The sequence below is a fragment of the Bacillus cereus group sp. Bc031 genome, from assembly GCF_027716265.1.
In the GTDB taxonomy this organism is placed as follows: Bacteria; Bacillota; Bacilli; order Bacillales; family Bacillaceae_G; genus Bacillus_A; species Bacillus_A paranthracis.
On record NZ_JAQFUL010000007.1, the window covers coordinates 1 to 111,820 of the forward strand.

Sequence of the window (111,820 nt, forward strand, 5' to 3'; positions counted from 1 at the left end):
CATTGAATTCATTGAATCGAATTATGATCTATCACTATTAAAACGATAATTTAGTTTTATAACAAAATAGTTATTTTGCAGAAAAGAGGGATGAAGAATGATCGGTGGATTTAATCCTCTTCATGAATGGTGGAAGATGAAAAGTTATACAAAGTGGTATCACTACTTTTGGGCGATGCCACTTATCGCCATAGGACTTGCAGTAGCATGGGTAGTTTTAACAATATTTGATACGGTGTACGGATTTATAGACTCATTTAAAAAATAGAAAGGAAGAATGAATATGGCATCCGGTTGCATTTTAGGTGAATGTCCGATATGCGAAGAATTAATTTTTGAAGATGAGATTGATTTTGACCAGTACAACAACATGGTTCATAGAAGGTGCCTTAATTTACGAAATAACAATAGCAAGACGATCCATCTCTTACACCAAGAAATACAAAGGCTTGAGAAAAGAATAAAAGAATTGGAAGAGCAAAATAAGAGCGGGCAGATGACGCTATTTTAATAAAATTCTTATTTGAATAGAAAGGAAGATGGGGAGAATGAGATTCGCAGGAATGGTAGCAAATATGTTTAATGAGGAAGATCGCTACTTTAATGTAGTCAATGGTCCATTAATTGTTGGAGAGAAATATGACTTGGGAATATTTTTGAAATACTCTGTGTTCGGAATATTGGATGGGGTATTTGTAACGGAACATGAGTATTGCGGTGAGATTGAAGGACTCCATATTTTTTCTAGGTATTGTGATAAAAAAAGAATGTTTATAGTAAGTGAAATGACTACAGGAGGAATTATCGCTCATTCTCCATTAAGTGCATATGGCGCACTACTTAAAGCGAAATACTTATTGAAGAAGAATAAAGAAAAAGCCTATAAGTTCTTGAAGAAACTTCAAGAACGATGCTATGTGAATATTTTAGTTGAAGACATTCCAGAACATTTAAGGGACAAGGTCATTGAAGTGCAGAGAAATTTAATAGCTAAAAGAAATCCAGTTAAAGGTTTTTTCGAGGATTATGACGGACAAACCATTTTGAGTGATGTTAGAAATTTTAAAAGCAAAAAAGAATTTGTTGAACAGGCTGAAAAGTATCTCTTGGAAAATCAATGGGGCGAAAAAATTGTTGTTAAAGCGCATGTAACAGAAATACTTGTTGGAGAAGAAGAATGGAAACCTGCTGATGATCCTGATTTCGAAGGGGAAGAGATTACAGTATATTGTGCAGAAGTATATTCTGTAAATTAAACAAAATCGTTATTTAAATAAAAGAAACCCCGTTTGTCTGCGGAGTTCCTAAGGGTAATTGTCAAGTAATGACGTACTCGACTAAATAACCATATCATGAATTTTTTGGTAAAGATACTGGTAAATGTGTCCAAATGGATAGGAGTATTATTTTGAACAAAAACGCTATTATATTAGAAAAGGATGAGCGGATTGAAATCTGAAGAAGTTAAACAGCTTATCACTGATTTAGAAAGAAGAGCATCCAATTTAAAACGGGTCCGAAATGGATTTTCAAAAATTCATAGTGAAGAATATCGCGATGGCGTTAATAAACAATTAGGAATTTTGGATCAGGTATTAATGAGATTGAATTGGATCATGAGGGAAGAAAGTAATTAGTATAAAAATTTCATTTTGTAGAGAAATGAGGTGCTAGGATGAAAGGCTCTACAAAGTATCAATTATTAAAAGCTGATTTCGATCATGCTGTAAAGCAGCTTAAACAGAGGAATAAAGAAATTGAGCTTCTTAGAGCAAGTCGTGATTCATCTATACACGAATATCGCCAATTGTTTAACGAACGGATGAAACTTAAAGAGGAAATTGAGTTTTTAAAAGATGATGTTCAAATAAGGGATGAACATATTGAAAGACTCGAGAAGGAATTACAGGAATATAAAAGAGCAGCTAGCAAAAGCTAACTGCTCAGGTAATGGAGAAAGATTACCATGTCATCTATAGTATTGACGGAATATCGAGTTTTATTCAGGGGAGGAAAAGTAAATGAGAGAAATTAAGTTTAGGCTATATCAAAAGAAAGCCAAGAAAATGATGACTTGGGAACAAGCGAAGAGATTATACAAATTAGATGTGTTAGATGATAACAAAGAAGATGCAATTTTTAGTAGCTGGATGCAATACACAGGTTTTAAAGATAAAAACGGTAAAGAAATTTATGAAGGCGATATCGTAGAGTATGACGGTTGGTTCTACATCATTAAATGGGACAAGGAAGAAACGGGATTTTATATGCATGATAAAAACAACCATGAAGATGATCATTTAAGAATGATTGATATAAGTGTTGGTGAAGTAATGGGTAATATCTACGAAAATCAAAACTTAATAAAATAATCCTTTGGCGATGAAATGATAGCTTTTCGCCACAAGTGGAGAAAAAGAAGATTTAGAAATTATTAAATAAAATCCTTTAAAAAGTTAAAAAAATGCAAGAAAATGATATAATAATAGCAATTAAACATTTTGTCCTACTGGAAGAACCAGCGGACACTGAACTACAAAGAGCATAAGCGAGATTGCTCTGTAGTTTGGTGTCCGCTTTTTTATTTTGCTTTGAGGTGATGGGAATGAAAAAGATTCGTAATCAGCAGCAAAAGAAACAGAATAGGCACCAGAAGAAAGAAAAGTTAAGTATTCGAGATATAGAGGAATTAATGGGTGTCCGTAGAACGCGATATGAGCGTGGCCATGGTGGTGCCCTCAGACAAAAATAAAAAACTTGGAGGAATTAATATGAAGAAACAATTATCATTCAAAATGCCAGTTGTAGATGGAAAGAGAACAAAGCAAGCGGTTGAACAAGTATTTGAAGTGTATCGCCAGTATTTAGCAACAATGCCAAGTGATATCTTACCTAAAGTTACACCCGCATATTCTATTATTCCTCCATCATTTACAAATGCATTTCACAGTTCTACGGAAGAGATTGCTATTGAAAGAATAGAATACGAGCAGGAACGAAATGAATTCATGAGTTGGATCTATGACGGTGTCAATCGTCTAAAGGATGATGAACGCCGAATAATATTAGAAAGATTTATGGGGGACTTACCAGGCTATGATCCAGACATTTGGCTAGATTTAGGGGTAGGGAAAACAAAGTATTATAAATTAAAAGGACAAGCTTTATTGCGATTGGCGTTCATTTTAAAAGTAGAGGTGTATAAAAATAATCATAGACAGGCAGAGGTGAAAAGTGTATGAACCTTGTTCAACCAATTCGTGATAAAGAAGCAATACAAGAAATTAAAGAATTCTTCAAGGAACAGAATGAACGTAATTATATTTTGTTCCTTCTTGGTATTAATACAGGTTTACGGATTTCTGATATATTACGGCTTCGAATTCGAGATGTAGAAGGATGGAGTATTTTTATTCGTGAAAAGAAGACAAAGAAAGTTAAAGAGGTGAAAATGCCATCTGAATTAAAGAAGGCAATAAGAGAATATGCAAAGGGGAGGCCAAAGAATGAATTCCTTATTAAGAGTAGAAACGGTAAGAACAAACCACTTACTAGATCAATGGCTTATGTAATATTGAATCAGGCAGCAAGGGAGTTTGGTTTGGAACGAATCGGTACTCACTCACTTAGAAAAACATACGGATATCATCATTATAAGCAATTTAAAGATGTAGTCGTTTTGCAGAGAATGTTAAATCATACGGACCAAAAAGAAACATTGAGATACATTGGAATAGAACAAGATACATTAAATGATTATCAAAAGAAATTCAGAATCTAAGGATTTTATTTTTTTATGCAATTTTTGAATTTGCTACAAAAGAAAAGTGTCGAATTGGTTTTGCTGATGTGCTGAAAAGCTTGATGTTTCTAAGCTGAATTGCGATGGGTTAATTCAACACAATATGACTTGTAGCGAATTCGTTTTTAAAGATAACAGTTAAAATTCAACCAAAAAAATGTATATAAAGCTTGAAAATGTATTCGTTATTAATCTGTTTTATATAGTATTTGAGATTATAAAGCATAGAAGTCCTCGTTTGACATAAAAGTTGTTTATACAGATAATTAAAGAGACTAATATTGGAAGGAGAAATATATATGAAAGAAGTAAAGAAAAATTTTAAGATTATTTTTTATTTTGATAACGAGAATACAAGAAGTTTAGTAGTTGAGGCTGCTAATCGTAATGAAGTAATTCAGGGTATTGAATCTAGTAAATGGTATGGGGATGAAGATGTAAGGGTTAACCTAGTAAATGTGACACACTATAAGGTTAGAGAACTAAGATAAATACTGTTTTAGAAAAGCTACTTGTATTAAAGAGTAGCTTTTTATTTGTAAAATGCGAACGATTCGTGAACGATTTACGAACTTTTCGCGGAGGATTTGCGAACGATTTGCGGACGAAATTAGTTTTTAGACGTGTTATATTTGTATTGTGAGAAATGGCGGAAAACATTTTATCACATTCCTTTATAATTCAAATGGATCGTTAGGACCATGGGTGATGGTTGAGGATTGAATGACACGTTGTTTCTTGAATTCAATTTCAAAATCAGAATCTGTTGTTTATACGAGGAAGGGCTTTTGCTCTTCTTTCAATCGCTGACTACAAGACACATTAGTAACTACGGGAGAGTGACGTACAGTCGGCGATTGAAAGAGGTGTAGAACCTCTTAACCAAATTGAAGTAAATATGTAGTACACAACATGACTTGTCTATTTAGTAAAAGAGCTATCTAATATGGTAGCTCTTTTTGTATTTGTTAGATGTAAAACTTCACGTACCGCATTTTAATTATAAGAAACTTTTTAGTATTGGAGGGTGAGAGATGAAACAAAGAACAATTGTTACATGTGATAAGTGTTCGGGTAGCTTTAGATTCAAACCTTTAAAAAGAAAGTTACCTAACGGGATTGAAATGCATTACATCAAGTGTAGGCATTGTAGTAAAGAAACAGTTTCTTATTACACCGATGAAAAGATTCGCCAGCAAATTCAAGATAATGAAGTGAAGCGTAAAGAATTAAGAGACCAAATGATGATTGCTGAGGATGAAGAAGAAATCAAAGGATATGTTGAACAGATCAATCAGCTTTCCAAAGATGTTGGGAAACAAATGGATATGTTGAAGGAACGCATGGAACATGGCGAGTAGAGCAAAGAAGTCTTGCGCATATCCAATGTGTATTAACTTAACTACAGAACAGTATTGTGAAAAGCATAAGCAAGAAGCAACAAAGTCATATGATAAGTATCAGCGAGATAATCAAACTACAGCGTTCTATAAAAGTGTTGGGTGGAAGATAACGAGAACGAAAGCTTTATCACGTGATTGTTATTTATGTCAACGATGTTTGAAAGATAAGAAGTTAACACCAGCTGATATGGTTCATCACATTGTTGAAGTGAAAGAGGATTGGTCAAAGCGTTTAGATATTAACAACCTTGAAAGCCTATGCAACAGTTGTCATAACAAAGTACATGGAAAGCGAGGATAAAACAAATGAAAGAGAATTATAAATCAGCAACTCATATTGGAGATATGGTAGTCGGTATTCAGATGGGAACGAAAGTGTTTCAAAAGAAGTTACGTGCTATCGGTAATCATGCGCATGAATTGGCTGATGAACTTCAAAGGATAGATAAGGAAGAGGAACGTGCGACACTAGCAAACTACTCAACAGATGAATTGATTGAAGAGATCAAGAGCCGTGCAATTAAAGTATCAGGGTCAAGTGCTAAAGCGGTAGCAATTGATGCATTGAAACTAGCGAATAATCTTGAAGTAACCATTACTAAAAAGATTTAATACAAAAAAATAAATATCCCCCCACCTTTTTATTTCTGAAGAGGTTCTTCTGGGGACCGGTGCCCCGTTTCGTGTTTCGCGCGGAAGGTCTCTTAAAGGGGGGAACCATCTGAAAATCGACCACTTTTTTAAAAAGGTGGTTATTTTTTATCCATAAAATGTAAGTGTGGTGAGAGCATGGATGAAGACTTAAGAATAAAGTACAAGCCACCGACACATCTCAAAAAGATTGGAAAAGATACTTGGTTTCGTATTTGGAGAATTTTAGAAGCTGAAGGTAAGGCTGATATTAACGATCCAATAGCAATAGAGATGATTGCTTATAGTTATCAAATGTATAAGGAGATGGCAGCACAAATAAAAAAAGATGGTCTAACTATGGACTATACTAATAAAGCAGGTGCTACCAATCGAACAAAGCATACCCTTATTCCGGAGCTTCCAAAATATATGCAACAAACACGACAGTATTTAGGTGAGCTTGGGCTAACTGGTGCAAGCCGTAAGAAACTTCAAGAAGAATTAGTTAAAGAAGTGGAAGATGGTTTCGATGACTACTAAACAAGTTGATACGCATGACTATGTAACTGAATATGCGAAAAAAGTTATCAGTGGGAAGATAGTTACTAGTAAAAAAGTACGTAAGGCTTGTCAGAGGCATATTCGAGATTTACAACGCCAAGATGATGAGACATTTCCATATGAGTATAGTGTAAAAGAGGCTAATAGGGCGATTATATTTATTGAGCGTTTTTGTAAACATAGTATCGGTAAGATGGCAGGAAAGCCGCTTTTACTTGAGTTATGGCAGAAGTTTAATGTCGGTAGTCTTTTTGGTTGGGTGGAAAAAGAAACGGGTTATAGACGGTTTTTAGAAGCTCTCATTATGATTGCTCGTAAAAATGGTAAAAGTACTCTAGCATCAGCAATAGCTTTATACTTATTTATGAAAGATAACGAGTATGGAGCACGTGTATATACGCTAGCAAATAAGCGCGATCAAGCTAAATTGGTATTTGAAGAAGCTAAGCGAATGGTTAAGCAATCACCAGCCTTACGGCGAAGGGTACGAATCATACGTGACAAATTGTATTACAATGCAATGAATTCAGAACTAGAGCCACTTGCTAGTGATTCTAAGAAACAAGATGGTTTAAATACACATGGAGCAATCTTTGATGAAATTCATGAGTATAAAGATCGTAAGTTAATAAATGTTATTCAATCATCTTATGATGCCCGTGCACAACCACTTATTTTGCATATTACGACAGCTGGTTTTGTTCTTGATGGTCCCTTGATGAAGTTTTATGAAGTTGCAGATAAAATGTTAAACGAAACGGTCGAACATGATCGTTTTTTTGCTTTTATTGCAGAGATTGACCCAGAAGATGATTGGAAAGATGAGGATTGCTGGGTTAAAGCGAATCCAAACTTAGATGTTACAATCACTCTCGAAAAATTAAGGGAAGCCTATAAAACATATGTTTTAAATAATGAAGTTAATGAGTTCAAGACGAAGCGTCTTAATTTATTTGTAAATGCAGCTGAGAAATGGCTTGAATGGGATGTAATTAAGAAAAATTATGAAAAAGAATATGATCTTGACGTTCTTGAAGGTTGTATGTGTATTGGTGGTGCGGATTTATCTGAAACGACAGATTTAACAAGCTCCTTTTTAGAATTTCCACAAGAGGATGGTTCAGTGAAGTGTATTCATCATAGTTTTATCCCAGAGGCTAAATTGCTAAATAGTGAGGATAGAGCAAATTATGAAATTTGGGTCGAAAAAGGGTATCTAACAGTTATTCCAGGAGAAGTAATTGACTACGATTTCGTTACAAATTGGTTTGTTAGAATGTCTGAAAAGTACCATATTCAAGAAGTTTGCTATGATCCATTTAATGCAGCGCAGTGGTTTACCCAGATGCAAAATTTAGGGTTTGAGATGGTTAAGGTCCAACAAGGGTTTAAGTCAATGAACTTGTCGATGAAGGATTTTGAACGGTTATTATTGCAAGGGAAAGTTAACTTTAACGGTGATTTGATGTTTAGATGGTACATGAGTAACGTTAAAACACAAAAGGATAGTACTGGTAACATAAAGCCTGTAAAAGCAAATAAATATTCAAGGATTGATGGTGTTGCAGCGGCATTAACGGCACATTTTAGAGCCATGATTTATTTACAAAACATGCCTCAAGAATCGAACCTCGAATTATGGACTTTTGATGATTAGAGGAGGTGAGACAATGAATTTTTTGCAAGGATGAGAAGAAGGAAACAGCCGACGGAGGAACGAGCAAAAGAGCAATTTAGTAATTTTGTAAAGTGGTTTGAACCTTTTAATATTTTTCGGAAAAGAACAGATATTACTTTAGCAAATAATGAAACTATCTTTTCAGCTATTACGCGTCTTTCTAATTCTATAGCAAGTATGCCTTTAAAGCTCTATCATAACTATGTTCCTGTTGACAGCGAACTAGGAGACATGATTTCTAATACTCCCAATGGAAATTCTACAAGCTTAGATTTTATAAGAACAATGGAAGTTTTGCGGAACTCAACGGGAAATGCTTATGCATTAAAAAGATATAATTCTTTATACCAAGTAGAAGCTTTAGATATTTTAGATTCATCAAGGGTGGAACCCGTGATTGAGAAAGATACGATGGCTCTATATTATCGTATTGATACGGAGAATGGACAATATTACGTACATAATATGGACATTATTCATGTGAAGCATATTCATGGTTTTGGTTGGAAGGGCATTAGTCCAATTGATGTATTAAGGAATAGTATTGATTACGATGACAAAATAAAAGAATTTAGTTTGGAACAATTGGAGAATGGTGTAAAGGCTAATTTTATTTTAGAGGTTGCATCAATTTTAGATGAAAAGAAAAAAGAAGTTGCATTTAATTTGTTCCGTGATTTTTATAAAAAGAATACTGGTGTTTTAATAGAAGATCAAAGTATGAAGATAAGAGAAGTGAAAAACCGTGATTTTATTGATCCAAAAGTATTTGAAGTAGAAAAAATCACACGTAATCGTATTGCCGCTGTATTTAATATGCCACCACACATGGTTGGAGTATTAGAGAATGTAAATAATTCAAGTTCAGAACAAATGGCCCTAGAATTTATTATGCATACATTACTACCAATTGTAAGAATGTATGAGCAAGAGTTTGATAGGAAGTTATTAACCGCTGAACAACGAAGAAAAGGCTATAGTCATAAATTTAATATGAATGGTATTCTCCGCGCTGATATGAAAACACGCGGAGATTTTTATTTTAAAGGGGTTAGATCTGGTTATATGACTCCAAATGAAGCGAGGATGCACGAGGAAAAGGCACCGATGCCAGGTGGAGATAAATTGTTTGTTAGTCGCGACTTAGTTCCTATTGATAGTCCAGAACTTTTTAAAGGAGGTGAATAAAGAATGAAGGGAAAGAAAAGAAGCCAATCAGTAGAACAAGACATTGTAGCAGATGATTATGAAAAACGGACATTCTCTCTTAAAGTAAAGAACGTACAAATACAGAAACGTGATAATCAAGGTCAGCAATCTGAAGTGTTAACCGGATATGCGGCGGTATTTGACCAATTTACAGAATTGACAGATTGGTGGGGAGATATTTTTTATGAAAAATTGACCAAGGATTCAATGAATAATACTTTGGCTGATGGACATAAGATCTTCGCTTTATTTAATCATACCTGGCGCGATTTATTAGGTTCAACTGGCGATAATTTGACTTTAGAGATTCGAGAGGACGGTTTATATTTTGAACTTGTACCTATGAATTTTGAATTTGATCGTAGAATTGTGGAAATGACAAGAAGCGGAACGATTGGTGGATGTTCAATCGGTTTTAGCATCCTTGATCAAGAATGGGAAGAACGAGACGGAGAATGGTTCCGAATTATTAAAGAGATTGTATTATACGAAATTACATTCACTCCAATTCCAGCTTATCCTCAAACTACAATTCAAGTAGATTTGCGCAAGGTAGAGAGTGGAGAATTTGAGGAACGAAGTGCAGCTAATCAAGTTCCAAAGCCAAAAACACCAACGCAAACTATTTCGGAGGAAGAAAGACAAGTGTTATTAAGCGATGTAAATACAACTTTAAAAGACTTTGAAAAATATAAGAAATAACAGGAGGAATAAGATATGAAAATTAAAAGTAAATTCCCATTCCGAGTTGGGTTACAATTTTTTGCAGCACGATCTAAAACAATGATGGATATGAAACGTGATTTACAGATGTTAGGTGAAGAAGTTGTAAACGCAAGTGAGGCATTAAGATCTAAATTGACTGATGCAACAATTACATCTGAAGAGTTAGCTGATTTAAAGAGAGCGAAGTCATTCGCACAGGAAAGATTTGATGCAGCAGAAGCTGAATATAAAGAAATGGAACAAGAACAGCGTTCTAGACTTCAAAGGCAAGAACCTATTTTAGCAGCTGAGAATAATGAAGAACGTATGATTGCAGCGAAAGCAGAATACTATCGTTCTATTTTAACAGGACAAGCTGTTAGTGAGGAAACAAGAAATCTATTAGGGACAAAGCAAACAACATCAACTGGTGGAGAAAAGTTCTTACCAACAACACTATCTAATCAAATTGTATCTGAACCAAAACAAAAGAATCCGCTTCGTCCGAAAATGACATTAACTAATATTAAGGGGCTAGAGCGTCCGAAAATTAGTTTTGAGCTTGATGATGATGATTTTGTTACTGATGAAGAGACGGCGAAAGAATTGGAAGTCACAGGGGATAAAGTTTCGTTTGGTCGTCATAAAGTGAAAGTTAAAGCGCGTATTTCTGATTCGGTTATTCATGGAAGTGATTTGGATTTGGTTACAGAAGTTGAATCAGCACTTCAAGCAGCACTTGCAGTGAAAGAAAAACGTTTAACATTTGCAGAATCTCCTAAAAAGGGCACTGAGCATATGTCATTATATGAACCAGGTAAAATTAAATCTGTTACTGGTGGAAATATGATTGAAGCAATTATTAATGCTTTAGGTGACCTAGGTGATGATTATCAAGAAAATGTAAGTGTAACAATGCGTCGTCAAGATTATTATGCTTCACTAAAAGAATTGGCAAATGGATCTACTGATTTATATAAATTACAACCAGAAGAAGTAATTGGAGCACCAGTTACATTCTGTGAACTTGCTAAGTCTCCTGTTATCGGTGATTTTACTTTCTTACATGGTAACTATGATGGTGGTGTGATTTATGATGCAGATAAAGATGTAGATAAAGGTGAATACATCTTTGTATTAACAGCTTGGTATGATCAGCATAAAGTCTTAAGTTCGGCATTCCGAATTGCAGAAGTAAAACCTACACCCTAAGGAGCCCCAAGAAATTGGGGAATCTAAAGAAAGTGGTGATGTAGCTAATGCAGAGCCAGCAAAATCAAGAGCTAGAGCAAGTAAAACTGTATCTAAGGATTGATGGAGATGAGGATGACATAAACCTCATCTCTTTTATTAATGCAGCACATCTATATTTGCGGAATGCAGGTGTTTCTTGTAAAAGTAATGATTTGTATGATCTTGCAGTGAAAATTTATGTTTCTTTACAATATGATGAGATGTCAAAGACACAAACTGAAAAGTTAGAAAGGTCATTAGAAAGTATTGTCGTTCAGTTAAAATATGAGGTGGATTTATGAGTGCGTTAAAGAAAAACAAACGTATTATTTTACAGAAAAAATCAACTGATTATGAAACAGACGAAGAAGGAAACCCACTTGAACCATGGCAAGATGTAGTGAAAGTTTGGGCAGCGGTTAATCCCCTAAGAGGACGCGAATTTTGGCAAGCGGCATCAGTTAATGCTGAAAATACCATTAGAGTAGAAATTCGATATCGAAAAGGGATAACGAGTGATATGCGAATTTTGTATGGCGAGCGTATCTTAGAAATTACTAATGTTATAGATGTTGAAGAAAAGCATAAGGAAATGCACTTAATGTGTAAAGAGGTGTTAGGAAATGGCTAACATGGAGTTACAGGGCATGACAGAGTTAATGCTTAAGGTTCAACAAATGGGGCGAAAAGGAGCATCAGCGCAAACTAAAGCTGTAAAAGCGGGTGGTAAAGTTTTTCAGGAAGGCTTCTCACGTGAAGCACCAAGGAGTCGTAGTCCACGTAAAGCAACGGTAAAACAGTCTTGGAGAACTGGTCAACATGGAGCAGATAATGCGAAAATCAGTGCTGTTAAAAGTAAAGAGGGCGTTAAATATGTTAATGTTGGCTGGTTAAAGGGAGATAATTCTCCCTTTTTCTATATGAAATTCCAAAACTGGGGAACTAGTAAAATGCCACATCCCCCGAAAAAGGGATTTGCTGAAAAAGTAGTTATGGCAGGTGAAAGAGATTCCCTACGAGCAATGAGGAATGTATTAAAGCAGGAGTTGATGCTATGAGGGATTTAATGAACGAAATTAAGCAAGGTCTTGAAAATAATAAAGAACTTGTTGATCTATTAGGCGGTAAGAGAATAGGACATCTCATATTTAATGGAGGTAAAAACAATCCTTATATTACATTTTCAGAAGTAAATAACCAAGATGGTGATTTTGCTGATGATAAGGCTTATAACAGTGATTTGTTATACCAAATTGATATTTGGTCAAAGAAGCCAATTACAAATAAATATAAAACAGAAGTCGATAGAGTAATGAAATCTATCGGCTTTTCTCGTTTTTCTACAGCAGATCTGTATGAGGAAGATACTAAAATTTATCACTACGGTATGAGGTACCGTACAAAGGTTAGTTTAATTGAGGAGGAATAATATATGAATGGACTTCCAGTAGGATTTCGTGATTTACATTGGGCAGAATTATTAAAGGATGATGAAACAGGTGTTGAATATGGTGAACCAATTCGTATTGCGGGTGCAATAGAGGGCAAAACCTCACCTAAATCCGAAACTGTTAAATTAGAGGCCGACGATGGTATTTATGCATCTTCTTCTAAATTTGGAGGTGCTGATGTAGAGTTTAACGTTGCCGATTTACCATTCACCGTATATGCAAAGTTATTAGGTAAAAAGGTAGTGAAAGGACAGGTCGTTGACCGAACAACGGATGTTGCGCCTTATGGTGCAATTATGTACCGTATCCCAAAAGATAATGGTAAGTGCCGCTATGGAGTATTATATAAATTGAAATTCGAGCAACCAGATGAGGAAAACAAAACTGGTGGAGAAAAAGTGGAGTATCAAACATCTAAAATTAAAGGCTCAGCCATGGAACGTAAATTTGATAGAGCATGGCGCAATCGTCTTGATGAAGATGAGCCGGGTTTTGATGAAGCAGCGGCTAAAAATTGGTTTAAAGAAGTCCCAGCACCACCTGATGAAACCGTTAAAGCACTTAATGCACTAGCTAAAAAGGACTAATAGATAACTTCTATCAGTCCTTTTTCTTATAAAAATACTAAATAGTGAGGGATTCTTATGGAAGAACCAATTTTAAAGTTAAGACAAGCTGATGGTAATTTAAGATCATTTTATTTACCGGGTTTTATTTCTGGATTAGTAGCAAGAAATGCTTCGGAATTAGCAGATAAATTGAAAGAAGATAATGTACCATTTGAATTGATTGAACAAGGCGCTCAGTTTGTTTCAGATGTTTATGAAAATAAATTTTCAAGTGATGAATTTTTAACAGGAACACACTCACAATACTTGGCAGTGGTTATTTTCGCGGTCTGTCAATCTGTTTTAGGGAAAGTAGCTGAGGCGGCAAAACTACTTGAAAGTGTGTATGCAGTACAAACTAAAAAAAAGAATCATCGCCCAAGAAACAAACGGAAGAACAGGCCACATACTCAGAAGCCATAATGGATTTATACAATATGCTAGAGGAACATCATGGGCTGAAACAAAATGAAATAGATAAAATTGATATTGTTTATTTCATGCGGCGAATGGCTCGAAAAAAACAAAATAATGAACCTAAGCTAGCGACAGCGGAACAAGTACCTTGGTTATAAGGGAGGTGGTAGCTTGTCACAAGATATGGAATTAGGCGTTAAGGTCTCGATGGACTTACGGAACTTTGATTCAGGTGTAGCTGGTATGAATCGGAAATTAAAAATGGTAGATTCAGAATTCAAAGCAGCAAGTGAAGAGGCAAAACGTTATGGTGATTCAGTATCACAATTAAGAACAAAAATGGATTATTTAACACAAAAGCTGGATATCCAGAAGCAAAAAGTATCTCATTTCAGTCAAGAAATTGAGAAGTTGAGAAATAAACAGCAACAATTACGTGCTTCCAGTGAAAGTTTAGCTGGAAAGATGCAACGTTTAGAAAGAGAGTATAAGCAAAGTGCTCAAGCAACTGGTAAAAACTCTGAACAAACAAAACGTTTAAAGCAAGAGTTAGATAGTGTTAAAGCTCAGTACACAGCGAATATTCAAAGTTTAAGTCGAGTAAATGCAGCAATCGAAAAGAATGCTACCAACCTTAATAGGGCGAGGGAAGCTGAAGCGAGACTTAAGAATCAAATTCATCAAACGAATGAAGCATTAGAGAGACAAACTTCTCTTTTTCATAGAGCTGGAGAAAGAATGCGCTCAATCGGGACCCGCATGCAAGATGTCGGGGCAACGATGGGCGCTTCTTTTATGGCCGGGGCTACTACGATGGGATATGCTCTTGGGAAAACCATTACAACGGCAGCTGATTTTGAATCAGCTATGTCACGTGTAGCAGCTTTATCTGGTGCATCAGATGCTGAACTACAAAAATTAACGCAAACAGCTAGGGAGCTTGGGGCTTCAACATCATTTAGTGCGAGTCAAGCAGCAGAGGGAATGCAATATTTAGCGATGGCTGGTTTCAAAACAAATGATGTTATCGCAGCGATGCCGGGCTTATTAGATCTTGCAGCTAGTGGTCAAATGGACCTTGGAGCGGCGGCAGATATTACATCAAATATTATGTCTGGTTTTGGAATTGCAGCACAAGACGCAGGAAGGGTAGCAGATGTATTAGCAAAGGCAAGTACAAATGCAAATACAGATGTTGCTCAACTAGGTGAGGCAATGGTTTATCTTGCACCAGTATCTAAATCATTAGGATGGTCACTTGAAGAAGCAACGGCAGCTGTTATGGCAATGTCTGATGCGGGTATTCAAGGTGCCCAAGCAGGGGCAGCGTTCTCAACTTCTATGGGACGTTTAGCGAAACCAACTGGTGAAATGGAAAAAACAATGAAGAAGCTGAAAATAGAAATATTTGATGCTAATGGAAAAATGAAATCCATGCCAGGTGTGATTAAAGAATTGGAAAAAGCGACACGCGGTATGACAGATCAGCAAAAATCAGCTACATTGACAACCATTTTTGGAGCCGAAGCATACAAGCATTGGGCTGTATTAATTGATAAATCATCAGATGCATTAGCTAGTAATACAGAAATGCTCAAAAAAAGTGCGGGTACAGCAAAAGAAATTGCGGCTAAACAGTTAGATAACTTAAAAGGTAAGTTAGTAATCTTACAATCTTCTATTGAGGGCGCATCTATAACAATTGGTCATGCATTAATACCAGCGATTGATGCAATTGCTTCTGGTGTGCAAAGTGCTGTTGATTGGTTTAATAACCTTGATGAAGGTACTCAGCAAATGATTGCAACGGGAGCGGCATTAACAGTTGGAATAATGGGAATCGTCGGCGTATTAGGACTTATGTCTATGGCTATTGGAGCATTATTAGCTAATCCAGTTGTTATCGCAATTGCAGCAGCGACAGGAGCCGTGGCTGGCCTAAGTTTAGCTGTAATAAAACTTATGGAAGATACAAAGAAAGCTGATAATGATGCGCGTAATTTCGGCGATGGTGTTTCAGAAGGAACAAAAAAAGCAGCATCTGGTTATGTGAAAATGCGTGACCAAGCACTTGTTGCATTAAATGATTTAGCTTTTTCTACAGGAGAAAAGGCTAAAGAAGCTGTACAAAAGGCACACGAAGAGTTTGCTAAGCTAACTGATGAGGCTATGAAGGCTTTAGAGAAAGATAAAGCTAAGTTTAATAACTTTATGGGGAAATTTTTCGGTGATGCGGCTGATGAAGGAACTAAAAAGTTAAGTGAGCGTATTAGAGCTAAAGCGGGTGAATACTACGCTCAGCAAGAAGAAGCGATTCGTAATGCTGATAAAACGATGCATGATCTAATTAATAAATATGGAAATAATTTATTTGATATGTCGGAGAAAGATTTTCAGCGTTATACGGCAGCTTGGCAAGCATTTGATAAGTCAACAGCTACATCTGTTTCTAAATCGATTGGAGAATTAAAAAAAGTAAACGATGCTTTTAATAAAATCGATAAAGGTGTCTCATTAGAAGAAGCACAGAAGCATGTAGTTGAATTAACCAATTCTACTACGAAATCTCTGTCAGAGATTTCAAAAGCTAGAGATAAAGATGTCGACAATGCTAAAAAGTATGCAAAACAAATCGGACTCCAAGGTCAAGAAGAGACCGCGTTTATTGACCAAGTAAAGCGTAAGTACGGCGAACAAGAAGTCGCTGTACGAGAGAATTATTTCACAAAGATGAATAAAATTCGTGATGTACTTGGTGCAAAACAATCTGAACTAGATTTTGAAGGGCAAATGACGAAAGCTGAGAAAGATCGTTTCGATGCATTTCTAGTAGGTACAGGTAGTGCCTCAGCTGGATTTGAAGATTTATATGATAAGAACAATAAATTCTTCGATAAGTTAAAGAATAACTTCGATAAATCTGTAACAGACTGGACGAAATATGAAGAAAGTGTAAAACGTTTTGGAGATGCTTTACCAGAGTCCTTAAATAAGTTTTACGACACCTTAAAGTCTGGTGGAGAAAAGGCGAAAATAGCAACCGAATTAATTGCTATTGAAATGGAGAATGGGGTCAAAGCTGTAGATCTTGGTCCAGCAGGTAAAGTGAAAGTTGACGAGTTTATAGCAGGAGTTCAAAACGGGACTTACAACATTGAGCATGTAGCCATTGCTACAATTAATCAAATGCGAGATACATTTGGTCAGCAAAGTTTGACACAAGAAGGTATCGATACAATGAAGTCTTATGTTGATGGACTTCGTGAAACTGACAACGTAAAAGAAATCGCAAAAAATTTAAAGTTAGATCTTCAAAGTGAAACTAAAATTGACCTTGGACCGTATGGACAACATACAGCTAAAACTTTTGCCGAAGGGCTAAAAGATGGAAGTATGGGTATTGATTCAGTGTATATTTATTTCCAACAGAAATTAAAAGGTGTTACACAAGTTGACTTGAACCAAGAAGGTCGTCAAACGATAGCGACATTAAAAACTGGTCTTCAAAATGGATTTTTAGATATAAATCAAGTTTTGGAGAAATTTAAGTTAGACGTTAAATCGGATGTGAAAGTAGACGTAAAAGGTGAAGGGCAATTCACAGTTCAAACTCTTGCTGAGGGATTATCCAGTGGACAGATTAATGTTGATACCGCGATTCAGGCGATTAAAGGCCTTGTAGAGCAAGGGGCAACTATTGACCTAACTGAAAAAGGAAAGCAAATACCACAAACACAGGCGGATGGTATACAGCAAAACCAACAAGCGCCCTTTGCGGCAGCCGAGCAAACAAAACAAGGTATAGAAAATAGACTTGGATCCACTAGTGATGGAAATGGTGGTCCTAAATCTATGTTAGATATGCAACAGAAAATGTTAGAAAATCAAGGTCCTGTAATCCAACAAGCTGATGCAGTAAAAAATAATGTTCAAAATACACTTAGTGGTACAAGCGACGGGAACGGCGGAGCAAATTCGGTTAATACAATGCATGGCAATATGATTAATAATCAAGGTCTTGTATTTACTCAGGCTGGCTTTATTAATAGTAACATCCAAGGAATATTAGGTAGTACTACTGATGGAAATGGTGGTATTAGGGCACCGGCCACAATGGCTACTAACATTGCCAATACAAAAGGAAGTGTAGATGCTCAAGCCAGTAATGTTAAAAATAGCTCTGAACAAATTCTAGGAAGTGCGACTGATGGAGGTGGCGGTAAGAAACAAGGTAGTGAGCACGCCTCGGGTCTTTCCAGTCAAAAAGGAAGTGTTCAATCAGCAGGGAGAAGTGTTGCTGAATCTGGTAAAGAAGGGTTAGGAAGCGTTAAAACACATTCTATTGGTGAAAGTTTCGCTTCTGGATTTGCAAGTGGTATTAAAAATGGTGACGGTCCAGTAATGAGTGCAGCAAAAGGGCTAGCAAACATAGCGCTTAATGCCATGAGAGGTGAGCTGAAAGTAAACTCACCATCAAAACGGGTACGAGATGAGGCGGGACATCCAGTAGGTGAAGGTTTTGAGGTTGGTATTAATGAAAATATTGGTGCTGTAAAAAATGCCGCGCAAAGAATGGCACAAGCATCAATTCCTAAAGTGAATCCAAGTGATATTTCACGCGCCACAAGTTACCTAAGAAGTTCTACTAGTAATGTAGGGGCTGGGGATAATTATCAATCTAGTAACTCGCCTTCATCAAGAAAAGGAGTTTCATTTGGAAGTATACCAATGCAGCGGAGTACTCCAGTTCAGTTAGTAATAAATGATCAAGTTCTCGGGGAGGCAGTTGTGCCTTGGGTGGATCTTGCTCAAGGACAAAAAATAAATACAACATTATTCTTTTCGGGGGCGAGATGATGCACTTAACAATAATAAGAAAAAATGGGAAACGATATAAGTTGTCTCAAGAAACTGGATATCATGTTTTATATTTTCGTCCGGATTCTATAAAAGTGAATTCTATATCAGATAAAGTAGATGGGAGACCTGGTGCTGTTAGTTCTGGTATAGAAGTTGAAGGTAGGCTGATTCGAACATCAATTGTTTTTGAAGCATATGACTTTCCAGATTATGCATTAAAACGAAATGAATTCTTTCAAATTCTTGATTCGAGAGAAGATTTTTATGTGATATATAGTGAAGAACCGGGAAAGCGTTGGCTAGTAAGAGCTAATCAATTTACTCCTGAACCTTTAACTCGGGTCTGGGGACAATGTGATATCATTCTTGAATCTGATTTTCCATATGCAGAATCCATCGGTACCACGATGGATTCTTTTACTTTTGACTCAAACCTCTGGCAAATAGGCCAAGGTTTAATCGCAGAAGATACAAAATATCATCATAATACTACGTCTTTCCGAATTTATAATGCTGGTGATGTGTTAATAGATCCTAAGTACATACCGTTAAAAATAAAGTATAAAGGTAAGTCTAACAATTTATCTATAAAAAATGTTACTACGGGTGACCTTTGGAGCTATACAGGTAGCACAACAACATTGAACGATGTTATCACTTTAGATGGCGTCAGAGCATATCGAAATGTACTAGGAAGTATTTTTAAAAATACGAATTGGGGATTAATCAGGCTAAAGCCTGGATGGAATGACTTTGTGTTAACCGGTACAACTGGTGCTTTTGAAGTAGAATTTGATTTTAGGTTTTATTACTTGTAGGTGAAGAGAAATGTTAGTAGTGAAAAGTATTAATCAACAAGAAGAAATGCTAACAGATTATAAAGAGGTGAAGAGAAAGAGACGTGTGAATGGTGAACACTCTCTTTCTTTTTATTTATTGAATACTCCTAATGTAAAACATGCTTATCATCTTGTAGATAAGCGAGCGAGTATTCTGGATAAATCTGATGAGTATATCGTATTAGGAATAAATAAACGCGGGCATTACGGGAAGGTTATTACAGCACCGCACATCTTCTTTGATGACATGATGGATTGGCAATACGATTTATATAATGGATACGCCAATTTTAAACAGTGTATGGATTTCATTTTTAATGGGACAGGTTGGAAATATGTTAATCAAGGTGCATTTGCAGCCACTAAATTTGAAAACTTTGGTGATGATACACGCTCAGCTTTGTTGCAAACAGCTTTGAATCGCTATGAAGCTGAGATGGATATTAATTATTCATCTAAAACGGTTATATTTAAAAATCAAATTGGAAAAGAAACTGATGCGCAGTTCCGCTATGGCCATAATTTAAAAACTTTTGAAGAAGATACGGATATGTCTAATTTTGCAACGGTCATCCGTGGGTATGGTAAAGATCATAACGACAAAGAAATTATGGTTGAATATGTATCGCCGATGGCTAAAATTTACGGCCGTATTCATCAGAAACCAATTCGCGATGAGCGATTTAAATCGAAAGAAACACTATTGGAAAAATGTAAAAAGGAAATTAATGACGTACCGGATACAAGGTTTAAGGTAAGCATTATCAGTTTAATAGAAAATGGCTTATCGCCACTTCATAAGTTTGACTTAGGTGACTATGTATACATGCTATATGAAGAAGCCGATGTGAAAGTGAAAATTCGTGTCATCGAAATTGAGGATGACCCAACAGATCCAACTAAGGCACCGATAGTTGAATTATCAACTTTTAAAGAATTAAAGACGGCAAGTTCCATTCAAGCGCAATTTAAACAAACGCAGAAACAAGTGCAGCAATTGTTAGACGATGGTGGTAATTTAAATCTTTATTTAAAACGATTGTACAGAAACTCTAATCATTTTTCTGATAACACAGGAGATTGGTACATTTCTCCTGACGATCCAAACGCATACGTCCATATTGGTGCAGGAGGCCTCGATGTTCATCGTGGTCTTGTTCGCGTTGAGAGGGAAGATGGATATGCAACTATCATAGGTGGTATTCTTCAGCATGGCTTTGATATCAACGGTCACGAACCACCGTTTACCGCAGTGAATATAGAGGGTTGGTGGTGGGTGACAGATAAGTCAGATGAGCATTACGACTGTCAATATTACACGTTTGAACATAAGTCGCGATACTTAAATGTATTAATCGGTCAATTAGCTACTGAGGGTTCGTCTTGTGAAGTTGCTATTATGGCTGGGGATGGGAATACCTTTTTAGCTAAATACGCATCAAATAATACCGATTCAAAGTCTCCAATTGCAACTTATGGAAAACTTTATGAAATAGATCTAGGAGTTCCGACAGGAGAAGAAATGAGTGTATACATTCGTTTGCGTTCCACTGTTGAAGGAAAGAAAGCCTATTGTCGTAAAATCCGCATGTGGCTAGATCGATAGATTGAAAGTATTAAAAAACGAATTTTATATAAATTAGGAGGAGTTATTTATGAAACCAGTTCAAATTTACTTAGGAAAACCTCAAAAAGAAAAACTTGTTGTATGTGATGTACAGCAAGGACAACAAATCACGGTAAAACAATTGATGTTCAATAATTCCTTAGACACTGAACAAAATGTTGTATTAACACTGAACACAATCGATATTATGACTACTAAAGTAAAAAGTGGTGACGACGTGCGTGATACATTTATTGTATTAAACCCAGGCGATAAATTACTCATTCAACAAGAAACAGAAAATGCCGTTAACGTTATGATCAATGGTGTTTCTGAGCAATTAATGTACTAGTAAAACTATGAGAGGGCGTAATAACGCCCTCGCTTTTAGGAGGTTTGTATATCATGACACTAGCATTGAATCGATGGGGAAACACCGCTCAAGATAGAGATTTTAGAAATAGGACAAATGAAAATTGGGAAAAAATCGAAGGGTCATATACTACTATAGAAGAAAACAACAAAGTCTCCATTGAAATGGTAAACAAAGTTAAAAACACAGCCGTTAGAGGGGTTATTGGGAAAAACCTATTCGATAAGTCTACAGTGACACGAGGGAAGTATGTAGTGAATAATACTGGTAATCTTGCAGATTCTCCAAACGGAACGCATAACGCCTCTGATTTTATAGAATTAACACCGAATACACCGTATAGAATTAGCGGTACATCAGAACAAGGTGCATTTTACGACGTTAATAAAAATTACATCATAGGGTTTACGAATGCTTCCAGTGTCACTATGTCACCACCAAACGCTTACTTTATCAGAATTACTGTATTAGAATCTCAATTAAACTCAGTACAAGCAGAGAAAGGCACTAAAGTAACGGAATATGAACCGTTCTCAGTAAATCTAGATGCAAATACTATTAAAACTCCCATTCCAGAGGAAAAGCTTGCATTAAACAAAAATATAGTACGAGGAATACCAAGTAAAAACTTATTTGATAAATCGATTGTAATTAGAGGGAAATATGTAGTGAACAATAACGGTACTCTTGCGGATTCACCGAATGGGACACATAATGCTTCGGACTTTATTCCTATAATTCCTAACACGAATTACAAGATAAGTGGAACTACAGAACAAGGCGCGTTCTATGATTCAAGTAAAAACTTCATTTCGGGATTCACGAATGCATCAAGCGTATTTCTTTCTCCGTCTAATGCGCACTTTATTAGAATGACAGTACTAACCTCTCAGTTAGATTCAGCTCAATTAGAGAAAGGTACACAAGTGACGGAATATGAACCGTTTGGAGCAAAAATACAACTGGAGAACCTCGGGTTTGATGTTGGCATTGTAGAACGTATTGTAAAGACTGTAAAACCTGATGGCACAGGAGATTATTTATCTCCTAAATTAGCAAATGATGCAATTATAGATGCAAGTGCTAAAAAAATATATGATGTTGTCGTTCATCCTGGAACTTATACAGAAGTTGGTTGGACACTAAAATCTTATATTAATTTACGAGGTGTAGATGCGAAAACTTGTTGGTTAAAAGGGGAACTTCCTGATAATGCAACGGATGCTCAAATAGATAATACATCAACCCTTTGGATTGATGAAACAAACGATTTAGAAAACATCACTGTAACGGCTAAAAACATGAGATATGCCGTTCATGATGAAAGTAGTAACGCAAAGAAGAATTGGAATAGAAGTTTGAAGAAAAGCAAGTTCTTGCATTATGGAAACGAAGGAGCAAGAACGTGGAGAACAAACCATCCTGAGAGTGGCATGTTACCAGAGAAAGTATGGGTATCTGAATGTGCTTATGGCATGGGACATAGTTCTGGTTCTACATTAATAGCTGAGGATTGTGAGTTCAGAGGTCCTTTCGCACCTTTCAGTGTCCATAATAATGTTAATTTCGAAAATCCGTGTTTAGTTATTCTGAAAAGATGCGAAATCATAAAAACAGATGGGCAATTCAAGTATGCATTACGTGTACAATCACTAGGAAGTAAAACAAGTGATAAAGTCATTCTAGAAGGTTGTAGAATCAATGGCGAAATTTATCATGACGATAAACCGTGGTTAGGCGATCCGGCAGCGGCAAGTCATAAGAATTTTACGATTGAAGGATTTGCGAATAGTGAAGTTCCATATTCCTCTTCATTTACAACTGAAGAACGTGATAGACCTAACTTTTCAGATGAATATAATTCGTTTAAAGCAAAAACGAGTATTTTAAAAGGGCAAGCCGTTTGTTTTGATGGAGACTTTAAAACGATTAGGCCGATGACCGATGTGGATGACAACTCGTTGTTTGCAGGTATTGCAATAGAAAATATCAATGTTGGTAACTTTGGGAAAGTAAAAGTAAAAGGCTTTGTTTCTAAGCTTGATTTATATAACTTTAGCGGAAATATTACATTTGGAGTGAAATATGGTGCAGGAACAAGCGGTTCCCTTGTTATTAATGAAAAAGCAGTCGCTATAGGTGTAGATCCAGAAAACATAAAAATTATATAATTGTGGACACACGGAATTCACATGAAGGTCGTTAAGAATTTACAAGTTTCATATACTCTATACAAAACGTATCTAAGCGAGGTAGATATTATGAATACAGTTAATGAGAATACATTCGGGAAAGCTTTAGTGTTAGGTGGCATAGCATCAGCAGTTCTTTGGATGATTATAATAGATGCAGTATTTGTAACGATACAATAAATCGAATAAAATAAAAAATTCACGATAATTCCAATGGATTATAATAAAACAAAGGGGGGCGAAGTGTATTGGATATTTTTAAGGTGGAATCAAATAATGTTGCTTTTGATGAAGACATTTCAATGGTAATTATAGCTGAAGCAGAAAAAAGGGCTTTGGAAATCGCAAAAAAAAATTGGATATTCAGAGAATGTCGCTCCCATGATGATTTTAAAGTAACTAAGATTGATTTATCTAAAGAACAAATAGTAGATGTATCACATTTTGGCGAATAGAAAAAAGATAAGAGGACCATGTTTAGTCTTCTTATCTTTTAATTTTTAGAACTGGATTTTCATATATTTAGCATTGGATGGAGCTTTGAGTGAAGCGCCTTCGATTAATTTTCGTGGAAAGGCTGTTCTTGTTGACTCGATTTTCGTTCCTTCTACTACCATACCAGGTTGCTTAATAAATTTTTTGGGAACTCCTCGTAAGTTGAATTCATTTGTTGGACGATAAATTATATTTAACTTGAATTCTTTTATTAAACTTATTAATAGTTCATGTGCTATTTGTCGCACTAAAGCATAGTGCATGTTGACAATAGGAGATTCATTTCCTACTTGATCAACATTATTGAAGTAACTTTTAGCTGCTGTTGATAATTCCAGGTATTCTTTATCTATGTCATGGTGAGAATCTATATGAGCTCCACCATCTTGTTCGGCCATAGTTAGTACTATTCTTTTTCTAGTAAAAAGAATCATAGAACCTTCTCGATTAATAAGGATTATGTGGCTATTCCACCACTGTTCGAAGGTTAACCATTTGACATCAACTTGATCACTGCTATCTAATAATGGCAAATAAATATGATCGTATTGCTTTATTGTAGGAGTTGCACTAGGGACGGTAACCACCCCAACCAGATTTACATTTAATATAGCATTTTTAGACTCAAATCCAGTATTGTAGAACTTCATATCATTTTTTCTGTTCAAATGAGTTAATAAACTTTTTGTTTTATTATTTGGCCTCGGATTATCTGGATCTTTGACTAATGTTCTTATAATAGCAGACATCATTTTTGCATGCGAAAACTTACCCTTATCGTAGTTTTCGCAGGAGTCATTCAGGAAGATTGCTTGTTCTTTTAATTGTTCTAAATAATAATTTTCAATGTCCAATGTTATTTCACCTCTCTTTCTATATTTAAATATAACATTAGATAGAGGTGCATATTAAGTTTTAATAAAATACGGCTTTGAGTAAATTCAATTCATAGATCAAGAGAAGCATATACGTGCTTCTCTTTTTATTTTGAGGAGATGATTAGTGTGAAGAGAATTGTAAATCAAGAGATTTATGAGAAATATGTAAGCCAAGGTAATAAGAACCTTGTGAAAGATTTTCTTATTGAGAAGAAAGCACAGGGAAAGGCAGCGAGTACTTTACAACAATACGGTTGGGATTTACGTATTATTTTATTTCTGATACACGAACACTTCAATAATAAAGAGCTTATTGATTTAACACGAAAAGACATTAGAAATTTATCTATCATTTTTCAAGAGTTAGGAATGTCTAATGCTCGTGTAAATGGATTAATGAGTGCATTAAGATCCGCGCTAGAATTTTGTGCGGATGACGATGACTATGATTATGAGTTTAATGTAGGCTCACGAGTACGTGGTTTACCAAAGAATCCAGTTAGAGAAATAACATTCATTACAGAAGACCAAATAAATTGGTTAATAGATGAATTAATAGAGAATGAAAAATATATGCTAGCAACTTACTTAGCACTTTCTTATTATAGTGCAGCAAGAAAGAATGAAGTTTATCAAGTTCAAAAAACAGGACTAACAGAAAGGTATTATACAAATGTGGTCCGTGGTAAACGTGGTAAGAAATTTAGATTGTATTACAATCCACGAGTACAGAAATGTATTCGTTTATATATAGAACAGCGCGGTAAAGATGCTATACCATATTTGTTCGTACGAGTTTATAAGAATGGTGAGCGAAAACTTTTAAATAAGAGTGTATTTAATTACTGGTGCAAGATATTTGCTAAGATGCTATACGAAAAAGAAGGTAAGGAATATAAAATTAATCCTCACTGTTTCCGTCATAGCAGATTAGATAATTTAAAAGTGCAAGGTGTACCACTAGAAAAATTAAAATCACTTGCAAATCATTCGGATATTTCAACAACACAATCCTATTTAAAAGATAGGAGCGAGGAAGATATTGCAGATATTTTCGGAATGGATCCGAGTTGCTTTGCAGCGTAAAGAAGCATAATTTGGCTTCTTTTTATTTTGAAATGAGGTGATTGAAGTGGATGGACTACAAGAAGTAAGAAGTGATGTTCAAGAAATCAAGCAAGATATCAAGGACATTCGTTTAGAAATTAAAAGCTTAGAAATACGAACAACTGGTAACGAAAAAGACATTATCAATATTAACAAACAGCTAGATAAAATCAGTGCCAATACTACTTGGATCTTACGACTTATTGTAGGGGGAATTATTGGCGGAATTCTCACTTTCTTAATGAAAGGAGGTGGCATGTAATGGTTAGTTTAGCTGTAATGATTGGAATTGTAGTTGGTCTTTCCCAGATTGTAAAAACAATTGGATTACAAACAAAATATATTCCGTTATTAAACTTAACGCTTGGCATTGTGCTAGGCGTTTTATTTTTGGGCGGAGATATCAAAACAAATGTGTTTCAAGGAATCATCATTGGTCTATCAGCAAGTGGATTATTTGACCATACAAAAATTATGAAAAAGGATGCTGATGTGAAATGAAAAAGACATTTAAACATATTTCTTCTGTAATCTTTACTGTTATTTTAGTTTTATCTGTCGCAACAAGTGCTTTTGCTGATAGAACGCTTATTATTCCTGATTTACCTAAACAACCATACCGTAATGGTGTTGGTGTGTATGAAGGCGTTGTGGCGCATAGTACAGCAACTCCAGAAGCGCCAGCTATTAATATTCAAAAATATGAGTCTCGTACATGGCGTTCAGCATTCGTCCATTACGCCGTTGATTGGAATGAAACAATCCAAATTGCTGATACGAAATACATTGCTTATGGAGCTGGACCAGGGGCGAATAAACGATTTGTTCATGTGGAGTTATGTGAAACAAGAGATTATGAAAAATTCAAACGTAGCTATGATAAATACGTGAAATTATTGGCTAAAATCCTTCGTGACCGTGGAATATCAGTAGAAAAAGGATTGTGGACTCACTACGATGTGACGAAATATCTTGGCGGTACAGATCATGAAGACCCACTTGATTACTTAAAGTCTCATGGTGTATCAGAAGCTCAATTCCGCGCTGATGTACAACGAGCATACAATAACTCTAATGTTGAAGTTTCTATTCCTGAGAAGCCATCTAAACCAGCGGAGGTTCCAACGGCTGTAACAGATGGTATTGCTTATATTGAAGGTTATAACGTGAATTTACGTAAAGGACCTGGTACAAGCTATTCAAAGATTCGTCAGTTAAACAAACCAGAAGTTTATGTTGTATGGGCTGAAAAAGATGGCTGGTTAAACCTTGGCGGTGAGCAATGGATTAAAAATGATCCATCTTATGTGAAGTTCAGTAAGAAAAGCACAGTGGATTCTTCTATTGTAGGGAAGCGTGTTGTTTCTAAAGTTAATAACCTACGATTCTATGATGCTCCATCTTGGCAGGAAAAAGATGTTGCTGGTTCTGTAGATGCGGGATTAGGTTTTACAATTGATGCGAAAGTAAGTGTAAACGGCTCTCCGCAATACAAAGTCCACAATAGTAAAGGTAAAAGATATTATGTAACAGCAAATGAAACTTATGTATATGTGAAGTGATTTTTACAAAAGAATAGTTAGATGAGCTCTTATAAATGTAAAATGCCGACTTCTATATGGAGTCGGCATTTTTTGCTTTTTCTAGTAAGTTAATAATTTGATTATATCTTTCCTTCAAATCGTTTAATGAAAAATTAGTTATAGCAGCATTATTTATAAAGAAGTTCCTATGAGAATGCCATTCATATATTAAATGAGATATTTCTCCTCGGTTTGGATGATCTAATAACAAGGAAGCTATTTCTTTTTGTGTTTTAAAAATGCTTCTAATTAATTGGTCTTTTTCATATGCTGTTTGACTAATTATCATAATAGTATCCCTCTTTCTTTTAATAGTTATTTTTCAAAATTTTTATTGCTCTTGGTTTTGATTGGTCTCGCCGTATGAATCCTTTTTCTTCTAACTTTATTAAATGACTATGTATTGTAGAGGGAGAAGAAATTCCAATAGCATCACCAATTTCACGTATAGATGGTGGGTAACCATACTCTTGTATTTGTTTTTGTAAAAAGCTTAAAATTTGAGATTGTCTTGTTGTTAATAGCATGTAATAACGGCCCCTTTTTATATAGGAAATATTTAACTATATAATATCAAAAGTACGCCACTGAATCAAACGTATGTTTGGTTTAGTGGAAATAAAGTTGTATAAGGTAGAGAATTATAACTTTAAATAATATACAGAGAAAGGTATCATTTTTATTATAAGAAATAATGAAACAAAACAGGATAAAGTCTAGTAGGGAATGAAATATCGCTTATTGATATATTAAAATCAGAGTCTGAAGATGTAATTGATATGATCCAGCTTAGTATGGAGTTAGAAAAGATTAAAGAGTATATCGATATTTTAGACGAACGAGAGAAAGAAGTAATCGTGAAGCGTTTTGGACTGGGGCTTGATAAGGAGAAGACGCAACGAGAGATTGCGAAGGCACTTGGTATTTCCAGAAGCTACGTATCAAGAATTGAAAAGCGCGCTTTAATGAAAATGTTCCATGAATTTGTAAGAGCAGCGAAAGAGAAAAAAGCAAAAGAATAATGTACATTACAAGCAGCCGTATTTTAAAATGGGCTGCTTTTCTTTTTGGAAATAAGGAAAGAAAAAGAGTTGTGTTCAGAAGAAATCCATGTTCACTGTTGAAAATGACGGATTCTATCTGTAATATTAGAAGGTGCTAAACAATTTAAGAATGATACCGTACTTAGTTTTCTGCATGTATAATATGGCGGTTCTATATGATATGTGGGAATAAGAACTAATTTTACATATGATATAGAAGGAAAAGAAGGGGAAGCTAAAGTTATAGACTGATTAGGAGGTTCCGCAATTTGCGACGTACATTATATCGACTTATGATCGAACTTACAAATGGTCGTTTTACTTCTTATATATTACGTAAATTTGCACAATCTCGTTTGAGCTCTATCATTATTCCATCGTATGCGAAAGTATTTCAAATTAATCAAGATGAGATGGAAAAGGGTTTGAAGGAATATAGAACATTGCATGAATTATTTACACGTAAGCTAAAAGAAGGAAAGCGTAGTATTGATACAGATGCATCGAGTATCGTTAGTCCTGTTGATGGTGTTTTTGCTGATCACGGTCCTATTGAGGACACAAAAACATTTGATATTAAAGGCAAGCGTTATTCGATTGTGGATATGCTAGGTAATGAAGAACGTGCACAGCGATATGCAGGTGGTACATATATGGTTATTTATTTAAGCCCAAGTCATTATCATCGTATTCATAGTCCGCTTTCTGGTTCTGTGACTGAAAGATTTGTACTCGGTAGAAAATCATATCCGGTAAATGCAGCTGGTATGGAATACGGGAAAGAACCATTGTCAAAAAACTATCGCTCCGTTACAGAAGTGAATAGTGACGGTGAACATATGGCGCTTGTAAAAGTAGGAGCTATGTTTGTAAATAGTATTGAGCTGCTGCATGAAAGAGACACTGTTCAAAAAGGTGAAGAAATGGCATACTTTACATTCGGTTCAACAGTTGTGTTATTGTTTGAAAAAGATATGATAGAAGTAGTGCAAGAATTGAAGAGTGGACAAGAGCTTCGCCTTGGTGAAAAGATTGCTACTCGATTGGCTCATAAGTAAAAAAGATTTTATAACTGTAAGCAAGATTTATGGACAAAGATGCGTAATGATGAAATTCCCTAGATGGGAGTACTTGTTTATTCGAGAGCCATCGCAGGATGGCTCTTTTTACAAGTTAGTTAATTAAAATTCCTCTTTATATGTAATCAAGACGATTTGACAAGCTTGTCCTCTAATGAGCGTCTAATAATTTCTTGTTTTATAAGTAAAATGAAGTCGGGATTTAATTTTAGTTCTTTTGCTTTATAATAAGACTCAGTGAGTAACTCAGTAGATAACTGTTCCATATGTTTTGTTTTCAAGGTGAGTCACCTCCTAATAATATAAGGATTGATTCGTTGTTGCATTTAATGTACCAAAAAAATATGACAGTCACAAACGGGTGGTTATCCACATACCTAGGTGGATAAAATGTGTATAGATTGTTAGTAAATTCCAAATTAACTGAAATATTAATGTGGAAAATGTGTACAATTTTATCCACAGGCCATATATCGAAATATGTTGTCGAAAAATTTTTATGAAAACTCCTCAAAGAGGTGAAAGAAATTGAAACTATTTTTACCAAATGAATATGTGAAAAATGTATATCATGTTCAACCAGAAGATTTGAAGAAACGTGGAATTAAAGGTGTTATTACTGATTTAGATAACACTTTAATTGAATGGGATCGTCCAAATGCAACGCCACAACTTGAAGAATGGTTTTTGAAAATGAAAGAGCAAGGCATTCAAGTAACGGTCGTTTCAAATAATAATGAGCAACGAGTGAAAGATTTTGCTGATCCATTAGGCATTCCATTTATTCATAGTGCGCGTAAGCCATTTGTCCGTGCGTTTAAGCGTGCGATACGAGAGATGCAGTTGCAACCAGATGAAGTTGTAGTAATTGGGGATCAGTTACTGACAGATGTGTTAGGTGGAAACCGAGTTGGACTGCATACAATTTTAGTTGTACCAGTAGCACAAACAGACGGATTAGTAACGCGCTTTAATCGAAAAATTGAACGAAGAATTATGAGAAACATGAAGAAAAAAGGTTTAATTAACTGGGAGGAATAAAGTTTGACTGAAACAATTAAATGTATTGGTTGCGGTGTAGAAATTCAAACAGAAGATAAAAATGAAGTAGGATATGCTCCTGCCTCATCTTTAGAAAAAGAACAAGTAATTTGTCAACGCTGTTTTCGATTGAAACATTATAACGAAATTCAAGATGTCTCATTAACAGATGATGATTTCCTACGTATTCTAAACGGTATTGGAAAATCGGATGCGTTAGTAGTTAAAATTGTAGATATTTTCGATTTTAATGGTAGCTGGTTACCTGGCTTACATCGTTTCGTGGGAAATAATAAAGTATTACTTGTTGGGAATAAAGCGGATTTAATTCCTAAGTCAGTAAAACATGATAAAGTAAAGCATTGGATGCGCTATAGTGCAAAGCAGCTAGGATTAAAGCCAGAAGATGTCTTTTTAATTAGTGCAGCGAAAGGACAAGGGATTGCTGAGCTGGCAGATGCGATTGAGTATTACCGCGGCGGAAAAGATGTTTACGTTGTTGGATGTACAAATGTAGGGAAATCAACATTCATTAATCGTATGATTAAAGAATTTAGTGATGAGACTGAAAATGTAATTACAACATCTCATTTCCCAGGAACAACGCTTGATTTAATTGATATCCCGTTAGACGAAGAATCTTCTTTATATGATACGCCAGGTATTATTAACCACCATCAAATGGCTCATTATGTTGGAAAACAAAGCTTAAAGCTTATTACACCAACAAAAGAAATTAAGCCAATGGTATTCCAATTAAATGAAGAACAAACATTGTTCTTTAGCGGATTGGCACGTTTTGATTACGTAAGTGGCGGTCGTCGCGCATTTACTTGTCACTTCTCAAATCGTTTAACAATCCATCGTACAAAGCTTGAGAAAGCAGATGAATTGTATAAAAATCATGCAGGGGATTTACTAAGCCCGCCAACACCAGAAGAATTAGAAAATATGCCAGAGCTAGTGAAATACGAGTTTAATATTCGTGAACCAAAAACGGATGTTGTATTCTCTGGATTAGGATGGGTTACTGTGAACGAACCGGGAGCAAAAATTGTTGCACACGTACCAAAAGGAGTAAGTGTTTCATTGCGTAAATCTTTAATTTAATATGGAGAGGGATTTATGAAACAATTATATGGTGTAATCGGAAATCCAATTGGACATTCATTATCACCCGTTATGCATAACGATGCATTTGAACACTTGAATATGGATGCCCATTATCATGCCTTTCTTGTTAAAGAGGAAGTGCTAGGGGAAGCAGTAAGAGGTTTAAAAGCGTTAGGTATTTCAGGATTTAATGTAACAACTCCGCACAAAGTTGCGATTATGGATTATTTGGATGAGATTGACCCGCTAGCAAAACAAATTGGTGCAGTAAATACGGTGGTTCATAAGGATGGGAAATTGATTGGCTACAATACAGATGGAATTGGTTTTGTCAAAGCGCTACAGTCAATTAGTAGTGAACCACTTCAAGAGAAACGTATTTTATTGCTTGGCGCAGGTGGTGCTAGTCGAGCTATTTATTTTTCACTTGCTGATGTAGGTGTGAAAGAGATTGATGTAGCGAATCGTACAGTAGATAAGGCGAAAGAACTTATTACTGCATGTACGGCTACTGTTCATTCTGTTGCTTTATCGTTAGAGGAAGCAACAGAAGAACAAGAGAATTATGATATTATCATTCAGACGACAACGATAGGTATGCATCCACGTGTCGAACATACGCCGTTACAAATTTCTTCGTTGAAAAAGGGAACGATTGTATCAGATATAATTTATAATCCATTTGAAACGAAAATTTTATGTGAGGCGAAAGAGCAAGGTGCAATCATTCAAAATGGTATTGATATGTTTGTTTATCAAGGAGCGCTTGCATTTGAAATGTGGACAGGTTGCGTACCGAATATTGAACGAATGAAACAATTAGTTATAAGAAAGCTTGGAGGCTAACATATATGTTAACAGGAAAACAAAAAAGATTTTTACGTGCACAAGCACATCATTTAACACCAATTTTTCAAGTAGGAAAAGGCGGAGTAAATGAAAATATGATTAAACAAATTGCAGATACTTTAGAAGCTCGTGAGTTATTTAAAGTAAGTGTGCTACAAAACTGTGAATTCGATCGCCGTGAAGTTGCAGAAGAGCTTGCAAAAGGTGCACGTGCGGAAATCGTTCAAGTAATTGGAAGTACAATTGTTTTATACAAAGAATCAAGAGAAAACAAGCAAATTAAACTTCCTCGATAAAAATAGCATATGTTATTTTTATCACTAGTAATGGTGTAGAGATCGAAACCAATTGAACTTTTATTAACAGTAAACTCTCTTCGGATGGAAATGAAGAGAGTTGCTGTATGTAAAAGGAAGGGGCGTTTCTTTTGAGAAAAATTGGCATCATTGGCGGTACATTTGATCCGCCACATTATGGACATTTGCTCATTGCAAATGAAGTATATCATGCTTTGAATTTAGAAGAAGTATGGTTCTTACCGAACCAAATTCCGCCGCATAAACAAGGGCGGAATATTACAAGTGTAGAAAGTCGCTTACAAATGTTAGAACTTGCGACTGAGGAAGAGGAACATTTTTCTATTTGTTTAGAAGAGCTAAGCAGGAAGGGCCCATCTTATACGTATGACACTATGCTACAATTAACGAAGAAGCATCCGGATGTGCAGTTTCACTTTATTATTGGTGGAGATATGGTTGAGTATTTACCGAAGTGGTATAACATTGAAGCGTTACTTGATCTTGTAACGTTTGTTGGGGTTGCAAGACCGGGTTATACATTGCATACACCTTATCCTATCACCACTGTGGAAATTCCGGAGTTTGCAGTTTCTTCATCTTTATTACGTGAGAGATATAAAGAGAAGAAAACATGCAAATATTTACTTCCTGAAAAAGTACAGGTATATATCGAGAGGAATGGGTTGTATGAATCGTGAGGAAGCACTTCATATTGTGAAACAACAAATGCATGAAAAACGTTATATACACACAATTGGTGTAATGGAGACGGCAATTGAACTTGCTAAATTATACGGTGTGGATGAAAAAAAGGCTGAAGTTGCAGCTATATTCCATGATTATGCGAAGTGTAGAGCGATTTCAGAGATGGAAGAGATCATTAAAAGTGAAGGTTTGCCGAAAGATTTACTTTGTTATAACAAAGAGTTATGGCATGCACCTGTTGGGGCATACTTAGTAGAAAAAGAAGTAGGTATTACAGATCCTGAAATCCTGCAAGCTATTACATATCATACAAGTGGTCATGAGAAAATGACGATGTTAGATAAAGTAATTTATGTAGCTGATTACATTGAGCCTGGGCGAAAGTTTCCAGGGGTGGAGGAAGCTCGTAAACTCGCATATACGGATATAGATCAAGCTTTATTATTTGCGCTAAAGAGAACAATTCAATTTTTAATGGAAAAAGATCAAACGATTTATCCATTAACATTCCAAACATACAATGCAGTTATCAAGGAGGAAATGAGTAAATGAAAGATAAAGATTTATTAGTATTAGCAGCAAAAGCAGCTGATGATAAGAGAGCAGAAGATATGGTTGTCCTAAATATGCAAGGTATTTCACCAATTGCAGATTATTTCATTATTTGTCACGGTAACTCAGATAAGCAAGTGCAAGCAATTGCACGTGAAATTAAAGCGAAAGCACACGAGTTCCAAATCGACGTACAACGTATGGAAGGTTTTGACGAAGCTCGCTGGGTATTAGTTGATCTTGGAGATGTAGTTGCTCATGTATTCCATAAAGATGAGCGTAATCACTATAATTTAGAGCGTCTATGGGGCGATGTGCCACGTGAAGATATTACAGAAGAGTTAGGCCAATGAACTACGAACAATTTGCGTTGCTGTACGATGAACTAATGAATGATGTCCCTTATGATAAATGGGTGGAATTCACAGAGGAAAGCTTGCAGCAAGCGGATATGAAAGAGGCGAAGATTCTTGATGTAGCATGCGGTACTGGTAATGTAACGCTTCCGCTTGTACAAAAGGGTTACGATGTAATCGGTGTCGATCTTTCGGAAGAAATGTTAGCAGTCGCACAGCAAAAACTAGGCGAGGCAGGATATTTTATTCCTTTTTACCAACAAGATATGCGGGAGCTTGATGTTCCAGGTGAGTTTGACTGTGTAACGATCTTTTGTGATTCATTAAACTATGTATTGCAAGAAGATGGAGTGCAAGAAACATTCCGAAGAGTGTTTCATCATTTACGTCAAGATGGTTTGTTTTTATTTGATGTACATTCTTTATATAAAATACATCATGTATTTCAAAATGAAACATACACAGTGAATGGAGAAGAAATATCTCTTATTTGGAATTGCTTCCCTGGTGAAGGTTCAAACAGTGTAGAACATGATTTAACATTCTTTGTTCAAGACCCAGAAGAAGATGTGTACCATCGTTTTGACGAATGTCACGTACAACGTGCATATCCGGTTGAAGAGTTAACGAAATGGCTTGAAGAAGCTGGTTTTACAGTGCTTCGTGTAACTGGTGACTTTGAGCGACTTGAAGTTACAGAACAAACAGAGCGTATTTTCTTCATGGCGAAGAAAAACGGATAAAACAAAAGCAACCGAGAAGGTTGCTTTTGTTTTGTGAAGAAGCTGTAATTTTAGTTCTAGGATAATAAGAAAATGACATACGTGAATTGTGAAAATGCTAGTTTAAGTAAAATGTAATGTGAAAAATTAAGTATTTATAAAAAGGATTTGGAATGACGATGACGTATTTATTATGTGTGTTTATTGAATTGCTGATCAACGCATTTTAAATCTTCATCAAATTTCTCGTGTGTCCGCTCGATTAATTTATGAAACATATCTCCAACATGTTCTTCTAAAACCCGAATACCTTCTCCTGTAACGCCGCCTTTCACACATACTTTTTCTTGTAAAGTAGGCAATGTGAAAATTCCTTTTTCGAGTAGTTTCCCCATTCCAACGACCATTTCACTTACTAAAGTAGTGGCTTCTTCATGTGTAATATTTGTTTTATCTACAGCAGCATTAATGAAACATTGTAATAAATAACTAAAGAATGCAGGGCCGCAGCTTGCTATATCAGATGAAACGCGCGTTATATCTTCTTCTATTACAAGGGGAGTAGAAATGTTTTTGAATAAGCGAAATAGTTTTTGTTGCCATTCTTCAGAGCAGTTACTTCCAAATGTAAATAGTGATGCGCCGGATAGGGCGCGGTTTGTAATGCTCGGAATAATACGAGCAACATGGCAAGGTACAAGTGTCTCTAATTGTGATGGAGATATTGGACTTGTGATAGAAACTAAGCACTTTTCATCAGAAAAATGTTCGGCGTATTTTTGTAAGATTGGGTATATATCTATCGGCTTTACACAAATAAAAATAAGATGCGATCGTTCGATTACCTCATCAATAGTTTTGGCTATATGAGCAGAAGGGTATTTTTCCTTTATATGATATGCTTTGGCGGGCGTTCGATTAATGATCGTAAGGCACGAAGGTTTGGTAGCACGGGTTTCTAAAAATGCATCGATTAGTATATTCCCCATGTTTCCTGTCCCTATAATTCCTATGTTCAATGTTTCATCCCTCCTTCGTAACAGCTTTCTCCTAAACAATATGAATGATGTTATAAATTTATGATTAGAGGTGAAAAATGATGTGGGATTTTCCAAAGAAATGGTTAGGATTAGTTGCTATTATTGGAACTGTGCTTTTTCTTATTTTCTGGAAAACGAATGAGCATACAGAGCGATCAGTTATTGCAACGGATGTTCAAGCGAAAGATATAGAGAAGAAAAGTAAACCGAAAATATCGGATACAAAGCAGCAGAAAAAAATAATTGTAATTGATATGAAAGGGGCTGTTGTTAAAGAGGGGGTGTATGAAATGAAAGAAGGGGACCGGGTCAAGGATGCTATTGAAAAAGCAGGTGGTTTTTTGCCTGAGGCAGATAGGATGAAGGTAAATTTAGCACAAATGGTACAAGACCAAATGATTCTTTACGTACCGAATAAAAACGAACAAGTGCAAGAAGTAGCTGCTGTTTCAAAGAGAGAGGGAAAAGTTCAAATAAATGCAGCTTCTAAAGAACAACTTGAAAAAATTACAGGTATTGGTTCTCGGAAAGCAGAAAGTATTTTGAAATATCGAGAGGAACATGGTCCGTTTCAAAAAATAGAAGATTTGTTAGAGATTGATGGGATTGGTGTGAAGTCTTTGGAGAAAATAAAAGATCAAATTATTATTCCGTAAAAGATTGACGAAGTTTTTCTTCATTCGCTACACTACAAGTAGACAAAAAAGTAGGTGAAGAATATGGAACGAATTTCATGGGATCAATATTTTATGACGCAAAGCCATTTGTTATCTTTACGTAGTACATGTACAAGGCTTGCAGTAGGAGCGACAATTGTTCGTGATAAACGAATTATTGCTGGTGGATATAATGGTTCAATTAAAGGTGGCGTACATTGTATAGATGATGGATGCTACGTTATTGACAATCATTGTGTTCGTACAATTCACGCAGAAATGAATGCTTTATTACAATGTGCAAAATTTGGTGTGAAAACGGAGGAAGCGGAAATTTATGTTACGCATTTTCCTTGTTTACAATGTTGTAAGGCGATTATTCAAAGTGGTATTACAGCAGTTTATTATGCACAGGATTATAAAAATCATCCGTATGCCGTAGAGTTATTTGAAAAAGCGAATGTAACGGTGAAACACGTTCCGCTAGAATATGATATTGCAGCATTAGAGGATCAAAAACGTCATATGGAGTTAAAAGAACTATTTGCATCTTTAGAAAAAGAGAACTTATCAATGGAAGAATTACAGCATGTATTCACGAAAGCAAAAATGATTCTATAAGGAGTGGGTATGAGTTGCAAGGACAATGGGGCTATGTTGCAATCTCATTTATAATAGGGATTGCAATTGCCTTCTCCTCTTCAGTTGTATTGCTGACTTGTTGTCTCGTTGTATATGTTTTCTTTTGTTTATATCGTACTTCGCGTAAAACCTTCTTTTATTGTATGATAGCGTGTTTAAGTGGCGCTATGTACACCACGTATGTTCAAGGGCAAAACAAGCCTCTGGGAGAGTCCTATGAAGCTACAAGAGGAGTGATACATAATACACCTCTTATTAATGGAGATCGCCTCTCGTTTCAAATTGAAGATCAGAATAAAAATATAGTGCAGTTAAGTTACAAAATGAAATCAGCTTTGGAAAAGAAACAGATGCGACAATTACATGCAGGAGTATCATGTGTATTCGAAGGTGAGAGGAAAGAACCACAAATAGCTCGGAATTTCCATGGGTTTAATTATCGTGATTATTTATATAAGCAAAATATTCATTTCATATTGGACGCTACATATATTTCTGAATGCCATAAAACATCGTTGTCACTCGTGCAATGGATTCTTCTTTTGAGGCAACAAGCAATCTCAGAAGTTACAGAAATGTTTCCAGAACAATCAGGTGCTTTTATGAATGCATTAGTATTTGGTGATAGACAACAAATGACATTTGAAGTTGAAGAGCAATATCAACAATTCGGTCTCGTGCATTTGTTGGCGATTTCAGGATCGCATATCGTATTGTTAATGGTAATCGTGTATTTTATTTTGCTAAAAAGCGGTGTGACAAGGGAGGTAGCAACAGTATGTCTTATCTTCTGCATTCCTCTATATATGATTTTAGCAGGAGCGTCACCATCTGTTATAAGAGCTTCTCTAACAGGAGTTTTCATGTTAATTGCTTTTATGTGTTCTATTCGTTTATCTAGCTTAGATGCTTTAAGTATAACAGCTATATGTATGCTTATATTTGATCCATATCTCGTGTTTAATATTGGTTTTCAGTTTTCTTTCGTCGGTAGTTTTGCTTTACTTTTATCTGCCCCGCTTTTACTAGAGAGTGGTAATGGAGTAATTCGAAATTCTATTTATATTTCTTTCATTTCACAGCTCGTTAGTACTCCGATTTTGTTATATCACTTCGGTTGTTTTTCTCCATATAGTATTTTCTTAAATATCCTATACGTTCCATTTTTATCTCTCGTTGTATTGCCGTGCAGTATTGTTATTTTGATATGTATACCAATCATTCCGTTTCTTGCAAAAAGGCTTGGGAATGTATTATCAATAGGTTTGAATCTTTCTAATGATTTTTTAAGTTATTGCGAAAACTTACCATTTACCCGTCTTAATTTCGGACAAACACCTATACTTCTTGTAGCCCTATATTGCGTGAGTATTATTAGTATATTGATGGTTTGGGAAAGGCGAATGACGAAGGGGATTCTGTTTATATCTGCGGGTGTATTTCTTTTTATTAGTACATGCCATTATGTATATCCGTATTTTCGAGAAAGTGGAAGTGTTACCTTTCTCGATGTTGGACAGGGAGATGCAATATTAATTCGCCTCCCGTATGATCAAGAGATTTATCTTATTGATACTGGTGGAACAATTCGTCCAAACAAGGAAGAATGGCAACGTAAAAAGCATGAATTTTCTGTCGGAAATGATATTTTGATTCCTTATTTACAAAAGGAAGGTATTAAAAAGATCGATAAATTAATTATAACGCATGGAGATGCGGACCATATAGGTGCTGCACAAGAGTTGTTATCAAATATAACCGTAAAAGAAGTTGTATTTGGCCGAAAGGAACAAGATGCGGAATTAGAAAAAATAGTAAAGAAACAGGCTTTAGAAAAGGAAGTGAAAATAAGAGAAGTGAGAGAAGGAGAAAGTTGGAGCATAAATGGAGCGGAATTTTTCGTATTAGCGCCAACAGGGAAGAAGAGCAGTGAAAATAACGCTTCAATTGTAATGTTGGCAAAATTAGGAGGACTAACGTGGTTGTTTACAGGTGATTTAGAAGAAGAAGGTGAGAAGTTTTTAGTAGCTACGTATCCAGAGTTGCGAGCGGATGTTTTAAAGGTTGCTCATCATGGGAGTAATACGTCATCTACAACAACTTTTCTGAGCGTCGTACAGCCTAATATAGCCGTTATTTCTGCCGGTGAGCGTAATAGGTATGGGCACCCTCATAAGGACGTTATAGAGCGTTTTGAGAAGAGGGGGATTGAAATATGGCGTACGGATAAGCAAGGGGCTATCTCCTATGTTTTTAAAGGGGAAAACGGAACCTTTCGCAGCAAAATCACATATGATGAAACACATAATAGATAAAAAAGACTGCCAGTAAGCAGCAGTCTTTAAGAACCGATAAATTTAATAACAGTTGCAATGATGAAAAGTGTTGCGAAAAAACCAAATGAGACGATAAATCCTACCCCTGAATCAATAGCGTCATTGCGTTTACTTTGAAAGTTTTGTTCAAAATCATTCATTTAGAATCCCTCCCCAACATTCCACTTTAGTATAAAATATTGTCAGAAAAAAATCTACAATTTCCATGTGAGGAGAAATAGAGCGTTTTTACTACTTTTAGATCATGAAGTAATGTGAATTTTTGTTTCCAAACATGTTAACAGTTGGCACTTATACTCGAATTTTTATTGCGAATAATAAAGGGAAGGTGATTACCGCACACCAATAAGAAACCCGGGGCTTATTGCGTGGCGTTTAATATAAATAAAGGGACGGGTTATATTGCCTGTTCCTTTGTACTTGTAAAACAAAAGCTAGGGCATTAGTATAAATATATATTGCCAAGTTAGGGAGTAGGAAAAAGTATGAGTGATATACATAAAAAGATTAAAAAGAAGCAGTTTGCTCCGTTATATTTACTGTATGGAACGGAAGCGTTTTTTATAAATGAAACGATAAAGCTTATTACAACAGAAGCGCTTGAAGAGGAAGATCGCGAGTTTAATGTTGTTACATATGATTTAGAAGAAGCGTATTTAGAAGATGTGGTTGAAGATGCACGTACACTTCCTTTTTTCGGAGAACGTAAAGTGTTATTAATAAAATCACCACTCTTTTTAACTTCACAAAAAGAAAAATTGGAACAAAATATAAAAATTTTAGAAGAATATATCGGGGAACCTTCTCCCTTTTCTATTCTTGTTTTTGTTGCGCCTTACGAAAAGCTGGATGAACGAAAAAAAATTACAAAACTATTAAAGAAAACAGCGGATGTAGTAGAAGCGAATGCAATGCAAGTGCAGGATGTTCAGAAGTGGATTGTTGCTCGGGCGGATGAAGTACATGTACATATTGATCATGCGGCTGTTAGTTTGTTGTTAGAGCTTGTGGGAAGTAATGTAACAATGTTGGCGAAGGAAATGGACAAGTTAACGTTATACGTCGGTATGGGCGGAGAGATTACACCAAAACTCGTTGCAGAGCTTGTACCAAAATCAGTTGAACAAAATGTGTTTGCTTTGACAGAAAAAGTGGTGAAAAAAGATATCGCGGGTGCGATGCAAATTTTGGATGGATTATTTACGCAGCAGGAGGAACCTATTAAATTGCTTGCGTTATTAGTAAGTCAATTCCGTTTACTGCATCAAGTGAAAGAGTTACAGCAGCGTGGTTACGGCCAAAATCAAATCGCGTCTCATATTGGTGTGCATCCATATCGTGTAAAATTAGCGATGAATCAAACGAAGTTTTTCTCTTTTGAAGAATTAAAAAAAGTGATAATGGAATTAGCGGAAGCTGATTATAGTATGAAAACGGGAAAAATGGATAAAAAGCTTGTGCTCGAGTTTTTCTTAATGCGGTTAAATCATATGTGATGAAACAAAAAAGTTCACGTGCTAAGAGCGTGAACTTTTTTGTATATAAAAAAACGATCCGAATGGATCGTTTTTTAAACGCCTTACGCGTTTACTTGTTTCGCTAAGCGAGATTTTTGACGAGCTGCAGCGTTTTGGTGGATAAGACCTTTACGAGCTGCTTTGTCAAGTTTTTTAGAAGCAGTTTTGAAAGCTTCTTTAGCATTTTCAAGATCGTTATTAGTAACTAAAGCTTCTACAGTTTTAACAGCAGAACGCATGTCAGACTTGATAGAAGCGTTATGTGCACGACGCTCTTCGCTAAGTTTAGCGCGTTTGATAGCAGATTTGATGTTTGCCATACTTTTCACCTCCCTGGTGCAATCGAATGACTCGATTCTTAACATAGAACAAGTGATATTCTATCAAACGGTGAAGAGAATTGCAATAGTATATCCATGAAATTTCACGTAAAGGAAAGAATGACCTTATATAACTTTGGGAAATCTAACGATATTTACTATGAATGACGGAGGAGATACGATGAAAGAACCACTAGATTTAAGTAAATATAGTGTTAGAACGGACCTTGCTGTAGAGGCACATCAAATGCTGCAAGAGCGCCAAGAAGAGCAACAAGGGATACAAGGAGTTGTTGTAAAAGAGAGGGAAGAAGAAGGTATTACCATTACAAAAGTAACGATTGATGAAGTTGCCTCGGAATCGATGGGTAAAAAACCTGGAAATTATTTAACGCTTGAAGTACAAGGTATACGTCAACAAGATACGGAGCTGCAACAAAAAGTAGAGCGTATTTTTGCAAAAGAATTTTCGTATTTCTTAGAAGAGGTTGGCGTTACGAAAGAAGCGAGCTGTTTAATTGTTGGTCTTGGGAATTGGAATGTAACACCAGATGCGCTTGGACCGATAGTTGTAGAAAATGTATTGGTAACGAGACATTTATTTCAATTGCAGCCTGAAAGTGTAGAAGAAGGCTTTAGGCCTGTTAGTGCAATTCGGCCCGGGGTAATGGGGATTACAGGAATTGAAACGAGCGATGTCATTTATGGAATCATTGAGAAGACAAAGCCAGACTTTGTCATTGCAATTGATGCATTAGCTGCTCGTTCTATTGAAAGGGTAAATAGTACGATACAAATTTCTGATACAGGAATTCATCCTGGATCGGGTGTTGGGAATAAACGTAAGGAACTCAGTAAAGAAACATTAGGTATTCCTGTTATCGCAATTGGTGTTCCGACTGTGGTGGATGCCGTTTCGATTACAAGCGATACAATTGATTTTATTTTGAAACATTTTGGCCGAGAGATGAAAGAGGGAAACAAACCTTCCCGATCTTTGTTGCCAGCTGGTTTTACATTTGGAGAAAAGAAAAAATTAACAGAAGAGGATATGCCGGATGAAAAGAGCCGGAATATGTTTTTAGGTGCTGTAGGTACACTGGAAGATGAAGAGAAGAGAAAATTAATTTATGAAGTGTTATCTCCTCTTGGTCATAATTTAATGGTGACTCCGAAAGAAGTGGATGCTTTCATAGAGGATATGGCAAATGTAATAGCAAGTGGTTTAAATGCAGCGCTGCATCATCAAATTGACCAAGATAATACAGGAGCATATACACATTGATGGGAAGTGACGATAATCATGTAAGCCGCTTTTCGCTTTTATGTATATGTAGTGTGGCTATATGCTTACTTATGGTAATAGCAGGGGTGGCACTTGCAAATCATGGGTTGAAAAGTATGAAAGGTTATCAGCAAATGTCGTATGAACAAATCGCTCATATGACAGGAACAAAAGGTGAGGCCACTGAATCAGAAACTTTGGAAGGTTCGTTTTCCGCTACTGAAAAACAAAAACAATTAGAAAGCTTAAAAAGTTTTAATATTGTAGAAGGAATGGGTATGGCGATAGCAAGCGTTGCCTATGAAATAACAAAGTTTGGAACAGATATAGTTATTGGGAAAGTAAAAGGGATTTTTAGTTAAGAGTCAAACGGAGGACGGTTGTTTTACAGGTTTGTAAGACAGCCGTTCTTTAATTTGAAAAAGGTTTGTCTCTTATGGTTTGTTCGCATAAGATATAAATAGAATGATTTGTATTGTAAGCAGCACGAGTTTTCATTGAATCTTTGCTGCTCTATTGATATAATCAGTGCTAGTGTATATTGGCGAGACTATTAGGAGTTGAGAACATAGATGAACAAAGAAGAAAGAGCAAAAAGACAGTCCAAAATTCGTAATTTCTCTATCATTGCTCATATTGACCACGGAAAGTCAACGTTAGCAGACCGTATTTTAGAGAAAACAAACGCGTTAACACAACGTGAAATGAAAGCTCAGTTGCTTGACTCTATGGATTTAGAGCGTGAGCGTGGTATTACAATTAAATTAAACGCAGTACAATTAAACTATAAAGCAAAAGACGGCGAAGAATACATTCTTCACTTAATTGATACACCAGGACACGTCGACTTTACGTACGAAGTATCTCGTAGTTTAGCGGCTTGTGAAGGTGCAATTCTTGTAGTAGATGCAGCGCAAGGTATTGAAGCGCAAACGTTAGCGAACGTATACTTAGCGCTTGATAACAATTTAGAAATTTTACCGGTTATTAATAAAATCGATTTACCAAGTGCAGACCCAGAGCGTGTACGCCAAGAGGTGGAAGATGTAATTGGATTAGATGCATCAGAAGCTGTACTTGCTTCGGCAAAAGCTGGGATTGGTATTGAAGAGATTTTAGAACAAATCGTTGAAAAAGTGCCAGCACCAACAGGTGATTCAGAAGAACCGTTACAATGTATGATCTTTGACTCTTTATATGATCCATACCGCGGTGTAATTGCTTATATCCGTGTTGTAAATGGAACGGTAAAAGTTGGCGATAAAGTACGTATGATGGCAACTGGAAAAGAATTTGAAGTAACAGAAGTAGGTGTGTTTACACCGAAAACTACGCAACGTGATGAGTTAACAGTAGGTGATGTAGGTTTCTTAGCAGCATCGATTAAAAATGTTGGTGACACACGCGTTGGTGATACGATTACACATGCGAAACGTCCAGCAGCTGAGCCATTACCTGGTTACCGTAAATTAAATCCAATGGTATTCTGTGGTCTGTACCCGATTGACTCTGCACGTTACAACGACTTACGTGATGCGCTAGAGAAATTAGAATTAAACGATTCTGCTCTTGAGTTTGAGCCAGAAACATCTCAAGCGCTAGGATTTGGTTTCCGTTGTGGATTCTTAGGACTTCTTCATATGGAAATCATTCAAGAGCGTATTGAACGTGAATTTAAAATTGATTTAATTACAACAGCGCCAAGTGTTATTTATAAAGTATTCTTAACGAATGGTGAAGACATGATTGTCGATAACCCGTCTAATATGCCGGATCCACAGACAATTGATCGTGTTGAAGAGCCATTTGTTAAAGCAGCAATTATGGTTCCGAATGACTATGTTGGAGCTGTAATGGAAATCTGCCAAGGTAAACGCGGAACGTTTATTGATATGCAATATTTAGATGAAACGCGTGTTACTTTGACATATGAAATCCCATTATCAGAAATCGTATATGACTTCTTCGATCAGTTGAAATCAAATACGAAAGGATATGCATCATTTGATTATGAATTAATTGGTTACAAGCCATCTAAACTTGTGAAAATGGATATTCTTTTAAATTCTGAGCAAGTCGATGCTCTATCATTTATCGTACACCGTGATTCAGCATATGACCGTGGTAAAGTAATCGTAGAAAAATTAAAAGAATTAATTCCAAGACAGCAGTTCGAAGTGCCAATTCAAGCGACGATCGGAAACAAAGTTGTAGCGCGTTCTACAATTAAAGCGATGCGTAAAAACGTACTTGCGAAATGTTACGGTGGTGACATTTCTCGTAAGCGTAAACTTCTTGATAAGCAAAAAGAAGGTAAAAAACGTATGAAGTCTGTTGGTTCTGTAGAAGTACCGCAAGAAGCATTCATGGCTGTACTGAAAATGGATGACAACTAATAGTTGGAATGAAAAAAGAAGTCGTTTATGCGGCTTCTTTTTTACGTATAATTACTTTTTAGACATCCGAGTAGCTCTCATTTACAATAGTGAGAGAGCTTTTTAGTTCATATAAAGTTAGGAGTTTGTTAATGTCCGAAAATATTCGAAAAGATATTCAAGAAAAAATACAAAATGGCAATTTTAATTGTGAAAAGGAATTGACGCTTTCTATTATTAGTGGAAAGTGGAAAGTTGTGATATTGTGGCATCTTGGTGTGGAAGGGCCTCATCGTTTTAGTGAATTACAGCGATTATTTCCGAGCATTTCTCATAAAGTTTTATCAAACCAATTAAAAGAGTTAATGGAAGATGGGATTGTTGATCGAACAGTATACCCAGAAATTCCACCGCGAGTGGAATATTATATGACGGAATTAGGCATGTCGCTTTTACCAATCGTTGAAATGATGTATGATTGGGGAAAAATGCGAATGGAACAAATTCGTAATACGTTAGAGAAGTAAAAGAAGCCTCTCGAGCGTGGAGGTTTTCTTTTTAGAAAGGTAGGAGTTATTTTTGGTGCAAGCTGCATATATTCATATTCCGTTTTGTCAGCATATTTGTCACTATTGTGATTTTAATAAAGTGTTTATTGAACGCCAGCCGGTCGATCAATATTTAGAGTATTTAGAGAAAGAAATAATAAATACAGTTCAAAAGGTACCGTTTGATAGTATGAAAACGATTTTTGTTGGCGGGGGAACTCCAACAGCATTAAATATGGAACAGACAAAGAAATTATTAAATATTATAAATCGTCGTTTACGTCCGTTTGCCCCGAATTGTGAATTAACATTTGAAGCGAATCCAGGTGATTTGCCGAAAGAGAAATTAAATGTATTGCTAGAAGGTGGAGTGAACCGAATTAGTTTTGGGGTGCAAACATTTCGAGATGAATTGCTTGAGAAAATTGGACGTAAGCATACGAGAGAAGATGCGTTTGTAGCAATTAGAGAAGCGCAGGAAGTAGGCTTTAAAAATATAAATGTAGATATTATTTATGCTCTGCCAGGACAGACGATAGAAGATGTAAAAGAAACATTAGACATTGCTTTTACGCTTGGTGTACAACATTTCTCGGCATATTCATTAATTGTGGAACCGAAAACAGTATTTTATAACTTAATGAATAAAGGGAAATTAAGACTTCCAGGTGAAGACCATGAAGCGAAAATGTACGAAATGGTAATGGATGAAATGGAGAAACATGGCTATACCCAGTATGAAATTAGTAATTTTTCAAAAGGTAATAATGAAAGTAGACATAATCTCACATACTGGAATAATGAAGAGTATTATGGATTTGGAGCTGGAGCGCATAGTTATGTAAATGGAGAACGTATCCAAAATGTAGGGCCGCTCAAGCAATATTTCAATAAAATCGATGAAACCGGATTTCCGTATTTAGATGTTCACGTGGTGACGGAGAAAGAAAAAATGGAAGAAGAATTGTTCTTAGGACTCCGAAAAACAAAAGGTGTATCTAAAATAGCGTTTCAAAAGAAATTTAATATGGAAATGGATCAAGTTTTCGCGAAGCAGTTACAAAACAACCAAGAACAAGGATTGCTTGAAGAGAGCGATGGATATGTTCGTTTAACGCGAAAAGGAAAATTATTAGGGAATGAAGTATTCCAATCATTTTTGATTGACTAATTAAATGTTCCATTAACGTGAAAAAGTTTCATTATTTCGTGACGTTTCCGTTGACAATTGAATGTCAATTTTGGTAAGTTATTAATAGATTTAGCACTCGAAGACAAAGAGTGCTAACAGAGGTGATGATGAGATGCTTACGGAACGTCAGCTCTTAATTTTACAAACAATTATTGATGACTTTATTGGATCAGCGCAACCTGTTGGGTCAAGGACGTTGGCTAAAAAAGATGAAATTACATTTAGTTCAGCTACTATACGAAATGAAATGGCTGATTTAGAGGAACTAGGATTTATTGAGAAGACGCACAGTTCTTCTGGACGTGTTCCTTCTGAAAAAGGATACCGATTTTATGTAGACCATCTTTTAGCGCCGCAAAATTTACCGAACGATGAAATTGTACAAATTAAAGATTTATTTGCTGAAAGAATTTTTGAAGCGGAAAAGATTGCACAACAATCAGCTCAAATTTTATCAGAGCTTACAAATTATACGGCCATTGTTCTTGGACCGAAGTTAAGCACAAATAAACTTAAAAACGTACAAATTGTTCCGCTTGATCGTCAAACCGCAGTCGCTATTATTGTAACGGATACAGGGCATGTACAAAGCAAAACGATTACCGTTCCGGAATCTGTTGATTTATCAGATTTAGAAAAAATGGTTAATATTTTAAATGAAAAGCTATCGGGCGTACCAATGTCGGAACTCCATAATAAAATCTTTAAGGAGATTGTTACGGTATTGCGTGGGTATGTTCATAATTACGATAGTGCAATAAAAATATTGGATGGTACATTTCAAGTTCCGTTATCGGAAAAGATATACTTTGGAGGGAAGGCAAATATGCTTTCGCAACCAGAGTTTCATGACATTCAAAAAGTTAGATCTTTACTTACCATGATTGATAACGAAGCTGAGTTTTATGATATTTTGCGTCATAAACAAGTTGGTATTCAAGTGAAAATTGGTAGGGAAAACTCTGCGACAGCCATGGAAGATTGTAGTTTGATTTCTGCAACATATTCGATTGGAGAAGAACAACTTGGAACAATTGCAATTTTAGGTCCAACGAGAATGCAATACTCTCGTGTAATTAGTTTGTTGCAGTTATTTACAAGGCAAATTACAGATGGACTAAAAAAATAAAGAATAAAGAAGAATACATTCGCTCAAGTGATAAGCAATACATCACTGTGTGTAATATATAACTATACTTAGGTAATCATGCTATGCATGATACCTAATACCTTTTAAGGAGGTGAAAATTGTGGAAGAGCGTAACGAACAAGTTGTAGAAGAAGTGAAAGAAGCACAAGTTGAAGAAGCCGTAACATCTGAAGACAGCGAAGAAACTGTTGAAGAAAAAAGTGAGGCTGCTCTTTTACAAGAAAAAGTAGATGAATTGCAAGCGAAACTGACGGAAACGGAAGGCCGTATGCTACGTCTACAAGCTGATTTTGAAAATTATAAGCGTCGTGTTCAAATGGATAAACAGGCTGCTGAAAAATATAGAGCACAAAGTCTTGTTTCAGATATTTTGCCAGCTCTTGATAATTTTGAAAGAGCGATGCAAGTGGAAGCAACTGATGAGCAAATGAAGTCCTTATTACAAGGGATGGAAATGGTATATCGTCAATTGTTAGAAGCGATGACAAAAGAAGGTGTAGAAGCGATTGAAGCTGTTGGTAAACAGTTTGATCCTCATGAACACCAAGCTGTTATGCAAGTAGAAGACAGCGAATTTGAATCAAATGCGGTTGTGGAAGAATTCCAAAAAGGTTATAAATTAAAAGACCGTGTAATTCGCCCATCGATGGTAAAAGTAAATCAATAATTTACATAAAAGTAGGAGGATTCGCCATGAGTAAAATTATCGGTATTGACTTAGGTACAACAAACTCTTGTGTAGCTGTTATGGAAGGTGGAGAACCAAAGGTTATCCCAAATCCAGAAGGAAACCGTACAACACCTTCTGTTGTAGCTTTCAAAAATGAAGAACGTCAAGTTGGGGAAGTAGCAAAGCGTCAAGCAATTACAAACCCAAATACAATCATGTCTGTTAAACGTCATATGGGTACAGACTACAAAGTAGAAATTGAAGGTAAAGAATATACACCTCAAGAAATTTCTGCAATCATTTTACAAAACTTAAAAGCTTCTGCTGAAGCATATTTAGGTGAAACAGTAACGAAAGCTGTTATTACAGTACCTGCATACTTCAACGATGCAGAGCGTCAAGCAACGAAAGATGCTGGTCGTATCGCTGGTTTAGAAGTTGAGCGTATCATTAACGAACCAACAGCAGCAGCGCTTGCTTACGGTTTAGAAAAACAAGATGAAGAGCAAAAAATCTTAGTATATGACTTAGGTGGCGGTACATTTGACGTATCTATCCTTGAGTTAGCAGATGGAACATTTGAAGTTATTTCAACTGCTGGTGACAACCGTCTTGGTGGAGATGACTTTGACCAAGTTATCATTGATCACTTAGTAGCTGAGTTCAAAAAAGAAAATAACATTGATTTAAGCCAAGATAAAATGGCACTTCAACGTTTGAAAGATGCAGCTGAAAAAGCGAAAAAAGATCTTTCAGGTGTAACACAAACACAAATTTCATTGCCATTCATTAGTGCTGGGGCTGCTGGTCCATTACACTTAGAATTAACATTAACAAGAGCGAAATTCGAAGAGCTTTCAGCAAACCTTGTTGAAAGAACATTAGAACCAACTCGTCGTGCTTTAAAAGATGCTGGTCTATCTGCAAGTGAATTAGATCGCGTTATCCTTGTAGGTGGTTCTACTCGTATCCCAGCTGTACAAGAAGCTATTAAACGTGAAACTGGTAAAGAACCATATAAAGGTGTAAACCCGGATGAAGTTGTAGCATTAGGTGCTGCAGTTCAAGGTGGCGTACTTACTGGTGATGTAGAAGGCGTACTATTATTAGATGTAACTCCACTTTCTTTAGGTATTGAAACTATGGGTGGTGTGTTCACGAAATTAATCGAGCGTAACACTACAATTCCAACGAGTAAATCACAAGTATTCTCAACAGCTGCTGATAACCAACCAGCAGTAGACATTCACGTATTACAAGGTGAGCGTCCAATGTCAGCTGACAACAAAACGTTAGGACGTTTCCAATTAACGGATATCCCACCAGCACCACGTGGTATTCCACAAATCGAAGTAACATTCGATATTGATGCGAACGGTATCGTTAACGTACGTGCAAAAGATTTAGGAACAAGCAAAGAACAAGCTATTACAATCCAATCTTCTTCAGGTCTTTCTGATGAAGAAGTAGATCGTATGGTAAAAGAAGCAGAAGCAAACGCTGACGCTGACCAAAAACGTAAGGAAGAAGTTGAACTTCGTAACGAAGCTGACCAACTTGTATTCCAAACAGATAAAGTTGTAAAAGATTTAGAAGGTAAAGTAGATGCAGCTGAAGTTGCAAAAGCAACAGAAGCGAAAGAAGCATTACAAGCTGCGATTGAGAAGAACGAGCTTGAGGAAATCCGTGCGAAAAAAGACGCTTTACAAGAAATCGTACAACAACTAACTGTTAAACTATATGAGCAAGCTCAAGCAGCTGCAGGGCAAGCAGAAGGTGCACAAGGAGCACAAGATGCTGGCGCGAAGAAAGACAATGTAGTAGACGCTGAGTTTGAAGAAGTAAAAGAAGACAAGTAATTCAACTTTAAACATAATAAGTAAGATGACAAAAAGTCAAAGTCAAGCGTGCCTTGGCTTTGGCTTTTTTCACGAATGAGAAGGAATGTGTGAGGGTCTTAAGTTTTTTACTTTGCATACTGTAAGTGAGGAAACTTTGTTGCAAAGCACTTTCTTTCGGTGTTAAAATTACGTTTATGTGAAAGATTCGGGGGTTGTAAATTTATGAGTAAACGAGATTATTATGAGGTCCTTGGACTTAGCAAGGGTGCTTCAAAAGATGAAATAAAAAAAGCGTATCGTCGTTTGGCTAAAAAATACCATCCAGACGTAAGTAAAGAAGAAAATGCAATTGAAAAGTTTAAAGAAGTACAAGAAGCATACGAAGTATTAAGCGACGATCAAAAGCGTGCGCAATATGATCAATTTGGTCATGCTGGTGCTAATCAAGGCTTCGGTGGCTTTGGCGGCGGAGGAGACTTCGGTGGTGGCTTCGGTTTTGAAGATATCTTTAGTTCATTCTTTGGCGGCGGTGGCGGCAGACGTCGTGATCCAAATGCTCCGCGCCAAGGTGCTGACTTACAATATCAAGTCACTTTAGATTTTGAAGAAGCTATTTTTGGTAAAGAGTTAAATGTTGAGATTCCAGTAGAAGATCCATGTGATACTTGTAAAGGTAGCGGGGCAAAACCAGGAACTTCAAAAGAAACATGTAAACATTGCTCAGGATCAGGGCAAGTAAGTGTAGAACAAAATACACCATTTGGTCGTATCGTAAACCGTCAAGCTTGCGGTCATTGTTCAGGAACTGGGCAAATCATTAAAGAAAAATGTACGACATGCCACGGTTCTGGTAAAGTTCGTAAACGTAAAAAAATCAATGTTAAAATTCCAGCAGGTATCGATAATGGTCAACAAATCCGCGTATCTGGAAAAGGTGAAGCGGGCGTAAATGGCGGCCCAGCAGGAGATTTATATGTTGTTGTTCATGTAAGAAATCATGAATTCTTTGAGCGCGAAGGAGATCACATTATTTGCGAAATGCCATTAACATTTGCGCAAATGGCACTTGGTGATGAAGTAGAAGTTCCTACTGTTCATGGTAAAGTGAAGCTGAAAATTCCAGCAGGAACACAAACAGGAACAGAATTCCGCCTAAAAGGAAAGGGTGCTCCGAACGTACGTGGATACGGTCAAGGAGATCAATATGTAGTCGTGCGTGTTGTTGTACCGACGAAATTAACTTCACAGCAAAAAGATTTATTGCGTGAATTTGCAGGACAAGAAGAGCAGGATGATAGTTTATTCGGAAAGCTTAAACGTGCTTTCAAAGGGGAATAATGGAAATAAAAAATGGAGTTGGTAAATTGTGAAATGGTCAGAAATTAGTATTCATACAACAGAAGAAGCAGTAGAAGCTGTCTCTCATATTTTACATGAAGCTGGTGCTAGTGGAGTTGCGATTGAGGACCCAGCGGAGTTGACGAAAGAGCGCGAGCAACAATATGGTGAAATTTATGCATTGAACCCAGATGAGTATCCGGCAGAAGGTGTGTTAATAAAAGCATATTTCCCGCAAACGGATTCTTTACATGAAACAATTGCAGGTGTAAAATCATCTATTGATGTGCTTCCATCTTACGACATCGAAATTGGTACTGGAAATATTACCGTTAACGAAGTCAATGAAGAAGATTGGGCTACTGCTTGGAAAAAATATTACCATCCAGTACAAATTTCTGATACATTCACAATTGTACCGACTTGGGAAGAATATACACCATCTTCTCCGGAAGAAAAAATTATTGAATTAGATCCAGGTATGGCGTTTGGGACAGGAACTCATCCAACAACAACGATGTGTATCCGTGCTTTAGAAAAAACAGTACAGCCAGGTAACACAATCATTGATGTAGGAACAGGTTCTGGTGTGCTGAGTATTGCAGCAGCAAAACTAGGTGCGTCTTCTGTTCAAGCATATGATTTAGATCCGGTTGCGGTTGAAAGTGCAGAAATGAATGTACGTTTAAATAAAACAGATGATATCGTGACTGTTGGACAAAATAGTCTTTTAGAGGGTATTGAAGGTCCTGTTGATTTAATCGTAGCTAACTTATTAGCAGAAATTATTCTTTTATTCCCTGAAGATGCAGCAAGAGTTGTGAAGTCAGGCGGATTATTTATTACATCGGGCATTATTGCTGCAAAGGAAAAAGTAATTTCTGAAGCGCTAGAAAAAGCTGGATTTACAATTGAAGAAGTGTTGCGAATGGAAGATTGGGTAGCAATTATTGCACGAAATGCGTAATATAGATTTTAGTTTATAATGAAAAGGGGAGTCTCTCACTATAAGGTGAGGGACTTGCCGTTTGTTATATGAAAAATGATAATGTTTCGTTCTTTTCGTAAGTATTGGCTTACGAAAGGAACGAAACTCTACTAAGGTGATTATATGCAACGTTATTTTGTAGAAGAGAAATATGTAAATGAGACAAGTATTCGCATTGTAGGTGATGACGTACATCATATAGCAAGAGTGATGCGTATGTCAGCTGGTGATCACATTTATTGCTGTGTAAACGGAAAAACAGCCGTATGTTCAATTGATGAAATTACCAGTGAATTTATTCATACGGCTATTGTAGAATGGGTAGAGACGTCAAGTGAACTTCCTGTTTTCGTGACGATTGCAAGTGGACTGCCGAAAGGAGACAAGCTAGAGTTAATTTTTCAAAAAGGAACTGAGCTTGGGGCAGCTGCATTCTTACCATTTCAAGCATCTCGCTCTATCGTAAAATGGGATGCGAAAAAAGCTGATAAAAAAGTTGAGCGTTTAAGAAAAATTGTGAAAGAAGCTGCGGAACAATCACATAGAAGTGAAATTCCAGAAGTACACACCCCAGCATCGTTTAAACAATTGCTGTCAATGAGTGGTGAGTATGATGTTTGCCTTGTTGCTTACGAAGAGGAAGCGAAACAAGGCGAGAAATCTAATTTTGCGAAAGCTTTAACGATGATGAAACCAGGTCAAAAGCTATTGATTGTATTTGGCCCAGAAGGCGGTTTAGCTGAGGAAGAGATTACAGCGCTTCGTGAACATAAATTTGTACCATGTAGTTTAGGACCAAGAATTTTAAGAACAGAAACGGCGCCGTTATACGCGTTAAGTGCTGCTTCGTATCATTTTGAATTGATGGGGTGATGATCAATGTCAACTGTTGCGTTCCATACGTTAGGTTGTAAAGTAAACCACTATGAAACAGAAGCCATTTGGCAATTGTTTAAACAAGGTGGATATGAAAGAACTGAATATGAAAAGAAAGCTGATGTATATGTTATCAATACATGTACAGTAACAAATACGGGAGATAAGAAAAGTCGTCAAGTTATTAGACGTGCTGTTCGTCAAAACCCAGATGCGGTTATTTGTGTAACGGGATGTTATGCACAAACATCTCCAGCGGAAATTATGGCGATTCCAGGTGTAGATATTGTAGTTGGTACACAAGATCGTGAAAAGATGTTAGGATACATCGAAGAATTCCGTAAAGAGCGTCAGCCAATTAATGCTGTCCGCAACATTATGAAAACACGTGTATACGAAGAACTGGATGTACCTTACTTCACGGATCGTACACGTGCATCTTTAAAAATACAAGAAGGTTGTAATAACTTCTGTACATTCTGTATTATTCCTTGGGCGCGTGGTTTAATGCGTTCTCGCGATGGGAAAGAAGTTATTAAACAAGCGCAGCAATTAGTAGATGCAGGCTATAAGGAAATCGTATTAACAGGTATTCATACAGGTGGATACGGTGAAGATATTAAAGATTATAACTTAGCTGGATTACTTCGTGATATGGAAGCGGAAGTAGACGGATTAAAACGTCTTCGTATTTCTTCTATTGAAGCGAGTCAGATTTCAGATGAAGTAATTGAAGTGTTAGATAAGTCTGAAGTAGTTGTACGTCATTTACACATTCCGTTGCAATCTGGATCTAATACTGTATTAAAGCGTATGCGTCGTAAATATACGATGGAATTTTTCCAGGAGCGCTTAGATCGTTTGAAAGAAGCGTTACCAGGTCTTGCGATTACATCAGACGTAATCGTTGGTTTCCCAGGTGAAACAGAAGAAGAATTCATGGAAACATACAATTTCATTAAAGAGAATCGCTTCTCTGAGTTGCACGTATTCCCGTACTCAAAACGTACAGGAACACCTGCAGCGCGTATGGAAGATCAAGTTCCTGAAGATGTGAAGAATGATCGTGTTCACCGTTTAATTGAACTATCTAATCAATTAGCGAAAGAGTATGCATCACAGTTTGAAGGAGAAGTACTTGAAATTATTCCAGAAGAACAATTTAAAGAGGGCGACCGTGAAGGCCTATATGTAGGTTATACAGATAACTACTTGAAAATTGTATTTGAAGGATCAGAAGAATTAATCGGTAAATTAGTGAAAGTAAAAATCACAAAAGCTGGTTATCCATATAACGAAGCGCAATTTGTTCGTGTCCTTGAAGATGATGTGAAAAAGGAATCAGCAAGCGCATAAAGTGAAACTTTAATGAGCGTGGGATTCATTCCCCGCTCATTATTAGCCCGCACCAATCGGGATAAAAAAGCATGCAAACGGAAACGATTTGCATGCTTTCTTTTTTAGTGGAGAAGTTAAGTACTGAAAATGTACGAAATGAGTAGTTTTTCCGTACGTTTCTGCATGAAAAAAGGTATAATGACAAAAATATAGTTGCCTTCAGGGGAAAAGATAACATCTATCTGCATAGTTTTTGAAAAAGGAAGAGCATCTATTCTTCTTTTATTCTGTCAAATAGTTGACCTGAAGTGATAAAATGTATTATAATCGTAAAAGACATGCTGAAGAAGTGTTTCTTTTTGCATGCTGGAGTTAGTATGTAAGTGTGATGTTTCGGAGGGAGGGAAAGAGAATGTCAAAAACAGTCGTTCGTAAAAACGAGTCTTTGGAGGATGCACTTCGCCGTTTTAAAAGATCGGTTTCTAAAACTGGTACACTTGCTGAAGCAAGAAAGCGCGAGTTTTATGAAAAACCAAGTGTAAAACGTAAGAAGAAATCTGAAGCGGCAAGAAAGCGTAAATTCTAAGAGAGGGTGTAAGTTATGAGTCTTCTCGGTCGTTTAAACGATGATATGAAACAAGCGATGAAGAATAAACAAAAAGAAAAATTAACCGTCATTCGTATGGTTAAGGCTGCTTTACAAAATGAAGGTATTAAACTACAGCATACTCTTACTGAAGAAGAGGAACTAACAGTTTTAGCTCGTGAAGTAAAACAGCATAAGGACTCCCTCCTTGAATTTAAAAAAGCTGGTCGTGAAGACCTTGTTAATAAACTGCAAAGTGAAATTCAGATTTTAAGCGCATATTTGCCGGAGCAATTAACGGAAGAAGAGCTAGTTGATATAATCAAGCAAGTTATTTCTGAAGTTGGTGCGACGTCTAAAGCAGATATGGGTAAGGTGATGACTGCTGTTATGCCGAAAGTAAAAGGTAAAACAGATGGATCGCTTGTGAATAAGCTGGTTATCCAGCTATTAGCATAAAAAAACGTCTCATTTCGTATGAGACGTTTTTTTATGCTTTTTTCAGTTTGGACGTGATATTACAAGCTCTTTTTTCATACATATGGGATGAGAGGGGGTCTTTTGGGATGAAAAAATTAGAACAAATGAAGAATTGGTTAACGAAGCAAATAGACCTACCAGTGGATGTGCTAATGGATCTACCTCGGATCACGCTTGTTGGGCAAGTGCATATCTATATAGAAAATCATCGAGGTTTATTAGTGTTTTCAGATAAAGAAGTAAGATTGTTGTTAAAACATGGTCAGTTATTGATTAAGGGGCAGTCCTTTGTTATTAAAACAATCCTTCCGGAAGAACTTTTGCTTGAAGGGATAATTGAGCAAGTGACGTTTTTAGAAGACGAACAGAAAGAGAAGTAAGGGAAACTTCCATATGTGAAGTTTTTCTTCTTTATTCTAATGATTTGTCCCTACTATTTAAGTTTATCCCGCTTTAATGGGCAGTAAGCCCCCGCCTCAAAATTCAGCGAAAGCAAAGAAGTTAGGTGGGGGTCGGGCTATCCATTAAAGTCCAATTGGTGAGGGCTGATTAAAGTCTCACTTTATCCCGCTATTTATGGAAAATAAAACTCTTTATTTCATTTTCGTACGAGCTATTTTGCTAATTAAAGTGAAAAGTAGTGTGTCTACTTTTGGAAAGGTAGTGAAGGTAGTAGATGAAAAATAAATGGTTTATAAAGTGGCTTGGATATGTGAAGGTACGAATTGAAGGTAGAGGAGCGGAGCGGTTTGTTAACGAATGTGTGCGTAGAAAATTATTAGTTTGGGACGTTAAGAAAATCGCCGATGAAACGTTAGTCTTTTGTATGCTATTACGAGATGTGAAAAAAATAAAGCCGATTTATAGAAAAAATGAGTGTAAACTATATTTTATTGGGCGTTACGGTTTTCCATTTTGGAATAAGCGCTTAATTAAAAATAGTGGATTCTTAATTGGTTTTTTAATTTTCTTCTTTGGTATGATTGCATTATCGAATATGGTTTGGAAAATTGAAATTACGGGAGCGAAACCTGAAACAGAATATATATTGATGAAAGAATTGGACAAAATGGGTATTAAAAAAGGAAAATTACAATTCCAAATGCCTAGTGTAGAAGATGTACAACGTCATTTGACGGACAATATTAATGCGATTACTTGGGCAGGACTAGAAGTAAGGGGAACGACGTACCATTTTAAAATTGTTGAAAAAAATGAGCCGAAAAAAGAAAAAGAACAAAGGCCGCAAAATTTAGTGGCAAAAAAAGAAGCGATTGTTACAAAAACATTTGTTGAAGTTGGAAAACCAGTCGTTTTAAAAAATGATCATGTAGAAAAAGGGCAGCTTCTCGTATCAGGGATATACGGTAATGAGGAGAGTCCAACCATTGTTTCGGCGAAAGGTATTGTATATGGAGAAACGTGGTACACATCTGAGGTGAATGTACCACTCAAGACGCAATTTCAAGTATATACTGGTAATACGTATAATGAGCATTACCTTACATTTGGGAGTACAAAAATAAAAATATGGGGATTTCAGCATGATAAGTATAAACGTTCTCGTACGGAAAGTGTAAAACATGATGTGAAATTATTTGGTTTTACACTGCCGATTGCATATGAAAAAGATGTAGTGCGAGAAGAGGAAGAGGCGAACCGAGAATATACAGAAAAACAGGCAATGAAAGTAGCGAAAGAAATGGCCGAAAAAGAACTAAAGAAAAAATTGGATGAACATGCTATGATTGTAAGTGATAAGATTTTGAGTAAAGAGGTTGAGGCGGATCAACTAAAAGTCACTTTGCATTATACTGTGATTGAAAATATTGCAGAGCCACAACCAATATCCGAATCCGATATTAAAGGAGACTGAGTAATGGCAGAACAATTAGTAGAAATGAACCAACAATTGGAAAATACTAACGAAGCAATTGCTCTTTTTGGAGTCAATGATGCTCATTTGAAAGTAATTGAACGGGAACTGAATGTATCAATCGTAACTAGAGGTGAAACTGTTCATGCATCTGGAGCAGTTGAAACTGTGACACTCGTAGAAAAAATCTTACAACAACTACTTGTTGTTATTCGAAAAGGTGTGTCAATTACAGAAAGAGATGTTGCGTATGCAATTCAGCTCGCACAACAAGGGAAAATTGCTCAATTTGAAGAGTTATATGAAGAAGAAATCTTTAAAACGGCAAAAGGTAAATCCATTCGTGTAAAAACGATGGGACAAAGAAGATATATTCATGCAATGAAGAAAAATGATATTGTATTTGGAATAGGACCTGCCGGGACTGGGAAAACATACTTAGCTGTAGTAATGGCTGTAAGAGCTTTAAAGCAAGGGTATGTAAAGAAAATCATTTTAACGAGACCGGCTGTAGAAGCTGGAGAAAGTTTAGGATTTTTACCAGGTGATTTGAAAGAGAAGGTAGATCCGTACTTACGTCCATTGTATGATGCTCTGCACGATATTCTTGGACAAGAATATACGCAGCGTATGATGGAGAGAGGTGTAATTGAAATCGCGCCTCTTGCTTATATGAGAGGACGTACGCTCGATGATTCATTTGTTATTTTAGATGAAGCGCAAAATACAACGGGTGCACAAATAAAAATGTTTTTAACTAGATTAGGTTTTAGTTCTAAAATGGTTATTACGGGGGACCCTTCACAAGTAGACTTACCAAAGGGGGTAAAATCAGGGCTTACGCTAGCCGCTAACATTTTATTTGGTGTATCAGGTCTTTCATTCATTACGTTAGAACAAACGGACGTTGTAAGGCATCCACTGGTACAACGTATTATTGAGGCATATGATAAAATGGAATGATCCTATTTGTCAGGATCATTTCTTTTTGTATTAAGGTTGGCGAACGGCATATTTTTTACTATCATAAAAGATAAGAGAAATAAACTATAGGTACTGGTGTATAAAAATGTTACCTAAAAGTATCGTTGGCTAGAAGAAATGAAAGCTATAAATAGTTTCACTTTATTTCTAGAGAGGAGAAGGTATTGAAATCATGTTAAGATCTCAAGAAATTTCTAAGTGGTTTCGTAATTTACAACATTCGAAAAAACTAAGTTGGATTTCTTACGTTTTATTAGGAGCAATGCTGTTTTTCGCACTTATGAATAATGTGAAACCAGAGCAATTAGATGTTGATATGTATTCTATTGCGAAAAAAACAATTCATTCTCCTATTAAAATTGAAGATAAGGTTATAACGGAAAGAAAAAAACAAGAGGCCGCTCAAAAAGTCGGGGATCAATATACATATAGAAGTGAATATAAACAAAATAGAGTAGATATTGTAAATGATGTTTTTGCTAAGGTGAATGAAGTAATTCAGGAGATGAAAGCTGCTGGACCTGAAGAGCAAAAAAAGATGACCGATGCGAATAAATTAGAAAAGTTGAAGAAGAAGTTGCCATCTAATTTAACGAAGGAATTATCGGATGAGAATTTATTATACTTTATTAATGCAGAACCGGATCAATTAGAATTAGCAAAGAATGCGGCTTTAACGTCTGTTAGCGTTATCATGGGTGGAAATATTAAAATGTCCGAAGAAATGGCAGCGAAAGAGCGATTTGTTAATGAAATGAAAAGCCTGAATGTGAATAGCGGATTGAAAGAAGCTGTGAATGCGCTAGGATCATATGCGATTACAGCAAATTATTTCTATGACCCGGCTGTAACGAAAGAGAAGAAGAAAGCAGAAGAAGATTTAGTTCCACCTGTTTATATTCTTCAAGGACAAGTTATTGTTAGAGAAGGTGAAACAATTTCAAGTGATATGTATAATCAGTTGAAATTAGTCGGTTTATTAGAAAAAGGTAATAGTTTTCAGCCTTATGTTGGATTAGCGGTGCTCATTGGTGTGTTACTATACTTTATGCATAAACAGTTTGAAGTATTTTTACAGCGGAAAAGAGAAGACAAACCGTACATTTTAGCGTATATTACAATTTTGTCTATCACGATTGTTTTAATGAAAATTATTAGTTTGTTTCAAAAGCTTGAATATGCAGGAATTGCGTATGTTGTCCCAGTTGCGATGGGAACGATACTTGTAAAACTAATGATTGGCGATCGATTTGTATTTTTAACAAGTATGATTTTTTCTGTGTGCGGAAGTATTATGTTTAATGAAGGAGTAACAAGTACACTAAATTATAGTGTAGGCATTTATGTTTTATTAAGTTCATTATCAGTGAGCATTTTCTTAAGAGAAAAAAATCGTCGTACGATGATTTTACAAGCTGGTATACTCGTTTCAATCTTAAATGTAGTCGTCTTGGCGGCGTTATTATTATTACGTAATGGGAATTTTTCGCCTCTTGGAATTGGTACCCAATTATTAATGGCTTCCCTTTCAGGAATTATCTCATCCGTTTTGGCTATGGGGATATTACCATATTTAGAAAGTGGACTTGGAATTGTATCAAGTATGAAGCTTATGGAATTATCAAGTCCGAATCATCCGCTGTTGCGTAGAATTTTATTAGAAGCGCCAGGGACATATCACCATAGTGTAATGGTAGCAAATCTTTCTGAGGCGGCTTGTGAAGCAGTTGGAGCAAATGGTGTATTAGCGCGTGTAGGGGCTTACTATCATGATGTAGGAAAAACAGTACAACCACAATTCTTTATTGAAAACCAGATGGGAATTGAAAATCCGCATGATAAATTAGATCCTGTGACGAGTAAAGATATTATCATTGCTCATGTAACCGATGGAGTAAAGATGCTTGAAGAATACCATATTCCGCAAGAAATTATCGATATTGCTGGACAACACCATGGTACAACGCTCCTGAAATATTTTTATTATAAGGCGATTAAAGAAGATAAAGAAAAATATACAGAAGAGATGTTCCGTTATCCGGGATCAAAAGCAACTTCTAAAGAATCGGCAATCGTTGGTATTGCGGATAGTGTTGAGGCAGCGGTACGTTCTATGAATCACCCAACGCCAGATCAAATTAATAATTTAGTACAAAGTATTATTAAAGATCGCCTGCAAGATGGGCAATTTAGTGAATGTGATTTGACATTTAAGGAACTACAAATCGTTGGAAAAACGTTATGTGAAACGTTAAATGGTATTTTCCATTCGCGTATTACATATCCGGAACCACCGGAAGATAAGGAGAAAGAATGAGTTTATTAATTGATTTCATTGATGAAACAGAAGAAGTGAAAGAAGAGTATGTGAATTTAATTCGTGAGATATTAGGAAAAGCAGCTCAAATGGAAAAAATAGAGGATGGTGCAGAGTTATCAGTAACATTTGTAGATAACGAACGCATTCGCGAGATTAATCGTGATTACCGAGATAAGGATCAGCCTACTGATGTCATTTCTTTTGCTATGGAAGAAATGGGAGAAGGAGAAATGGAAATTGTAGGTGTAGAGATGCCGCGTATGTTAGGTGATCTTATTATTTCTATTCCGAGAGCGAAAGAACAAGCTGAAGAGTATGGACATTCTTTTGATCGTGAACTTGGCTTTTTAGCGTTACATGGCTTTTTACATTTACTTGGTTATGACCACATGACAGAAGAGGATGAAAAAGAAATGTTCGGAAGACAAAAAGAAATTTTAGAAGCATTTGGATTAGGACGATGAAAAAAGGAAAACTTATAGATAGTTTTGGGTATGCTATAGTCGGTATATTCTTTTGTCTTCGTCATGAACGAAATATGAAAATTCATTATTTAGCCGCAGTTGTTGTTATATGCTGCGGCTTTTATTTCCATATTACAAAAGTAGAATGGATGGTATTACTTATTGTAATAGGAATTGTAATGAGTTTAGAGATGGTAAATACGGCTGTGGAAAAAACAGTAGATTTAGCGACTACCGATATACATCCGTTTGCGAAAGTCGCAAAGGATGTCGCGGCGGGAGCGGTTTTATTGTTCGCGATAATAGCCGTTATAATTGGTGCTATTATCTTTTTACCGTATGTGGTATAGTTGCATTCCAAAGCTTTTCTTAAGCTTTGAAGGTGCCGTAAAGGCCTTTAATAAGAGAGTGTATCTATTCACAGCTGTGAACAGGAAGGATGCGGGAATATGAATGGTCAACAATTAATTCAAGAAGCAATCGAAGCGCGTAAACAAGCGTACGTACCATATTCTAAATTTCAAGTAGGTGCAGCATTATTAACGCAGGATGGAAAAGTATATCGTGGATGTAATGTTGAGAATGCTTCATATGGCTTATGTAACTGTGCAGAAAGAACAGCTTTATTTAAGGCGGTTTCTGAAGGAGATAAAGAGTTTGTAGCTATCGCAATTGTGGCGGATACGAAGCGTCCAGTACCTCCTTGTGGAGCATGTCGACAAGTTATGGTAGAATTATGTAAACAGGATACGAAAGTATACCTATCAAATTTACATGGTGACGTTCAAGAGACAACAGTCGGGGAATTGTTACCAGGAGCATTTTTAGCGGAGGATTTACATGAATAGAAAAGGTTATAAATCAGGTTTTGTCTCTATTATTGGCAGACCGAATGTTGGGAAATCTACATTTTTAAATCGTATTATTGGTCAAAAAATTGCTATTATGAGTGACAAGCCACAAACAACTCGTAATAAAATTCAAGGTGTATATACAGAAAATGATTCACAAGTAATTTTTATTGATACACCAGGAATACATAAACCGAAACATAAACTAGGCGACTTCATGGTGAAGATGGCGCAAACGACATTAAAAGAAGTTGATATCGTTTTATTTATGGTGAATGCTGTTGAAGGCTTTGGTCGTGGTGAAGAATTCATCATCGAGAAGTTAAAAGAAACGAAACAACCAGTATTTTTAGTTATTAATAAAATTGACCAAGTTCACCCAGAACAATTATTAGAGCTAATTGATCAATATCGCAAATTACATGACTTTGCAGAAATCGTACCAATTTCTGCATTAGACGGTAATAACGTAGAGGCCCTAATTGGTAAAATTAAAAAGTATTTACCGGAAGGACCACAATACTACCCAGATAATCAAGTAACGGATCATCCGGAGAGATTTATTATTGCAGAGCTTATTCGTGAGAAAGTACTACATTTAACACGTGAAGAAGTGCCGCATTCTGTAGCTGTTGTTATCGATGCAATTCAAAAACGTGAGGGCGGGGCAGTTTATATTAATGCAACGATTGTTGTGGAACGTCCGTCGCAAAAAGGGATTATTATCGGAAAACAAGGGAAGATGTTAAAAGAAGTCGGTAAGCGAGCTCGTTTTGATATTGAAGCATTACTTGGTTCTAAAGTATTTTTAGAAGTATGGGTAAAAGTGCAAAAAGATTGGCGTAATAAAATGTCTCAGCTTCGTGACCTTGGTTTCCGCGAAGACGAGTATTAAAATAGAGTAAAGCTGTAATCAGCGGATGTTTTGTTCATCCGCTGATTATTGGTTTTTACGAGTTTTGATAAATTAGGAAAAATTTTCCTCACATGAAAATGGACAAAATGGGTCAATTTAATAACAACAAAGGAAATTGGTTTATAGGCTACGCTTATTGAGAAAGGTGGATTCTTATGCTAGATTTTACCTGGAAGTTTTTCTCCAAAACAGGAAGTATTGAGACGTATTTGCTTTTGAAAGAAATGGAAAAAGACGTAAACGATGAGATGGATCAACATGAAGAGGAGCTAGCGCATCTAGACTCTCCAATTTCTTGACCCGTTTTGTTCAAACCTTGGATGGTGACGAACATGTTTCAAAAAGTTGAGGGCATCGTTATCCGTACGACAGATTACGGAGAAACGAACAAGATTGTTACAATATTCTCAAGAGAATTGGGTAAGGTAAGTGCAATGGCAAGAGGAGCGAAAAAACCAAAAAGCCGGTTAGCATCTGTTTCGCAACTTATGACACATGGTCATTTTCTTATTCAAATGGGATCTGGACTTGGAACTTTGCAACAAGGCGAGATTATTTCAACTATGAAAGAAATTCGCGAGGATATATTTTTAACTGCTTATGCATCATTTATTGTTGAGTTAACTGATAAAGCAACAGAAGATAAAAAACATAATCCATATTTATTTGAAATGTTATATCAAACGTTGCATTATATGTGTGAGGGTGTTGATCCAGAAGTATTATCATTAATTTATCAAACGAAAATGCTTCCGGTATTAGGGATGCGCCCGTACTTTGATACATGTGCGATTTGTCATCAAGAAACAGATTTTGTCGCCTTCTCTGTTAGGGAGGGCGGCTTTCTGTGCTCACGTCATGCTGAGCAAGATCAGTATCGTATACCAGTGGGGGAAGCCGTTCATAAATTATTACGTCTTTTCTACCACTTCGATTTACATAGACTTGGCAATGTATCAGTGAAGGATAGCACAAAAAAACAAATGCGTTTAGTATTGAATACATATTATGATGAATATTGCGGGATTTATTTGAAATCAAGACGTTTCTTAGAACAACTTGATAAGTTTCAAATATAATTTGGGGCCGTATACGGTCCTTTTTACATCCTTTCTTTTTCGAATAGCATATTTAGTATATAATATTTAAGAGATAGTATAACTTTTTTCGTTGTGCATTAAAGGTGGTGATTATCATAGAGCTGAATAAACGGCAAGAACATATCATTCAGATTGTAAAAGATCACGGTCCTATTACAGGGGAGTCAATTGCTGCGCAATTGGGATTAACACGTGCAACGCTAAGACCAGACTTAGCAATTTTAACGATGGCTGGTTATTTAGAAGCACGTCCACGCGTAGGTTATTTTTATACGGGTAAAACTGGGGGGCAGTTATTATCTGAAGCTGTTAAGAAAATTAAAGTACAAGATTATCAATCTAGACCGGTTGTAATTGATAAAAATGTATCGGTATACGATGCGATTTGTACTATGTTTTTAGAGGATGTAGGTACATTATTCGTTGTAGATCAATCGACTCTATTAGTAGGCGTTGTATCTCGTAAAGATTTATTACGAGCTAGCTTAGGGAAGCAGGATTTAACCTCACTTCCGGTTAATATTATCATGACAAGGATGCCAAACATTGCGATGTGTCGTAGAGAAGATTCTTTATATGATATTGCGATGGAATTAATAGAAAGACAGATTGATGCGATGCCAGTTGTAAAAGATACGAAACAAGGTTTAGAAGTGGTTGGACGAATTACAAAAACAAATATTACACGTGCGTTTGTAAACTTAGTAAATAACGAATAAGTGTAATTTGTTTAAAGTGAGGTAATGTAATGGATAATAAAATCGTATATGTCGTATCTGACTCTGTAGGAGAAACGGCTGATTTGGTTGTTCGAGCAGCAATGGGGCAATTCCCATTTGCTCCTGATATTAGACGTGTGCCGTATGTAGAAGATACAGGGACATTAAAAGAAGTGATATCGATTGCTAAGAGCAATCAAGCACTTATTTGTTTTACGTTAGTAAAGCCTGACATGCGCCAATATTTAGTGACAGAGGCTGCAAAAGAAGGTGTAGAGGCATATGATATTATTGGTCCTCTAATCGATCAAATTGAAGAAATTACCGGGCAAGTGCCTAGATATGAGCCTGGTGTTGTTCGTAGGTTAGATGAAGAATACTTTAAAAAGATTGAAGCGATTGAGTTTGCTGTGAAGTATGATGATGGTAGAGATGCACGGGGTATTTTAAAAGCAGATATCGTGTTAATTGGGATTTCGCGCACATCAAAAACACCACTTTCTCAATATTTAGCTCATAACAAACGTTTGAAAGTTGCCAACGTACCACTAGTACCAGAAGTAGATCCGCCTGAAGAATTATATCAAGTGGCTAAAGAAAAATGCTTTGGTTTGAAAATTACGCCAGAGAAGTTAAATCATATTCGAAAAGAGCGATTGAAATCACTTGGACTAAGTGATGGAGCAACATATGCCAATATTAATCGTATTAAAGAAGAGATTGATCACTTTGAGAATGTAGTTAGTAAAATAAATTGTCAAGTAATTGATGTATCGAACAAAGCGATTGAAGAAACAGCTAACATTATTGTGAATGCAGTGCAAAACCAAAAAATGTTTTAGCACATTTACCAAAGGTGAATGTGCTTTTTTCGCTCGTGAGAAACACAGTGCCTGCTGATTTCGTAATAGATGATAGCGAAGTGGTTATGCTTATATTTTTCGGTCTTTTTATTATGCTAAAGGTAGGGTTTAGCTATCCTGAAATAGAAGATGAAAAAATAAAGGGATATGTAGCGTAGTTGAAGAAAATATATTATAATAAAAAATTGTGATAAAAACCTATATTTTACGTTTAGACTTTAATTTTTCAGAATAAACTAGGGATAGGATTTAAGAAATGACATGTAATTACGTTAAATCGACAAAATCTATACAAGAAAACGCACATTATGGAAGGATTCGCAGAAGGGATGTAGAATACAGAAATATGCAAAACATCAATATGGTATGAGTTGATGCAGATGCATATACTGTGAAGGCTGACAATTGTGCGAGCTGGAACGAAATTTCATGTCAAAATTTTGTTTGTCACATCGTATGCTCATCGTTTAAGGAAGCAGCGAGGGAATTTGGATCTATGTAGATGCTGAATAAGCAAAAGTTGATTTCTTTATATGTATCAACATGCAAAAAACAGATCTCGTGATCACATAGGATATGATGCTTGCTAGTCTTCTTATGAAAAAGTGCATATGTATTGTCTCCATGAGGTACATTTGTAATAGATGAGCAAATGGATACAATTTTATATAGTAGGTACGTATCTGCGAAGTTACGCAGAAAAGGGTCTGCAAAATCGCTTGATAACGTGATCGACAACATTTTCTAATAAGTTTAGAAAAAATATTGTCGAATTATAAAGGAATTTTTTAATTTATATCGAATACAAAATACGACACGGAGATGGAGTTATGGGGAACAGAATTCCTGAAGAAGTTGTTGAACAAATTCGGACATCATCCGATATTGTCGAAGTGATTGGTGAATACGTTCAACTTAGAAAACAGGGACGTAACTATTTCGGCCTTTGTCCGTTTCATGGTGAGAATTCTCCTTCATTCTCTGTTTCATCTGACAAGCAAATTTTTCATTGCTTCGGATGTGGAGAAGGTGGAAATGTATTTTCCTTTCTAATGAAAATGGAAGGACTGGCTTTTACCGAAGCTGTTCAAAAGCTAGGTGAAAGAAATGGAATTGCGGTTGCAGAGTATACATCAGGGCAAGGACAACAAGAAGACATATCTGATGACACTGTCATCATGCAACAGGCTCATGAACTTTTGAAAAAGTATTATCATCATTTATTAGTAAATACAGAAGAAGGAAATGAAGCACTTTCGTATTTGTTAAAACGTGGTATTACAAAAGAGATGATTGAGAAGTTTGAAATTGGTTATGCGTCACCTGCTTGGGATGCAGCAACGAAAATCTTACAAAAAAGAGGTTTATCGCTATCAAGTATGGAACAAGCTGGTCTTCTCATAAGAAGCGAGAAGGATGGTAGTCATTATGATCGCTTCCGTGGAAGAGTTATGTTTCCAATCTATACGTTACAAGGTAAAGTGATAGCGTTTAGTGGAAGGGCATTAGGAGATGACACTCCGAAATATTTAAATAGCCCAGAAACACCAATTTTTCACAAAAGTAAATTGTTGTATAACTTCCACCAAGCGAGGCCGTTTATTAGAAAACGTGGGCAAGTGGTCCTTTTTGAAGGGTATGCTGACGTACTAGCTGCGGTAAAAAGTGGTGTGGAAGAAGCTGTTGCGACAATGGGAACAGCTTTAACTGAAGAACAAGCAAAACTTCTGCGACGTAACGTTGAAACTGTTGTTCTTTGCTATGATGGTGATAAAGCAGGGCGAGAAGCGACGATGAAAGCAGGGCAATTATTGTTGCAAGTTGGTTGCCAAGTGAAAGTTACATCCTTGCCAGATAAGCTTGATCCTGATGAATATGTGCAACAATATGGGACAACTGCTTTTGAAAATCTTGTGAAATCAAGTATAAGTTTTGTTGGTTTTAAAATAAATTATTTGCGTTTAGGGAAAAATTTGCAAGATGAGTCGGGCAAAGAAGAGTATGTGAAAAGTGTTTTAAAAGAGTTATCGTTGTTACAGGATGCGATGCAGGCAGAATCATATTTGAAGTCATTATCGCAAGAATTTTCGTATTCAATGGAAACACTTTTGAATCAATTGCACCAATATCGCAAAGAACAAAAGGTACAGCAAAAACAAGTAAAGCAGGTTTCTAAGCCGTCTCAAATTGTTCAAACAAAACCGAAGTTAACAGGTTTTGAAAGGGCAGAAAGAGAAATTATTTACCATATGTTGCAAAGTCCAGAAGTGGCCGTTCGTATGGAATCCCACATAGAAGATTTTCATACAGAAGAACATAAAGGGATTTTATATGAACTATACGCATATTATGAAAAGGGAAATGAACCTTCAGTCGGAACATTTTTAAGTTGGCTCTCTGATGAAAAGTTGAAAAATATTATTACTGATATTTCGACGGATGAATTTATTAATCCAGAATACACAGAAGAAGTGTTACAAGGCCATTTGGAGACGCTTAGACGTCATCAAGAAAAACTTGAAAAGATGGAAATCATCTTCAAGATAAAACAAATGGAAAAAACAGATCCTGTAGAGGCTGCTAAATATTATGTAGCATATTTACAAAATCAAAAAGCGAGAAAATAGCTTTTTTGATAAATTTTTAGTATAATGAATGTTTGTATCTCGCGTAAGGAGGGGAACAGATGGCTGACAAACCAGCTCGTTCTAAACAAATTGAAACTGAAATGACCCTTGAGCAAGTGAAAGAACAACTCACTGAGCTCGGAAAAAAACGTGGCGTTCTTACATATGAAGAGATTGCAGAACGCATGAATGGATTTGAAATTGAATCCGATCAAATGGATGAATACTATGAATATTTAGGTGAACAAGGGATTGACTTAGTTGGCGACAATGACGACGAAGGCCCTAATAATCGCCAAATAGCAAAATCGGAAGAAGAATTCGACCTCAATGATTTAAGTGTACCACCAGGGGTTAAAATCAACGATCCTGTTCGTATGTATTTAAAAGAAATTGGTCGTGTAGATTTACTATCTGCAGAAGAAGAAATTCGACTTGCAACGCGTATTGAAGAAGGCGATGAAGAAGCGAAACGTCGTCTTGCAGAAGCAAACTTACGTCTTGTAGTAAGTATTGCAAAGCGCTACGTGGGCCGTGGTATGCTTTTCTTAGACTTAATCCAAGAAGGGAATATGGGTCTAATTAAAGCGGTTGAAAAGTTCGATTATCGTAAAGGTTTCAAATTTAGTACGTATGCAACTTGGTGGATTCGCCAAGCAATTACACGTGCGATTGCAGACCAAGCAAGAACAATTCGTATCCCAGTTCATATGGTTGAAACGATTAATAAGTTAATTCGTGTACAACGTCAATTATTACAAGATTTAGGACGTGAACCATCTCCTGAAGAGATTGGTGAAGAAATGGATCTTGCTCCAGAAAAAGTACGTGAAATCTTGAAAATTGCACAGGAGCCAGTTTCTCTTGAAACACCGATTGGTGAAGAAGATGACTCCCATTTAGGTGATTTCATTGAAGACCAAGAAGCAACATCGCCTGCGGACCATGCAGCGTATGAATTGCTAAAAGAACAATTAGAAGATGTGTTAGATACACTAACAGATCGTGAAGAAAATGTTCTACGTCTTCGTTTTGGTTTAGATGATGGACGAACTCGTACGCTTGAAGAAGTTGGGAAAGTATTCGGCGTAACGAGAGAACGTATCCGTCAAATTGAAGCAAAAGCACTTCGTAAATTGAGACATCCAAGCCGTAGTAAGCGTCTTAAGGATTTCTTAGAATAGGCTACCTTTAAGTTTACTTCACTTTTGTGAAGTAAACTTTTTTATTTTGTTAATTTTTGTTAAACTTTAGCTGTCAGCAACTATTACAATTTCTTGTAATTTATTTTACAGAATTGTCTTTTGATTTGCAAATGCTCATTTTTCGATTTTTCGATTAATTTTGTTTATTCTATACAAAAATATATGTAGAAAAGTGAAAAATATGATGAGAAACGTTAATAATTATCGAAATAATAAGCGATATAACAATAAAAAACAATAAACTGAATTTATGGAATATTTTTAACGATTAGTAGTTTACTCTTTTCTGATAGAGCGTTTTCAAGTACAATGGAAATGACTGAATCATCTAACTATTTAGGGGTATAGAGGGGGGAGAAGAGATATGAAACGTAATCCGCTGATTCCGTTCGCTCTTATTGCAGCATTGGGTATTATCGTTATGTTTGTATTTTCATTTCAGGGGCTAAATAAATCTAAAGAGTTAGCTGATGCAAAAAATGGCGGGAAGCCAGCACAAACAGCATCCAAGCCAGAGGATATTGTGAAGCAAAGCTGTACGAGCTGCCACGGTGATCAGTTACAAGGGGCGGTAGGACCTAATTTACAAAAAATTGGTGGGAAACTTTCAAAGGATGAAATTAAAGAAATTCTTTCGAAAGGAAAAGGAAATATGCCACCGAATATAGTTCCAGCTGATCAAGCCGCTAAAGTAGCTGATTGGTTATCGAAGAAAAAATAAAGTTCCGTATGGCAAGCCTTTTGCTTAAGCAAAAGGCTTGTTTTTCTATATTTTCTAAAATACGATGAATGATAGAGAAGTGAATTGTTGTTATAGGCTTGCAACAACTACTATAAATTCATTATCATGGAGACAGACTGACAAGAGAAGGAGTAATGGAAATACATGAATGAAGTAAAGCTTTCAAAACGATTAGAAGAAGTTGTGCGTGAAATACCAGTAGGATCTACAGTTGCCGATATTGGATCGGATCATGCGTATTTACCGTGTTATACAATTATAAATAATATTGCTACTAAAGCAGTTGCTGGAGAGGTTGTAGATGGACCATTTCGCTCTGCGCAGGCAACTGTAGCTGAAAGTGGCTTACAAGATAAAGTAGATGTGCGTAAAGGGAATGGATTAGCTGTTATCGCGCCAGGAGAAGTAGATGTAATTACGGTTGCCGGAATGGGCGGAGCGTTAATTCGTGATATTTTAGAAAGTGGTAAAGAAAAATTAGAAGGTGTAACACGTTTAATCTTACAGCCGAATATTGCAGCGCATCACATTCGTGAATGGTTTATTGCGAATGGATGGGAGCTTATCCATGAAAAAATCGTAAAAGAAGATGGGAAAATTTACGAGATTTTAGTAGGGGAGCGAGGAAATATCACGGTTCCTTACTCTGAAAATAAACAGGCTGAATTATTTATGGGACCATTTTTAATGAAAGAAAAAAGTGAAGCTTTCGTTGAAAAGTGGGAAGGAGAATTAAAAAACTTCCAAAATATTTTAAAGCAGTTAGAACGTGCGGCTGATTCTGAAGAAACAAAAGCGAAGCGTGCGGAAGTAGAAGCGAAAATGAAAATGATAGGGGAGGTTTTATCATGAGTAAAATTCCAAATGGCCATGAAATTATTTCGTTATTTGAAAGTATGTATCCGAAGCATTTGGCGATGGAAGGAGATAAGATTGGCTTGCAGATTGGAGCGCTTAATAAACCCGTGCAGCACGTATTAATTGCGTTAGATGTAACGGAAGAAGTTGTGGATGAAGCAATTCAATTAGGAGCGAATGTCATTATTGCGCATCATCCTTTAATTTTTAACCCGCTAAAAGCGATTCATACAGATAAGGCATATGGGAAAATTATTGAAAAGTGTATTAAAAATGATATTGCAATCTATGCCGCACATACAAATGTGGATGTTGCTAAGGGCGGGGTAAATGATTTACTTGCTGAGGCGTTAGGATTGCAAAATACAGAAGTTTTGGCACCGACATATGCAGAAGAAATGAAAAAAATTGTTGTGTTTGTGCCTGAAACTCATGCAGAAGAAGTACGAAAAGCATTAGGAGACGCAGGTGCTAGTCATATCGGCAATTATAGTCACTGTACGTTTAATAGCGAGGGTACAGGTACGTTTGTACCTCAAGAGGGGACAAATCCTTATATCGGGGAAACTGGACAGTTAGAGCGCGTAGAAGAAGTGCGGATCGAAACGATTATTCCAGCTTCATTACAACGAAAAGTGATTAAAGCAATGGTAACAGCACATCCATATGAAGAAGTAGCCTATGATGTGTATCCACTTGATAACAAAGGTGAAACGTTAGGGCTTGGAAAAATAGGGTATTTACAAGAAGAAATGACACTTGGACAGTTTGCGGAACATGTAAAGCAATCGTTAGATGTAAAGGGTGCGCGAGTTGTTGGGAAATTAGATGATAAAGTGCGCAAAGTAGCTGTACTTGGTGGCGATGGTAACAAATACATCAATCAAGCTAAATTTAAAGGTGCGGATGTATATGTAACAGGTGACATGTATTATCATGTTGCCCATGATGCGATGATGCTCGGTTTAAATATCGTCGACCCAGGACATAACGTTGAAAAGGTAATGAAGCAAGGTGTACAAAAGCAATTACAAGAAAAAGCAGATGCAAAGAAACTGAATGTACATATTCATGCTTCGCAGTTACATACAGATCCATTTACATTTGTATAAGAAAAATAAAAAACCGTTGCTCATATAGGCAACGGTTTTTATTATTGTTCTTTTTTCACTTTTACACGAGGTAATATTTTTTGTAACGGTACTTTTCGAACTCTTTCCCATGTAGCAGGATTCATTGGGTCATATTGCTCTAAGAAAGCGATAACCTCTTTTGTAATTGGTGTTGGAGTAGAAGCGCCTGCTGTAACAGCTACGTTCTCGACACCTTGTAGCCATTCTAATTTGATTTCACTTACGTCCGCAACGCGGTATGCTTTCGTACCAGCGATTTCTTGCGATACTTGTGCTAAACGGTTTGAGTTATTACTTTTCGGGTCACCGACAACAATTGTTAAGTCTGCAACATCAGCTTGTTTGGCAACCGCTTCTTGGCGAACTTGAGTTGCTAAACAAATTTCCTTATGGAACTCTGCTGTTGGGAATTTCTTCTGAATGTCCTCCATTAAATGTTGAACATCCCATTGACTCATCGTTGTTTGATTTGTAACTAAAATTTTATCCGTTGGAATTTCTAATGTTTTTAAATCATCGGCTCTTTCGATAAGATGAACGATGTCAGGTGCGATACCAACTGCGCCTTCTGGTTCTGGATGATTTTTTTTGCCAATATAAATGACATGGTAACCTTCAGCTTTCTTTGCTTCAATAAGGTCATGTGTTTTTGTAACATCTGGGCAAGTGGCATCGATTGTTGTTAAACCTTTTTCTTTTGCACGTTGTTTAACTTCTGGAGAAACACCGTGTGCAGTGAAAATAACAGTACCAGAATCGATTTTATCTAAAATGTCTAATCGACTTGGACCATCTAGTGTGATGATGCCATCTTCTTCGAACGCATCTGTTACATGTTTGTTGTGAACAATCATACCTAAAATATAAATAGGTCTTGGTAATGATGTATCTAATGCGGCGTTACGTGCAATAACCATCGCGTCCACAACACCGTAGCAATAACCACGAGGGGAAATTTTAACAATTTTCATACGAGTAATCCTCTCCTTCTAAACAAGGGATACTTTTGTGCATAGTCTTTTACATTATAAAGGAGGAGTGGATAGAAAACAAAGGATTGTTACACATATAGTTTTGGTTTTGTTGCTATTTTTTGAACAGGCTCCTCTCGTACTTCTTTTTCTATGACTGGCTCAATCACCATTTTTTTTCTTTTTCTTTTTTTGGATGGAGGATGTGGAGTTGCTACCTCAACCTTTTCTGTTACGTCTTCAGTTTGATCTTCGGTTGGATTTTCTTCCGTACTTTTTCCAGAGGTTAGAATTTTAACAATGCTTGGTAGGTTACGCATAATGGGACCGTACTGTTCGACGACAGGGCTTACAGATTGAACGACTTGTGATACTTTTTCGATATTATTTATCATATTAGTTGGATTCGAAATTAAATTCGAAAAAAAACTACCGATGCCGCTACTTGATGTGTCTGTATTTGCTGCACCGCCGCGCGTGTCGTTTGATTCATACATTTGAGGAGGGATCATTTGCTCGGGATGTTGCTGCATGTATGGTTGATATTGCTGTTGATATTGTTGCGGGTATTGGTGTTGGTATTGTTGCTGATATTGCTGTCGATATTGAGGTGGCGGTTGCTGGTGCATCATTGGCGGTCCTTCCATTTGTCGATAAGGCGGAACCATTTGCATGAAAGCTTCGGTTGGATCGTGTTTTTTAAAGAGTTTAGCAAGAAATCCTTTCTTTTTTTGTGCCATCGGTGGTAGTTGTGGAATTGGATATGGTGTATAAGGTTGCTGCCCTGGATTCGGATACATTTGCCTCATGGGGGATTTTGGAAACATGTGAGAAATCCTCCTTTCTTCAGTTAGGTATATACACATACAATATGCAATAAGAGGGAAGAAGGTTAGTTTTTGAAGTAAAAACCTAAACTAAAGATGGATTTTACTTGTAGATTTCGATATAATGTAGACTTGACTGATTTGTGCGCGCAGTAGAAATTTAGAAAGAAGGTGTAACTTATGACACAACAAACTTTTACACAGTATGATTTTAAACCATTTTTAATAGATGCAGTTCGTGAACTACGCTTTACAGAGCCGACAGGAATTCAACAGAAAATTTTCCCGGTCGTGAAAAAAGGTGTAAGTGTAATTGGACAATCCCAAACAGGTTCTGGGAAAACACATGCATACTTACTTCCTACATTGAACAGAATTAACCCAGGTCGTGAAGAAGTACAACTTGTTATTACAGCGCCTACTCGTGAGTTAGCACAACAAATTTACGAAGAAATCGTGAAATTAACAAAGTTCTGTGCGGAAGATCAAATGATTACAGCACGTTGTTTAATTGGTGGAACTGATAAACAACGATCAATTGAAAAGTTGAAAAAACAACCTCATATTGTAGTTGGAACACCAGGACGTATTAAAGACTTAGTAGAAGAACAAGCACTGTTTGTTCATAAAGCAAATACAATTATTGTCGATGAAGCAGACTTAATGCTTGATATGGGATTCATTCATGATGTAGATAAGATTGCAGCACGCATGCCTAAAAACTTGCAAATGTTAGTTTTCTCTGCAACAATTCCTCAAAAACTAAAACCGTTTCTGAAGAAATACATGGAGAATCCAGAGCATATTCATATCAATCCAAAACAAGTTGCGGCTGGAAATATCGAGCATTATTTAGTGCCTTCTAAACATCGTAACAAAATTGATTTAGTGAAAAGAATGTTGCTACAATTTAAGCCGTATTTAGCAGTTGTTTTCACGAATACGAAGAAAATGGCAGATCAAGTTGCTGACGGATTAACGGAACGCGGCTTAAAAGTTGGACGAATTCACGGAGATTTATCACCTCGTGATCGTAAAAAAATGATGAAACAAATTCGTGACCTTGAATTCCAATATATTGTTGCAACTGATTTAGCAGCTCGTGGTATTGATATTGAAGGAATTAGTCATGTTATTAACTACGAACTTCCATCAGATTTAGATTTCTTCGTTCACCGAGTGGGAAGAACAGCACGTGCAGGCTATTCAGGTATTGCAGTGACGATTTATGATCCAGCAAACGAAGAAGCGTTAGATAGTTTAGAAAAACAACGTCATATCGAGTTTAAACATGTAGATTTACGCGGAGATGAGTGGGCGGATTTAGGTGAACGTCGTCGTCGTAAGAGCCGTAAAAAACCAAATGATGAACTTGATGTTATGGCAACGAAAGTTGTTAAAAAACCGAAAAAAGTAAAACCAAACTATAAACGTAAACTTGCAACAGAACGTGACAAAGTGAAAAGAAAATATAGCAATAAAAAAAGATAAGGGATTTCCCTTATCTTTTTTTATCCAGCTATTTGTGAGAGCCGTAATCAATATGGATAGAAAATATTGATTAAAGTTTCGCTTCATCTAGATAATGTAAATGAAGAGTATAGTCTGTTTAAATAGTCGTATAAATTTATGTAGTGCGTTTTTTGTGAACAAACAATTCACTACATATTTCTACAAATTATGCTATCATTATATCTATTGTATATTGAAGAGGTGATTGTATGTTAAAGATTGGATCTCATGTTTCTATGAGTGGTAAGAAAATGTTATTAGCAGCAAGTGAAGAGGCTGTTTCATACGGTGCAACGACGTTTATGATTTATACAGGTGCACCGCAAAATACGAGAAGAAAACCAATTGAAGAATTGAATATAGGAGCAGGAAGAAAACATATGGAACAAAACGGTATCGAAGAGATTATCGTACATGCGCCATATATTATTAATGTTGGAAATACGACGAAGCCAGAAACATTCCAATTAGGTGTAGATTTCCTTCGTATGGAAATTGAAAGAACATCAGCATTAGGTGTGGCAAAACAAATCGTTCTTCACCCAGGTGCGCACGTTGGTGCAGGGGCAGACGCTGGCATTCAACAAATTATTAAAGGACTGAATGAAGTATTAACGCCAGATCAGACGGTGAACATTGCGTTAGAAACGATGGCAGGAAAAGGAACAGAATGCGGCCGTAGCTTTGAAGAAATTGCAAAAATTATTGATGGTGTAACATATAATGAAAAACTATCGGTATGCTTTGACACGTGTCATACGCACGATGCAGGATATGACATTGTAAATGACTTTGACGGTGTATTAAACGAATTTGATAAGATTGTTGGTATCGATCGTTTACAAGTACTTCATATTAATGATAGTAAAAATGTACGCGGCGCAGGAAAGGACCGTCATGAAAATATCGGTTTCGGTCATATCGGTTATAAAGCATTGCATCATATTGTGCATCATCCGCAATTAATGCACGTACCAAAAATTCTGGAAACACCATATGTAGGTGAAGATAAAAAGGACAAGAAGCCGCCATATAAATTGGAAATCGAAATGCTGAAAAATGGTACTTTTGATGAAGGGCTTCTTGAGAAAATTAAAGCGCAATAAGCAATAAGGAGGGGAATATCCCCTCCTTATTTTAGTAGTTGTTGAAATAAAGTATTTACTTGTTGGGCAGTAGCGGGCGAGGTTACTTGAGCTATTTGTTTTAAGAGCGCTAGTCGTTCGTCATTATCGTAAATGTTAATATTCTTTCCTTTCATAAGTCCAACAATTTGATCAGCTTGTGCAGTCGTAATTGGAACATCATATTCTTTACTATATTTCAATAATTCCTTTGTAGAAATATGATTTAATTTTTTATTTACAAGTTGTTTAATGAGGTTCATCGAGTTATCCTCCTTCACACGTTCTTCTATCGAAATATATGAGTACGTAGCTTGTACATATTCATATAGAGCTTCTTTTTTCATGAGAAAAAGAAGCGTATGTTATAATATAAGGACAAAACTATAGAAAAAGAGTATAAGGGAGGACTTATGGAGCAGAAGCAACATCGAAAAGAAAGTGTTATCCATCTTATGTATCGTTTAGTTATGATTATTTTTGGAGCAGCATGCGCAGCGGTAGCGATTGAATTATTTTTAATGCCAAATAAAATTATTGATGGTGGAATTATTGGTATTTCTCTTATATTAGATTATCTTACTCCTAATATTTGGTGGTTAAGTTTCTCTACTTTGGTCGTTATTCTCAATATCCCATTTATGTATTCGGGTTATAAGCAAATTGGAAAAACGTTCATGTTATCTTCGGCGTTCGGTATTGTAGCTTTAGCGTTTATTGAATCAACGTTACATGCTGTTCCGCCATTTACAACAGAGCCAATTTTAGCTACAGTGTTTGGTGGTCTTATTTTAGGTCTTGGTGTAGGGCTCGTTATTCGTCATGGTGGATCAATGGACGGAACAGAAATTATGGGTATTTTATTAACGAAGAAATTACCTTTCTCCGTAGGCGAATTTGTAATGTTTGTGAACTTATTCATTTTTGCATGGGCAGCATTTGTATTTGGTGTGGAACAAGCGATGTATTCTGTTATGACGTACTACATTGCATTCAAAACAATTGATACAGTCATTCAAGGTTTAGATGAAACGAAAGCTGTTTTAATTGTATCAGATCAATATGAGGAAGTATCAAATGCGATTTTGCATCGTCTTGGTCGTGGAACTACAAAGCTTGTAGCGAAAGGCGGTTACACGGATAAAGAAAAGGAAGTTATTTATGCAGTGGTAACACGTCTAGAAGTGACAAAGTTAAAATCAATTGTGTATGAAATTGATGCGAATGCGTTTGTTACGATTATGAGTACACAAGAGACAAATGGTGGTAAGTTTAAATCGGCTATTCACTAAAAAATTAATTATAATATCTTTTGAAAGCAGAGAATTTTTCTCTGCTTTTTGTTATAATAGTAAGGTTTCTTGAAAAAGTAGATATATTTTAGGCAGATTGGTTTACAACTATAATAAGCTGTACTATAATTCAAATAGATATAAATCGGAATCATTCTGAATTAAAATAGGTGAGATGCTATGAACAATATATTAGAAATAGAAGGATTGTCATTTCGATATGAAGATCGAAATGTGTTAGAAGATATAAATTTGCAAGTTCCGAAGGGAGCTTTTTTAGGTTTAGTTGGGCCAAATGGTTCAGGGAAATCCACTTTGCTAAAATGTTTATTAGGCGTTTTAAAGCCAAAACAGGGAAGCATTCGTTTGTTTGGTGTTGATAGTAAGAAGTTTAAAGAATGGAACAAAGTTGGTTATGTGTCGCAAAAGGCAAATAGCTTTAATTCTGGTTTTCCGGCAACTGTGTTTGAAGTTGTGTCAATGGGACTCGTTTCGAAAAAAGGGCTGTTTCGCTTTTTTACGAAAAACGATAAGAAAAAGGTAGAAAAAGCGATTGCTGATGTAGGAATGAGTGAGTTTCAAGGGCGTAATATTGGAGAACTTTCTGGTGGACAACAACAGCGCGTATTTATTGCTCGTGCGCTCGTTAGTGATCCTGAATTACTTATTTTGGACGAGCCCACTGTTGGAATTGATGTGAAGAATGTAGAAAGTTTTTATGAGATATTAGAGGATTTAAACAAAAGGCTAGGAATCACATTAATTCTCGTTACGCATGATATGGGAGCTGTTACCGAGAAAGTAACACATGTTGCATGCTTAAACAAACATTTACATTTCCATGGAAATGTAGAAAAGTTCCGAGAGTTAGAAGATGCAGAAATGTCCGTCTTATATGGACACCATGTTCATCGTTTAGAACACGAGCATGAGCATCACGGGAGGATATAATGATACAAGATTTTTTACAATATGACTTTTTACGAAACTCTTTATATGCAGGAATTTTAATAGGACTTGTTGCGCCGCTTATCGGTGTATTTGTTGTCATTCGCCGCATGTCGCTTATTGCGGATGCATTAAGCCACGTGACATTATCGGGTATTGCTGCAAGTTTACTACTAGAAAAAACAATTTTCACAGGGGGATTTTTAAATCCGTTATATATGGGGATGATTTTTTCTATTGGTGGGGCGTTACTTATTGAAAAACTACGTACTGTATATAAACATTATCAAGAATTAGCAATTCCAATTATTCTTTCAGCAGGAATGGGGATTGGCGTTATTTTTATTTCACTTGCAAATGGGTTTAACACAGATTTATTTAGTTATTTATTTGGTAGTGTAAGTGCTGTAACAAGTACGGATTTAATAATTATCGGCATTGTAGCAATTGTTGTTATTGTAACGATTACTTTATTATACAAAGAGTTATTTTTACTATCGTTTGATGAAGAATACGCTGTATCAACCGGTTTGAGTGCAAAGTGGATTCACTTTATTTTCATTATATTGGTTGCGCTTGTCATTGCGGTATCAATGCGTGTAGTGGGGGTTCTTCTCGTATCATCATTAATGACGTTACCAGTTGCAGCAAGTATTCGTATTGCGAATGGATTTAAACAAACAATTTTCTTCTCCATTTTATTTGGTGAAATTGCAGTAATTGGTGGAATGTTTGCTTCGTATCAACTTGATTTAGCACCAGGTGGTACAATTGTTATGATAGCGGTTCTTATTTTAATTGGTGCGATTTTATGGAAAAAGAAAAAAACTGCATAAAGTAGGGATAGATATGAATCTAACAGAAGCTTTACGCCTAATGAAAGATAAAGGATACAAACATACTGGGAAAAGGGAAGAAATGCTCAGGTTATTTGCAGCTCACAATCGTTATTTAACAGCGAAGGACGTTTTAGAGCATATGAAGGATGATTATCCAGGTCTTAGCTTTGACACGATTTATCGTAACTTAACGGTGTTTGCTGAAATCGGTGTTTTAGAACAAACGGAATTAAACGGTGAAAAACATTTTCGTTTTACATGTTCTATTATGGAACATCATCATCATTTTATTTGTTTAGATTGCGGAGGGACGAAAGAGATTACTTCTTGCCCAATGGATTTTATGAATAAAGATTTTAATGGTTATGAAGTAACAGGTCATAAGTTTGAAATATACGGACGTTGTCCAAAATGTGCAAAGTAAAAGCTCGTTAGTTCTATAACTGACGAGCTTTTTTACGTAGAAAAGAAGGTTGCTCACAAATGTTGTGGGCAACCTTCTTTTTATTGTTCTTGTGTTTCTTTTTCTTTTTCTCGTTCAGCAGCCATTTCAGCAGCAATTACGTCGATTTCTTTTTTCAGTTCTTCTACCATTATTTCTTCTGGTACTTTACGAACGACTTGCCCTTTGCGGAATAATAGTCCTTCTCCGCGCGCGCCGGCAATACCGATATCAGCTTCACGAGCTTCCCCAGGACCATTTACGGCGCAGCCAAGTACTGCAACCTTAATTGGTACTTGTAGGGTAGAAATGTACTCTTCCACTTCGTTAGCGATGCTAATTAAATCAATTTCAATACGACCGCAAGTTGGACAAGAAATAAGTGTTGCTGCATTAGATGCAAGGCCGAATGACTTTAATAGTTCACGCGCAACTTTTACTTCTTCAACTGGGTCAGCACTTAATGAAATACGTAGTGTATTTCCGATGCCTTTACTTAAGATTGCTCCAAGACCAGCGGCACTTTTTACAGTTCCGGCAAATAACGTTCCAGATTCTGTGATACCTAAATGTAGTGGATAATCAAAAGCACGTGCAGCTTTTTCGTATGCTTCAATTGCCAAGTTAACATCAGAGGCTTTCATAGATACGATAATATCATGGAAATCTAAGTCCTCTAAAATTTTAATGTGATGCAGGGCGCTCTCAACCATACCATCTGCAGTTGGGTATCCGTACTTTTCTAAAATGTGACGCTCTAATGAACCTGCGTTTACACCGATACGGATTGGAATACCACGTTCTTTTGCTGCATTTACAACAGCTTCTACTTTATGGCGACGACCAATGTTACCTGGATTGATACGTACTTTATCAATGCCGCCTTCAATTGCTTTTAAAGCAAGGCGATAATCAAAATGAATATCAGCAACAAGTGGAATGTTGATTTGTTTTTTAATATCAGCAATAGCATTTGCTGCGCGTTCGTCTGGAACAGCAACACGCACGACTTGGCAGCCAGCTTCTTCTAAACGTTTAATTTCAGCAACTGTTGCTTCAACATCATGTGTTTTTGTTGTTGTCATACTTTGTATAATTAATTCATTATTACCGCCAATTGTTAAATTACCGACTTTAACTGGACGTGTTTTTGTACGATGAGTCATTTCATTCACGAATAGATCGCTCTCCTTATAAAAGAAGTTTCTTATTTAGTCCCTTATATCAATGATAGTATACGTGATACAGGGCTATAGAAACCGAAGTGCTCGGTTTCACTTTTACTATTGTATCAGCGCCTTTATGTAATTGACAAGGATTAAGTGATTGCTTATTGATATAACGGGAATTTATAAGACTTTCCAAGTTGTATTTTTGTAGCAGGTGTATTTTTATTTAATTGTTTAAAATCATCAATTACTTTTTCGATAGAAGGAATTTTCTTCTTATTAATCGCTTCTGTAATGGAAAGAACCGTATCACCTGTTTTGACTTCAATTGTTTTATAAGTGACATCTGTTTCTTTTTCCGCTTTGTTTTCTTTCTTTTGTTTTGTATTTGTACTTTCTTGTTTTATCGTTTCGGCCGCATTTGTCTTTTTATATGAACTTAACATCGGTAAAGTGCCGATTTTTATATCGTAATAAAATATATAACCAAGAACAAGCACGAATAAGAATATACCTAATCTCTTCATATTCTTCACTCCTTTGCTAGGAATATATGCTTGTCCAAAAAAAAAATGCCTATTTAGGCATTTTTTTCGTTCGGTTTTGGAACTTCTTTAATTGTTAAGTATAGGACAATTAAAACAACTGCGATATAAATGAATGTTGAGCCAGGTACAACGATTTTGAATAAATCCATAATCATAAAGAAGATGGTTGGAATTGTGTAGCTGTAGGCAGTTAACGTCCATACTTGCTTATAAGATAATTTACGTTGACCACTCATAGCAGAACCGATAAACGCAAGTAAAGTAATTCCTAAGAAAGTAATGAACAATTGGAATAGATATACTAACACTCCGATAACGGCTAATAAAATTGGATAAATACTATCAAATACAGAAATGAAATCTTGCAAATCTTTTTTCTCAAGAGATGTCCCTAATAAATCATTGTAGGAGTATGTTTGCGTCTGGCCATTTCCTATAGAAACTACTTTATCTTTTAAAATAAATAAACCAGTTTTATTTTGATACTTTTCGATATCTGTTGTATTTGGATCAAATACGAAAAGAGCATCTCCCTCTTCTTTTTGAATAGGTTGTTCAATATCAGCTTTTAGTTCACCATTTTCGATTTTAAAATCAGGTAAATCTTTTTCAATTGCTTGATTTACCATAGTAACACTATCTTGGATAAAGCTACCGTAAAAGAATGTTCTTGGAATAGTAGTGATTAGACAAAGTAGCATAATATACAAAATGGTTTTTCCGATTTTTTGAAAACGGAATAGCGCCATATCTTTAGGCGAATATACGCTTTTGACTAATTGGGTAAATATGGACATAGATTCACTTCCTTTATGTATGTATAAAATCATTGTAACGTAGGAATCTAGGGAATCTCAAGATATATTATATTTACATATAGTAGCGATAACTGAATTTCTTTTTATTAATTTTCTTCTTTTAAATGAAAAAAATACAATTGACAGTTTTCTTTTCTATATGGTAAATTTATCTTACATTTCTTAAAGGGGATATCCGATAGGAATTCCTTTATTTGATGTATTATTACATACATAATTGTGGACCCTTAGCTCAGCTGGTTAGAGCAGACGGCTCATAACCGTCCGGTCGTAGGTTCGAGTCCTACAGGGTCCATATCCATTTCACATGTTTATTATGTCAGTAGGAAGCTTCCTTGTAGAAGGGAGCTTTTTTTATCAAATATATGAGCATTTTAATTGAAAAGAAGTGGGAATTTTGCTACTTTAATGATAGCAAGACAATGTGATTTATTTGTTTGCACCCTATGGCAATTAGGGTAGAATGTAGTTGTATGTCACTTAAGTGGCAATACATAAACTGGGAGGAATATAACAATGGCAAAACACGAATTACCAAATTTACCTTATGCGTATGATGCTTTAGAGCCTCACTTTGACAAAGAAACAATGAACATCCATCATACAAAGCACCATAACACGTACATCACAAACTTAAACGCTGCTTTAGAAGGTCATGCAGAATTAGCTGACAAAAGCGTAGAAGAATTAGTTGCAAACTTAAACGAAGTACCAGAAGCAATCCGTACAGCAGTACGTAACAATGGTGGCGGACATGCTAACCACACATTCTTCTGGACAATCTTATCTCCAAACGGCGGCGGACAACCAGTAGGCGAACTTGCAACTGCAATTGAAGCGAAATTCGGTAGCTTCGATGCATTCAAAGAAGAATTCGCAAAAGCTGGCGCAACTCGCTTCGGTTCTGGTTGGGCTTGGTTAGTAGTAAATAATGGTGAGTTAGAAGTAACAAGCACGCCAAACCAAGATTCTCCTCTAACTGAAGGTAAAACTCCAGTTATCGGTTTAGATGTTTGGGAACATGCTTACTACTTAAATTATCAAAACCGTCGTCCAGACTACATCGGTGCATTCTGGAACGTTGTAGATTGGAACGCTGCTGAAAAACGTTACCAAGAAGCAAAATAATTGTAATAACGATAGAAAAAGCTAGGAGAATGCTCCTAGCTTTTTTCTATGCTTTCCTTTTACATAATTGAGCTTGTCTTTGGAAGACTAGAACATGAAGTAAAGGAGAGTTGTGTATGAAGTGGAAACATATAATTGGTGACGTTGAAGTGAATCGGGATTTAGTGTTATTACTCCTTATTGGAGGTTTATACACGCTCGCAATTTCTTTATCGAATACGTTTGTTAACATTTATTTATGGAAACAAACACAAAATTATGTGAATCTCGGCTTGTATAATTTGGCCAGCGTTGTATTGCAGCCCCTCACATTTCTTATAGGTGGGAAATTAGCGAAGCGTATTGATCGCTCGATCTTGTTACGAATAGGCGTAGGCACGTTAGCGATTTTTTTTATCGTTGTTTTAGTAGCGGGGAAAAGCGCTTCTCACTATATTTTATTAATGGGGGCTCTTTTAGGAGTCGGATATGGTTTTTACTGGCTCGCGTTTAACTTATTAACATTTGAGATTACAGAACCAGAAACAAGAGATTTCTTTAATGGGTTTCTTGGGCTTCTTACATCCTTCTCTGGCATGATTGGACCGATAGCAGCTGGATACACAATTTCACGTATGGAGAAGTGGAGTGGTTATACGGTCATATTCTTTCTCTCGTTATTGTTATTTGCAATTGCTGTCGTTTTAAGCTTTTTTGTATCTAAGAGAGAATGTGAAGGTCGTTATGAGGTTACACAAGTTTTGAAAGAGCGACGGATTGATAAAAATTGGGGGAGAATTACACGCGCTCATTTTTTCCAAGGATTGAGAGAGGGGACATTCATTTTTGTTATTTCAGTATATGTGTACTTAGCAACCGATAGTGAGCTTGCATTAGGGAAATATAGCTTAGTAAATTCTGCTGTATCATTTGTATGTTACTATTTAGTCGCCCGTATGTTAAAGAAAGAGTGGCGAAAAAAAGCAATTTTACTTGGAGGCATTATTTTATATGCTGTTGTATTTTTAGTTATATTCAATGTTACATACACAAAATTACTTATTTATGCAGCATGCATTGCGATTGCATACCCTATTTTACTCGTTCCATATGGATCGATGACATATGATGTAATTGGTAGAGCGAAAAATGCGAGAGAGTGGCGTGTAGAGTATGTTGTTGTCCGAGAATTATGGTTAAATGCCGGGAGAATTTGTTCAGTTTTAAGTTTTTTATGTGCTGTATTATTCTTTCCGCCTGAAAAGAGTTTACCTGTCTTACTATGTATTTTAGGTGCTGGACATTTTCTTATTTATTTTGCAGTTAAAAATGTCAAATATGATGAAGGAAATGCAGGGAACACAAGTGTCGTAGCGCAAGGAACCACGCAGAATCAAACAGAACCAGAAGGTTAACTTATCGTTTGTTTTATGCTAGAATAGAAAAAGATGTAAGACAGCAGTGAGGACACCTGTATGAAGGTGTCCCTTTCAAATTACATAGCTGTTGGTAGAGGGGGTTTGTATGGGCAAGAAGCAGAAACAACAAAAGAAAAAGACTCACGTTCCTTTTCGGTTAAACGTGCTGTTTTTCTGCGTGTTTTTAATGTTCTCCGCGGTTATTGTAAGGCTTGGTTATGTACAAATTGTTCGCGGTGAGGAATATAAGAATGAAGTGGAGAGGAAAGAAAACTCGACGATAAGTAATCCTGTACCACGTGGGAAAATATTTGACCGTTATGGGCGAGCTGTAGTAGATAATGCAGCTGTACGTACGATTACATTTACAAAAATGAAAGGATCAACTGCAGAGGCTCGCTTAGAAACAGCGAAAAGATTAGCAGATTTGATTGAAGTACCGACAGATAAATTAACAGATCGCGATAAAAAAGATTATTGGCTTGCTATTCATAAAGAAGAAGCGCAAGAAAAAATTACGAAAAAAGATCGTCAAGAGTTTAAAGATAAAAAAATTGACGATAAAGAATTAGATGAGCGTCAACGAAATCGCGTGACAGAAGAAGAAGTGAATCAATTATCCGCAAAAGATTTAGAAGTGCTAGCGATTAAAAGCAAAATGGACGGTGGATATGCGATGACGCCACAAGTCATTAAAAAGGATGCTACAGAACAAGAATATGCGATTATTAGTGAAAATCTAGCAACATTACCAGGTGTAGATACGAATGTTGATTGGGATCGAAAGTATATTTATGATGATTTATTCCGAAGTGTACTTGGCGGCGTGTCAACGTCTGATGAAGGTTTACCTAGAGAAAGACTAGATTACTATCTTGTTCGTGATTATAATCGAAATGACCGCGTAGGGAAAAGTTATCTTGAGCAGCAATATGAAGATAGTTTGCATGGTAATAAAGCGGAAGTGAGAAATATTACGGATAAAAACGGTAATATTTTAGAAACGATTAATGTATCAAAAGGGCAAAGTGGTAACAATCTGAATTTAACAATTGATATGGAATTACAAAAGCGTGTAGAAGAAATTATCACGAAAAATTTATTGAGATATAAAGGGGGACAACCTCTTTTAGATCGCGCATTCGTTGTAATGATGAATCCAAAAAATGGTGAAGTTTTATCTATGGCAGGGAAACAGTTAGTAGAAGAAAATGGCGAAACGAAAGTGCAAGATTTCGCATTAGGAACGATGACAAGTTCTTATCCGATGGGATCAACTGTAAAAGGTGCGACAGTACTTACAGGATATCAAACAAAAGCGATTCAACCGGGTTCCTACCAACTGGATGAACCAATCGTATTGAAAGGAACGCCGAAAAAATCTTCTTGGAAGACGATGGGATCTATTAATGATCTGACAGCATTAAAAATGTCTTCTAACGTATATATGTTTAAAACAGCGATGAATATCGCAGGTGTTCAATATGTGAGAGGTGGTACGTTAGATGTACCAAAAAAAGCATTTGATACGATGCGCTATTATTTTGGACAGTTTGGACTTGGTGTAAAAACAGGTATCGATTTACCAAACGAATCTGCGGGTCAAATAGGTAGAGGAAATCAGCCTGGTTTCTTATTAGATTTATCAATTGGACAGTATGACACATATACACCACTTCAATTAGCACAGTATGTTTCAACAATTGCAAATGGTGGTTACCGTATGCAGCCGCAAGTTGTAAAAGAAATTCGTCAACCGGAAGCGAAACAAGGTGAAGTTGGAAAAGTCGTTCACTCAATGGAACCAAAAGTACTAAACCGTATTGATATGCCTGAATCACAAATTAAACGTGTTCAGGAAGGATTTAGACAAGTATTTAATGAGTCTGGTGGTACAGCTGCGAAATACTTTACAGGCGCATCATATAAAGCTGCTGGTAAAACAGGTACAGCTCAAACTGTGTATGGCGGAGATAAAGAGATTGGTAGAAAAGCAAACGGTGAGCGTAAAGAAACATATAACTTAACATTAGTAGGTTATGCGCCACTTGAAGACCCTGAAGTAGCATTTTCTGTTGTTGTCCCTTGGGTAGATGATAAATCAGGTATTAACGGATATATTAGTCGTGACATTATGGACGCGTACTTTGATTTGAAAAAGGTAGAAAATGGCGAAGCTACACAAGAGGAAATAGATAAGAAAAATAAAAAGCAAGATGATGAATAAAAAAGTTGTAAAAAAAGCACACTATCTGAAAAGATAGTGTGCTTTTTTTTTTGATTCATGCATACGTTTTAATAAAGTGGACAAGCAGATCATATCGGAATTTTAAGGGACCTTGCAAATAATACGTATGCATTCACTATGGAAGTTATGGACCAATCCTCAGTGAAGATGAACAGTGGCTACGGATTAATAATTTACCTAATGTTGATTCTTGTGGAACTTTACAAAACTTTTACAAACAATTAAAACCGAATTAATAGTTTAGCAGTATTCTTATATCTGTAATCCTGTTATTTCCGGTTACTTCTAGGAGGAAGAACACGTGAAATGGATAAGTGCATCAATTAAAGTTTTCATACTGTCGACATGTTTCTTTTATGTTGGCACGTCTACTGCATTTGCTGTGAATGAAATGGGAGAAGTGAGAGTTGATGGATCCTCAACGGTTTTTCCTATTATAGAAGCAGTAGCGGAGGAATATACAAAGGTGCATCCAAACGTGAAAATTTCCATCAGTGTTTCTGGGACAGGAGGAGGATTTAATCGTTTCAGTAAAGGAGAAGTAGATATAAATAATGCTTCGAGAGTAATGAAACAAGTGGAAGAAAATGAAATGAAGAAAAACTCCATTCAGTTTACACCGTTTGAAGTCGCTTATGACGGCCTTACGATCGTTGTGAACCGTCAAAATACTTGGGTAGATAATATGACGGTAGACGAGTTACGTCTATTATGGAGTGAAGATGAAAGTGAAAAGCGATGGTCACAAATTCATTCATCATGGCCATGTGAACAGGTAAAGTTTTATGCGCCAGGTGTAGACTCTGGTACGTATGATTATTTTCAAAATGTCATCTTACAAAAAAGTCGCATTGTAAAAAAAGTCTCTTTGTCTGAAGATGATCAAGTTATTATGCAAGGGGTAATGAATGATAAAAATGCCATTGGTTTTGTAGGATATGCTTATTATATGGCCAATCGAGATAAGGTGAGAGCAATAAAAGTGAATGGTGTACTTCCGACGAAAGATACCATCCAATCAGGTGAGTATAAGCCGTTATCTAGGTCGCTATTCGCTTATGTGAATCATGCATCTATCCGAAATAAAATGAATGTAGCAAATTATATTGAGTTTATGATTCAGCATGTTGGTAATCTTGCTGAAGAGGTTGGATATGTAAAATTACCAAAAGAAAAATACAATGAACAGCTGCGGATGTTAACAGAAATAAAAAGGTAATGTCAGGGTGGAAAGGGGTTTTCATCTTTGGCTTATAATGACAAAAGTCAAATTACATTTTCTGTACAACATTTGATTGAAAGAAATACAAAACATAGAAAAAAAACGCAGCGAATCAATCGAATCGTTCCATTATTACTAAAAATAATTGCTAGCGTGTCTATTGCGACGACACTTGGAATTATTTTTACGCTTTCTAATGAAACAATAATGTTTTTTAAAAAAATATCATTGCTCTCCTTTTTGACAGAGAAAGAATGGTTACCTTTTTTTGAAAATCCTAAATTCGGTATATTACCACTTATATGTGGAACGGTACTTGTAACAGCAATCGCTATGTGCGTAGCAGTTCCTATCGGTTTAGCGTGTGCCGTATTTTTAAGTGAATATGCTTCAAACAGTGTAAGAAAAGTATTAAAACCGATGTTAGAACTATTAGCAGGTATCCCGACAATTGTATATGGCTTTTTTGCATTAACAGTTGTTACACCGCTTTTACAACGGATTATACCTGATTTACAGTTTTTTAATGCGATTAGTCCAGGTATTGTTATTGGCTTTATGATGATACCTACAATTGCATCTCTGTCTGAAGATGCAATGAGAGCTGTAGCAAAAGGAACGAAAGAAGCTTCGTTGGCACTTGGAGCAACTCGGTTTGAGATGGTAAAACAAGTCGTGTTTCCTTCAGCTTTCGCAGGGATTATGGCAGCGATTATATTAGCTGCTTCAAGAGCAATCGGTGAAACGATGATCGTTGTAATTGCAGCAGGGTCCACACCGAACGTATCTCTCGATCCGACACACTCTATTCAAACGTTAACAGCTTATATTGTGCAAGTGAGTTTAGGTGATGCTCCGCATGGAACAATTACTTATTACAGCATGTACGCTGTAGGCGCAACGTTATTCTTGTTTACTTTTATAATGAACATCATTTCGCAGTTTATTATGCGCCGCTTTAGGAGGGTGACATAATATGCGCATGTTGAATCATAAAAAAATACAAGAAAATATGGCATCACGTTTTTTTAAAGATCGAATTTACAAATTGTTATTTTATATGGCAATTTTGTTTTCAATAGTAATCCTGCTTATTTTGCTTTTTCAAATTTTTGAAAAAGGTGTCAGTTACCTTTCGTTAGATTTCTTTACAAACTTCGCTTCGCGTAATCCGAAAGAAGCTGGGATTGCTGCAGCTTTGTCAGGAACAATATTATTTATGAGTATTGTTATACCACTCTCCTTTATATTTGGGGTCGGAACTGCTCTTTATTTAGAGCAATATGCGAAGGAATCTATATTTAAAAAGGCAATAGAAATTAATAATCAAACGTTAGCGGGAGTACCTTCCGTCGTATTTGGATTACTCGGCTTAACCATTTTTGTATACGCTCTTCACTTAGGTGAGAGTATTATTGCAGCGGCACTGACGATGAGCTTACTCGTCTTACCGACAGTTGTTGTAGCGAGTCAAGAAGCGATACGATCTGTACCGAGGTCATTATTAGAAGCTTCTTACGGGTTAGGTGCTACGAAGTGGCAAACGATGTATCAAGTTGTATTGCCATATGCGTTCCCAGGAATTATAACAGGTTGTACGTTAGCGATATCAAGAGCGATTGGAGAAGCGGCACCGTTATTAGTTATCGGGGCACTTGCATTTGCAAATTATGTTCCGTTTAGTATGTTTGATAGATTTACAGTTTTACCAATTCAAATTTTTAATTGGATGAGTAGACCACAGGAAGAATTTCAGTATGTAGCAGCTGCTGGGATGATTGTTTTGTTAGGTTTGTTGCTCTTGATCAATATAGTTGTCCTATGGTTACGAAATCGAAAATAAGTTGGAAATGGATGAAAGGGGAATTCAAATGGTAGCAACAGTAGTAAATGTACAGGTGAAAAACGAGGAGAAAATCGAGACTGCGCCAAAGAAAGTAGTATTTGATACGAAAAACTTAAATTTATGGTATGGAGAAGACCATGCTTTAAAAGATATTAACTTAAGTATTCATGAGAATGAAGTTACAGCAATTATCGGGCCAAGTGGTTGTGGTAAATCAACGTACTTAAAAACATTAAATCGTATGGTAGAGTTAGTACCAATCGTGCGAACTACAGGCGTAATTGAATATAGAGAGCGCAATATATTTGATAAATCATATCCAGTTGAAGAATTACGAACACATGTAGGAATGGTGTTCCAAAAACCAAATCCATTTCCAAAATCTATTTATGAAAATGTAGCATATGGCCCGAAAATTCATGGGATTAGCGACAAGAAAACGTTAGATGAAATTGTTGAAAAAAGTTTACGTGGAGCAGCGATTTGGGATGAGTTAAAAGATCGTTTGCATGATAATGCATACGGTTTATCTGGTGGACAGCAACAGCGTCTATGTATTGCACGTTGTTTAGCGATTGAACCAGACGTTATTTTAATGGATGAGCCAACATCAGCACTAGATCCAATTTCAACATTAAAAGTAGAAGAATTAATTCAAGAGTTAAAGAAAGATTTTAGTATCGTTATCGTAACGCATAACATGCAACAAGCTGCGCGTATTTCAGATAAAACTGCTTTCTTCTTAAGTGGAGAAGTTGTGGAGTATACAGATACAAATAAATTATTTACGACACCTTCAGATAAGCGTACAGAAGATTATATTACAGGCCGATTCGGTTGATGTCGCTAGCAAGGCTAAGAGCAAATACCCTCTTAACAGAGGGTATTTCTTATTTTTACCTTAAGATAGGAGAAGTAATACTTCTCCTATCTTAAGGTTTATTATAAGTAGGCTAGGTAGGAGAGTTATATATAGTGGCACATAATATTAAGGGGGAAGAAACAATGGTACGAGAACAATTTCAATGTGATTTAAAAACGTTACAGCAAAAAGTGATTGAGCTTGGTGAACTAGCGAGAGAAGCTTTATTGCTTGCTATGGAAGGGCTTCATAAAAAGGATGTAGAGAAAGCGTTAGAGGTAATAGATGGTGATTATCGTATGGATAATTTAGAAGAGGAAATAAATGATCTTGCGCTTATGCTCATTACGAAGCAGCAACCTGTAGCGAGTGATTTAAGAAGGATTTTCATTTCAATTAAAACAGCGACAGATTTAGAACGGATTGCAGATCATGCTGTTAATATTGCGAAATCAACCATTCGTCTCGGGGAAAAAGACGTGTCTGTTAGTTTGCACAATCTTGATGAGATGTTTGCGATTGCAAATAAGATGTTACAGTTAGCGCTAGATGCATATGAGCAAGAAAATTTAACTTTTGCGAAGCAAATTGCCGAAATGGATGATTCTGTTGATGAAATATATGGGAAAGCGATTCGTGAATTTATATCTGCAGTTCCAGAACAACCAGAAGCAATTACACAAATTACACAATTATCCTTTGTAGCGAGATATATCGAACGTGTAGCAGACCATATTACAAATATTGCTGAAAATGTTTTTTATTTAGTAAAGGGAAAGCATTACTTATTAAATGAATAAAGAAAAAAGCAGGTGAAACATCACCTGCTTTTTTTAGTCAAAACATGACAAAAAAAGCTCGTTGTTTCCTTTAGTTTATGATGATAAGATGTATCATAATATAATGGAAAAAATAGGGCGTATATGTTATTCGCTTATTAAGTAATATTTTAAAAGTTAATAGTAAGCGCTTTCTTCAGTTGTTGAAAGGTGAATGTATATAAGGGGAACTTTACTGCCTGTCGGCCCGATTGGTCAAGGCTAATAATCAGTAGGGGATGAAGAAAACCTCCACTGATTAAAGTTTCACTTTATTTTATACTGCTAGTTAATGCTGGGTAGATAATATACATATCGTATATGAAGTTACTGAACATTATATAAGTGGAGGCTGAAGTATATGAAGGGGGTTATTTTAGCTGGAGGAAAAGGACGACGCCTTAGACCATTAACATGTAATACTCCAAAGCCGATGTTGCCATTATTAGAAAAGCCAGTTTTAGAATACAACATTGAATTATTGCGTCAGCATGGTATACGTGAGATTGCAATTACTGTTCAGTATATGAGTACAGCTATTAAGCAATATTTTGGTGACGGTAGCAAATGGGGCGTTAACTTGTACTACTTTGAAGACTCTCCACCGCTTGGAACTGCAGGGAGTATTAAACAAGCGGAAAAATTTTTGGATGAACCGTTTGTTGTCATAAGTGGGGATGCGTTAACTGATTTTCAATTATCAGAAGGAATTACGTTTCATAAACAAAAGAAAAGAACGGTAACTATGTTTGTAAAGGAAGTAGAAAATCCACTCTCATTTGGTTTAGTTGTAATGAACAAAGAACAAGAGGTTACACGATACATAGAAAAACCGAGTTGGAATGAAGTAGTCTCTAATATTGTGAATACAGGTATATATATTATGGAGCCAGAAATTTTTTCTTACATACCGCCCCGAGAATTTTTTGATTTTAGTCAAGATGTGTTTCCGTTATTGGCAAATAAGAACGCATTATTTGCATATTTGTCAGAAGGTTACTGGTTAGATATCGGTACATTTGATCAATATCGACAAGCACAATTTGATTTGTTAACGAAAAAATTGCAAGTACCTATCCCGTATACGGAAGTATTACCGATGGTATGGATGGGAGAAGGGGTAACGATTGGAAAAGGAACGAAAATTCACGGTCCTTCTTTTATTGGTGAAGGAGTAAGAATTGGTGCTGGATCTGTAATTGAGCCATACTCTATTATCGGGAAAAATAGTGTTGTTTCAAGTTATTCTCATCTTCAAAAGAGTATTATTTTTGCAAATGTGCACATTGGGAAATATTGTGAGTTACTAGAAACGACAATAGGAGAACATACAATGGTGGAAGATGATGTTACATTGTTTCAAAAAAGCATTGTAGCGGACCATTGTCATATAGGGAAAAGTACGGTAATTAAGCAAAAGGGAAAACTATGGCCATATAAGGCGATTGATAGTCATTCGGTAGTAGGATCGGCTGGTGTTCAAGAAAGTGAGAAGAGTGCAGGATGGTTGCAAAAAAGCCGCATTGTAGGAAGAGGTAATGTGGAGATTACGCCTCAATTTATTGTAAAGGTTGCGATGGCGTACGGATCTCTTTTTACAAAAGGGGAAAGTATATTAATCGGGAGTCAAGAACATATAGAAACGACTTCTTATAAAAATCTTTTTCTTCATGCAATTCATGGTATTGGGATTCATACGATGGAATGCAAAGAAATGAACGAATCACTTTTTCAGTACAGCATTCAAGATTTGCAATGTGCGGGCGGGGTTTTCATTCAAGCGGAAAAAGAAAAAGAGATTGTTATAAAGTTGTATGGTAAGGATGGGGCACAGTTAACGTATAAGCAGCAAAAAGCGATAGAACAAGTGTATATGTCTGAGTCGTTTTATTACGTATGTGAGAAGGAAATGGGGCGGAATAAGCTAGTACACGTTTCTTTACATAATTATATAGAGGCTGTATTAGAGCGTATTGATATTGAGAAAATAAAAAAACAGAAGTTCCATCTTCTTATTAATAAGAGAAATGATATGTTACAACATTTGCTTATGCTCTTTTTGCAAAGACTCGGATGCACAGTTACGTGGATTTATGCTGGTGAACAAAAGGATCATGTGAAAGCTTTAATGAAATCAAGTAAAGCAAATATGGCGCTTATGTTTTCAGAGCAAGGAAATTATTTCGAGTTATATGATAATCATAGTAATATTTACCAAGGGACGGATTTTGAAGAGATTGATATTCCAGATTTATTACTGGAATCGGCAGGAAATATTTACCCAATGTCTTTGAAATTAGGAGAATGTTATCTTCTATTTTATACGCAGGATGAAAAAAAATCGTTTCAAGCGAGATGGAAGCGAGATATTTTATATCGAATTGGAAAATTATTCGAGTTAATAGCATTGCAGGGAAAAACCTTTCTCAGCATAGTAGAGCAATCCCCGCCGCTTTATTTACTTTGTGATGAAGTTGTATGTTCGTGGAATGAAAAAGGGAAGGTGATGAGGAAATTATTGGCTGATATCGAAAGGAAGGAAGAAGGCATATTTGAAGGAGTACAGTTCAAATATACCGAAAAAGAGTGGTCTTATATCGTTTCTGACACAAAACAACCGAAATTTTTAGTGTATTCACATGCTAGAAACCCAGTAATAGCAAGGGAAAACATGAAAAATCTTATAGAAAAAATTAGACAATATCAAAAGGTGTAGAATTTTTATTTTAAAAGTGGTATTATAGTATAGTCTGATTTAAGTTATTAGTACTGGAGGGAAATAAGAATGCGTGTGAATATTACTCTAGCATGTACAGAATGCGGAGATCGTAACTATATCTCAAAGAAAAACAAACGTAACAACGCTGAGCGTATCGAGCTTAAAAAGTATTGCAAGCGTGACAAGAAGTCTACGTTACACCGTGAAACAAAGTAAGCAGTAGGAATATTTTCCTACTGTTTCTTTTTTTATTCGATTCCTCTCTTAAAAGTGATACACTATCATCGTAGAGCAAAGTATCACTGTGAGGGGGAAAATGTGTGAGAGAAGAGAAACTACGTTTACGTAAACAAATAATAGAGCACATGAATTCTTTATCAAAAGAACGGTATACAACTTTATCAGAGCAAATTGCATTTTCGTTGTATGCACAAAAAGAGTGGGCTGAAGCTAAAACAATTGGAATCACTCTTTCAATGGAAAATGAAGTGAATACATATCCTATTATCGAAAAAGCTTGGGAAGAAGGAAAGAAAGTTGTTGTTCCGAAGTGTAATAAAGAAACAAGAACAATGTCCTTTAGGCAAATTAGTAATTTTGATCAATTGGAAACAGTGTATATGAATTTACGTGAGCCAATTCCAGCGCTTACGGAAGAAGTGAATGCAGATGAAATTGATCTTCAAATTGTACCAGGTGTAGCTTATACAGAGCGAGGAGAACGGATTGGATATGGTGGTGGCTATTATGATCGTTATCTCATGCATTATAAAGGGAAAACGCTATCATTAGCTTATAGTTTTCAAATGGTAGACCATATTCCAATAGAGCCGTTTGATAAAAATATAGAAAAAATTATTACAGAAAAAGGAACAATGGTTAAAAATGGGCTTGTATAGACAAATAAAAATTGACGAGACTTTTTCTTCTTGATTATAATAAAATATGTGAACGTTTTCTTATTATAATTTTTTATAGTAAGTGAGCATAGAGGGTGATGAAATGTTATCTATATATGATATTCAGCAATTGCTAAAGAAATTTGGTACGATTATTTATACGGGAGATCGAATTGCAGATTTACAATTAATGCAAGATGAATTGCGTGAATTAAATCAATCACAGCTAATCGATTCACAAGACTATCAAACAGCTTTATTTTTATTGAAGCAAGAAATTCAAAAAGAGCTAAATAAGAATTAGATAAAGGTAGGTAAGTAACATGGAAGAGAAATGGTTAGTTGGTGTTGACCTCGGTGGTACAACGATTAAATTAGCATTTATTAATGTATACGGTGAAATTTTACATAAGTGGGAAATCCCTACGAATATAAATGAGCAAGGAAAACATATTACACTTGATGTAGCGAAAGCTATTGATAAAAAGTTAGAAGAGTTAGGCGAATTAAAAAGTAAGTTAATCGGTATTGGTATGGGAGCTCCTGGCCCTGTACACGTGGCGTCTGGAATGATTTATGAAGCGGTTAACTTAGGATGGAAGAACTATCCGTTAAAAGATTTATTAGAAGTAGAAACAGGATTACCTGTTGTGATTGATAATGATGCGAACTTAGCAGCGCTTGGTGAAATGTGGAAAGGTGCTGGTGAAGGAGCAAAAGATTTAATTTGTATGACGCTTGGCACTGGTGTTGGCGGCGGTGTAATTGCCAATGGAGAGATTGTACACGGCGTAAGCGGTGCTGCTGGTGAAATCGGACACATTACAGTCGTTACAGAGAATGCTTTCCCATGTAATTGCGGGAAGTCTGGTTGCCTAGAAACTGTAGCATCTGCAACAGGTATTGTGCGTGTTGCTATGCAAAAAATACAAGAGACTGATAAAGAAAGTATTCTACGTTCTATGTTAGCAGAAGAAGGACGTATCACATCAAAAGACGTATTTGAAGCACATGGACAAGGTGATGAACTAGCAGGCGAAGTAGTAGAAAAGGTAGCTTCTTATTTAGGATTAGCTGTAGCGAACCTTTCTAGCACGTTGAACCCAGAGAAAATTGTTATTGGCGGAGGCGTTTCTAAAGCTGGAGATGCACTTTTAGAACCAATTCAACGCTATTTTGAGCAATATGCTTTCTCACGTGCTGTAAAGAGCACGAAGTTAGCTATTGCAACACTTGGTAATGATGCAGGTGTTATCGGAGGAGCTTGGCTTGTAAAAAAGCACAAATACGAAGCGAAGATGATATAAGTTGTGAAGTATGAAAAGAGGAAGGGGAAACCCTTCCTCTTTTTGTGCGAAATCTTGATGAAGACGAGCATGTAAATGAATTAAGCTGCTGGTGGGTACCCGTTATATAGAACAGTCATGATTGTAAACCATCCGAAAACGAGTACAGTTGCAATTGCAAAGCCGCCCGCGAGAAAATTCTTTTCGCGAAGTGTTCTAAGCGTAGCAAATACAGCTAACAGAGTGACAAGCGTAAAAATAATAACAAGGCCCATACAATATCCTCCTCTGTCTACCCATTCCTTAATATGAGTTTTTGGAATATTTACTCTTTTATATTGTACATGTTTTAAAAATGATTGTCGAGATAGCATCCTTTCTTTTCCTAAGAGAAAAAAATGTTGTATCATTGAAAGTAAGTTTAATAATTGGAGGAGATTTTCATATGAAATGGATACAAATGCCGTTAGGCCCATTACAAACAAATGCTTATATTTTAACGAATGAGCAAAATGAGTGTATTATCTTTGATCCTGGTCACGAAGGAGAGAAGCTCGTTACATATTTACAAGAAGAACAATTAAAGCCACTGGCTGTTTTATTAACACATGCTCACTTTGATCATATTGGTGCTGTTGATGCGGTAAGAGACGCTTTTCATATTCCTGTGTACGTACATAAAGAAGAAGCAGATTGGTTAGGCGATGCAACTGTAAATGGTTCTCAAATCTTTATGATGAATCGCAGCATTACAGCAAAACCAGCTGATCATATTATTGATGCAGAAGGTGCATTAGCAATTGGTTCATTTAACTTTGAAATTTTTGAGACACCAGGACATTCTCCAGGCAGTATTTCTTATTACTGTAAAGAGGCGAATGCTGTATTTTCTGGAGATGTATTATTCCAAATGAGTATTGGAAGAACAGATTTACCTGGTGGAAGTTTTGCAGAGTTGATTGGAAGTATTGAAGAGAAATTATTTGTATTACCTGATGAAACAGCGGTGTTATGTGGACATGGTCCAGAAACAAGCATTGGTTTTGAAAAAGAAAATAATCCATTTTTACAGTAAGGAGCTAGTATGGGGATGGAGCTCATTTTAAAAGAATGGATGGAAAAAGAAAAGGATTATTCAATTTCATACAGTACATATATGAACCTCGCATTATATGCAGAGGAACATGGATATTATATGAAAGAACGTGAAAAAATAGGAAGACAAGGGGATTTTTTTACAAGTAGCAACGTATCCTCTGTGTTTGCAAAAACTTTTGCTAAGTTTTTTATTCGTCTTGTTGAAAATGGTGAAGTTACTCCACATATTTGTGAGATTGGTGGGGGGACAGGAAGGTTTGCTTATGATGTTTTACAAGAATGGAAGCAATTATCACCGGAAACCTTTATTGATTTAAACTATTCAATGATTGAAATGAGCCCTTTTCATAGAAAATTGCAGCAAAAGACTCTTTGTTCGTTTTCTAATGTGTCATATTATAGATCGCATAATGAAATGGGAGAATCGTTTGAAGGGATTCTTTTTTCGAATGAGTTATTTGATGCATTTCCTGTTGAAGTAATTGAGAAGAGAAATGGAATATTGTATGAAGTACGTGTTACGTACACAGAGGAAGGGAAACTTGCAGAAGTATGTAGGCCATTACATAAAACAATTGGCCGATACTTATTGAAATATAATATTCATCTTGCTGAAGGACAGCGGTTTGAAGTGCCGATTGCGATGGAAGAATATATAAAAGAAATTGCGAAATGGTTTCAACGAGGTGTATGTATTACAGTTGATTATGGATATACAAAAGAAGAATGGATGCATCCTGCACATCAAGAAGGTAGTTTACGAGGATATTATGAGCATAAGTTAATTCGTAATCCTTTAGCGTATCCAGGTGAAATGGATCTTACTACTCATATTCATTGGGACGAACTGAAAGAAATGTTTAGCCTGCAAGGTATGAATATGGTATGGCATAAGAAACAATCTGAGTTTTTGTTAGCAGCAGGAATACTAGAGCTGCTTACGAATCATCAAGATCGGGATCCTTTTTCTGAAATTCAAAAACAAAATCGTGCAGTTCATTCTATGATTTTGAGCGGAGGATTAGGGAGTGCATGTGATGTTGTTATACATACGAAACATATGCAACAGTTACACTTGGATCGGTATTTGAAAATATAAAAAACAAGACACAGCATAGTTCTGTGTCTTGTTTTTTAATACGACTTATGTAGCATCATATATTTCCTCTCATGATATATATTTATATTAAAGATATGAGATGAAAAATACATCCTTTTTTTCTGTCTATGAGTCCCTAACCCAATAATACGCGAACGAGTTGAATAATTGTCTCGTTTTCTACTTTGTAATAAATTTCCAATCCTTTTCTTTCACTTGAAACGATTTTAGCACTTTTTAACTTTGCTAAATGCTGTGAAATTGTAGATTGTGGCATGTTTAAGCCAGTGTACATTGTAGAAACGTTGCTTGGACCGCGTTCAATTAATCCTTTTACAATACATAAGCGAACAGGATGAGCAAGTACTTTCAATAATTCTGCATTGCTTTCATATAGTTCTATTTCTTTTTGAAAGGTTTCTAACATGTTCTTTTCCACCTCCGTGTGAGCTGTTATACCATACTATACATACCAAAAAATTAAAGAAAAGAAAACAGTTGTTGCAGAAAAACATTCCTAAAGTAAAGAAATTGTAAGAAAAGAGACCCTGATGTAAATAAAGTAGATAATTTAGCACGGTTTTGTAAAATGACATTTTTGGGTGAAAATTTCGATGCGTTTTAAAAATTGAAAGATATAGATATATTTGTAACACAATTTTATCATGATTTTCTTATTCTTTCAAATGAATATACGAAATTTTTAAAATAATATGACAAAGGAATTATAATGTTATATATAGAATATAAAACAGGTTAAAAGAAAAGAAGCCGAATGTAGTCAGCTTCTTTATGGTGAAAATGAAATGTTTGAATATAGCTGATAAATCTTAGAATTACCAAGATGTTAGTTATGTATTCTAGATTTCATCTTTCATCAATTTTAAAAATCTGTGGTTCCATATATTTTCATAAAAATCAATTGTCTCTTTTGCGGACATAAATGGATTATTTAACGTAGAGGTTGCTTTCTGGAACATGAAGTTTTCGTACCCTAGTCCATGGGCAAATTTAATCGTGGTATCCATACAGTACTCTGTTTGGGCACCACAAAATTCAATACGATGTACAGATAATTGATCTAAAATCTCTTTCAAGTTTGTGTTATAAAAAGAATTGGCATGTGTTTTTCTTACAAAAAAATCTTGTTTTTGAACATCTAAATCTGAATGAATAGCCCAAAGTTCTTTTTCAGGTACTAAATCATCATCACAATGTTGAACGAAAAGAATTGGTTTATTTGATTTTCTGTATGAAGAAATTCTTTTATTTACTTTTGTAAGTAAATTTTGTAAGTCAAATAAATGTTCTTCGCTATAACATACTCCATTTTGTAGATCGATAACGATTAAAATATCTGCACAAGTATCCATTATTTTTGCCCCTTTTTTACTTCTTAATATATCAATTAATTCATTACTTGGAAATGGGTGTACTCTTTCTTTTTTTATGAACTATACGAAAAGTAAAAAGTATAATCGAAAACATAAAAAGAAGATATGAAAATTTAATTTCATATCTTCTTTTCGCTCTATGCATTTACAGGCTCTTCTACATAAGAAAGGGCATTTTCAAAATCGGATATTAAATCGTCAACATTTTCAAGACCGACGGATAGCCGAAGTAATGAATTTGAAATCCCTCTTTCATCACGAGCTTCTTGCGATAGTGCTGCATGTGACATTTTAGCTGGGTAGGAAAGGATCGATTCGACAGCCCCTAAACTAACCGCAAAGACAGGTAATTTTACTTTTGATAAAAATTGGCGAAGTGCGTCTTCTGATTGTAAAGTGAAAGATAGGACAGCTCCTGCTGATGTAGCTTGAGATTGTTGAATGTTAAATCCAAGATGTGTTTGTAATCCTGGATAATAGACATTTTGAACTTTAGCGTGCTCTTGTAAATAGTGTGCAATTTTATTGGCATTAGCAGCTGAATGCTCAAGACGTACATGCAATGTTTTTAGACCACGAAGTACGAGAGAACAATCTTGCGGGCCTAGAATAGCGCCGAATGAATTTTGTAAAAAGCCAAGTTTTTGAGCGAGATCAGTATTTTTTACAACTGCTAATCCGGCAGTAACATCACTATGACCGGCAATGAATTTTGTGGCACTATGAAGAACGACATCAGCGCCAAGGTCAAGTGGTTTCTGGAATAGTGGTGTCAAAAATGTATTATCAACAAAAGTAAGGGCGCCAATAGATTTTGCAAGTTTAGAAACAGCACGAATATCTGTCACTTTTAAAAGTGGATTGGAAGGTGTTTCTACATAAAAGAGTTTTGTATTTGGCTTAATGTTTTGCTTTATTTCTTCTAAATTGGTCATATCAACAAATGTATGTGAAACACCGTAACGGGAGAGAACTTCAGTTATCATTCGATAAGTTCCTCCGTATACGTCTTCTGAAATGAGTACGTGATCACCTTGTGAAAGGAGGAGGAATGCAGTAGAAATCGCTGCAATTCCTGATGCGAAGGCAAATCCTTTTGTTCCGCCTTCTAATAAAGCAATGATGTCTTCAAGAGCTTCACGAGTTGGATTGCCTGACCTGCTATAGTCATATTTCCCGAACGTATCTACATCAAATTGGTGAAATGTTGATGTGTTATAGATGGGAACGTTAACAGCTCCTGTTTGCGAGTCATGTTTATATTGGTTGTGCAGTAAGAGTGTATCTATAGAATAACTCATATTCTTACACCTTCTTTTACAAGTTTAATGGCTTGCTTTAAGTCTTGAATTAAATCGTTACTATTTTCAATACCAACGGAAAATCGAAGAAGACGATTACATACACCGTTTGCTGTTCTAATTTCTTCAGGAATATCAGCGTGTGTTTGTGTTGCTGGATATGTCATTAAACTTTCAACACCACCAAGACTTTCGGCAAATGTAATTAAGGATAAAGATTGTAAGAATGGATTAATCCATGTTTCATCTTTCAGACGAAACGAGATCATGCCGCCTCTTCCAGGATAAAATACATCTGTCACCCCATCCTCATCATTTAAATAAGCAACAACTGCTTTTGCATTTTCTTCATGTTGTCTCATGCGAAGCGCTAACGTTTTCATACCACGGATTAATAGCCATGAGTCAAATGGACTTAAGACCGCACCAGAGGCATTATGATAATGAGCGATTTCCTCACAAAGTTCCTTTCCTTTTGCAACGACAAGTCCGCTTAGTACATCGTTATGACCACCTAAATATTTCGTTGCGCTATGAAGTACAATATCGGCACCTTCTGTTAATGGCTGCTGTATATAAGGTGTGTAGAATGTGTTGTCTACAATAAGAAGTAGTCCGTGTCTTTTCGCTACAGTTGCAACAGCGGCAATATCGGTAACTTGCATTAATGGATTAGTTGGAGTTTCTATGAAAATAGCCTTCGTTTTCGTTGTGATGGCTTGCTCAATTTGTTTAATAGATTGTGTATTTACGTATCTACATCGAACGTTCCACTTTTTTTCGTGCTCAGAAAATAATCGATAAGTGCCACCGTATAAATCTTCAGAAACAATAAGTTCGTCTCCAGAGCGGAATAGGGAAAGGACAAGAAGAACGGCTGCCATCCCTGAACTACAGGCATAACCTTGTTCACCGCATTCTAAGTCTGCGATTGCCTGTTCTAATAGGCCGCGCGTTGGATTTCCAGTTCGTGAATAATCAAATCCAGTAGATTTACCGATTCCTTCGTGACGATAAGCAGTTGAAAAATAAACAGGTGGATTAATAGTTCCTGTTGTAGTTTCACTCCGGTTTCCGATTTGCGCTAATTTTGTTTCGATAGTTGACATGTGAAAATTCCTCCTTTTTAAATTGAACCATTAGTTGAATATAAAATAAAAAAGCCTTCTAAGAAGAAGGCTTTCGGTTTGAATAGAGTCTTCTTCTCATCTGTCAAATCTTTCACAATTTGCTGGAATTAGCACCTTATTAACAAATGTTAATGGTTGCTGAGGCGTCATAGGGCCAGTCCCTCTACCTCTCTAGATAAGAATGTTCGTATGAAATTTTATTATGTTTTTAACTTTACAACAAAAGATAATTGAATTGCAACTTTATTTTAAATAATTTTTATTTTTCCGCAAGTGTCATTGACTTTTGTATTTGTGCGTGCTAAATTTATAAAAAAATTAACAAACATTGTTAAAAGGGGAACGCATTTCCTTTTAGCTACATAAATAAAATAATAAAGACAAACTCTTATTGAGAGCGGTGGAGGGAAAGGCCCTGTGAAACCCGGCAACCTTCAAACGAAATGTTTGAAACGGTGCTAATACCTGCAAAACGAATGTTTTGCATAATAAGAGGAGGATCGATTATGTCCCCCTCTTCAAAGTGAAGAGGGGGTTTTTATATTGATAGAAATGAGGGAGATTTGTGAAATTACTAGATTTATTATCAAAAGGAATTGTAATAGGTGATGGTGCGGTTGGGACGTTATTACATTCACATGGTTTGCAAAGTAGTTTTGAAGAATTGAATATATCTGATCCAGATTTAATTGTATCGATTCATAAGCAATATGTAGCGGCTGGGGCAGATGTGATTCAAACAAATACGTACGGAGCAAATGAAGCGAAATTACGTATGTATGGATTAGAAAATCAAGTTACTGAAATTAATAGAGCGGCAGTAAAACTGGCGAAAGCATCTGTTACAGACAGAAATGCAATTTTAGGCACAATTGGTGGTATGAAACATATCGGGGCGGTTACGACAACTGATATGGAGCGAGAATTTATGTTACTGGAACAGGCAAGTGCATTATTAGAAGAACAGGTTGATGGACTGCTATTAGAGACTTTTTATGATGAGTTTGAATTACTTCATGCTGTCCAGGTGTTACGAAAAGAAACAAATATTCCAATTGTAGCGCAATTGGCGTTACATGAGGCGGGTACGACTCAAAATGGAAATGATGTAAATGAAATATTAAAACAACTTTTAGATTACGGTGCAAATGTTGTTGGATTGAACTGCCAACTAGGGCCACTTCATATGACGGAAGCTTTTAAAATGATATCGATTCCGAAAAATGGTTACTTGTCAGCATATCCAAATGCAGGTCTCCCAAATTATGTAGAGGGACGATACGTATATGAGGGAAGTCCAGCTTATTTTGAAGCGATGACACCGAAATTTATTGAGCAAGGTATTCGGTTATTGGGCGGTTGTTGTGGCACGACTCCAGAACATATTGAAAGTATGAAACGTGCTACTCTAAATGTTACGCCTGTAATAGAAAAGGATACGGTTCAAAGACCGAAAGTAGTTCATACACATGAGAAACGTTCAAAAGCTCATGTCACTTTAGCAGAGAAAGCAAAAAAACAAACGACCGTAGTAGTGGAATTAGATCCACCAAAAACGTTAGATACGCAGCGGTTTTTTGAAGGTGCAAGAGCATTGAAAAGAGCTGGAGCAGATGCTATTACTCTAGCAGATAATTCATTAGCATCGCCCCGTATCTCGAATATGGCAATGGGAGCATTATTAACGAAGCATGATATTCCGGTATTGACGCACTTAACATGTAGAGACCATAACGTCATCGGACTACAATCTCATTTACTAGGATTATCAGCGTTAGGCATGGAAGAAGTGTTAGCTTTAACTGGAGATCCAGCGCGCGTTGGTGATTTTCCAGGTGCCACTTCTGTATATGATTTGTCCTCTATCGAGCTCATTAAAATGATTAAAGAAATGAACGATGGGCGTTCCGTTTTAGGGAAATCCATTGGACCGGCAACAAGGTTTTCTGTGGGCGGTGCATTTAACCCGCATGTAAGACATTTAAAAGCAGCGGTTAAGCGAATGGAACGGAAAATAGATGCTGGAGCAGAATATTTCTTAACGCAGCCAATCTATGATATCGCGTTAATTGAAGAAGTGTATGAAGCGACAAAGCATTTAGAACAACCTATTTTTATTGGAATTATGCCATTAATAAGTAAACGGAATGCAGATTTTCTTCATTTTGAGGTGCCCGGTATTACTTTACCTGAAGCAGTAAGAGAGAGAATGGATGGACATGAAACGAAAGAGGCAGCAATTGAGGAAGGGATTCGTATTTCTCAAGAATTGATCGATGCGGCGATGAAATACTTTAACGGCATTTATCTTATTACACCATTTTTAAAATATGAAATTACAGAACATCTTGTTAAATATGTGAGAGAAAAGCAAGAAGTGAAAGAAGGTATTAATTGATGAAATGTATAGAAGAAAAATTACAAAATAACATCTTACTATTAGATGGTGCAATGGGAACAATGATCCAGCAAGAGGACTTAACTGCGGAAGATTTCGGAGGAGAGGAGTACGAAGGGTGTAATGAGTATTTAGTAGAAACAAGACCAGATGTTATTTTAAAGATTCATAAAGCCTATATTGAAGCTGGAGCGGATATTATTGAAACAAATACATTTGGGGCAACCAATATTGTACTAAGTGATTATGAGTTATCTCATTTAGACGAGGAGCTAAATGAGAAGGCAGCACGTTTAGCGAAGCAAGCAGTCGAAGAAAGCGGGAAGGAAGTATATGTTGCGGGATCAATGGGACCGACAACGAAAGCGATTAGTGTTACTGGTGGTGTAACATTTGAAGAATTAATTGAAGCTTATACACGGCAGGCAAGAGGATTGTTGAAAGGAGAAGTGGATGTATTACTCGTTGAGACGAGTCAAGATATGCGTAACGTGAAGGCTGCTTATATTGGAATTCAAGCGGCTTTTGATGAACTAAATACAGTTGTACCTATCATGATTTCGGGAACGATTGAACCGATGGGAACGACTCTAGCTGGGCAAACAATTGAGGCTTTTTACTTATCGGTAGAACATATGAAGCCATTATCTGTTGGATTAAACTGTGCGACTGGTCCGGAGTTTATGAGAGACCATATTCGTTCTCTATCTGATTTATCGGAGTGTTACATTTCTTGTTATCCAAATGCAGGTCTTCCTGATGAAGATGGACATTATCATGAATCTCCATCCTCGCTTGCCGAGAAAGTGAAGCGATTTGCAGAAGAAGGATGGGTTAATATTATCGGTGGTTGTTGTGGTACAACACCAGAACATATAAAAGCAATGAAATCCGCATTAACGTCTCTTAAACCTCGTGAACAGCAAGAGAGAGCGGGACATGGGGTTAGTGGATTAGAGGCACTGCAATATGATGACTCTATGAGACCGTTATTTGTTGGTGAAAGAACAAATGTTATTGGATCACGTAAATTTAAAAGATTAGTAGCAGAAGGGAAATTTGAAGAGGCTGCTGAAATCGCTAGAGCGCAAGTGAAGAAAAATGCTCATATTATTGATATTTGTATGGCAGACCCGGATCGCGATGAAATAGAAGATATGGAAAACTTCTTGGCAGAGGTTACGAAAGTGTTAAAAGTACCGATTATGATTGACTCAACAGATGAACATGTGATGGAGCGAGCTCTTACTTATATTCAAGGGAAAGCTGTTATTAATTCAATTAATTTAGAAGATGGAGAAGAGCGATTTAAAAAAGTGACACCGCTTATTCGTAAATATGGTGCTGCAATTGTAGTTGGAACAATCGATGAAGATGGAATGGCAGTAAGTGCGGAAAGAAAACTAGAAATTGCGAAAAGAAGTTATGAGTTATTGACGACGAAATATGGTATACGCCCATCAGATATTATTTTTGATGCACTTGTATTTCCTGTAGGGACAGGTGATGAAGAGTATATTGGCTCGGCGGCTGCGACGATAGAAGGGATTCGCCTTATTAAAGAAGCATTACCAGAGTGTTTAACGATTTTAGGTGTAAGTAACATATCATTTGGTTTACCACCAGCTGGTCGCGAAGTGTTAAATTCCGTCTTTTTATATCATGCAACGAAAGCAGGGTTAGATTACGCGATTGTAAATACGGAAAAATTAGAGCGCTATGCGTCAATTCCTGATGAAGAAAAACGCCTTGCAGATGCATTGCTTTTTGAAACGACGCAAGAGACGTTGGAGAAATTTACAAACTTCTATCGCGTGGCAAAAAAGAAAGATGTTGTTGTCCAAGAAACATTAACACTTGATGAAAGGCTCGCAAATTACATTGTAGAAGGTACGAAACAAGGTTTACACGAAGATTTAAGTCTCGCACTTACAGAAGGAAGAAAACCTTTGGATATTATTAATGGTCCGCTTATGACAGGAATGGATGAGGTAGGACGATTATTTAATAATAATGAATTGATTGTTGCTGAAGTACTGCAAAGTGCTGAAAGTATGAAAGCAGCTGTAAGTTATTTAGAGCCTCATATGGAATCTAGTGACAGTGCGAAAAAAGGGAAAGTATTATTAGCAACTGTAAAAGGTGATGTGCATGATATTGGGAAAAATCTCGTTGAAATTATTTTAGCAAATAACGGATATGAGATTATTAATTTAGGAATTAATGTTCGCTCGGATCGAATTGTGCAAGAAGTACAAGAAAAGAAGCCTGATATTATAGGTCTTTCTGGTTTATTAGTAAAATCGGCTCAACAAATGGTAACGACTGCTGAAGATTTAAAAGCGGCGGATATTGATATTCCAATTGTTGTAGGCGGGGCAGCGTTAACGAGAAAGTTTACAGATAATCGCATTTCGCCATCTTATAAAGGGCTCGTATGTTATGCGAGTGATGCGATGACGGGGCTGGATATTATTAATAAGCTTCAAAAAGAAGAAGAGCGTGAGAAGATGAAGCAGGATAAAAAAGAACGTCATCTTCATATCGTAACAAAAGAAGAGAAGAAAGTAGAAATTCCAGCAGTAATTGAGCCATTGCCGAAGGCTGAGGTTATCGTGCCGGATTCAACAAAACGAATTGTATTAAGAGATGTTCCGGTTTCACATCTCGCGCCATTTCTAAATAGACAAATGCTGCTTGGACATCACCTTGGCCTAAAGGGAAGTGTGAAGAAACTTTTGCGAGAGGGAGATAAAAGAGCGCATGAATTAAATGATTTAATAGATGAATTATTGCAGGAAGGACAATCTTGGTTAAAACCGAAAGCAGTGTATCAATTTTTCCCAGCGCAAAGCGACGGACAGAATATTGTAATATATGATCCAGAAGATCATACGCGTGTTATAGAGCGTTTCACATTCCCAAGACAAGGAAAAGCACCATATCGTACTTTAGGTGACTATTTACGCCCAGTTGGAGATGAGATGGACTATGTTGCTTTCCTATCTGTTACGGTTGGAGAAGGTGTTCGTGACATTGCTGAAGAGTGGAAGGCGAAAGGTGATTATTTACGCAGTCATGCTATTCAATCGTTAGCGCTTGAACTAGCAGAAGGACTTGCTGAAAAAACACATATGCTCATTCGCGATCGCTGGGGGATTCCAGATTCGCCAGAATTGACGATGGAAGAACGCTTCCGTACGAAATATAGAGGGATACGAGTGTCCTTCGGTTATCCAGCATGTCCAGAACTCGCAGATCAAGAAAAGTTATTTCGCTTAATTCATCCAGAGGAAATAGGTATTTCATTAACGGAAGGATTTATGATGGAGCCAGAAGCGTCTGTAACGGCTATGGTATTTTCTCACCCCGAGGCAAGATATTTTAGTGTATTATAGTCTAGAAGGGGGAGACGTATGAAAAAAATAGTCTTTACAGGTGGCGGTTCGGCAGGGCATGTAACACCTAATTTAGCCATCATTCCACATTTACAAGAACAAAATTGGGATATTTCTTATATTGGTTCTCATCAAGGAATTGAGAAAACGATTATAGAAAAGGAAGGCATTCCGTACTATAGTATTGCGAGCGGAAAGCTACGCCGTTATTTTGATTTAAAAAATATAAAAGATCCTTTTCTTGTGATGAAGGGTGTTATGGATGCGTATGTAAGGATTCGAAAACTAAAACCAGATGTAATTTTTTCAAAAGGTGGTTTCGTATCTGTACCAGTCGTAATTGGAGGATGGTTAAACAGGGTACCAGTTTTATTACATGAATCTGATATGACGCCAGGACTAGCAAACAAAATTGCGCTCCGTTTCGCTTCAAAAATATTTGTTACATTTGAAGAAGCTGCGAAACATTTACCGAAAGAAAAAGTAATTTATACAGGATCTCCTGTACGTGAAGAAGTACTAAAGGGAAATCGTGAAAAAGGTTTAGCATTTTTAGGTTTTTCACGTAAAAAGCCAGTTATTACAATCATGGGAGGAAGTTTGGGCGCAAAAAAAATTAATGAAACGGTTCGAGAAGCGTTACCAGAACTTCTGAAAAAATATCAAATTGTTCACCTTTGCGGAAAAGGTAATCTTGATGATAGTTTACAAAATAAAGAAGGATATAAACAATTTGAGTATGTACACGGAGAACTGCCAGATATATTAGCCATAACAGATTTTGTTATTTCACGTGCGGGCTCTAATGCCATTTTTGAGTTTTTAACATTGCAAAAGCCGATGGTTTTAATTCCACTATCGAAATTTGCAAGTCGTGGAGATCAAATACTAAATGCGGAGTCTTTTGAGAGACAAGGATATGCTTCCGTATTGTATGAAGAAGATGTGACTGTGAAATCTCTTATAAGGCATGTCGAAGAATTAAATCAAAATAATGAAGTGTATAGAACAGCTCTAAAAAAATATAATGGAAAAGAAGCAATTCAAACAATCATTCAACATATTTCAGAGGCATGATGAAACAATCATGCCTCTTTTAGTAGGATGAAAGATTCCAAGAAACGGTGTTTTTATGTTACAATAGCAAATGGATTAGTAGGGAAATTCCAATTAATGAAGCATGAAAATACGAATGGATTAGGAGTGACTGTGTTGGAGCTAAGTCTCTATGAAAATACTGCACTTATTATATGCTTTGTGTTGTACGTTGGTAGTGTTATTGTTTATATTTCAAGGAAGTTTTCGCAAGAAAGAGAGCTTGAAAAATCAGAAATAACAGCAGAACTAGAAATGTTAGCTGATGAAAGTTATAAAAAACAAAAAATAAAAGAAGACCATGAGGCATCCCATCATTTAAACGCAAATAAGTTTTAAAGATGGGGATTTTTTTTGAAGGAGATGCAGCAGAATTTGCATCTTATGTTATGAATCATGTGAAATAATAGTAACTATCTAAAAGGTTATAAAAGTGATCTTTTGGGTACAGTGATGATAAGAAACATATATAAAGACCTGCGGTAGTATGTCAACTGAAAAACAACAGAATTTTTAGTTATCAAAGTACTATTTATTTAAAAAAGACATCACGAAACTAGACCAGTAATACATGTAATTTACTGGAAATTAATTGAAAGGTAGCGATGACAAGTTTTATGTCACACTTTCACGCACCTTTCTGGCGTAAAGAGTTGGTGACTACGTAGTAGCGCATCCACCAATCGTACAAGTTTTCTTGCGGTTAGAACGAGTGCACGTTTGTGTTGATGTTTTGGTACTTCATTATATTTTTTCACGTAATA

General features: G+C 36.2%; 123 protein-coding genes, 1 tRNA gene, 2 pseudogenes and 2 riboswitches. Of the genes and pseudogenes, 107 read left to right on the top strand and 19 right to left on the bottom strand.

Annotated elements, in window-relative coordinates; translation table 11 throughout:
- Positions 1–97 precede the first annotated feature (97 nt).
- The 31 genes from PDQ33_RS04350 (at position 98) to PDQ33_RS04500 (ending at position 24,025) form a co-directional block, all read left to right on the top strand.
- Complete coding sequence (locus PDQ33_RS04350) at positions 98–268, top strand: hypothetical protein (protein ID WP_175574667.1); 171 nt, start codon at positions 98–100, stop codon at positions 266–268.
- A gap of 15 nt (positions 269–283) precedes the next feature.
- Entirely contained in the window at positions 284–511 is a 228-nt protein-coding gene (locus tag PDQ33_RS04355) for a hypothetical protein (protein ID WP_074585696.1), read from the top strand.
- A 52-nt stretch (positions 512–563) separates the two neighbouring features.
- Positions 564–1,256 (top strand): hypothetical protein, encoded by a 693-nt coding sequence (locus PDQ33_RS04360; protein ID WP_270754962.1) that lies wholly within the window; start codon positions 564–566, stop codon positions 1,254–1,256.
- Positions 1,257–1,439: 183 nt separating this feature from the next.
- On the top strand, positions 1,440–1,637 hold the full coding sequence (locus tag PDQ33_RS04365; RefSeq protein ID WP_270754960.1) for a hypothetical protein: 198 nt from the start codon (positions 1,440–1,442) through the stop codon (positions 1,635–1,637).
- A gap of 38 nt (positions 1,638–1,675) precedes the next feature.
- On the top strand, positions 1,676–1,939 hold the full coding sequence (locus PDQ33_RS04370; protein WP_270754958.1) for a hypothetical protein: 264 nt from the start codon (positions 1,676–1,678) through the stop codon (positions 1,937–1,939).
- Between the two features lie 82 nt (positions 1,940–2,021).
- Positions 2,022–2,372 carry a YopX family protein gene (locus tag PDQ33_RS04375; RefSeq protein WP_270395430.1) on the top strand — a complete coding sequence of 117 codons (351 nt, stop codon included), beginning with the start codon at positions 2,022–2,024 and terminating at the stop codon, positions 2,370–2,372.
- A gap of 233 nt (positions 2,373–2,605) precedes the next feature.
- Positions 2,606–2,752, top strand: a complete 147-nt coding sequence (locus PDQ33_RS04380; protein ID WP_270754956.1) for a hypothetical protein — start codon at positions 2,606–2,608, stop codon at positions 2,750–2,752.
- A gap of 19 nt (positions 2,753–2,771) precedes the next feature.
- The gene (locus PDQ33_RS04385) at positions 2,772–3,242 is read left to right on the top strand and encodes an ArpU family phage packaging/lysis transcriptional regulator (RefSeq protein WP_270754954.1); all 471 of its coding nucleotides are present in this window, start codon (positions 2,772–2,774) and stop codon (positions 3,240–3,242) included.
- Positions 3,239–3,781, top strand: coding sequence for a tyrosine-type recombinase/integrase (locus tag PDQ33_RS04390; protein ID WP_270754953.1), 543 nt, complete (start codon positions 3,239–3,241; stop codon positions 3,779–3,781). Before PDQ33_RS04385 ends, PDQ33_RS04390 begins: the two co-directional genes overlap by 4 nt.
- A 320-nt stretch (positions 3,782–4,101) precedes the next feature.
- Positions 4,102–4,293 carry a hypothetical protein gene (locus PDQ33_RS04395; RefSeq protein ID WP_270754951.1) on the top strand — a complete coding sequence of 64 codons (192 nt, stop codon included), beginning with the start codon at positions 4,102–4,104 and terminating at the stop codon, positions 4,291–4,293.
- A gap of 543 nt (positions 4,294–4,836) precedes the next feature.
- Positions 4,837–5,163, top strand: a complete 327-nt coding sequence (locus tag PDQ33_RS04400; RefSeq protein WP_270754950.1) for a transglycosylase — start codon at positions 4,837–4,839, stop codon at positions 5,161–5,163.
- On the top strand, positions 5,153–5,506 hold the full coding sequence (locus PDQ33_RS04405; protein ID WP_270754948.1) for an HNH endonuclease signature motif containing protein: 354 nt from the start codon (positions 5,153–5,155) through the stop codon (positions 5,504–5,506). Before PDQ33_RS04400 ends, PDQ33_RS04405 begins: the two co-directional genes overlap by 11 nt.
- Before the next feature lie 5 nt (positions 5,507–5,511).
- Positions 5,512–5,817, top strand: a complete 306-nt coding sequence (locus PDQ33_RS04410) for a hypothetical protein (protein WP_270754945.1) — start codon at positions 5,512–5,514, stop codon at positions 5,815–5,817.
- Positions 5,818–5,994: 177 nt separating this feature from the next.
- Positions 5,995–6,378 (top strand): phage terminase small subunit P27 family, encoded by a 384-nt coding sequence (locus tag PDQ33_RS04415; protein ID WP_000343051.1) that lies wholly within the window; start codon positions 5,995–5,997, stop codon positions 6,376–6,378.
- Positions 6,368–8,056, top strand: a complete 1,689-nt coding sequence (locus PDQ33_RS04420) for a terminase large subunit (RefSeq protein ID WP_270754943.1) — start codon at positions 6,368–6,370, stop codon at positions 8,054–8,056. The genes PDQ33_RS04415 and PDQ33_RS04420 overlap by 11 nt, the downstream gene beginning before the upstream one ends.
- 30 nt (positions 8,057–8,086) lie before the next feature.
- Positions 8,087–9,265 (top strand): phage portal protein, encoded by a 1,179-nt coding sequence (locus PDQ33_RS04425; protein WP_270754941.1) that lies wholly within the window; start codon positions 8,087–8,089, stop codon positions 9,263–9,265.
- A 3-nt stretch (positions 9,266–9,268) separates the two neighbouring features.
- Positions 9,269–9,988 carry an HK97 family phage prohead protease gene (locus PDQ33_RS04430; protein WP_270754940.1) on the top strand — a complete coding sequence of 240 codons (720 nt, stop codon included), beginning with the start codon at positions 9,269–9,271 and terminating at the stop codon, positions 9,986–9,988.
- Between the two features lie 15 nt (positions 9,989–10,003).
- Complete coding sequence (locus PDQ33_RS04435) at positions 10,004–11,203, top strand: phage major capsid protein (RefSeq protein WP_270754939.1); 1,200 nt, start codon at positions 10,004–10,006, stop codon at positions 11,201–11,203.
- 47 nt (positions 11,204–11,250) lie between these two features.
- Positions 11,251–11,526 (top strand): head-tail connector protein, encoded by a 276-nt coding sequence (locus PDQ33_RS04440; RefSeq protein ID WP_001191798.1) that lies wholly within the window; start codon positions 11,251–11,253, stop codon positions 11,524–11,526.
- Positions 11,523–11,855 (top strand): phage head closure protein, encoded by a 333-nt coding sequence (locus tag PDQ33_RS04445; protein WP_270754937.1) that lies wholly within the window; start codon positions 11,523–11,525, stop codon positions 11,853–11,855. Before PDQ33_RS04440 ends, PDQ33_RS04445 begins: the two co-directional genes overlap by 4 nt.
- Positions 11,848–12,282, top strand: coding sequence for an HK97-gp10 family putative phage morphogenesis protein (locus PDQ33_RS04450; protein ID WP_270754932.1), 435 nt, complete (start codon positions 11,848–11,850; stop codon positions 12,280–12,282). The genes PDQ33_RS04445 and PDQ33_RS04450 overlap by 8 nt, the downstream gene beginning before the upstream one ends.
- Positions 12,279–12,653 (top strand): tail completion protein gp17, encoded by a 375-nt coding sequence (gene gp17 / locus PDQ33_RS04455; protein ID WP_270754930.1) that lies wholly within the window; start codon positions 12,279–12,281, stop codon positions 12,651–12,653. Before PDQ33_RS04450 ends, gp17 begins: the two co-directional genes overlap by 4 nt.
- Positions 12,654–12,656: 3 nt before the next feature.
- Complete coding sequence (locus tag PDQ33_RS04460) at positions 12,657–13,262, top strand: major tail protein (RefSeq protein WP_270754929.1); 606 nt, start codon at positions 12,657–12,659, stop codon at positions 13,260–13,262.
- A gap of 57 nt (positions 13,263–13,319) precedes the next feature.
- Positions 13,320–13,706 carry a phage tail assembly chaperone G gene (gene gpG, locus PDQ33_RS04465; protein WP_270754928.1) on the top strand — a complete coding sequence of 129 codons (387 nt, stop codon included), beginning with the start codon at positions 13,320–13,322 and terminating at the stop codon, positions 13,704–13,706.
- Positions 13,706–13,858 (top strand): hypothetical protein, encoded by a 153-nt coding sequence (locus tag PDQ33_RS04470; protein WP_270754926.1) that lies wholly within the window; start codon positions 13,706–13,708, stop codon positions 13,856–13,858. The genes gpG and PDQ33_RS04470 overlap by 1 nt, the downstream gene beginning before the upstream one ends.
- Positions 13,859–13,871: 13 nt before the next feature.
- A complete protein-coding gene (locus PDQ33_RS04475) occupies positions 13,872–18,557 on the top strand; it encodes a phage tail tape measure protein (protein ID WP_270754923.1) in 4,686 nt (1,561 codons plus the stop codon).
- Positions 18,557–19,378, top strand: coding sequence for a phage tail family protein (locus PDQ33_RS04480; protein WP_270754921.1), 822 nt, complete (start codon positions 18,557–18,559; stop codon positions 19,376–19,378). Before PDQ33_RS04475 ends, PDQ33_RS04480 begins: the two co-directional genes overlap by 1 nt.
- Before the next feature lie 10 nt (positions 19,379–19,388).
- Positions 19,389–21,005 (top strand): phage tail protein, encoded by a 1,617-nt coding sequence (locus tag PDQ33_RS04485; protein ID WP_270754918.1) that lies wholly within the window; start codon positions 19,389–19,391, stop codon positions 21,003–21,005.
- Between the two features lie 49 nt (positions 21,006–21,054).
- Positions 21,055–21,357, top strand: coding sequence for a hypothetical protein (locus tag PDQ33_RS04490; RefSeq protein WP_270754917.1), 303 nt, complete (start codon positions 21,055–21,057; stop codon positions 21,355–21,357).
- Between the two features lie 53 nt (positions 21,358–21,410).
- Positions 21,411–23,549: a hypothetical protein gene (locus PDQ33_RS04495; protein WP_270754915.1), complete on the top strand. Its 2,139-nt coding sequence runs from the start codon at positions 21,411–21,413 to the stop codon at positions 23,547–23,549.
- Positions 23,550–23,818: 269 nt separating this feature from the next.
- Positions 23,819–24,025, top strand: coding sequence for a hypothetical protein (locus tag PDQ33_RS04500; protein ID WP_270395423.1), 207 nt, complete (start codon positions 23,819–23,821; stop codon positions 24,023–24,025).
- A gap of 45 nt (positions 24,026–24,070) precedes the next feature.
- Here PDQ33_RS04500 and PDQ33_RS04505 read toward each other — a convergent pair whose 3' ends face one another.
- Complete coding sequence (locus PDQ33_RS04505) at positions 24,071–24,919, bottom strand: hypothetical protein (protein ID WP_270754913.1); 849 nt, start codon at positions 24,917–24,919, stop codon at positions 24,071–24,073.
- Between the two features lie 150 nt (positions 24,920–25,069).
- Between PDQ33_RS04505 and PDQ33_RS04510 the strand changes: the two genes are divergently transcribed.
- From PDQ33_RS04510 to PDQ33_RS04525, 4 genes are read left to right on the top strand one after another with little or no spacing between them, the layout of a single operon-like run.
- Positions 25,070–26,029 (top strand): tyrosine-type recombinase/integrase, encoded by a 960-nt coding sequence (locus PDQ33_RS04510; protein ID WP_270754911.1) that lies wholly within the window; start codon positions 25,070–25,072, stop codon positions 26,027–26,029.
- A gap of 46 nt (positions 26,030–26,075) precedes the next feature.
- Complete coding sequence (locus PDQ33_RS04515; protein WP_046941736.1) at positions 26,076–26,312, top strand: hemolysin XhlA family protein; 237 nt, start codon at positions 26,076–26,078, stop codon at positions 26,310–26,312.
- Positions 26,312–26,551, top strand: coding sequence for a hypothetical protein (locus PDQ33_RS04520; RefSeq protein WP_046941738.1), 240 nt, complete (start codon positions 26,312–26,314; stop codon positions 26,549–26,551). Before PDQ33_RS04515 ends, PDQ33_RS04520 begins: the two co-directional genes overlap by 1 nt.
- Entirely contained in the window at positions 26,548–27,612 is a 1,065-nt protein-coding gene (locus tag PDQ33_RS04525; protein ID WP_270754907.1) for an N-acetylmuramoyl-L-alanine amidase, read from the top strand. Before PDQ33_RS04520 ends, PDQ33_RS04525 begins: the two co-directional genes overlap by 4 nt.
- 52 nt (positions 27,613–27,664) lie before the next feature.
- Here the strand turns inward: PDQ33_RS04525 and PDQ33_RS04530 are convergent, their stop codons facing one another.
- Together PDQ33_RS04530 and PDQ33_RS04535 are read right to left on the bottom strand one after the other, a co-directional pair.
- The gene (locus tag PDQ33_RS04530) at positions 27,665–27,922 is read right to left on the bottom strand and encodes a hypothetical protein (protein ID WP_270754906.1); all 258 of its coding nucleotides are present in this window, start codon (positions 27,920–27,922) and stop codon (positions 27,665–27,667) included.
- 19 nt (positions 27,923–27,941) lie between these two features.
- The gene (locus PDQ33_RS04535) at positions 27,942–28,160 is read right to left on the bottom strand and encodes a LexA repressor (RefSeq protein ID WP_333563393.1); all 219 of its coding nucleotides are present in this window, start codon (positions 28,158–28,160) and stop codon (positions 27,942–27,944) included.
- 195 nt (positions 28,161–28,355) lie between these two features.
- Here PDQ33_RS04535 and PDQ33_RS04540 point away from each other — a divergent pair.
- Both PDQ33_RS04540 and PDQ33_RS04545 read left to right on the top strand, forming a co-directional pair.
- Positions 28,356–28,655, top strand: a pseudogene (locus PDQ33_RS04540) (sigma-70 family RNA polymerase sigma factor); the annotation flags it as partial.
- A gap of 290 nt (positions 28,656–28,945) precedes the next feature.
- Complete coding sequence (locus tag PDQ33_RS04545; RefSeq protein WP_001254997.1) at positions 28,946–29,734, top strand: phosphatidylserine decarboxylase; 789 nt, start codon at positions 28,946–28,948, stop codon at positions 29,732–29,734.
- Between the two features lie 146 nt (positions 29,735–29,880).
- Here the strand turns inward: PDQ33_RS04545 and PDQ33_RS04550 are convergent, their stop codons facing one another.
- Complete coding sequence (locus PDQ33_RS04550) at positions 29,881–30,036, bottom strand: sporulation histidine kinase inhibitor Sda (protein WP_000850094.1); 156 nt, start codon at positions 30,034–30,036, stop codon at positions 29,881–29,883.
- Between the two features lie 247 nt (positions 30,037–30,283).
- Here PDQ33_RS04550 and PDQ33_RS04555 point away from each other — a divergent pair, with 247 nt between their 5' ends.
- The 8 genes from PDQ33_RS04555 to PDQ33_RS04590 all read left to right on the top strand — a co-directional run bounded on the left by PDQ33_RS04555 (position 30,284) and on the right by PDQ33_RS04590 (position 35,413).
- Positions 30,284–30,796: a YqeG family HAD IIIA-type phosphatase gene (locus tag PDQ33_RS04555; protein ID WP_000765311.1), complete on the top strand. Its 513-nt coding sequence runs from the start codon at positions 30,284–30,286 to the stop codon at positions 30,794–30,796.
- Between the two features lie 3 nt (positions 30,797–30,799).
- Positions 30,800–31,906, top strand: coding sequence for a ribosome biogenesis GTPase YqeH (gene yqeH / locus PDQ33_RS04560; RefSeq protein ID WP_000140795.1), 1,107 nt, complete (start codon positions 30,800–30,802; stop codon positions 31,904–31,906).
- A gap of 15 nt (positions 31,907–31,921) precedes the next feature.
- Positions 31,922–32,755 carry a shikimate dehydrogenase gene (gene aroE, locus PDQ33_RS04565; RefSeq protein WP_061132137.1) on the top strand — a complete coding sequence of 278 codons (834 nt, stop codon included), beginning with the start codon at positions 31,922–31,924 and terminating at the stop codon, positions 32,753–32,755.
- A gap of 5 nt (positions 32,756–32,760) precedes the next feature.
- Entirely contained in the window at positions 32,761–33,054 is a 294-nt protein-coding gene (yhbY, locus tag PDQ33_RS04570) for a ribosome assembly RNA-binding protein YhbY (RefSeq protein ID WP_000955224.1), read from the top strand.
- A 131-nt stretch (positions 33,055–33,185) separates the two neighbouring features.
- On the top strand, positions 33,186–33,755 hold the full coding sequence (gene nadD, locus PDQ33_RS04575; protein WP_001226058.1) for a nicotinate-nucleotide adenylyltransferase: 570 nt from the start codon (positions 33,186–33,188) through the stop codon (positions 33,753–33,755).
- Positions 33,745–34,314, top strand: coding sequence for a bis(5'-nucleosyl)-tetraphosphatase (symmetrical) YqeK (gene yqeK / locus PDQ33_RS04580; protein WP_001078246.1), 570 nt, complete (start codon positions 33,745–33,747; stop codon positions 34,312–34,314). Before nadD ends, yqeK begins: the two co-directional genes overlap by 11 nt.
- Positions 34,311–34,667 carry a ribosome silencing factor gene (rsfS, locus tag PDQ33_RS04585; RefSeq protein WP_000653200.1) on the top strand — a complete coding sequence of 119 codons (357 nt, stop codon included), beginning with the start codon at positions 34,311–34,313 and terminating at the stop codon, positions 34,665–34,667. Before yqeK ends, rsfS begins: the two co-directional genes overlap by 4 nt.
- Complete coding sequence (locus PDQ33_RS04590; RefSeq protein WP_270754904.1) at positions 34,664–35,413, top strand: class I SAM-dependent DNA methyltransferase; 750 nt, start codon at positions 34,664–34,666, stop codon at positions 35,411–35,413. Before rsfS ends, PDQ33_RS04590 begins: the two co-directional genes overlap by 4 nt.
- 170 nt (positions 35,414–35,583) lie before the next feature.
- On the opposite strand, the gene comER is transcribed toward PDQ33_RS04590, so the two are convergent.
- Positions 35,584–36,411, bottom strand: a complete 828-nt coding sequence (comER, locus tag PDQ33_RS04595; protein ID WP_270754903.1) for a late competence protein ComER — start codon at positions 36,409–36,411, stop codon at positions 35,584–35,586.
- Positions 36,412–36,488: 77 nt separating this feature from the next.
- Here comER and PDQ33_RS04600 point away from each other — a divergent pair, with 77 nt between their 5' ends.
- The 3 genes from PDQ33_RS04600 (at position 36,489) to PDQ33_RS04610 (ending at position 40,045) form a co-directional block, all read left to right on the top strand.
- Entirely contained in the window at positions 36,489–37,088 is a 600-nt protein-coding gene (locus PDQ33_RS04600) for a helix-hairpin-helix domain-containing protein (RefSeq protein WP_061132139.1), read from the top strand.
- Positions 37,089–37,151: 63 nt separating this feature from the next.
- Positions 37,152–37,709, top strand: a complete 558-nt coding sequence (locus PDQ33_RS04605) for a ComE operon protein 2 (RefSeq protein WP_061132140.1) — start codon at positions 37,152–37,154, stop codon at positions 37,707–37,709.
- Positions 37,710–37,723: 14 nt separating this feature from the next.
- The gene (locus PDQ33_RS04610) at positions 37,724–40,045 is read left to right on the top strand and encodes a DNA internalization-related competence protein ComEC/Rec2 (RefSeq protein ID WP_061132141.1); all 2,322 of its coding nucleotides are present in this window, start codon (positions 37,724–37,726) and stop codon (positions 40,043–40,045) included.
- A 26-nt stretch (positions 40,046–40,071) separates the two neighbouring features.
- Here the strand turns inward: PDQ33_RS04610 and PDQ33_RS04615 are convergent, their stop codons facing one another.
- The gene (locus PDQ33_RS04615) at positions 40,072–40,206 is read right to left on the bottom strand and encodes a YqzM family protein (RefSeq protein ID WP_098147559.1); all 135 of its coding nucleotides are present in this window, start codon (positions 40,204–40,206) and stop codon (positions 40,072–40,074) included.
- 345 nt (positions 40,207–40,551) lie between these two features.
- Here PDQ33_RS04615 and holA point away from each other — a divergent pair, with 345 nt between their 5' ends.
- On the top strand, positions 40,552–41,562 hold the full coding sequence (gene holA, locus PDQ33_RS04620; protein ID WP_001279920.1) for a DNA polymerase III subunit delta: 1,011 nt from the start codon (positions 40,552–40,554) through the stop codon (positions 41,560–41,562).
- 83 nt (positions 41,563–41,645) lie between these two features.
- Here holA and rpsT read toward each other — a convergent pair whose 3' ends face one another.
- Positions 41,646–41,903, bottom strand: a complete 258-nt coding sequence (gene rpsT, locus PDQ33_RS04625) for a 30S ribosomal protein S20 (RefSeq protein ID WP_001274011.1) — start codon at positions 41,901–41,903, stop codon at positions 41,646–41,648.
- A gap of 181 nt (positions 41,904–42,084) precedes the next feature.
- Between rpsT and gpr the strand changes: the two genes are divergently transcribed.
- From gpr to PDQ33_RS04785, 32 genes are all read left to right on the top strand, one after another.
- Positions 42,085–43,188 (top strand): GPR endopeptidase, encoded by a 1,104-nt coding sequence (gene gpr, locus PDQ33_RS04630; RefSeq protein ID WP_000662638.1) that lies wholly within the window; start codon positions 42,085–42,087, stop codon positions 43,186–43,188.
- Positions 43,188–43,550 carry a YqxA family protein gene (locus tag PDQ33_RS04635; protein WP_061132142.1) on the top strand — a complete coding sequence of 121 codons (363 nt, stop codon included), beginning with the start codon at positions 43,188–43,190 and terminating at the stop codon, positions 43,548–43,550. Before gpr ends, PDQ33_RS04635 begins: the two co-directional genes overlap by 1 nt.
- A gap of 210 nt (positions 43,551–43,760) precedes the next feature.
- A complete protein-coding gene (gene lepA, locus PDQ33_RS04640) occupies positions 43,761–45,584 on the top strand; it encodes an elongation factor 4 (RefSeq protein WP_001030957.1) in 1,824 nt (607 codons plus the stop codon).
- Between the two features lie 131 nt (positions 45,585–45,715).
- Entirely contained in the window at positions 45,716–46,090 is a 375-nt protein-coding gene (locus PDQ33_RS04645; RefSeq protein ID WP_001293546.1) for a winged helix-turn-helix transcriptional regulator, read from the top strand.
- A gap of 52 nt (positions 46,091–46,142) precedes the next feature.
- The gene (gene hemW / locus PDQ33_RS04650; protein ID WP_025991619.1) at positions 46,143–47,282 is read left to right on the top strand and encodes a radical SAM family heme chaperone HemW; all 1,140 of its coding nucleotides are present in this window, start codon (positions 46,143–46,145) and stop codon (positions 47,280–47,282) included.
- Between the two features lie 133 nt (positions 47,283–47,415).
- On the top strand, positions 47,416–48,432 hold the full coding sequence (gene hrcA, locus PDQ33_RS04655; protein ID WP_000954950.1) for a heat-inducible transcriptional repressor HrcA: 1,017 nt from the start codon (positions 47,416–47,418) through the stop codon (positions 48,430–48,432).
- 121 nt (positions 48,433–48,553) lie between these two features.
- Positions 48,554–49,120 carry a nucleotide exchange factor GrpE gene (gene grpE, locus PDQ33_RS04660; protein ID WP_044793782.1) on the top strand — a complete coding sequence of 189 codons (567 nt, stop codon included), beginning with the start codon at positions 48,554–48,556 and terminating at the stop codon, positions 49,118–49,120.
- A 26-nt stretch (positions 49,121–49,146) separates the two neighbouring features.
- The gene (dnaK, locus tag PDQ33_RS04665; protein WP_000034690.1) at positions 49,147–50,982 is read left to right on the top strand and encodes a chaperone protein DnaK; all 1,836 of its coding nucleotides are present in this window, start codon (positions 49,147–49,149) and stop codon (positions 50,980–50,982) included.
- A gap of 204 nt (positions 50,983–51,186) precedes the next feature.
- On the top strand, positions 51,187–52,302 hold the full coding sequence (dnaJ, locus tag PDQ33_RS04670) for a chaperone protein DnaJ (RefSeq protein ID WP_000043935.1): 1,116 nt from the start codon (positions 51,187–51,189) through the stop codon (positions 52,300–52,302).
- A 28-nt stretch (positions 52,303–52,330) separates the two neighbouring features.
- Positions 52,331–53,269: a 50S ribosomal protein L11 methyltransferase gene (gene prmA, locus PDQ33_RS04675; protein WP_000872108.1), complete on the top strand. Its 939-nt coding sequence runs from the start codon at positions 52,331–52,333 to the stop codon at positions 53,267–53,269.
- 144 nt (positions 53,270–53,413) lie between these two features.
- Entirely contained in the window at positions 53,414–54,163 is a 750-nt protein-coding gene (locus PDQ33_RS04680; protein WP_001190152.1) for a 16S rRNA (uracil(1498)-N(3))-methyltransferase, read from the top strand.
- A 6-nt stretch (positions 54,164–54,169) separates the two neighbouring features.
- Positions 54,170–55,522: a tRNA (N(6)-L-threonylcarbamoyladenosine(37)-C(2))-methylthiotransferase MtaB gene (gene mtaB, locus PDQ33_RS04685; protein WP_000108677.1), complete on the top strand. Its 1,353-nt coding sequence runs from the start codon at positions 54,170–54,172 to the stop codon at positions 55,520–55,522.
- Between the two features lie 394 nt (positions 55,523–55,916).
- Entirely contained in the window at positions 55,917–56,090 is a 174-nt protein-coding gene (rpsU, locus tag PDQ33_RS04690) for a 30S ribosomal protein S21 (protein WP_000048061.1), read from the top strand.
- A gap of 15 nt (positions 56,091–56,105) precedes the next feature.
- Positions 56,106–56,549, top strand: a complete 444-nt coding sequence (locus PDQ33_RS04695; protein ID WP_000054571.1) for a GatB/YqeY domain-containing protein — start codon at positions 56,106–56,108, stop codon at positions 56,547–56,549.
- 107 nt (positions 56,550–56,656) lie between these two features.
- Entirely contained in the window at positions 56,657–56,950 is a 294-nt protein-coding gene (gene yqfC / locus PDQ33_RS04700; RefSeq protein WP_000732266.1) for a sporulation protein YqfC, read from the top strand.
- A gap of 296 nt (positions 56,951–57,246) precedes the next feature.
- Entirely contained in the window at positions 57,247–58,446 is a 1,200-nt protein-coding gene (gene yqfD / locus PDQ33_RS04705) for a sporulation protein YqfD (protein ID WP_270754895.1), read from the top strand.
- Between the two features lie 3 nt (positions 58,447–58,449).
- A complete protein-coding gene (locus tag PDQ33_RS04710) occupies positions 58,450–59,409 on the top strand; it encodes a PhoH family protein (RefSeq protein ID WP_270754893.1) in 960 nt (319 codons plus the stop codon).
- A 193-nt stretch (positions 59,410–59,602) separates the two neighbouring features.
- Positions 59,603–61,747, top strand: a complete 2,145-nt coding sequence (locus PDQ33_RS04715; RefSeq protein ID WP_270392658.1) for an HD family phosphohydrolase — start codon at positions 59,603–59,605, stop codon at positions 61,745–61,747.
- Entirely contained in the window at positions 61,744–62,214 is a 471-nt protein-coding gene (gene ybeY, locus PDQ33_RS04720; RefSeq protein WP_000054692.1) for an rRNA maturation RNase YbeY, read from the top strand. The genes PDQ33_RS04715 and ybeY overlap by 4 nt, the downstream gene beginning before the upstream one ends.
- Entirely contained in the window at positions 62,211–62,564 is a 354-nt protein-coding gene (locus PDQ33_RS04725) for a diacylglycerol kinase family protein (protein ID WP_000715482.1), read from the top strand. The genes ybeY and PDQ33_RS04725 overlap by 4 nt, the downstream gene beginning before the upstream one ends.
- A gap of 99 nt (positions 62,565–62,663) precedes the next feature.
- Complete coding sequence (locus PDQ33_RS04730; protein WP_001014347.1) at positions 62,664–63,062, top strand: cytidine deaminase; 399 nt, start codon at positions 62,664–62,666, stop codon at positions 63,060–63,062.
- Positions 63,055–63,960, top strand: coding sequence for a GTPase Era (gene era / locus PDQ33_RS04735; RefSeq protein ID WP_270392655.1), 906 nt, complete (start codon positions 63,055–63,057; stop codon positions 63,958–63,960). Before PDQ33_RS04730 ends, era begins: the two co-directional genes overlap by 8 nt.
- Before the next feature lie 176 nt (positions 63,961–64,136).
- Positions 64,137–64,280, top strand: coding sequence for a YqzL family protein (locus PDQ33_RS04740; RefSeq protein WP_000883924.1), 144 nt, complete (start codon positions 64,137–64,139; stop codon positions 64,278–64,280).
- Positions 64,281–64,313: 33 nt separating this feature from the next.
- Complete coding sequence (gene recO / locus PDQ33_RS04745) at positions 64,314–65,060, top strand: DNA repair protein RecO (protein ID WP_000487010.1); 747 nt, start codon at positions 64,314–64,316, stop codon at positions 65,058–65,060.
- A 107-nt stretch (positions 65,061–65,167) separates the two neighbouring features.
- Positions 65,168–65,800, top strand: coding sequence for a helix-turn-helix transcriptional regulator (locus PDQ33_RS04750; protein ID WP_000583759.1), 633 nt, complete (start codon positions 65,168–65,170; stop codon positions 65,798–65,800).
- A 29-nt stretch (positions 65,801–65,829) separates the two neighbouring features.
- Positions 65,830–66,642, top strand: coding sequence for a pyruvate, water dikinase regulatory protein (locus PDQ33_RS04755; protein ID WP_000368943.1), 813 nt, complete (start codon positions 65,830–65,832; stop codon positions 66,640–66,642).
- Positions 66,643–66,689: 47 nt separating this feature from the next.
- On the top strand, positions 66,690–66,821 hold the full coding sequence (locus PDQ33_RS04760) for a hypothetical protein (protein ID WP_270406385.1): 132 nt from the start codon (positions 66,690–66,692) through the stop codon (positions 66,819–66,821).
- Between the two features lie 672 nt (positions 66,822–67,493).
- A complete protein-coding gene (dnaG, locus tag PDQ33_RS04765; RefSeq protein WP_000528216.1) occupies positions 67,494–69,290 on the top strand; it encodes a DNA primase in 1,797 nt (598 codons plus the stop codon).
- A 59-nt stretch (positions 69,291–69,349) separates the two neighbouring features.
- Positions 69,350–70,474 (top strand): RNA polymerase sigma factor RpoD, encoded by a 1,125-nt coding sequence (gene rpoD, locus PDQ33_RS04770; RefSeq protein WP_270392654.1) that lies wholly within the window; start codon positions 69,350–69,352, stop codon positions 70,472–70,474.
- 385 nt (positions 70,475–70,859) lie between these two features.
- Complete coding sequence (gene cccA / locus PDQ33_RS04775; RefSeq protein WP_000828145.1) at positions 70,860–71,216, top strand: cytochrome c550; 357 nt, start codon at positions 70,860–70,862, stop codon at positions 71,214–71,216.
- 165 nt (positions 71,217–71,381) lie between these two features.
- The gene (locus tag PDQ33_RS04780) at positions 71,382–72,089 is read left to right on the top strand and encodes a tRNA (adenine(22)-N(1))-methyltransferase (RefSeq protein WP_001006536.1); all 708 of its coding nucleotides are present in this window, start codon (positions 71,382–71,384) and stop codon (positions 72,087–72,089) included.
- Positions 72,086–73,207 (top strand): Nif3-like dinuclear metal center hexameric protein, encoded by a 1,122-nt coding sequence (locus PDQ33_RS04785; protein WP_270754888.1) that lies wholly within the window; start codon positions 72,086–72,088, stop codon positions 73,205–73,207. The genes PDQ33_RS04780 and PDQ33_RS04785 overlap by 4 nt, the downstream gene beginning before the upstream one ends.
- A gap of 41 nt (positions 73,208–73,248) precedes the next feature.
- On the opposite strand, the gene PDQ33_RS04790 is transcribed toward PDQ33_RS04785, so the two are convergent.
- Together PDQ33_RS04790 and vrrA are read right to left on the bottom strand one after the other, a co-directional pair.
- Positions 73,249–74,199, bottom strand: a complete 951-nt coding sequence (locus PDQ33_RS04790) for a 4-hydroxy-3-methylbut-2-enyl diphosphate reductase (RefSeq protein WP_000706669.1) — start codon at positions 74,197–74,199, stop codon at positions 73,249–73,251.
- An 89-nt stretch (positions 74,200–74,288) separates the two neighbouring features.
- The gene (gene vrrA, locus PDQ33_RS04795; RefSeq protein ID WP_000484140.1) at positions 74,289–75,026 is read right to left on the bottom strand and encodes a VrrA/YqfQ family protein; all 738 of its coding nucleotides are present in this window, start codon (positions 75,024–75,026) and stop codon (positions 74,289–74,291) included.
- A 180-nt stretch (positions 75,027–75,206) separates the two neighbouring features.
- Here vrrA and PDQ33_RS04800 point away from each other — a divergent pair, with 180 nt between their 5' ends.
- Together PDQ33_RS04800 and PDQ33_RS04805 are read left to right on the top strand one after the other, a co-directional pair.
- On the top strand, positions 75,207–76,517 hold the full coding sequence (locus PDQ33_RS04800; protein ID WP_000194027.1) for a DEAD/DEAH box helicase: 1,311 nt from the start codon (positions 75,207–75,209) through the stop codon (positions 76,515–76,517).
- A gap of 230 nt (positions 76,518–76,747) precedes the next feature.
- The gene (locus tag PDQ33_RS04805) at positions 76,748–77,644 is read left to right on the top strand and encodes a deoxyribonuclease IV (RefSeq protein WP_061132145.1); all 897 of its coding nucleotides are present in this window, start codon (positions 76,748–76,750) and stop codon (positions 77,642–77,644) included.
- Between the two features lie 26 nt (positions 77,645–77,670).
- Here PDQ33_RS04805 and PDQ33_RS04810 read toward each other — a convergent pair whose 3' ends face one another.
- A complete protein-coding gene (locus PDQ33_RS04810) occupies positions 77,671–77,925 on the bottom strand; it encodes a DUF2624 domain-containing protein (RefSeq protein ID WP_001048963.1) in 255 nt (84 codons plus the stop codon).
- 150 nt (positions 77,926–78,075) lie between these two features.
- On the opposite strand from PDQ33_RS04810, the gene PDQ33_RS04815 reads away from it, so the two are divergent.
- The 4 genes from PDQ33_RS04815 to PDQ33_RS04830 all read left to right on the top strand — a co-directional run bounded on the left by PDQ33_RS04815 (position 78,076) and on the right by PDQ33_RS04830 (position 81,165).
- Positions 78,076–78,954 (top strand): YitT family protein, encoded by an 879-nt coding sequence (locus tag PDQ33_RS04815; RefSeq protein ID WP_000435966.1) that lies wholly within the window; start codon positions 78,076–78,078, stop codon positions 78,952–78,954.
- A gap of 180 nt (positions 78,955–79,134) precedes the next feature.
- On the top strand, positions 79,135–79,905 hold the full coding sequence (locus tag PDQ33_RS04820; RefSeq protein ID WP_001059652.1) for a metal ABC transporter ATP-binding protein: 771 nt from the start codon (positions 79,135–79,137) through the stop codon (positions 79,903–79,905).
- Positions 79,905–80,738 (top strand): metal ABC transporter permease, encoded by an 834-nt coding sequence (locus PDQ33_RS04825; RefSeq protein WP_000613823.1) that lies wholly within the window; start codon positions 79,905–79,907, stop codon positions 80,736–80,738. Before PDQ33_RS04820 ends, PDQ33_RS04825 begins: the two co-directional genes overlap by 1 nt.
- A 13-nt stretch (positions 80,739–80,751) precedes the next feature.
- Positions 80,752–81,165 (top strand): Fur family transcriptional regulator, encoded by a 414-nt coding sequence (locus PDQ33_RS04830; protein ID WP_001054512.1) that lies wholly within the window; start codon positions 80,752–80,754, stop codon positions 81,163–81,165.
- Between the two features lie 80 nt (positions 81,166–81,245).
- Here the strand turns inward: PDQ33_RS04830 and ispG are convergent, their stop codons facing one another.
- From ispG to PDQ33_RS04845, 3 genes are all read right to left on the bottom strand, one after another.
- Complete coding sequence (ispG, locus tag PDQ33_RS04835) at positions 81,246–82,349, bottom strand: flavodoxin-dependent (E)-4-hydroxy-3-methylbut-2-enyl-diphosphate synthase (protein WP_011040674.1); 1,104 nt, start codon at positions 82,347–82,349, stop codon at positions 81,246–81,248.
- Between the two features lie 164 nt (positions 82,350–82,513).
- A complete protein-coding gene (locus tag PDQ33_RS04840; protein ID WP_000825406.1) occupies positions 82,514–82,879 on the bottom strand; it encodes a hypothetical protein in 366 nt (121 codons plus the stop codon).
- Positions 82,880–82,932: 53 nt separating this feature from the next.
- On the bottom strand, positions 82,933–83,697 hold the full coding sequence (locus PDQ33_RS04845; protein WP_000021910.1) for a DUF1189 domain-containing protein: 765 nt from the start codon (positions 83,695–83,697) through the stop codon (positions 82,933–82,935).
- Positions 83,698–83,939: 242 nt separating this feature from the next.
- On the opposite strand from PDQ33_RS04845, the gene PDQ33_RS04850 reads away from it, so the two are divergent.
- The 14 genes from PDQ33_RS04850 (at position 83,940) to glcK (ending at position 98,164) form a co-directional block, all read left to right on the top strand.
- A tRNA-Ile gene (locus PDQ33_RS04850) sits at positions 83,940–84,013 on the top strand.
- A 221-nt stretch (positions 84,014–84,234) separates the two neighbouring features.
- Entirely contained in the window at positions 84,235–84,846 is a 612-nt protein-coding gene (sodA, locus tag PDQ33_RS04855; RefSeq protein ID WP_001052031.1) for a superoxide dismutase [Mn], read from the top strand.
- 116 nt (positions 84,847–84,962) lie between these two features.
- Positions 84,963–86,240 (top strand): MFS transporter, encoded by a 1,278-nt coding sequence (locus PDQ33_RS04860; RefSeq protein WP_000871368.1) that lies wholly within the window; start codon positions 84,963–84,965, stop codon positions 86,238–86,240.
- A 109-nt stretch (positions 86,241–86,349) separates the two neighbouring features.
- Positions 86,350–88,470, top strand: coding sequence for a peptidoglycan D,D-transpeptidase FtsI family protein (locus PDQ33_RS04865; protein WP_000516826.1), 2,121 nt, complete (start codon positions 86,350–86,352; stop codon positions 88,468–88,470).
- Between the two features lie 322 nt (positions 88,471–88,792).
- A complete protein-coding gene (gene phoX, locus PDQ33_RS04870; protein ID WP_061132146.1) occupies positions 88,793–89,710 on the top strand; it encodes a phosphate ABC transporter substrate-binding protein PhoX in 918 nt (305 codons plus the stop codon).
- Positions 89,711–89,737: 27 nt separating this feature from the next.
- Positions 89,738–90,688: a phosphate ABC transporter permease subunit PstC gene (gene pstC / locus PDQ33_RS04875; protein ID WP_000323875.1), complete on the top strand. Its 951-nt coding sequence runs from the start codon at positions 89,738–89,740 to the stop codon at positions 90,686–90,688.
- 1 nt (position 90,689) lies between these two features.
- Complete coding sequence (gene pstA / locus PDQ33_RS04880) at positions 90,690–91,556, top strand: phosphate ABC transporter permease PstA (protein WP_061132148.1); 867 nt, start codon at positions 90,690–90,692, stop codon at positions 91,554–91,556.
- Positions 91,557–91,584: 28 nt separating this feature from the next.
- On the top strand, positions 91,585–92,400 hold the full coding sequence (gene pstB, locus PDQ33_RS04885; protein ID WP_000226683.1) for a phosphate ABC transporter ATP-binding protein: 816 nt from the start codon (positions 91,585–91,587) through the stop codon (positions 92,398–92,400).
- Between the two features lie 164 nt (positions 92,401–92,564).
- Positions 92,565–93,221 (top strand): phosphate signaling complex protein PhoU, encoded by a 657-nt coding sequence (phoU, locus tag PDQ33_RS04890; RefSeq protein WP_061132149.1) that lies wholly within the window; start codon positions 92,565–92,567, stop codon positions 93,219–93,221.
- Between the two features lie 379 nt (positions 93,222–93,600).
- Positions 93,601–95,955: a sugar phosphate nucleotidyltransferase gene (locus tag PDQ33_RS04895; RefSeq protein WP_061132150.1), complete on the top strand. Its 2,355-nt coding sequence runs from the start codon at positions 93,601–93,603 to the stop codon at positions 95,953–95,955.
- Between the two features lie 69 nt (positions 95,956–96,024).
- Positions 96,025–96,174: a 50S ribosomal protein L33 gene (gene rpmG / locus PDQ33_RS04900; RefSeq protein WP_001265616.1), complete on the top strand. Its 150-nt coding sequence runs from the start codon at positions 96,025–96,027 to the stop codon at positions 96,172–96,174.
- 104 nt (positions 96,175–96,278) lie between these two features.
- Positions 96,279–96,857: a 5-formyltetrahydrofolate cyclo-ligase gene (locus PDQ33_RS04905; protein WP_061132151.1), complete on the top strand. Its 579-nt coding sequence runs from the start codon at positions 96,279–96,281 to the stop codon at positions 96,855–96,857.
- Between the two features lie 103 nt (positions 96,858–96,960).
- On the top strand, positions 96,961–97,161 hold the full coding sequence (locus PDQ33_RS04910; protein ID WP_000949156.1) for a YqgQ family protein: 201 nt from the start codon (positions 96,961–96,963) through the stop codon (positions 97,159–97,161).
- Between the two features lie 19 nt (positions 97,162–97,180).
- Complete coding sequence (glcK, locus tag PDQ33_RS04915) at positions 97,181–98,164, top strand: glucokinase (RefSeq protein WP_061132152.1); 984 nt, start codon at positions 97,181–97,183, stop codon at positions 98,162–98,164.
- An 80-nt stretch (positions 98,165–98,244) separates the two neighbouring features.
- Here glcK and PDQ33_RS04920 read toward each other — a convergent pair whose 3' ends face one another.
- On the bottom strand, positions 98,245–98,418 hold the full coding sequence (locus PDQ33_RS04920; RefSeq protein ID WP_000524853.1) for a DUF2759 domain-containing protein: 174 nt from the start codon (positions 98,416–98,418) through the stop codon (positions 98,245–98,247).
- A 170-nt stretch (positions 98,419–98,588) separates the two neighbouring features.
- Between PDQ33_RS04920 and PDQ33_RS04925 the strand changes: the two genes are divergently transcribed.
- Both PDQ33_RS04925 and PDQ33_RS04930 read left to right on the top strand, forming a co-directional pair.
- Positions 98,589–99,218, top strand: a complete 630-nt coding sequence (locus PDQ33_RS04925; RefSeq protein ID WP_000871248.1) for an MBL fold metallo-hydrolase — start codon at positions 98,589–98,591, stop codon at positions 99,216–99,218.
- 9 nt (positions 99,219–99,227) lie between these two features.
- Positions 99,228–100,340: a class I SAM-dependent methyltransferase gene (locus tag PDQ33_RS04930; protein ID WP_061132153.1), complete on the top strand. Its 1,113-nt coding sequence runs from the start codon at positions 99,228–99,230 to the stop codon at positions 100,338–100,340.
- Between the two features lie 136 nt (positions 100,341–100,476).
- Here the strand turns inward: PDQ33_RS04930 and PDQ33_RS04935 are convergent, their stop codons facing one another.
- The 4 genes from PDQ33_RS04935 to metI all read right to left on the bottom strand — a co-directional run bounded on the left by PDQ33_RS04935 (position 100,477) and on the right by metI (position 104,144).
- Positions 100,477–100,767 (bottom strand): ArsR/SmtB family transcription factor, encoded by a 291-nt coding sequence (locus PDQ33_RS04935; RefSeq protein WP_000894375.1) that lies wholly within the window; start codon positions 100,765–100,767, stop codon positions 100,477–100,479.
- Between the two features lie 433 nt (positions 100,768–101,200).
- Complete coding sequence (locus PDQ33_RS04940; RefSeq protein WP_000379161.1) at positions 101,201–101,713, bottom strand: cysteine hydrolase family protein; 513 nt, start codon at positions 101,711–101,713, stop codon at positions 101,201–101,203.
- Between the two features lie 158 nt (positions 101,714–101,871).
- Positions 101,872–103,035, bottom strand: a complete 1,164-nt coding sequence (gene metC / locus PDQ33_RS04945) for a cystathionine beta-lyase (protein ID WP_061132154.1) — start codon at positions 103,033–103,035, stop codon at positions 101,872–101,874.
- Entirely contained in the window at positions 103,032–104,144 is a 1,113-nt protein-coding gene (gene metI, locus PDQ33_RS04950; RefSeq protein WP_270754882.1) for a cystathionine gamma-synthase/O-acetylhomoserine thiolyase, read from the bottom strand. Before metI ends, metC begins: the two co-directional genes overlap by 4 nt.
- 93 nt (positions 104,145–104,237) lie before the next feature.
- A riboswitch (SAM riboswitch) is annotated at positions 104,238–104,347 on the bottom strand.
- Positions 104,348–104,550: 203 nt separating this feature from the next.
- Positions 104,551–104,660: riboswitch (SAM riboswitch) on the top strand.
- Between the two features lie 70 nt (positions 104,661–104,730).
- On the opposite strand from metI, the gene PDQ33_RS04955 reads away from it, so the two are divergent.
- From PDQ33_RS04955 to PDQ33_RS04970, 4 genes are all read left to right on the top strand, one after another.
- On the top strand, positions 104,731–106,563 hold the full coding sequence (locus tag PDQ33_RS04955; protein ID WP_000770344.1) for a bifunctional homocysteine S-methyltransferase/methylenetetrahydrofolate reductase: 1,833 nt from the start codon (positions 104,731–104,733) through the stop codon (positions 106,561–106,563).
- Positions 106,563–109,961 (top strand): methionine synthase, encoded by a 3,399-nt coding sequence (metH, locus tag PDQ33_RS04960; RefSeq protein ID WP_270754881.1) that lies wholly within the window; start codon positions 106,563–106,565, stop codon positions 109,959–109,961. Before PDQ33_RS04955 ends, metH begins: the two co-directional genes overlap by 1 nt.
- 18 nt (positions 109,962–109,979) lie before the next feature.
- Entirely contained in the window at positions 109,980–111,038 is a 1,059-nt protein-coding gene (gene murG / locus PDQ33_RS04965; RefSeq protein WP_071741837.1) for an undecaprenyldiphospho-muramoylpentapeptide beta-N-acetylglucosaminyltransferase, read from the top strand.
- 96 nt (positions 111,039–111,134) lie between these two features.
- Positions 111,135–111,395, top strand: a complete 261-nt coding sequence (locus tag PDQ33_RS04970; protein WP_270754963.1) for a DUF3966 domain-containing protein — start codon at positions 111,135–111,137, stop codon at positions 111,393–111,395.
- Positions 111,396–111,676: 281 nt separating this feature from the next.
- Here PDQ33_RS04970 and PDQ33_RS04975 read toward each other — a convergent pair.
- Positions 111,677–111,820, bottom strand: a pseudogene (locus PDQ33_RS04975) (IS110 family transposase); the annotation flags it as partial.

What these genes read in the sequence shown, in the direction of transcription:
- dnaG (WP_000528216.1), top strand. Translation starts at nt 67,494, where the DNA reads ATGGGGAACAGAATTCCTGAAGAAGTTGTTGAACAAATTCGGACATCA.
- PDQ33_RS04485 (WP_270754918.1), top strand. Translation starts at nt 19,389, where the DNA reads ATGTTAGTAGTGAAAAGTATTAATCAACAAGAAGAAATGCTAACAGAT.
- PDQ33_RS04830 (WP_001054512.1), top strand. Translation starts at nt 80,752, where the DNA reads ATGAATCTAACAGAAGCTTTACGCCTAATGAAAGATAAAGGATACAAA.
- PDQ33_RS04605 (WP_061132140.1), top strand. Translation starts at nt 37,152, where the DNA reads ATGGAACGAATTTCATGGGATCAATATTTTATGACGCAAAGCCATTTG.
- PDQ33_RS04445 (WP_270754937.1), top strand. Translation starts at nt 11,523, where the DNA reads ATGAGTGCGTTAAAGAAAAACAAACGTATTATTTTACAGAAAAAATCA.
- PDQ33_RS04820 (WP_001059652.1), top strand. Translation starts at nt 79,135, where the DNA reads ATGAACAATATATTAGAAATAGAAGGATTGTCATTTCGATATGAAGAT.
- PDQ33_RS04360 (WP_270754962.1), top strand. Translation starts at nt 564, where the DNA reads ATGGTAGCAAATATGTTTAATGAGGAAGATCGCTACTTTAATGTAGTC.
- dnaK (WP_000034690.1), top strand. Translation starts at nt 49,147, where the DNA reads ATGAGTAAAATTATCGGTATTGACTTAGGTACAACAAACTCTTGTGTA.
- murG (WP_071741837.1), top strand. Translation starts at nt 109,980, where the DNA reads ATGAAAAAAATAGTCTTTACAGGTGGCGGTTCGGCAGGGCATGTAACA.
- gpr (WP_000662638.1), top strand. Translation starts at nt 42,085, where the DNA reads ATGAAAGAACCACTAGATTTAAGTAAATATAGTGTTAGAACGGACCTT.
- PDQ33_RS04615 (WP_098147559.1), bottom strand. Translation starts at nt 40,206, where the DNA reads ATGAATGATTTTGAACAAAACTTTCAAAGTAAACGCAATGACGCTATT.
- PDQ33_RS04645 (WP_001293546.1), top strand. Translation starts at nt 45,716, where the DNA reads ATGTCCGAAAATATTCGAAAAGATATTCAAGAAAAAATACAAAATGGC.
- PDQ33_RS04460 (WP_270754929.1), top strand. Translation starts at nt 12,657, where the DNA reads ATGAATGGACTTCCAGTAGGATTTCGTGATTTACATTGGGCAGAATTA.
- PDQ33_RS04895 (WP_061132150.1), top strand. Translation starts at nt 93,601, where the DNA reads ATGAAGGGGGTTATTTTAGCTGGAGGAAAAGGACGACGCCTTAGACCA.
- rsfS (WP_000653200.1), top strand. Translation starts at nt 34,311, where the DNA reads ATGAAAGATAAAGATTTATTAGTATTAGCAGCAAAAGCAGCTGATGAT.
- metC (WP_061132154.1), bottom strand. Translation starts at nt 103,035, where the DNA reads ATGAGTTATTCTATAGATACACTCTTACTGCACAACCAATATAAACAT.
- PDQ33_RS04390 (WP_270754953.1), top strand. Translation starts at nt 3,239, where the DNA reads ATGAACCTTGTTCAACCAATTCGTGATAAAGAAGCAATACAAGAAATT.
- rpmG (WP_001265616.1), top strand. Translation starts at nt 96,025, where the DNA reads ATGCGTGTGAATATTACTCTAGCATGTACAGAATGCGGAGATCGTAAC.
- cccA (WP_000828145.1), top strand. Translation starts at nt 70,860, where the DNA reads ATGAAACGTAATCCGCTGATTCCGTTCGCTCTTATTGCAGCATTGGGT.
- PDQ33_RS04790 (WP_000706669.1), bottom strand. Translation starts at nt 74,199, where the DNA reads ATGAAAATTGTTAAAATTTCCCCTCGTGGTTATTGCTACGGTGTTGTG.
- PDQ33_RS04695 (WP_000054571.1), top strand. Translation starts at nt 56,106, where the DNA reads ATGAGTCTTCTCGGTCGTTTAAACGATGATATGAAACAAGCGATGAAG.
- PDQ33_RS04920 (WP_000524853.1), bottom strand. Translation starts at nt 98,418, where the DNA reads ATGGGCCTTGTTATTATTTTTACGCTTGTCACTCTGTTAGCTGTATTT.
- PDQ33_RS04370 (WP_270754958.1), top strand. Translation starts at nt 1,676, where the DNA reads ATGAAAGGCTCTACAAAGTATCAATTATTAAAAGCTGATTTCGATCAT.
- holA (WP_001279920.1), top strand. Translation starts at nt 40,552, where the DNA reads ATGAGTGATATACATAAAAAGATTAAAAAGAAGCAGTTTGCTCCGTTA.
- metH (WP_270754881.1), top strand. Translation starts at nt 106,563, where the DNA reads ATGAAATGTATAGAAGAAAAATTACAAAATAACATCTTACTATTAGAT.
- phoU (WP_061132149.1), top strand. Translation starts at nt 92,565, where the DNA reads ATGGTACGAGAACAATTTCAATGTGATTTAAAAACGTTACAGCAAAAA.
- glcK (WP_061132152.1), top strand. Translation starts at nt 97,181, where the DNA reads ATGGAAGAGAAATGGTTAGTTGGTGTTGACCTCGGTGGTACAACGATT.
- PDQ33_RS04865 (WP_000516826.1), top strand. Translation starts at nt 86,350, where the DNA reads ATGGGCAAGAAGCAGAAACAACAAAAGAAAAAGACTCACGTTCCTTTT.
- PDQ33_RS04440 (WP_001191798.1), top strand. Translation starts at nt 11,251, where the DNA reads ATGCAGAGCCAGCAAAATCAAGAGCTAGAGCAAGTAAAACTGTATCTA.
- PDQ33_RS04940 (WP_000379161.1), bottom strand. Translation starts at nt 101,713, where the DNA reads ATGGATACTTGTGCAGATATTTTAATCGTTATCGATCTACAAAATGGA.
- PDQ33_RS04470 (WP_270754926.1), top strand. Translation starts at nt 13,706, where the DNA reads ATGGATTTATACAATATGCTAGAGGAACATCATGGGCTGAAACAAAAT.
- PDQ33_RS04525 (WP_270754907.1), top strand. Translation starts at nt 26,548, where the DNA reads ATGAAAAAGACATTTAAACATATTTCTTCTGTAATCTTTACTGTTATT.
- yqfC (WP_000732266.1), top strand. Translation starts at nt 56,657, where the DNA reads ATGAAAAAATTAGAACAAATGAAGAATTGGTTAACGAAGCAAATAGAC.
- pstB (WP_000226683.1), top strand. Translation starts at nt 91,585, where the DNA reads ATGGTAGCAACAGTAGTAAATGTACAGGTGAAAAACGAGGAGAAAATC.
- rpsU (WP_000048061.1), top strand. Translation starts at nt 55,917, where the DNA reads ATGTCAAAAACAGTCGTTCGTAAAAACGAGTCTTTGGAGGATGCACTT.
- PDQ33_RS04810 (WP_001048963.1), bottom strand. Translation starts at nt 77,925, where the DNA reads ATGAACCTCATTAAACAACTTGTAAATAAAAAATTAAATCATATTTCT.
- ispG (WP_011040674.1), bottom strand. Translation starts at nt 82,349, where the DNA reads ATGACTCATCGTACAAAAACACGTCCAGTTAAAGTCGGTAATTTAACA.
- PDQ33_RS04910 (WP_000949156.1), top strand. Translation starts at nt 96,961, where the DNA reads ATGTTATCTATATATGATATTCAGCAATTGCTAAAGAAATTTGGTACG.
- PDQ33_RS04825 (WP_000613823.1), top strand. Translation starts at nt 79,905, where the DNA reads ATGATACAAGATTTTTTACAATATGACTTTTTACGAAACTCTTTATAT.
- PDQ33_RS04380 (WP_270754956.1), top strand. Translation starts at nt 2,606, where the DNA reads ATGAAAAAGATTCGTAATCAGCAGCAAAAGAAACAGAATAGGCACCAG.
- PDQ33_RS04930 (WP_061132153.1), top strand. Translation starts at nt 99,228, where the DNA reads ATGGGGATGGAGCTCATTTTAAAAGAATGGATGGAAAAAGAAAAGGAT.
- yhbY (WP_000955224.1), top strand. Translation starts at nt 32,761, where the DNA reads ATGTTAACAGGAAAACAAAAAAGATTTTTACGTGCACAAGCACATCAT.
- PDQ33_RS04450 (WP_270754932.1), top strand. Translation starts at nt 11,848, where the DNA reads ATGGCTAACATGGAGTTACAGGGCATGACAGAGTTAATGCTTAAGGTT.
- PDQ33_RS04840 (WP_000825406.1), bottom strand. Translation starts at nt 82,879, where the DNA reads ATGAAGAGATTAGGTATATTCTTATTCGTGCTTGTTCTTGGTTATATA.
- PDQ33_RS04935 (WP_000894375.1), bottom strand. Translation starts at nt 100,767, where the DNA reads ATGTTAGAAACCTTTCAAAAAGAAATAGAACTATATGAAAGCAATGCA.
- PDQ33_RS04355 (WP_074585696.1), top strand. Translation starts at nt 284, where the DNA reads ATGGCATCCGGTTGCATTTTAGGTGAATGTCCGATATGCGAAGAATTA.
- PDQ33_RS04385 (WP_270754954.1), top strand. Translation starts at nt 2,772, where the DNA reads ATGAAGAAACAATTATCATTCAAAATGCCAGTTGTAGATGGAAAGAGA.
- PDQ33_RS04425 (WP_270754941.1), top strand. Translation starts at nt 8,087, where the DNA reads ATGAGAAGAAGGAAACAGCCGACGGAGGAACGAGCAAAAGAGCAATTT.
- vrrA (WP_000484140.1), bottom strand. Translation starts at nt 75,026, where the DNA reads ATGTTTCCAAAATCCCCCATGAGGCAAATGTATCCGAATCCAGGGCAG.
- rpoD (WP_270392654.1), top strand. Translation starts at nt 69,350, where the DNA reads ATGGCTGACAAACCAGCTCGTTCTAAACAAATTGAAACTGAAATGACC.
- PDQ33_RS04725 (WP_000715482.1), top strand. Translation starts at nt 62,211, where the DNA reads ATGAAAAAAGGAAAACTTATAGATAGTTTTGGGTATGCTATAGTCGGT.
- PDQ33_RS04415 (WP_000343051.1), top strand. Translation starts at nt 5,995, where the DNA reads ATGGATGAAGACTTAAGAATAAAGTACAAGCCACCGACACATCTCAAA.
- aroE (WP_061132137.1), top strand. Translation starts at nt 31,922, where the DNA reads ATGAAACAATTATATGGTGTAATCGGAAATCCAATTGGACATTCATTA.
- PDQ33_RS04430 (WP_270754940.1), top strand. Translation starts at nt 9,269, where the DNA reads ATGAAGGGAAAGAAAAGAAGCCAATCAGTAGAACAAGACATTGTAGCA.
- PDQ33_RS04710 (WP_270754893.1), top strand. Translation starts at nt 58,450, where the DNA reads ATGGCAGAACAATTAGTAGAAATGAACCAACAATTGGAAAATACTAAC.
- PDQ33_RS04800 (WP_000194027.1), top strand. Translation starts at nt 75,207, where the DNA reads ATGACACAACAAACTTTTACACAGTATGATTTTAAACCATTTTTAATA.
- PDQ33_RS04780 (WP_001006536.1), top strand. Translation starts at nt 71,382, where the DNA reads ATGAATGAAGTAAAGCTTTCAAAACGATTAGAAGAAGTTGTGCGTGAA.
- PDQ33_RS04420 (WP_270754943.1), top strand. Translation starts at nt 6,368, where the DNA reads ATGACTACTAAACAAGTTGATACGCATGACTATGTAACTGAATATGCG.
- yqeK (WP_001078246.1), top strand. Translation starts at nt 33,745, where the DNA reads ATGAATCGTGAGGAAGCACTTCATATTGTGAAACAACAAATGCATGAA.
- sodA (WP_001052031.1), top strand. Translation starts at nt 84,235, where the DNA reads ATGGCAAAACACGAATTACCAAATTTACCTTATGCGTATGATGCTTTA.
- hrcA (WP_000954950.1), top strand. Translation starts at nt 47,416, where the DNA reads ATGCTTACGGAACGTCAGCTCTTAATTTTACAAACAATTATTGATGAC.
- metI (WP_270754882.1), bottom strand. Translation starts at nt 104,144, where the DNA reads ATGTCAACTATCGAAACAAAATTAGCGCAAATCGGAAACCGGAGTGAA.
- era (WP_270392655.1), top strand. Translation starts at nt 63,055, where the DNA reads ATGAATAGAAAAGGTTATAAATCAGGTTTTGTCTCTATTATTGGCAGA.
- PDQ33_RS04375 (WP_270395430.1), top strand. Translation starts at nt 2,022, where the DNA reads ATGAGAGAAATTAAGTTTAGGCTATATCAAAAGAAAGCCAAGAAAATG.
- ybeY (WP_000054692.1), top strand. Translation starts at nt 61,744, where the DNA reads ATGAGTTTATTAATTGATTTCATTGATGAAACAGAAGAAGTGAAAGAA.
- PDQ33_RS04845 (WP_000021910.1), bottom strand. Translation starts at nt 83,697, where the DNA reads ATGTCCATATTTACCCAATTAGTCAAAAGCGTATATTCGCCTAAAGAT.
- PDQ33_RS04740 (WP_000883924.1), top strand. Translation starts at nt 64,137, where the DNA reads ATGCTAGATTTTACCTGGAAGTTTTTCTCCAAAACAGGAAGTATTGAG.
- lepA (WP_001030957.1), top strand. Translation starts at nt 43,761, where the DNA reads ATGAACAAAGAAGAAAGAGCAAAAAGACAGTCCAAAATTCGTAATTTC.
- PDQ33_RS04600 (WP_061132139.1), top strand. Translation starts at nt 36,489, where the DNA reads ATGATGTGGGATTTTCCAAAGAAATGGTTAGGATTAGTTGCTATTATT.
- PDQ33_RS04805 (WP_061132145.1), top strand. Translation starts at nt 76,748, where the DNA reads ATGTTAAAGATTGGATCTCATGTTTCTATGAGTGGTAAGAAAATGTTA.
- yqfD (WP_270754895.1), top strand. Translation starts at nt 57,247, where the DNA reads ATGAAAAATAAATGGTTTATAAAGTGGCTTGGATATGTGAAGGTACGA.
- PDQ33_RS04480 (WP_270754921.1), top strand. Translation starts at nt 18,557, where the DNA reads ATGCACTTAACAATAATAAGAAAAAATGGGAAACGATATAAGTTGTCT.
- PDQ33_RS04815 (WP_000435966.1), top strand. Translation starts at nt 78,076, where the DNA reads ATGGAGCAGAAGCAACATCGAAAAGAAAGTGTTATCCATCTTATGTAT.
- recO (WP_000487010.1), top strand. Translation starts at nt 64,314, where the DNA reads ATGTTTCAAAAAGTTGAGGGCATCGTTATCCGTACGACAGATTACGGA.
- dnaJ (WP_000043935.1), top strand. Translation starts at nt 51,187, where the DNA reads ATGAGTAAACGAGATTATTATGAGGTCCTTGGACTTAGCAAGGGTGCT.
- PDQ33_RS04860 (WP_000871368.1), top strand. Translation starts at nt 84,963, where the DNA reads ATGAAGTGGAAACATATAATTGGTGACGTTGAAGTGAATCGGGATTTA.
- PDQ33_RS04635 (WP_061132142.1), top strand. Translation starts at nt 43,188, where the DNA reads ATGGGAAGTGACGATAATCATGTAAGCCGCTTTTCGCTTTTATGTATA.
- PDQ33_RS04925 (WP_000871248.1), top strand. Translation starts at nt 98,589, where the DNA reads ATGAAATGGATACAAATGCCGTTAGGCCCATTACAAACAAATGCTTAT.
- PDQ33_RS04590 (WP_270754904.1), top strand. Translation starts at nt 34,664, where the DNA reads ATGAACTACGAACAATTTGCGTTGCTGTACGATGAACTAATGAATGAT.
- PDQ33_RS04785 (WP_270754888.1), top strand. Translation starts at nt 72,086, where the DNA reads ATGAGTAAAATTCCAAATGGCCATGAAATTATTTCGTTATTTGAAAGT.
- PDQ33_RS04535 (WP_333563393.1), bottom strand. Translation starts at nt 28,160, where the DNA reads ATGCTATTAACAACAAGACAATCTCAAATTTTAAGCTTTTTACAAAAA.
- PDQ33_RS04680 (WP_001190152.1), top strand. Translation starts at nt 53,414, where the DNA reads ATGCAACGTTATTTTGTAGAAGAGAAATATGTAAATGAGACAAGTATT.
- rpsT (WP_001274011.1), bottom strand. Translation starts at nt 41,903, where the DNA reads ATGGCAAACATCAAATCTGCTATCAAACGCGCTAAACTTAGCGAAGAG.
- PDQ33_RS04405 (WP_270754948.1), top strand. Translation starts at nt 5,153, where the DNA reads ATGGCGAGTAGAGCAAAGAAGTCTTGCGCATATCCAATGTGTATTAAC.
- mtaB (WP_000108677.1), top strand. Translation starts at nt 54,170, where the DNA reads ATGTCAACTGTTGCGTTCCATACGTTAGGTTGTAAAGTAAACCACTAT.
- PDQ33_RS04715 (WP_270392658.1), top strand. Translation starts at nt 59,603, where the DNA reads ATGTTAAGATCTCAAGAAATTTCTAAGTGGTTTCGTAATTTACAACAT.
- gp17 (WP_270754930.1), top strand. Translation starts at nt 12,279, where the DNA reads ATGAGGGATTTAATGAACGAAATTAAGCAAGGTCTTGAAAATAATAAA.
- PDQ33_RS04495 (WP_270754915.1), top strand. Translation starts at nt 21,411, where the DNA reads ATGACACTAGCATTGAATCGATGGGGAAACACCGCTCAAGATAGAGAT.
- PDQ33_RS04350 (WP_175574667.1), top strand. Translation starts at nt 98, where the DNA reads ATGATCGGTGGATTTAATCCTCTTCATGAATGGTGGAAGATGAAAAGT.
- PDQ33_RS04755 (WP_000368943.1), top strand. Translation starts at nt 65,830, where the DNA reads ATGGATAATAAAATCGTATATGTCGTATCTGACTCTGTAGGAGAAACG.
- PDQ33_RS04400 (WP_270754950.1), top strand. Translation starts at nt 4,837, where the DNA reads ATGAAACAAAGAACAATTGTTACATGTGATAAGTGTTCGGGTAGCTTT.
- PDQ33_RS04730 (WP_001014347.1), top strand. Translation starts at nt 62,664, where the DNA reads ATGAATGGTCAACAATTAATTCAAGAAGCAATCGAAGCGCGTAAACAA.
- PDQ33_RS04970 (WP_270754963.1), top strand. Translation starts at nt 111,135, where the DNA reads ATGAAGCATGAAAATACGAATGGATTAGGAGTGACTGTGTTGGAGCTA.
- pstA (WP_061132148.1), top strand. Translation starts at nt 90,690, where the DNA reads ATGCGCATGTTGAATCATAAAAAAATACAAGAAAATATGGCATCACGT.
- PDQ33_RS04435 (WP_270754939.1), top strand. Translation starts at nt 10,004, where the DNA reads ATGAAAATTAAAAGTAAATTCCCATTCCGAGTTGGGTTACAATTTTTT.
- PDQ33_RS04395 (WP_270754951.1), top strand. Translation starts at nt 4,102, where the DNA reads ATGAAAGAAGTAAAGAAAAATTTTAAGATTATTTTTTATTTTGATAAC.
- PDQ33_RS04520 (WP_046941738.1), top strand. Translation starts at nt 26,312, where the DNA reads ATGGTTAGTTTAGCTGTAATGATTGGAATTGTAGTTGGTCTTTCCCAG.
- PDQ33_RS04530 (WP_270754906.1), bottom strand. Translation starts at nt 27,922, where the DNA reads ATGATAATTAGTCAAACAGCATATGAAAAAGACCAATTAATTAGAAGC.
- PDQ33_RS04490 (WP_270754917.1), top strand. Translation starts at nt 21,055, where the DNA reads ATGAAACCAGTTCAAATTTACTTAGGAAAACCTCAAAAAGAAAAACTT.
- PDQ33_RS04410 (WP_270754945.1), top strand. Translation starts at nt 5,512, where the DNA reads ATGAAAGAGAATTATAAATCAGCAACTCATATTGGAGATATGGTAGTC.
- gpG (WP_270754928.1), top strand. Translation starts at nt 13,320, where the DNA reads ATGGAAGAACCAATTTTAAAGTTAAGACAAGCTGATGGTAATTTAAGA.
- PDQ33_RS04365 (WP_270754960.1), top strand. Translation starts at nt 1,440, where the DNA reads ATGAGCGGATTGAAATCTGAAGAAGTTAAACAGCTTATCACTGATTTA.